The sequence below is a fragment of the Streptomyces acidiscabies genome, from assembly GCF_020010905.1.
GTDB classification, from domain to species: Bacteria; Actinomycetota; Actinomycetes; order Streptomycetales; family Streptomycetaceae; genus Streptomyces; species Streptomyces acidiscabies.
The window spans coordinates 3,973,239-4,083,490 of record NZ_JAGJBY010000002.1; the positions used below are offsets into that span (position 1 = coordinate 3,973,239).

Here is a 110,252-nt window from a genome sequence, read left to right on the forward strand (position 1 = left end):
CACCCCAGTCGCCGCCTTGCGCGGCCCATCGCGTGTAGCCGAGCCGCTTCATCAGCTCCACCCACGCACTCGCGATGCGCGGTACGGTCCACCCGGTCTCCGTGGGCTTCTGGGAGAACCCGAACCCGGGGAGCGACGGGACGACGACGTCGAACGAATCGGCGACGTCTCCTCCGAACGCGACCGGATCGGTCAGCGGGCCGATCAGCTTCAGGAAATCGAGGATCGAGCCCGGCCATCCGTGCGTGAGTATCAGCGGCATCGCGTCGGGATTCTTGGACCTGACGTGGATGAAGTGGATGTCCAGCCCGTCGATCTCGGTCAGGAACTGGGGGAAGCGATTGAGCTCGGACTCCAGGCGCCGCCAGTCGTAGCCGCGCTGCCAGTGGTCGACCAGGGACCTGGCGTTCTCCACGCGAACCCCTTGCGACCAGTCGCCCACCGTTTCCGGATCCGGCCACCGGGTCCTGGCCAGTCGCCGCTTCACGTCGGCGATCTCCGCGTCCGAGATGGAGACGGTGAACGGACGGACGAGGGCCGAGGCCGGCGGTATCGGTGCGGTCATTGCCTTCTTCCCTTCCCTTGAGCTTCGAGGCACAGGGCAACCCTTCGCTGTACACCGCTGTGCAGTGAGTTTCACTGTACACCGCTGTGCAATAATTGTGTCGTGCCCGCCGAGTCCTCCCGTGTCCGCTCGATGAACGAGACACGCAATCGCATCCTCGACGTCGCCCTCGATGTGCTGGGAGACAACCCCGACGCCGCGATGGGCGACATCGCCTCCGCCGCAGGCGTCGTCCGGCGCACGGTCTACGACCATTTCCCCTTGCGCCTCGACCTGGTTCGGACACTCGCGGAACGGGCCGTCACCGAGGTGGCGGCCGTGCTCACCGAAGTCGACGCCCCCGACGCGGAAGCGGACGCGACGTGGGTCGAGTTCATCGCCCGCCTCTGGCCGGTGGCGCACCGGTACCGAGTGCTGTTGGCGCTGCGCCGTGGCGAGTACGGCGAGGCCATCCACAGCCTGCTCGGGCCGGTCGACGAACTCCTCGCCGACCTCGTGAAACGGGGCCAGGACAGCGGCGTGTTCGCACAGCACCTGCCGGCGGGCATCCTGAGCCAGCTCGCCTACGGCGTCGTGTTCTCCATCGCGGACAGCGACCCGACGAAGGGGCCCTCCGGCGCCCGAGCGGCGACGATCACGAGCCTGCTGATGCTGGGAGTTCCCGAGACACGCGCAGTCGCTCTCGTGGACGACCGGCCCTGACCCGCGGATCGCCACCGCGCCCCGCCGGTTCATCAGCCGGTGATCACGCCGGCCTCGTCCTGAACGAGCTGCAGCCGGGCCAGAGCTTCAGCCATCACCTGTGCGAGGCGCTTCGACCCTTTGACATTGGGATGGGTGTGGTCGGGGGCGGTGTATCCGTCTTCGGGGAGGGAAGGGTCGGCTTCGGAGCGGATCGCTGCGTCGAAGTCGACGAATTCGTGCCCAGATGTGCGGATCCACTCGTTGACCGCGAGGCGGAAGTCTTCTCGGCCGGGGTCGCCCGCGAGCTCCGGGGCAAGCGGTGTGACAGTGGCGAGAAGCACGGTGAGCCCTGCCTTCCGGGCCCGATCGACGAGTTCTCGGTAACCGTCGGTCAACTGGGCGAGGGTCGGCATCTCGTCCAGCGGCGTGATTCTGCCGGGAAGGCTCCAGTCGTTGCTGTTGTAGGCAATCACCAGGTGCGTCACGCCGTGGGTTCCGAGCACGTCCTCATCGAACCGGGACAACCCGGCCCGGCCCCATGACGGAGTCGTGCGTGGTGCGTCGAGCCGGATTCGGTTTCCTGCGATTCCTCGATTGACGACGGCGATCCTGGCATCAGCGGGAAGCAGGGCCGCGGTGTACTGAGGCCACCCCATCGCCGTGCTGGAGCTCCCGAGGCATACGACCACCGCCTTCGCCTCGGCGCCGGCTACCTCGATGGTGCGCAGGAAGGGACCTCCCGGAGGCAGGGACCAGCCGGTCCCGTCGGGCTCGGTGCCGGTGCCGGTGCCGGCGGCAGGGAACTCGCGTGATCCTGCGAAGTCGCCCGGCAGGGACCGGTCGAACGTGAATCCGTTCGCTGATGTGTAGGGCGTGGACTCGGGCAGATACAGATCGACGACGATCTCGTCGCCGTGGCTGACGGTCAGGTCGACCGGGTCGGTCCACCGCGATGTGCCGGCCGCGATCTCGATCGACGACCGCCCGTCGATGGAAATCTCGGCGAACCGTCCGCCGACTCCGATGGCACTTCGTGCGATCCGCACGGGGCCGTCCCCGAAGAGGTTGGACAGCTCCACCCGGACGCGGCTGCCGCCGATGCTCGCGGGCACGGTCATGCGGACGGTGACATCGTCGAAGGGCGGTTCGTCGTCCTCACCGCGGAAGTCGGTCATGGCCTGGGTCCATGTGGGCGCCCAGCCCATGCCGTCATCGGTCTCGTGTGTGCTCATGCGGGCCTCTTCTTCGTCTGCTGTGGGACGGCTGCCGGGTGTTGACGTCACTGGGCCTGGTCGGCGGCGGTGAAGAGGCCGATGAATCCGGACGGCGCGTGGTCGCCGAGAATGAGGTCCAGCATGGCGTGAGCCTCGGCGTAGACGGGTTCGGTGCGCGGGAACAGCGCCTCTTCGTAGGCGGTGAGAGCCGCCTCGACGTCGTCGGGGTGAGCGGCGATCGCCTTGCCGAGTTCGGCGCCGTCGAACATCGCCAGGTTCGCGCCGTCACCGGACGGCGGCATCAGGTGCGCGGCGTCGCCGAGGAGCGTCACTCCGGGCACGCGCTCCCATCGGTGTCCGTTCGGGAGTGTGTGGATCGGGCGGGCGACCGGAGCGGTCTCGCCGTCGGTGATCAGCGCGGTGAGCTCCGGGGCCCAGCCGTCGAACTCGGCCGCGATCCGGGCGGTCGCGGCGGCGTCGGTGAAGTCGATGGCGGCGATCCACTCGGCGGAGCGGTTCAGCTCCACGTACGTGTGCAGGATGTTCCCCACCTCGCGGTGCGCGATGATCCCCTTGCCCGGAGCCAGTGCGTACATCGCGCCGGCGCCGACCGCTTTCGCCGCCGCGGGGTGCCGCTCGTCGGCGTCGTACAGGTAGATGTCGATGAATGTCGTGCCGGTGTACCGGGGTTCGGCGTCGGAGAGCAGGGGGCGGATCTTCGACCAGGCGCCGTCGGCGCCGATGAGGAGACCGCTGGTCACGGTCGTGCCGTCGGCGAAGGCCAGCTCGTGGCGGCCGTCGCCGAGGGGCCGGACACCGGTGACCTTGCGTCCCCACCGGACCGTCTGATCGGGCAGGGAGCCGAGCAGGACGCGGCGCAGGTCTCCGCGGAGCACTTCGGGGCGCCGCCCCGTGCCGTCGTCGGGGGCGTCGAACAGCAGCTTGCCGTGCTGGTCGAGGACGCGCGACGCCTCGGCGCCCTCGTGGATGATCGCGCGGAACTCGTCGGTGAGGCCGGCGTCGGCGAGCGCGCGCTGTCCGTCGGCCTCGTGGATGTCGAGCTGGCCGCCCTGGGTGCGGGACTGTTCCGAGGGATCGGCCTCGTAGACCGTCGCCGGGATGCCGTGGACGTGCAGGACCCGGGCGAGGGTCAGGCCGCCGAGGCCGGCGCCGACGATGACGATCGGGTGGTGGCTGGTGTTCATGGGCTTCCTCGTTTCCGCGCGGCGCGGCGTCGGGCACGCACCCGACGTCCATATGGACCGGCGTTCCATAAGTAATATGGAACGCCGGTCCAGGCTGTGTCAAAATGAGGTTCATGCAGCGGACACGAGGAAGAGCACCCGCCGGAGGACGCGCCGACGCCCTCTCACAAGAGCTGATCGTCGGCGCGGCCGTCGCACTGCTGGACGAGCTGGGCGAGCGAGGGCTCACCTTCCGGCTGCTGGCCGAACAGCTGAACACCGGGACCGGCGCGCTGTACTGGCACGTGTCGAACAAGGGCGAACTGGTCGCCCTGGCCGCCGATCAGGTGCTCGGTCACGCCGTCGCCGCGCACCCGAGCCTTGAGGAAGAAGCCGGCTCCGGGCTGCGCGCGCTCGCCGTCGCCGTCTTCGACGCCCTGGACCGGCACCCATGGGCGGCGTCCCACGTCTCCGCACCGCCCACGCTGGCGAACGCGCTGCGCCTGCTCGACCGCATCGGCACCCTGGTCGCACGAACCGGACTGCCGGCCGAACGGCATTTCGAGGTTTCCACCGCGATCTCCTACTACGTCACCGGCGTCAGCGCCCAGATCATCACCCCGCGCACCACCCTCGACGCGACCATCAGCCGCGAAGACTTCCTCGCCCGGACCGCCCAACACTGGGAAGCACTCGACCCGGCCGACTACCCCTTCCTGACACGCACCACCCAGCACCTGCGCGACCATGCCGACCGCGACCAGTTCATCACCGGCCTCGACATGCTCCTGGACGGCCTGAACGCGACCGCAGGCCCGCGACCGTCCGCATGACGCCGCGACCCAGGAGATGCGGAGATGACGTACGCGTACGTCTTCTTGCGAGGGCGGGTCCCGTCCTGGAGGCTGATCCGGCGACGGGGTCGTATCTACCGGCGTATTGATGCAGAAGGTGCCGTCGGCTCGATGTTCTTGTTGAACCGCAGCAGGTTCCGCGGGTCCCACTCCGCCTTGAGCTCCCGCAGCCGCCGGTGTTTGGCCTCACCGCCCCACACCCCGCGCCGCCACTCGGCGCCCTGGTCCTGGGTGAGGTTCGTGTACGCGTTGGGCAGGGTGTGCGGGCGCAGCGCGGTGGCCGTGCCGTCGAGCCAGGTGTCGAAGTCGGCGTCGTGCTCCCGGTCCTCCCAGATCGTCGCCGTCTCCCAGAGCCACCCGGCGCCCGCGCGGGAGAACGCCATCGCGTCCTCGTCGGTGTCCTCGGAGAACGCGCCGCCGAACGCCCAGAGGTTGACGGCGGTGACCGAACCGGGCTGTGCGGGTGCGGCGTCGAGCCGGGCGATCGCCACGTCGACGACCTCCGGGGTGAGTTCGGCGAGGTAGCCGCCACGGCCGCCCGCGCGCCGCCCGTACGGGGCGCTCGCATCGAGCATGCTGTTCGTCGCGAGCCACGTCGTACGGCCCACGGTGTTCAGCACCGGAGTCCCCAACGCGGTGAGTTTCGCGGTGAGTTCCTCCGCCTCGGCCGCGTCCCCGATGTGCACCGGCAGGAGCAACAGCACCGGCTCACCGTGGAGTTCCTCGGGCAGCCCCGGCAGCGGCGGCGCGAACGTCAGCGTGCTGGCGACCCCGAGAGCGCGCGGCGCGGCGGCCACGAACGCGGGCAACTCGCCCAGCACGGCGGCTGCTTGCTCGCCGGGGAACAGGATCATCCCCGAGGTCACCTCCGGCCCCACCGGATGCGCGCGGAACGTGAACTCGGTGACGACCCCGAAGTTTCCGCCGCCACCGCGCAGCCCCCAGAACAGGTCGGCGTTGGTCTCCGAGTCCGCCCGGACCACCCGCCCGTCCACGGTGACGACCTCGCAGCCGAGCAGGTTGTCGACGGTCGCCCCGAAGCTGCGCATCAGGTGCCCGATCCCGCCGCCCAGCGTCAGCCCGGCCACCCCGGTCGAGGTGACCGTGCCCGCCGGTACGGCCAGGCCGTGCACCTGCGCCGCCGCGTCCAACTCGCCCAGCAGCACGCCCGCTTGGGCCCGGACGGTACGGGTGCCGGGGTCCACGGAGATCCCACGCAGGCCCGACAGGTCGATCACGAACGCCTCGTCCGGCAGGGCGTACGCGTCGAGGCCGTGCCCGCCGCCCCGGACGGCCACCGGGAGGCCGTGCGCCGAGGCGTGGCGCAGGGCGGTGACGACGTCGGCGGTGTCCCGGCAGCGGGCGATCAGGCCCGGACGGGCGTCCGCCGTACGGGAGTTGAAGCCGGCGCGGGCCGCGTCGTACCCGTCGTCGTCCGGGTGCAGCAGGGCGCCGCGGAAGTCGGCGGGGAAGTCGGGGGTCGCGTTCATGGTGGGCCTCCCTGGGGGCGGCAGCCCGTGCCTGTGGGCTGCCCCTTCGGCTAACCGGAAAATGAATTTCCGGTACTGCTCAAGGAGCGTAACATCCACGCCGTGAACCGAGTTGACCCCCGCAGAGCCGACGCACGCGAGAACGTCCGGCAGATCCTCGACGCCGCCCGCGCCGTCTTCGCCGACCGGGGGTACGAGGTCTCCATCGAGGAGGTCGCCCGCCGCTCCGGCGTCGGCATGGGCACGATCTACCGGCACTTCCCCAACAAACGCGCCCTCGTCGAGGAGGTCGCGACCGGGCACATGGACGCGACGTCCGAGGTCGTCACGGAGGCGCTCGCGAACGAGCCGGACGCCTGGACCGCCTTCGTACGCGTCATGCACCACATGGCCGAGGTCCGCAGCAGCCAGCTCTTCCCCGTCTCGCGCCGCCGTACGACCCCCTCAGGACCCGAACTCATCGCCGCCCGCGACCGCCTCCTCGCCGAACTCGACCGCCTCGTGCGACGCGCCCAGTCGGAAGGCTCGCTGCGGGCCGACGTGAACGTTCACGACCTCGTCCTGATGATGGTCTCCCTCCCTCCTCGGACCCCCCAGGACGGCGAGAAGAACACCCTCGGCACCGACCTGACCGGCCGCCACGTGGCCGTCCTCCTCGACGGCCTGCGCGCACCGGGCACGGAACGCCTCCCGGGAACACCGGCCGAACGCCCGGACCTGGACGAGTTCTTCCGGACGCGGTTCGGGTTCTGAGGGGGCGGGAGCGTGTCCGGCGCACCGCGAGCTGAGCCCTCCGTCGTCGCCTGATCGGGTGAGCCCGTGGGATCCGGGCCGGCCCACGGGTCGACCCGTGCTGGGGTTGCGGGATGAGCGAGCGCAATGGACGGCCGAGCGACCCATCCGATCCGCCGCCGTCACCCCGGTCACGTCGCCGTACTGTCACCGGGCGGGCAGCGGATGCCCTCTTCCGAGCCCGGTACGGGGAGCCGCCCCCGGCGGGCGGGAATCGTTCCGTTTGGGTTTCCCTGCGGGTCGCCACAGGCGTGGTCGTGCTCCTGGCAAGCACCTTCTTCGCCTTCGGGACGGACATCCTCGGCACCAAGGAGCGCACCCGCGCGGAGGAGAGAGTCGACGAAGAGCTCGACCGCGAGCGTGCGCCCCTTGACGCCACGATGGTGGAGGACTGGCCGACGAACGGCGTTCTCTACCACGTGCTGGACCGGCGGCTGACGAGCGGCGAGCGGAGTCGGCTGCGGGGCGGTGCCGGCGTGGACTACGTGGCCAAGACGCTCAAGGCCCGCCCCCTGGAGGCCGGAAGCTGTGGAGCGGGGTGCGGGCGGGTGCGGTACTTCCTGAAACTGAGCAGCCAGAAGGCCCAGGACCAGATCAACGTCACCGACTTCTCCGTCCGGGACATGAAGTGCGCCCCGGTTCACTCGGCCGACACCACGCTCTTCGTCCAGCCGTCGGGAGAGAGCAGTCCGCCCACGCCGCTGTCGGTCGACCTGTCCGTCACCCACCCGACGTTCATGATGGAGGACGTCAACAACGGAGGCAGCGTTCCCTATCGCCGGAACGGAGGCGAGGTGCTGGGAAGCGGCGCCAAACCCTCCACCTTCGCGATCGACGTCGACGCGGCGTCCCACTGCACCTGGACCATGGAACTCTCCTACCTCCCGAACGGATCCGACCAGGAGATGAAGCCCTTCGTCGTCAAGAAGGGGCTTCGTGGTGAACCGATCCCCAAGAACCCGGCTGAGAAGTGGTTCTTCGACGGGTCCTGGCATGAGGGTGACGCGTCGTGAACGTTCACGCAGGGTGGTACCGGTCCCTCCTGGCAGCCGTCGCGGTAGCGGCGGTGCTGTCCGGATGCACCTCGGGCACCGCGGACGAGTCAGGCGTCCACGACGACGCGGCGCGCTCACCGGCACCGTACAGCCCCCCGGAAACACCGCAGGTGCCGGACCTCCCCAAGAAGCCCTGCCCGCCGGACGACGTCATCTACACCGAGGCATGGGGGCTGGCGTCGCACGACCCCCGGGCGATGGCGTCGGTGACGGCCAAGGTCTGCGCCGGGAACTACGTGGCCATCGAGTCGCTCTTCCCCGGCGACCCCTATCACACCTACGACCTCGGGATCGTGCGCGACGGAAAGATCAGTCTCAGCGTGCCGGGCAATAAGGCCAACCCGTGGCAGCGCCAGATGGTCACGTGTCTCAACAAGGATCTCGGCATGGCCCCGAAAGTGATCCAGGAGTTCTTCGGCTGCTACCGATGGGGCAGTGGCGAACCGTCGCCGCAACAGGCCGCGGTGGCCCGTACGGTCAAGGACTGGTTCACCGCCGTCGGATCGTTGGAGGCAGGCCCCCGCTACAGAAGCTCGTCCCAGGCACTGTGCGACCTCTATGCTTCCGGCGCCCAGTGGGAGTTCACCGATGCCATCGCGGAGTCCGGCGTCGTCTGGCCCGAGTACGACTGCCCCGCCTACATGGTGACCTTCATCATGGCCAACCGCTGGGTCGGGCCACGGCAGAAGGCCCTCCTGCGAGCGACCGTCGATGCCCACAGGGTCCAGGTGTCCGGCGACCGGGCAGCGGTCGTCCGTGAGGCGTACAGCGTGAACCCCGTGGACCCCGCCGGCGGGCTGCACGGCAATGAGCAGGCGGCGTGTCGGGATACGTACACCGAGGACGCCATCATCTTCCTCGTGCGAGTCGGTGACGCATGGAAGATCCGTGACCTGAGGAGCGGGAGCCGAGGTATCGCGTACGTGGGCTGCAAAGACGGGAGACCGGCATAGCTCTGATCTCCTTGGGGCCTGGTCACCCGGGGTGTCCTCACCGAGGCCGTCCCCGCCGTGCCACCCCTCCCAGCCACCCCAGACTCGGCTTCGGCGTCCGCTCGAACGTCTCCCGGTCCACCGCGATCAGCCCGAACGTCGGCTCCCAGTGCCCCCATTCGTAGTTGTCGAGCGCGGTCCAGTGCAGGTAGCCGCGTACGTCGATCCCGTCGTCCACGGCGTCGAAGAGATGCCGCAACGCCTCCTCCGTGTACGCGATCCGCCGCGCGTCGTCGCCGGTCGCGATGCCGTTCTCGGTGACGAGGACCGGGACGCCGCCGGTGACGTCCCAGGTGTGGCGGACGGCCATGCCGAGCGCGTCGGGGCGGTACGCCGTGCCGACGAGCGTGTTGTCGGGGTGCGGCGGGTGGGGCTCGATGCCGTCCCGGCCGACCCACTGGCTGGAGTACGACTGGACGCCCACGAAGTCGTCGCCGCGCGCGGCCTCCAGGTACAGGTCCTCCCAGATGTGCTCCAGTTCCCGGAGCCGCTCCTCGGCGCCGGGCCGGGCGGTGAAGGCGCGGTTGGCGACGGTCCAGCCGACGGCCGCACCCGTGCGGGCCCGCACGATCTCGCGGGCCGTGTGGTGGGCCTTGACCAGGGCGGAACCGATCTCCGGGTCCGGCGCGGGCAGCGTCGGCCGGGAGTCGTTGTCGACGGTCGGGCTCTGCCACGTATCGGCGGGCCGCTCCTTCATCGTGCGCTCGATCGTCAGCATCATCGCGAGCATGTTGGGCTCGTTCATCGTCACGACGTACGGCACGTCGTCGAGGATCCCGGACACCGTCTCGACGTATGACGCGAACCGGTCGACGGCGGACGCGCCCAGCCAGCCGCCCTCCTCCGCGAACCAGCGCGGGTTCGTGAAGTGGTGCAGCGTGATCACCGGCGTCAGGCCGAGCCGTAGCGCCGTGTCGATCATCCGCCGGTAGTGGGCGAGTTCGGCCCGCGAGACGTGCCCCGGCACCGGCTCGATCCGCGCCCACTCGACGCCGAAGCGGTACGCGGTGAGGCCGGCGTCCGCGAGGAGGCGCATGTCCTCCTCGTACCGGTGATAACTGTCGACGGCGTCCCCGCTGCGCTCCATCCCCGGCAACTGCCCCTCGCGGGCCCACCAGTCGCTGTTGACGTTGTTGCCCTCGATCTGGTGCGGGGCCGTCGAGGCGCCCCAGAGGAAGGCGGGCTTGTCGCGCATGAGGATCCTTGAGGTCGAGCCCGACGGGACGTCGCCGGGCAGCCTGACGGCGCGGCCTGGCGACGCCGAAAGTAACCATGGTGGATACTTTTCAAGCGGGATTAAACTCCCGGGCGCCGGGCTGGGCAAGACCTCGTACGGGATTCACCGGTCCGCGCGCAGGTGCGGGAACATGGCCCGAGCCTGGTCGGGATCCGGTGTCACGAACATGGCCTCGCCGTCGGCCAGCGGTGTCGCCGGGTCCTCCGCCGTGCTGACCGTGCCGGTGGCGAAGACCTTGCGGCCCTCCACGCCGGTGACCCGGGCGTGGATGCGCAACGGCGTCTCCAGCGGGACCGGGCGGTGGTAGCGGGTGGTGAGGGAGACGGTCATCCCGGGGCGGCCCGCCGCGACGCAGGCGTGCCCCATCAACTCGTCCAGCAGCATCGCGGTGAACCCGCCGTGCCCGTACCCGGGGGGACCCTCGTGAACGAGCCCGAGCGTGCAGAGCCCTACGACGCCGTCGCCGTCCCGGCTGAGCCGCACGGGCGGTGCGAGCGGGTTGCCCTCGCCGATGACGGGGCTGAACATCCGTACGGTGCCGGGGAATTCGTCGACGGAGGGGATCTCGGCGGGGGTGCGGCGGGGGCCGGTGAAGCGGGTGGTGAGGTCGCGGACGGCTTCCGCGACGCGGTGCAGGGTCTCGGGCGGGGCGGCGGAGGCGACGGTGGCGTCGACGAGGGCGCGGAGGTCGTGGCCGAGGGTGGAGATGGCGGCGCGGTGGTGGGTGAGGTCGTGGGTGGGGGTGGGGGTCGGTGGTGCGCTCATTGTGTTTCTCGCGGTGTGGGGGAGGGGTGGTTCTCTTGGCTCGGTGGCTCGGTGGCTCGGTGGCTCGGTGGCTCGGTGGCTGAGTGGCTCAGCCACTCAGCCACCCAGCCGTCCGGTCGGCTCGGTGGTTGATTGGCTCGGCCACTCGGCCACTCGGCCACCGAGCCACCCCACCACTCAGCCCTCCGTCCGTACGAACACCGGCTTCAAGTGCTTCTCCGGCAGCGCCTCCGGCAGTTGCTCCCAGTCCAGGACGTGCGAGACGACCCGGCGGGGGTCGACCTTGCCGGAGCGGGCGAGTTCGAGGGCATCCGGGATGTGGCCCCGGACGTTGTCGCGGGCGACGCGCAGGGTCACGCCCGTGAGGTACATGTCCAACAGGGGCAGCTCACCAGGGCGGAAGTGGTTCCCGGCGGACTCGCAAATGCCCTCGGGCGCAAGGCACTTGACCGCCAGCGCCAACTGGTCGACCCGCCCCGTCGCCTCCACGGCGATGTCGTACCCGTGCGGCACCGGTTCGAGTGTCTCGGTCGTCGCCGCCCCGAACTCCCGCGCGATCGCCCGGTGTTCCGGGTCGGGGTCGACGTACAGCACCTCGGACGCGCCCAGCGCCCGCGCGATGTCGCACACGTACAGCCCGATGCTGCCGCGCGCCACGACCAGCACCCGCGCGCCGGGCCGGTTCTTCAGGTGCGGTGCCACCAGCCGCCAGGACAAGGACCAGTTGTCGCTCGCCGCCGCCATCGCGACCGGGTCGAGATCGCGGGGCAGCGGTACGAGCATCGCGTCCGCCCACGGCACCCGGACCAGGTCGGAGAAGAGCCCGCCCCAGTTCCCGCCGATCGGCGCGCCGTACATCGCCATGTGCGGGACGGACGAGCAGTGCGCGGTCAGCCCGGCCGAACAGTGGCCGCACGTACCGCAGTTGATCGACCAGGGGACGACGACGAGGTCCCCGGGCCGTACGGAGGTCACCGCGTCGCCGGTCTCGATGACACGGGCGACGCACTCGTGCCCGAGCGCGAACGGCGGGTCGATGAAGCCATGCCCCGCGAGGATCGCCGTGTCGACGTCGCACGAGGTCGCGGCGACCGGCGCGACGATCGCCTCCCGGTCCGAGCCGAGCCTCGGGTCGGGCGCCTCGCGCCACTCGACCGAGTTGCGGGCGACGTACGTCAGTTCACGCACCGGCCTGCTCCCCCTTCGCTAGAGCGACGAGATCGGCGTACCGGACCACGGAACCGCCCGCGCCCCACGTACCGTCGGCCTGCTCGTGCACCAGCACCCACACGCGCGGCGCCTCGTCCTGCGGGAGCCCGGCCGCGCCCAGCACCGTCCGCGTGGCCTCCTCGACGAGACCCGCCTTGCGCCGCTCCGACAGCGCACCCTGCGGGACGGTCACCTCCACGAGGAACCGGGGTGCCGTGTCCTCGGCGGTGACCTGCGCACCTTCGGGAAGCTCGATCAGGTAACTCCACGCCTGTGCACGGAAGAACGCGGTGTCGGGAGCACCTTCCCAGCGCAGGAGTACACCGGCGAGGTCGCGTTGGATCGACGCGCGACCCTCCTCCGTGAGAGCACCTGCGGGAACGGTGAGCCGGATCATGGGCACGGGAGCCTCCTCGAAGCCGTACGAACGGTCTATGACAGTCGTTATAAGCAGCGCTCACGCTAGACTATGACGGCCGTTATAGCCAGAGAGTTCAGAAGGGGGTACGGCCATGGCCGCATCGAACAAGCCGTCGCGCGACCGCATCGTCGCGGGCGCCGCCGACCTGATCAGCAGGCGCGGCCTGAACGCGACGAGCATCCGTGAGCTGGCCAAACACGCCAAGGCGCCGCTCGGCTCGACGTACCACTACTTCCCCGAGGGCAAGCAGCAGCTCGCCACCGAGGCGGTGCGCTACGCCGGTACGACGGTCTCCCGCATCCTGCGCACGGAACTCGACGCGGGCCCGGCCGCCGGTCTGCGGGCCTTCCTCGCGCTGTGGCGCGGCATCGTCCTCAAGAGCGACTACCACGCGGGCTGCCCGGTCCTCGGAGTCTCGGTCGAGGAGCCCCTGACGGACGAACTCCCCCCGTCCCTCGTCGCCGCCGCCGAGGCCTTCGACGACTGGCAACGCCTCCTCGCCGCCTCCCTCCGCACCCACGGCACGAACGCCGACCGGGCCGAGGGGGTCGCCGCCCTGATCGTCGCCTCCGTCGAGGGCGCGATCGCGATGTGCCGGGCGAAACGCAGCATGGTCCCGCTGGACCTGGTCGCGCAGCAACTGGAGACGGTGATCGAAGGCGCCCTGGGGAAACCGGCCTGACACCAGCTACCGTCGCCCGCATGAGGGTCCGTCACAACGTCCGCGCGGTCCTGCACGACGCCGGCCACCTGGTGTTCCTGCGCCGGGGCTGGTTCGACGGGCCGCCCTTCCATACGACGGTCGGCGGGGGCGTCGAGCCGTACGACGCCGACCTGGAGGCGGCCCTGCGTCGGGAGGTCAGGGAGGAGGTCGGCGCGGAGATCGGCCCCGCGACGGAGTTCCTGACCCTGACGGACGCGGGCCCGCGCGTCACCGTCGTCCACCACTACTTCCATGCCGACGTGCTGTCGCTCGACCCGTCCCGCCGCAGCGGTCCCGAGCTGGACGACCCCGATCTGGGCGAATTCACGCCGGTGCGGGTGCCGTTCGAGGTGTCCGCGCTGGAGGCGTTGGACCTTGAACCGCCGGAGCTGGCGGCGTACTTGAGGGAACGGGCGGAGCACTGAGGCGGCGACGCCTCTACGGCCTCAGCCCTCGATCGCCGCCCGGATCGCCTTCGCCTTCTCCTCCGTGAACACCCCCGTCGCCAGCAGTGACAGGATCGACGTCACCCCGCCGCCGGACGCCCAGCTCCCCTCGTCGATCACCCGGAAGTTGACCCACCACGCGGGCGAGGGCTCCGCCAGTCCGCACGCCTCGGTGAGGGCCGTGAGGAGGCGGGCGATGACCTCCGCGCGGACCTCGCGGGGCCAGTCGCCGTCCATCACGGCGACGTCGAGGACCATCACGTCCAGCCCGGGGCCCGCGTCGGACAGGAGGCGTCCGCCGATGGCCATCCGGTCGGTGGAGTGCTCGACGAAACGGACCTGGAAACCGGGGCGCGCGGCGGGTTCGAAGTGCCCGACCTCGGGGACGAGCACCGCGTCCGTGAGGGTCTCGGCGAGAACGCGACGCTGGTCGAGGCTCAGGCGGCCCTCGGGGGTGTTGACGGTGATGATGGTCATGGCTGGGCTCCTATGACGGTCGTTATAGGACGACCTTACCCCACGTCTATGGCGATCGTTATAATCGCAGGGTGTACGTCGATATGGCGCTCGGCGTGGCCGAAAACGCCCGCGCCTACGAACCGGCGCTCCCTGGACGAGTGGCTCCGAAGCCGGGGATGATCAGTGGTATGCAGACGGTCCTGCTGGGAGCACTGGTGACGCTTCGCCCGTCGACGTCGGGCGACATCCCCGCTCTGGCCGCGATCCGGACCGCGTCCGAGGTGTACGCGCGCTGGCGAGGCGGCGACGACCTGACGGCCGCGGTGGCCCAGGACCTCGAAGATCCCGAGGTCCGGACCTTCGTGGTCGAGCATGACGGCAGGGTGGTCGGTGCTGTCCAGTGGGGTGCCGAGGACGAGCCGGACTACCGGCACGCCAACATCGACATCTACCTCGACCCTGCGGTGCACGGGAGTGGCCTTGGTGCTGACGCCGTCCGCACCCTGGCACGCCATCTGATCGATGATCACGGATACCACCGGCTGGTGATCGACCCGGCCGCCGACAATGCCGCCGCCATCCGGTGCTATCGCAAAGTCGGCTTCCGTCCGGTGGGCATCATGCGGCAGTACGAGCGCGGCCCGGACGGCAGCTGGCACGACGGGCTGCTGATGGACCTGTTGGCGGAGGAACTGGAGTAAGTCTCACGTTCGGCTCCGCCGGGGCGGCGAGGGGCTCGACGATCCGTGTGTGGCGACAGGCCTTGAGTGCGTTGCGCGCGCAAGCGCCTGCTCGGCATGTTCCCGTGCCTGCCGCAACAAACGGCTTGAGGAGGGGCGAGGAACGCCAAGGGGCGGCAAAGGCGGTTGACATGGGTCACCCCGCAGTGATTGTCTGCCAACGCAGATATTTAAACATCAAGTTACTCCCGGGTTTCGCATGCCTGGGACGTCTGGAGCGCACCATGCCCCCCTCTGCCCCCACCACCCCCGCCCGCAGGGCCGCCGTCGCCTTCCTCGCCGCCGCCGCGGTCCTGGGCGCGGCTGCCGTACCCGCCGCCGCGGCCCCGCACGGCTCGGCCGCCGGGCACGCGGCGTACGGCCAGGGCGGCTACGGCGATGCCGCCCGCCTCGGCTACCAGAAGACCGTCGCCATCACCGTCACCAAGAGGGTGTTCGAGCACGGTGACACCGCGGTCGTCGACCGCTTCGTACGGCCGGACTACATCCAGCACAACCCGACCGCGGCCGACGGGGCGGCGGGCCTGAAGGCCCTGGCCACCTCGATCCACCAGCAGTTCCCCGACGCCCGGTACAACGTCAAGCGGGTCATCTCCCAGGGTGACCTCGTGATGCTCCACTCCAACGTGGTGCTGGTCCCGGGCACCAAGGGCGCGGCCGTCATCGACATCTTCCGCTTCCAGGGCGGCAAGATCGCCGAGCACTGGGACGTGATCCAGAATGTGCCGGACACCACGGCCAGCGGCAACGACATGTTCTCGACGCTGAGTTCGCCGCAGGTCTCGCAGCCCCTGGACCACCGGCTCACCAAGGCCAACGAGGCGCTGGTCGTCAAGGCCTTCGACGAGCTCATCGTCCACAAGGACCTGACCGCCCTCGACCGCTACTGGGACGCCGGCTACCTCCAGCACAACACGCAGATGCAGAGCGGCGTGCCCGCCGCGAAGGCCGGCCTCGGCGGTTACTTCGCCTCGGCACCGCAGCTGACGGTCACCCCGAAGCGGGTCATCGCCGAGGGCGACCTGGTGGCCGTCCACAGCGACTACGTCAACTATCCGGGGGACCGGGGCACGGCGATCCTGGACCTGTTCCGGGTGCGGAACGGCAAGATCGTCGAGCACTGGGACATCATCCAGAACGTCCCGGAGACCTCGGCCAACGGCAACGGCATGTTCTAGAGGCCGGGGCCTGCCCGCTTACGCGTTCGCGTCGCGGAGCGTGCGCAGGATGCGCTCAAGGTGGCGGCGGTCCTCTGTCGAGAGTGGTCCGGCGACGTGGTTGCGCAGGTGGGAGACGTGGGTGGTCAGTGCGTGGTCGAGCGCCTGACCACCCTTTTCGGTCAGTACGGCGAGTGCGGCTCGGCGGTCGGCGGGATCGGGGTCGCGGCGGACGAGCCCTTCCTTCTCCATGCGGTCGGCGAGCCGGGTGAAGCCGCCCGAGCTGAAGGACACGGCCTCCGCCAGGTCCGTCATGCGGAGCTGGTGGCCGGGGGTGCGGCCCAGTCGCAGCAGCACTTCGAACCAGGTGTGCGGGATATCGAGATCGCGGTTCACCAGGGGCTTGATGAGGCTGTAGGCCTCCACGAAGAGCCCGAAGAGTGTCACGTCGTCGTCGTTCAGCAGTTGCTCGTTCACTCCTCAAGCATGACAGAAGGGCGCGATCGGAAGAATCTGCTGTTGCAATATCTGTTGCAGCAGATATATTGTCTGCGTCATCAGATACTTCGCCGTGTCCACCCCTTCACCTGAGGAAACTCGCATGAGCACCCTCTCCTTCAAAGTCCTCGATCTCGACTTCCCGGCCGGCAGCAAGAACAAGACGGCCACCCTCGTCACCGGTGAGAACGAAGCACTGCTGGTGGACGCAGCCTTCACCCGCGCCGACGGCCACCGCCTGGCCGCCGAGATCCTCGACTCCGGCAAGACCCTGACGACCGTCTTCGTCAGCCACGCCGACCCCGACTTCTACTTCGGCGCCGAGGTCATCGCCGACGCCTTCCCCGACGCGAAGTTCGTCGCCACCCCGCTCGTCATCGAGCACATCGCCCACTCCTACGAGGGCAAGCTCAAGGCCTGGGCCGCGCTCGGCCCGAACCTCCCCACCCGCCTGGTCGACCTGGAGCCGCTGACCGGCGACCTCACCCTGGAGGGCCACACCTTCGAGCTCAAGGGCGGCCCGGCCGGCCTGCCCGACCGGCACTACCTGTGGCAGGCCGAGTACCGCGCGCTGCTCGGCGGGGTCCTGCTCTTCCAGCAGGAGCACGTCTGGGTCGCCGACACCGCGACCCCCGGCGACCGCGCCGCCTGGATCGACCTGCTCGACGAGATGGCCGCCCTGGACCCGCAGCTGGTCGTCCCCGGCCACCGCCTGCCCGGCACCGCCGCCGACGCCTCCGCGATCACCGCCACCCGTGAGTACCTCGTCGCTTTCGAGGAGGAGCTGGGCAAGGCGGCCGACGGCGCCGCGCTGACCGAGGCGCTGGTGGCGCGCTACCCGGACAACGGCATGCTGATCGCCGCGCAGATCGGTGCGAAGGTCGCCAAGGGTGAGATGAAGTGGGGCTGACCATGGGCGACTTCGCCACCTCCACCGCGCCCGCCGATGTCGTACGGCGCCAGTACCTGGCCTCCGCCGCCGGTGACCTGGACGCCCTGCGCGCCACCCTCGCCCCCGACGTGGAGTGGACGGAGATGGCCGGCTTCCCGCTGGCCGGCACCTACCGCACCCCCGACGGCGTGACCTCCAACGTCATGGAACAGCTCGGCAAGGAGTGGGACGGCTGGGCCGCGCACGACGACACCTACGTCGTCGACGGCGAGAACGTCGTCGTCCTGGCCCGCTACACCGCGACCAACAAGGCCACCGGCAAGGCGATCGACGTCCGCGTCGCCCACCACTTCGTGGTCCGCGGCGGTCTGGTCGTCCGCTTCGAGCAGTTCGTCGACACCGCTCTGGTGCGCGACGCGATGACCGGCTGAACAGGCCGCCGCCGCGCACCTCGGCATGCGAATGAGCACCGCCCTCGGTGCGAGCCCTGTCCCCTCACCCCCATGACGGAAGGTTCCATCAGCATGTCCATCCTCCCCAGCAGGCGACGTCTCCTGGCGACCGGTGCCGGTGCCGCTCTCGGCGCCGGAGTGTTCGGCGCCTCGACTGCCTCCGCCTCGACTGCCTCCGCCTCCGCCTCGGTGTCCCCGCGCGCGGCCGGCCCCGAGGAGACCCGGTCGCTCGACGAGCTCTACCGAGCCGCCCTCGCGGAGGGCGGAAAGCTCGTGATCTACGCGGGCGGTGACGTCACGACGCAGGCGGACGGCGTGCGCGCCGGTTTCAAGAGCCGCTTTCCCGGCATCGATCTGAATGTTGTCATCGACTACAGCAAGTACCACGACGTCCGGGTGGACAACCAGTTCGCCACCGACACCCTCGTACCCGATGTCGTACAGCTCCAGACCGTCCAGGACTTCGTGCGCTGGAAGGAGCAGGGGCGTCTGCTCGCTTACAAGCCGGCCGGATTCTCGAAGGTGTACGCCCCCTTCAAGGACCCGCATGGAGCCTGGATCGCCGTGCAGGTGGCTGCCTTCAGCTACATGTACGGTCCGGCGGCGGTCGGTTCGGACGTGCCCGCGAGCCCGCTCGACCTCGTCGACGCCAAGTGGAAGGGGCGGATCGCCTCCTCCTACCCGCACGACGACGACGCGGCCCTCTACCTCTACACGCTCTACGTGCAGAAGTACGGCTGGGACTGGCTGGCCCGACTGGCCGCCCAGGAACCGCAGTTCGCCCGCGGCAGCTTCAGCCCCAGGGACGCCGTCACCAACGGACAGAAGGCCATCGGCATCGGCGGCTCCGGCGCGCCTCTGGCCACCGCGCCCGTCAAGTGGGTGCTCCCCGACGGGGCGACGCCGTTCATGTCCTGGGGGCAGCGGGCCGCGATCCTGAAGCAGGCCAAGAACCCCACCGCAGCCAAGCTCTACCTCAACTGGCGGTTGTCCACCGGGGAACAGCAGGCCGCCACCAACGGCTGGTCGGTCCGCACGGACGTCACTCCGCCCACGGGCCTGAAGCCCGTCTGGGAGTACCCGAACGGGAACCTCGACGGGTTCCCCCGCTTCATGGCCGACCGCGCCGCGGTCGAGCGCTGGAAGCAGACGTTCGCTCTCTACTTCGGAGAGGTCAAGGGAGACCCGACGCCGGGCTCGCTCGGACTGCACCCGGGCGCCTGACGCCGACCGGCGCAGCCCCGCGAGGACAAGTCGGTCGACGTGAACAGCTGCCGGGGTACGACCGCCTTCACCCTCGACGCCGGCAACGCCCACCGTCGTGTACGTGAAGTGCGTGCGCTACGGCCACCCGTAGCAGGCGCGAAACGGGCGTCCCCCGGAAGTACCACCCCCGCCCGCATCTCCGCAGGTCAGGGCATGGGACGTCCCAGCGTGACGTCAATCGTCCGCCAGGTCTCCCGACCCCCTCGCGCCGTCCCGCACTCTCGTATCGCCAGGGCGGCGCGGCACCGGAAGCCGCGGCCGAAGCGCCCGGCCGACCCGAGGGGGAACAAGGAATGCGACCCAACATCCTGACGAGGACACTCGTCACCGTCACCGCCGTCGCGGGGATCACCACCGGCGGCCTCGTGGGTACGGGCTTCACGGCACCCCAGCCGGCCCCCGTACCCGCGGCGAGCGCCTCGATTCTCGCCGTGAACAACCTCGGCCTGAGCACCACCCAGGCCCGGCACTGGCAGTGCTTCCTGGACGACTTGGGCTTCAACCCCGGCACGATCGACGGCCAGTTGGGCACCAACAGCTGGAAGGCGGCCCAGTCGTTCTTCAACCACTACGGGTACTACGTCGGCAGCAGGCTCGCCGTGGACGGCGTCGTCGGGACCAACACGATCAAGGCCCTCCAGAAATTCCTGGGCGTCGGCATCGACGGCATCGCGGGCCCCGCGACCAAGGGCGCGTTCGCCAGCTTCAACAACTCCAACTACTGCTGAACGGCGGGGGAGATGAGGATCAGGACCGGCCTGTGCGTAACCGCCGCCCTCATCGGCCTCGCCGGCACCGGCACCACCGCCCACAGCGCCGAAACCGTGGCAGCGGCCTGCAAGAAGAAGGTCGTGGCCTTCAACCACACGGGCTACAAGAAGTGCAACACCACGGCCTCCTGGGTCGACTGGAACGTCGACGGCAAGACGGACGAGGTCTTCGTCGTGGCCCCGAACCGCACGATCTGGCACACCTGGAAGGCCGCGTCCGGCTGGCAGGAACTCCCGGGCAAGGGCAGGGCGGACGACATGCTCGGCCCCGGCCAGGTCGGCGCGGGCATCCGCAGCCGCTGCATCATCGTCCTGGTGACGAAGATGTCGTACCCGTACTGGCAGAACTGCTTCTACAACGGCAAGTGGCACAACTGGACCCAGCCCGGCTGAGATTGACCCCGCACCGTCGGAGGTGACCGTCCGATACCTGGTCCCGCGCCCGCACCACTGGGCGCGGGACCAGTCGCGCGGAACGCCGCGACCCGTTCGTCGGTGAAGCCGATCAGACGTACCCCGGGAACGGTTCCACGCCCGCCAGGACCGCGCCCGCCCCCTCGTACACCGACCCCTGGAGAAAGGCGTGTTGGGGAACGACGGACGCGTCCCGCAGGCAGCGTTCCAGGACGCCGCCGGTCGTCATCGCGGCCGTGCCGCCCAACTGGTAGGCGGCGCGGGTGACTTCGAACGCCGTCTCCGCGAGGTGGGTGGACGCCAGGCGCAGCATGCTCGCCTGCTCCCTCGACGCCGGGTCACCCGACTCCACCGTGGCCCACACCTCGTGCGTCGCCTCGTAGAAGTAGGCCCGCGCCGAACGGAGTTGAGCCTCGGCCCGCGCTACCGCTATGCGGTACGTCGCCCGGTCGGCCGGCTTGGGGGCGCCGGTCCAGGCCGGGCGTCCGCCGTCCGCCGTGACATGGTCGAGGGCGGCGCGGGCGATGCCCAGCCCCACGACCGCGAGCACCTGCGCGGCGTACGGCACCGTCGGGTAGCGGTACAGCGGCTCGTCCACCGTCGCCGGGCCACCGCGCACGAACGTCCACTCCTCCGGGACCACGACCCCGGCCACCGCGAGATCGTGACTGCCGGTCCCACGCAGCCCGATGACGTCCCAGTTCTCGACGATCTCGACCTGCTCGGGCCGCAGCACGGCGGTGCGGGGACGGTTGGCGCGCTCCCCGTCAGCAGCGCTCGCCTTGATACCCACACCCAGCACATCCGCCCCCTGACACCCACTCGCGAACTTCCACCGCCCCTCCACCAGATACCCACCCCCGACCCGCGCCGCCGCCTGCACGGGAAACAACCCTCCCGCGAACACCACATCAGGACCGCCCGCATACAACTCCGCCTGCGTCTCCAGCGGCAGCCCCGCAAGGTAGACCGTCCCCGAACCGAAACTCGCGACCCACCCGGCCGACCCGTCCACCTCCGAGATCCGCTCCACGACCCGCAGGAACTCGGCAGGCGCAAGCGCATCCCCACCGAACCGCCGAGGCACCCCCGCCCGGTACACCCCGGCCCGCTTGAACTCCTCGACCACATCCAGGGGAACACGCCCCTTCGCCTCGAACTCCGCCCGCCGCTCGGCGATCACGGCCAGCACGTGCTCCAACTGCGCCATCAGGGAGTCTCCTTGGGGTACCTCGACGCGTCGTGTGGGTCACGGTACGACACGTGCGAGGCATGCCACCCGGCGAGTTCACCGGGAGCAGATGTCGACGTACCGGGCGACGGTCAACCCGTCCCCGGCGTCGACGCTGTGCCGGCGCAGCAGAGTCACTCCGTCGAGAACGACCCCCTCGCGGGCGAGGACGAAGACGAGCGCGAGGAAGGCGGAACGGGCGTTGCCGTCGTCGAAGGGGTGGAAGTGGCAGATGTCGAGGTACGTGCGCGCGGCGCGGGCGGTGAGCGGAAGGGGCCGCGCCGCATCCCGCGCGCTCTCGGCGAGGCACGCGTCGAGCCGCCCCCGGGTGTCCGGGCCGATGCCGTACCGCTCCCGCCCGCGCTTCGCGAAGGCGGGCAGCGTACGGAACTCCGGGTCCGTCCCGAGGACATGCCGCTGCCAGCTCCGCAACAGCTCGAAGTCGAGCACCGCACCCCGCTCCGCGTCACGGCGGAGCAGGTCGAGGGCAGTGAGCAGGCCCTGTGCTCGGGCGGGGTCCAGGGCCGCGTCGAAGGCCCGGATGTCCTCGGCGGCTCCGTCCCGCGCGGGCGTCACCGGCTCGCCGTCCGGCGGCGCCTCGTCCCAGGGGACCGTCTCCCGTACGGCGAGCCACCGCGCGAGGTGGTCCGGCGGGGCCGGGGCGACGGGCGGCGCGTCGGCGTCGTCCGGCCGCAGGGACCCCGCGAGGCGCTCCGCGACGTCGTCCACGAGCACGGCATCGGGCTCGGCCCAGCTCTTGAACCGGCCCCCGATCGCCTCGTCGACCAACTCACGCGCGAGAGCGGGCGCGACACCCCAGCGGGCGAGGAACCAGGTCAGCACCTGACGGCAGTGCCCGTACCAGCCGCTGCCGCCCCCCGTGCGGTCGGCCACCTGGAGGACGATCTTCCGGACCGCACCCTCCCACAGCACCCGCTGCTCCTCGACGTCCGCCACCTCCAGCGGATACGCCTCGAACCGGTCCGCGAGGTTCTCCAGCCACTCACGCCACTCGCACAACGCCGCGACGACCCGGTCGAGCGTCTCCTCCGGGACGGTCACCGAATCCTGGGGACAGCACCAGGACCCGACCGGCCCCCCGTCGAAATCCCCCTCGTCGAGCGCCCACCGCCAGCCCACGGCCCACTGGCCGTAGCGTTCGGCGAGAGCCTGGGACATGGCATCGGCCCAGGGCGTCGCCACCTCCCAGCTCCAGGTGCTCATTGCCCGGTCCGAGGGAGGAACCTCCGGCCGGACCGGCACCCTGCGCGCGGGCCCGAGCGCCCGCACCACCTCCGACGCCGTCCCGCTGTCGAAGGGGTACCGCGCGGGATCCACGTCGTCCCAGTCCAGCAAACGGGGGTTCGTCTCGTAGCTCACCGAGCCAGCCTGCCGTCCAACTGCCCGCCGCTCCACCGCATTTATTCCAGCGGCACCACCCCGCCCAACCGCTCGGTGAGCGCCCGAGCCGCCCCCATCACCTGCCCCGCCAGTTCCGGCAGCCGCTCGTGGGTCACCCGGGACGCGGGCCCCGAGACGCTGATCGCCGTGAGGACCGTGCCGGTGTGGCCGAAGACGGGAGCGGCGACGCACCGGATGTCGCGTTCGTTCTCGACGTCGTCGACGGCGTAGCCGAGTGCGCGGACGGAGGCGAGCTCGGCGCGCAGGAGGGCGGGGGTCGTGAGGGTGGAAGGGGTGCGGGCGGGCAGGCCCGCCGCGAGGACCTCGGCCAGGACCGCGTCCGTCGAGTGCGCCAGGAACGCCTTGCCGGTCGCCGTGCAGTACGCGGGCTGCCGTCCCCCCACCCGCGAGTGCATCCGTACCGCCTGCGGGCTCTCCACCTTGTCGATGTACACGATCTCCGGCGGATCGAAACTCACCAGGTGAACGGCCTCCCGGGCGTCCTGCGCGAGCTGGTGCAGCAGCGGGGAAGCCGTACGCCGGATGTCGAGCCGCTCCAGGTAGACCTGGCCGAGGAGGGCGTTCTGCGGGCCGAGCCGGTAGTGGCCGCTCTCGGGGTCCTGGTCGACGAGGCGGGTCTCGCGCAGAGGGGCGACGAGCCGCAGCACCGTGCTCTTGCTCATGCCGAGCCCCGTCGCGAGATCGGTGAGCGACGTGCCCTGGGGGTGGCCGTCGTCCTCGGCGAGGTACATGAGGAGGCCGAGCGCGCGGCGCAGGGACGAGGAGGAGTTGCGGGGGGTCTCGGAGGTCACGCGGCGGACCCTACCGTACTGCATTGCAAAACAGAATGTTACATATCGAAATCCTGCATTGACGCTGGTCGGGGCGCGGGCTAATTTCTCCGCAACGCCAAGCCGTGCAATGCGAAATTAGATTCTGCATTGCAAAACAAACCGGCTACCCCTGAGGCGATCCCCCTCCCGGAAGGGAGCCCCCGTGCAGAGATTCCGTCACCGTACCCGCCCATTCCTGCTGATGTGTGCCGGTGTGACCACCGCCGCATCCCTCACCGCCTGCACCTCGGTCAGCGCGGCCACCGGCGGCGCGCAGTCCTCCACCCTCCAGGAGGTCGTCCGGCGCGGCACCCTGAACGTCGCGAGCTGCCTGACCTTCCCGCCGTTCGGGTCCCTCGACAAGAACAACAAGCCCCAGGGCTACGACGTGGACGTGGCCACCGCGATGGCGAAGGCCCTCGGCGTCAAGGTCCACATCGTCGACACCACCTCCGCGAACCGCATCCCCAACCTCCAGACCAGGAAGGTCGACGCGGTCGTCTGCAACTTCACGACCACCGCCGAACGCGCCAAGCAGGTCAACTTCAGCACCCCGTACGTCGTCGCCGGCGAGGTCCTCCTCGTGAAGAAGTCCAGCGGCATCGCCACGCTGGGGGACCTGACCGGCAAGGCGGTCGCCGTCACCAAGGGCTCCACCAACGGCGACGCGGTCAAGGCCGCCAACCCGAAGGCGAGGATCCAGGAGTACGACAGCTCCTCCTCGGCCGTCCTCGCGGTCAAGCAGGGCCAGGCGGACGCGATGGTCGAGGACTCCAACTTCCTCAACTACCAGGCGAAGAAAGACAGTTCGCTCACCGTCACCAAGGACTCGGTCGTCCCCCTCGAATACAACGGCATCGGCCTCCCCCTCGGCGACGCCACCTGGACCCAGTGGGTCGACACCTGGCTGAGGGAGTTCAACACCTCCGGCGAGGCCGGCGCCCTCTACAAGAAGTGGTTCGGCGTCGAGCGGGTCTTCCCGCTCAACCCGGCCTACTGACAAGGGGGTTCACATGTTCGTCGACTGGAGCTACGCGCTGCGCGACTGGTCCACCTACCTCGACGCCGCCTGGCTGACCCTGCAACTCTCCCTGGCGGCCTTCGCGCTGGCCTTCGCCCTCGGCCTCCTCGGCGCCCTCGCCCGCCGCTCCCGCCACCTCGCCCTGCGCGCCCCGGCGGCCGTGTACGTCGAGGTCATGCGCAACACCCCGGTGCTGCTCCAGATGTTCGTGGCCTACTTCGTCCTGCCCTCGGCGGGCCTGCGCCTGACTCCCGTACAGGCAGGGGTACTCGCCCTCGGCGTCAACGTCGGCGCCTACCTCACGGAGATCTTCCGCGCCGGCATCGACGCCGTACCGACCGGCCAGCGGGAAGCCGCGAAAGTCCTGGCCCTCAGCCCCGTACGGACCTTCGCGCACGTCGTCCTCCCGCAGGCCCTGCGCAACGTCTACCCCGCCGTCGTGGGCCAGCTCGTCCAGATCATCCTCGGCTCCTCGCTGCTCTCGGCGATCTCCGTGCCCGAGCTGACGGGTACGGCGATGGTCGTCAACTCCCGCACGCTGCTGACGGTTCAGGTCTTCGGCATCGCGGCGGTGCTCTACCTGGTGCTGACCAACGCGGTCGCGCTGGCCGCAGGTCTGGTGGGCCGCGTGGCGTTCCGGCCGCCGCTGAAGGCCGCCGCCCCGAAGCGCCGCGCCGTACGCCGCCTGCTGCTGAAGGGAGCGTGACATGGACTTCTCGCTCCTGTGGTCCAACCGCGAGCTCTACCTCGACGGCCTGAGGTCCACCGTCCTGCTCTCCCTCGCCGCGATCGGCACCGGCACCCTCCTCGGCGTCCTCGTCGCCGCCGTACGCACCAGCCGCGTACCCGTCCTCGCCCAGCTCGGCCGGGTCTACCTGGAGGTGTTCCGGGGCACGCCGCTGCTCATCCAGATGCTGTTCCTGTACTTCGGCATCGCCTACATCGCCCCGATGGGGCTCACCGTCTTCGGCGCCGCCCTCGTCGCCCTCACCCTCTACCAGGGCGCCTACATCGCGGAGATCTTCCGCGCCGGGATCGAGGCCGTACCGCGCGGGCAGTGGGAGGCGGCGCGCGTGCTGGGACTGGGCCGGGTACGGACGTTCGTCAGCGTCGTCCTCCCGCAGACCCGGACGATCGTCCTGCCGCCGCTCGTCGGGCAGTACCTGTCTCTCATCAAGGACACCTCGATCGCCGTCGTCATCGGGTACGTCGAACTCCTGCGCCAGGGACAGGCCGTCATCGACCGCTCCGGCGACCCCGCCACCTCGTACCTCGCCGTCGCCGCCCTCTACTTCGCCGTCTGCTACCCGCTGTCGCTGCTCGTGCGGCGCATGGAACGAAAGGCGCTCCCCGTATGACCACCGCACGAATCTCCCTGTCCGGAGTGCGCAAGCGCTTCGGTGACCTGGACGTCCTCCAAGGCGTCGACATCGACGTCGAACCCGGCGAGGTCGTCGTCCTCATCGGCGCCAGCGGCTCCGGCAAGTCCACGCTGCTGCGGATCATGTGCGACCTGGAGCGCGCGGACGGCGGCGAGGTGTGGGTGAACGGCGTCCCGCTGCACGACCGTAAGCGCGCCCCTGAGATCTTCGGGCACGTCGGGATGGTCTTCCAGCAGTTCAACCTGTTCCCGCACAAGACGGCACTCGGCAACGTCACCCTCGCCCTGCGCAAGGTCCGGGGCCTCGACAAGGCCGACGCCGAGGAACGCGGCCGGTCCGCGCTCGCCCGCGTCGGGCTCGCCGACAAGGCCGGCAGCTACCCCGCGCAGCTCTCCGGCGGCCAGCAGCAGCGCGTCGCCATCGCCCGCGCGCTCGCCATGGACCCGAGCGTCATGTTCTTCGACGAACCGACCTCCGCGCTCGACCCCGAGCTGGTCGGGGAGGTCACCGGCGTCATGCGGTCCCTCGCCGAGGACGGCATGACCATGGTCGTCGTCACCCACGAGATGCGGTTCGCGAAGGACACGGCCGACCGGGTCGTCTTCATGGACGGCGGTGTCGTCCTCGAACAGGGGCCGCCGCAGGAGGTGTTCGCGAACCCGACACAGCCGCGGACCCAGCAGTTCCTGCACCGCGTACTGGACACGTGAAGGACCACCCCGTGCACCTCCCCCCGGACGTCGTGTGCGTCGGCGAGACCATGGCTGTCCTCAGCCCGCCGACCGCGACCCCCCTCGCCCACCAGACCCACCTCGCCCTCACGGTCGGCGGCGCCGAGTCGAACGTCGCGTGCACGCTGGCGGCGTTCGGACACCGGGCCGCCTGGGTGGGCCGCGTCGGCGCCGACCCCTTGGGACGGCGTGTCCTGAACGACCTGGCAGCGAACGGTGTCGACATCTCGTGCGCAGAGACCGACCCGGACCGGCCGACGGGCGTGTACTTCAAGGACCCCGGCACCGAGGGCACCGGCACGTACTACTACCGCCGGGATTCAGCGGCTACGGCGATGAGTACGGCCTTGACGACCCTGCCCATGCTGCATGACGCCCGCATCCTCCACCTCACCGGCATCACCGCCGCCCTCTCGGACACGTGCGCCGACCTGGTCGAGGCCCTCGTCGTACACCGCGCGATCCCCGGCCCCCTCATCTCCTTCGACGTCAACCACCGCCCCGCGCTCTGGCGCACCGACGCGGCCCCCGCACTCCTCGCCCTCGCCCGCGCCGCCGACATCGTCTTCGTGGGCCGAGACGAAGCGGAGAACCTCTGGCACACGGGCACGGCCGAGGAGATCCGGAAGCTGATCCCCGGCCCGACCCTGGTGGTGAAAGACGCGAGTCATGGAGCGACGGTGTACGCCCCTCAAGAGCCCACCGCCTTCGTCCCCGCCCCCGCCGCCCGCGTCGTCGAACGCGTCGGCGCCGGTGACGCCTTCGCCGCCGGATACCTCGCCGCCCGCCTCGAATCCCGCACCCCCGCCGACGCCCTGCGCCTCGGTCACCTCGTCGCCGCAGCGACCCTCGCGACCCGCGCCGACATCCCCCCGCCCCTCACCCGCACCGCCCTCAACGACCACCTCGCCCTCGACGACGCGGCCTGGTCCGCGCTGACCCTCTAGGAGTACGACGATGAGCCACCGCGCGATCCGCACCGACGGCGCACCCGCGCCCGCCTGGGCCTTCTCGCAGGGCGTCCGCAAGGGACCGATCCTCCAGGTCTCCGGCCAGGGACCTCAAGACCCGGCCACCGGCGCCTACTTGTACGAGGGCGACGTCAAGGCGCAGACCCGCCGCACCCTGGACAACGTCCGCGCGATCCTCGAAGCGGGCGGCGCGGGCGTCGGCGACGTCGTCATGTTCCGCGTCTACCTCACCACCCGCGCCGACTTCGCCGCGATGAACGAGGTGTACGCCGAGTTCATCGCCGAACACGTCCCCGAGGGCGCGCCCAAGCCGTGCCGGACGACCGTGTTCGTCGAACTCCCGCACGAGGTCATGCTCGTGGAGATCGACGCGCAGGCGGTCGTGGAGTGATCCTCGACTGGCGCTTCAAGTCCGTGCCGGACCACGCGTGGGGGAGTACGGCCGCCGAGTTCCTCGCGACCCGCCCCACCCTGGACGAGTTCGGCACACCCCTCCTCACCCTCGACGCGTCCGCCCTCGAACACAACCTGCGCACCATGGCCGACTGGTGTGCGGCGGCCGACGTCGACCTCGCGCCCCACGGCAAGACCACCATGGCCCCCGCCCTCTGGCAGCGCCAACTCGACGCCGGGGCACGGGGGATCACCCTCGCGACCCTCGCACAGGTCCGCGTCGCCCGCGCCTTCGGCGTCCAGCGGATCCACCTCGCGAACGCCCTCCTCGACCCGGCCGGCCTGCGCTGGATCGGCGCCGAACTCGACCGCGACGCCGGGTTCTCCTTCACCTGCTGGGCCGATTCCCCGCGCACGGTCGACCTGCTGCGCTCGGCGTACACCGGGGAGCGTCCGCTCGACGTGTGCGTCGAACTCGGCGCGGAGGGCGGGCGGACGGGGGTGCGCGGCGTGGACGAGGCCGTCGCGGTGGGCCGAGCGATCTGCGCGGACTCGCGGCTGCGGCTCGTCGGGGTGAGCGGATACGAGGGCGCCCTCAAGTCCACCGCCGCGATCGAGAGTTACCTCCGCGACATGGTCGTCCTGCACGAAAGGCTGCGCACGGACGGCCTGCTGGAAGTCCCGGACCCGGTCGTCACGGCGGGCGGCAGCGCCCACTTCGCCACGGTCGTACGGGAGTTGGCGCCCGTCCGCGCCACCGGCACCCGTATCCTCCTGCGCTCCGGCGCCTACCTCATCCACGACGACGGCTACTACCGCACCGTCTCCCCACTGCCCCTCCGCAGCGCGATGCACGGCTGGACCCGGGTGATCTCCCGCCCCGAACCGTCCCTCGCGCTGCTCGACGGCGGCAAGCGGGACTTCCCGTACGACGAGGGGCTGCCCGAACCCCAACTGGTCCGGGGCGGCGGCGCGTTGACCGGCGCGCGGGTTACCGCCCTCAACGACCAGCACACGTTCCTGCGTGACGCGGACGTCCAGGTCGGCGACATCGTCCGCCTCGGCCTCTCCCACCCCTGCACCGCGTTCGACAAGTGGAACCTGATCCCGGTCCTGGACGACGCGAACGCCCCCCACCCTCAAGTCGTCGACCTGGTAAGGACGTTCTTCTGATGCCCGACTTCCTGGACACCCTCGCCGAGGACCGCGTCATCGCGGTGATCCGAGCCCCCGAGATCCCGGACGCCGCAGCCCTGGCCACCGCGCTGGCGGAAGGCGGCATCCCCTGGATCGAGTTCACGTACACCACTCCCGACCTCCCCACCCACCTCCGCCGCGCCGCCTCGGTCCCCGGCTGCCGCATAGGCGCGGGCACGGTCCTCACGGCGGCGCAGGCGGAGGCGGCGATCGAGGCGGGCGCGACGTACTTGGTGACGCCGGGGTGCCGGGAGGAGGTGGCGGAGGTGGCGATAGCCTCACAAGTCCCCCTGATCATGGGCGCGTTCACCCCGACGGAGGTGGCCCGAGCCCTGGATCTGGGTGCGACGGCGATCAAGATCTTCCCGGCCCACTCCCTGGGCCCCCGCTACTTCAAGGATCTCAACGGCCCTTATCCCGCCGCCCCCTTGATCGCCTCCGGCGGCATCAACCCCACCAACGCCGCCCACTTCCTCACCTCCGGCGCCCACGCGGTCTGCGCGGGTTCCGACGTGGTCCCGGCGAACACGGTCGCGACCGCGGACTGGCCCGAAATAACGCGCCGTGCAAAGGGGTTCGTGGCGGCACTCGGTAATCCCATTTCCCTCCCGTCACTCCGGTGACACGGGAATGCCGGCTTCCTCATAGGCGTACGGAAATTCGCAAAACGTACATGCATCCGTATCCTCTCCCGGCGCGTCTCTAGGAGCAAAACCCGCTGCTCCAGGAGGAATTCGATGCGCCGACGACTTGTCATTTCCGTGCTCACGGCCGCGATGTGCGGTACGGCGCTGGTGGGTACGGCCTCGTCCGCGAGTGCTGATGTCAAAGCGGTCAAGGCGGTCAAGGCCGTCGACTGCCGGAAAGTGAAGTGTGTGGCGCTGACGTTCGACGACGGCCCCGTCGCGGACACGAAAAGGTTGCTGAAGACGTTGAGCGACCGGAATATCAGAGTCACGTTCTATCTCGTGGGGCAGAACGTGCAACGCAACCCCTCGGTGGCGAAGTCGATAGCCAAGGCGGGCCACCAGATAGGGAACCACAGCTGGGATCACGCGGATCTCACGAAACTGAGTGCCGCGAAGATCAACGCGGAGTTCTCGCGGACGGACACGGCGATCCGGCAGGCGACGGGCCTCAGGCCGAGCACCGTGCGGGCGCCGTACGGGGCGAACAACGCGGCCGTACGGAAAGCGGCGGCCCGCCCGCTCGTGCACTGGAGCATCGACACCCTGGACTGGAAGTACCGCGACACCGCCCGCCTGATCAAGACGGTCACCACCCAGAGCAGGCCCGGCGACATCGTCCTGATGCACGACATCCACAAGACGACGGTCAGCGCGGTCCCCGCCATCATCACGGGCCTCAAGTCCCGGGGCTTCCACATCGTCACGGTCGACCAGCTGTTCGCCCCGGCGAAACTCCCCGCCGGGAAGGTCACGTACGACAACCGCAAGGCCTACAAACCCTGATCACCAGGGCGAGTCCGGCACCGTCCCGCTCTGCGACAGCAACTCCACGACGGCGTCCCCCCGTTCGGTCCGGCCGATCCACACGTTGCGGCCCTGCCGGTACCGTTCGAGGAGCCCGGCGTCGATGAGCTGCCGGCAGTGGTGGGTGGCGTTGGCGGGGCTGCAATCGAGGAGCTTGGCGAGGCACCCCATGGTGAGGGGATGCGCGGCGGTACGCAGGATGGTGGCGCGCAACGGGCCGACGACGAGGGCGAGGGGATCCTTGGCGGGGGAGGGCGCCACCGCCGAGGACTCCCAGAGGCGCCCGACCCCGGGCAGCGGATAGCCGATCCACACCAGGTCGGGACGGTCGAGCGCGAACATCGACGCCCCCGGCCCGGAGAGGATCGGCACGAGGACGAGCCGGCGCCCGTCGAGCGCGTACGTGTCGGCCTGCGGATCGGGCAGCCGCAGGCTCTCGCCGACGAGCTGGAACCGCGGGCTGAGATCCTGGAGCACCGCCTCCGAACAGTCCTGGAGGACGGCGGCACCGACCCGCTCCGTCTCCCGGCGCAGGTACGCCTCCGCGCCCCGCCAGACCGGCTCGAACTCCTGCCACACCCGCCGCAGCACCTCGGCATAGCCGTGGATCCACTGCTGGGGCCGGTCCACGACGGGCCGCCACTGCGGAGGCACCTCGCCCCCGAACTCCGCCTCCAGCTCGTCCAGCAGCGTCCCCGGCGAGAGGTCCGTCAACTGCGCGAACTGGGCCGCCGCGTCCCCCTCCGGCATGCACGCGGTCGGCGTGACACAGTCCGGGATGATCGAGTACCCGGGCGCGAACAGGGGCCGCAGCACCGCCGCCCCCGCCTCGGGCACCGCACCCCGGACGATCTCCCGCCACTTGCGCGACACCCCGTGACTGCGCGCCCCGAACACGTCGGCCACCAGCGACAACAGCGTCGCGCTCTGATGGGCCGCGAGAGAGATCCGCACCTCGGCGAGCGGGCCGAGACGCAACTCGGTGTGACTGTGCATCGAACGTTCCCCACTGCGCGTCTCAAGACGGGCCGTTCCCGTCGACGAGCGTAGGGAACAGGGCGTGCCCTGCGGGCACCAGCCTGTGCACGAGGACTCCCCATTTCATGCACAACGCCCCAGTACAGTGGCCGTCCGGGCGGGGGATCTGGGAGTGCACCGGCATGACGGACAACGAGGACCGTACGGAGTCGTTCGAGGCGGCGGCCTCGTCCCTGTTCGCCCCGCTGCGGGTGACGGACCCCGTCCCCGTCTTCCACGCGACGTTCGAGCACGCGGCCATCGGCCCCGCCGCCGTCGCCCGCATCAAGGCCACCGGCGCGACCGTCGTCCGCGACGACCGCACCATCACCTCCGCCGACCGCGAATGGGTCCACCTCACCCTCCTGCACGGCGGCCGGCTCGGCGTGGGTCAGGACGGCCGCGCCACCGCGCTGGCCCCCGGCGAGTTCTTCGTCTGCGACAACACCCGCCCCTACCGCATCATCGGCGACGGCCCCACCGACATGACCGTCCTGTGCGTGCCCCGCGCGAGCCTCGGCCGGCACGTGGACGCCATCGGCCGCCGCACCGCCCTCGCCGTGTCCGCCCGTACCGGCATCGGCGCGCTCCTCGGCCACGCCCTGTCCCCGGACGCCCTCCCCGGCCGGGCCGAACCCCGCGCCCACCTCGCGGACGCGCTCACCGCCCTCCTCCTCGCCGAGTTCGCCGACACCGCCCCCGAGCGGGCCCCGGTCGCCAGCGCCCTCGCCGACCGCATCCGCGTCTACGTCCTCGCCCACCTCGACGACCCCCTCCTCACCGCCGAACACGTCGCCCGCCGCCACCACCTCTCCGTCCGCTACCTGCACTCCCTCTTCAAGGGCGCCGACCTCACCTTCACCGCCTGGATCCGCCACGAACGCCTCCTGCGCATCCGCCGCGACCTCCTCGACCCCGCCCTCACCGACCGCTCCACCGCGGCCGTCGCCGCCCGCTGGGGCGTCCTCGACACCAAGCACCTCGGCCGCTCCCTGAAACGCGAGTTCGGCGAGACGGTCGCCGACCTGAGACGCCCCCGGGGATGATGGGTCTCGTGCCGCTCGACAGTGAGGAGCTCCCCATGGACATGGAGCGGATCATCAACCGCGTCACCGACAAGCAGCACCTCGGGCCCGACGCGCAGGTCGACGACAAGGCGCTCGTCTTCGTGCCGGCCGACCCCGCGCTCACCGACCCGTTCCTGGCGCTGGTCGAGGACTGGTTCTCGAAGCCGGGGTTCGAATGGCACCCGCACCGAGGGCTTGAGACCGTCACGACGGTTCTCGACGGCGTCCTCGAACACGGCGACAACCTCGGACACACGGGAGCCCTCGAACCCGGCGAGGTCCAGTGGATGACCGCAGGACGCGGCATCATCCACCGCGAACTGGCCTACCGCGACGAGCACGCGCACGTCCTCCAGATGTGGCTCAACCTCCCCGCAGCGAAGAAGCTCACCCCCTCCCGCTACCAGGACCTCACCCGCGCGGCGATGCCCCGCATCGAGACCCCGGGCGTACGGATCGACGTCCACGCGGGCACCGTGGACGGCGTCACCGGCGCGGCGGACACCCACCACCCGGTCCAGGGCCTGGTCGCGACCCTCGACCCGGAGTCCTCGTACACCCTCCGAGTCCCCCCGGAACACCGCCTGTTCGCGTACGTCATGAACGGCCGCCTGCTCGTCGCGGGACGAGAACTCCACGCGGGCCGCACCGGCTGGTCCGACCCCGTCGAGGGCCCCGCCCCCACGACCCTCCACCTCATGGCCACCGACCCCGAGCACCCCGCCCGCGTCATGATCTACAGCGGCACACCCCTGCGTGAACCCGTGGCCCTCGGCGGCCCGTTCGTCATGAACACCAAGGACGAGATCGCCCAGGCGTTCACGGACTTCCACGGCGGCACGTTCGGCCCGGTCCCGCGCACGGCGAGGCTCGCGTACGACAGGTGACGCACCCCACGCACCCCCCACGCTCCCCGCAGGAAAGGCAGGACCCCCGCATGACCCTCCGCTGCGCCGTACTCGACGACTACCAGGACGTAGCCCTGACCTCGGCGGACTGGAGCCCCCTCGCCGGACAGGTCGACGTCCGCACCCTCCGCGAGAACATCACCGACCATGACCGCCTGGCCGGCGAACTCGCCGACTGCGAGATTGTCGTGGCCATGCGCGAACGCACCCCCTTCGACGCCGCCCTCCTGGAACGGCTCCCGAAGCTGCGCCTCCTGGTGACGACGGGTATGCGCAACGCGTCCATCGACCTCACGGCGGCGGCCGGACAGGGCGTCACCGTCTGCGGTACGGCGAGCAGCGCGACCCCGCCCGCCGAACTCACCTGGGCCCTGCTCCTGGGCCTCGCACGGCACCTCACCACCGAGGCGCGGGCCCTGCGCGAGAACGGCCCCTGGCAGTCGACCGTCGGCCAGGACCTCGCCGGCCGCACCCTGGGCCTCCTCGGACTCGGCCGCCTCGGCAGCCAGGTCGCCCGCGTCGCCACGGCGTTCGGCATGGACGTCCTGGCCTGGAGCCAGCACCTGACAGCGCAGCGCGCGGCGGACGCGGGAGTCCAACTCGCCGCCTCCAAGGAGGACTTGCTGGCCCGCAGCGACTTCGTCTCGATCCACCTCGTCCTCTCCGACCGCACCCGCGGCCTCCTCGGCGAACCCGAACTGCGCGCGATGCGCCCCCACGCGTACCTCGTCAACACCTCGCGCGCGGCGATCGTCGACCGGGACGCCCTGATCCGAGCCCTCCGCGAACACTGGATCGCCGGAGCCGGCCTGGACGTCTTCGAGACGGAACCCCTCCCCGCCGACGACCCCCTGCGCACCCTCCCGAACGTCCTCGCGACCCCGCACCTCGGGTACGTCACCGAGCGGAACTACCGGACGTTCTACGGGCAGGCGGTGGAGGACATCGCGGCGTACCTGGCGGGGGAGCCGGTGCGGGTGCTGACCAAGAGCTGACGTACCCGGTAGGGGGCAAGCGACCCGCCGTTCGGCTCAGCTCGCCCCTCACCGCACCCCCCACCCCGTTTTGCTGGCCCCATGAGGACCAACTGGATGTGGCGTGTGGTGACAGCGGCGGCCGTCCTGGCCGCGACGGCCTCCCCGGCGGCGTCGGCGGCGGACGGCACGTCGCCGTGCACGGCCGGGACAGGCCCGTACCAGCGACAGCTGGAGCGCCACCTGAAACTCCCGCAGGACGGCAGTCAGTCGCCCGCCGACTGCGAGGCGATCCGCGCGTTCCAGGCCCGCAGCGGCCTCTCCCCGGCGAACGGGTACGCCGGCTACCCGACGTACCGCATGGCGCTGGTCGCCCAGGCCGCCCGCAACCCCAACGCGGCCCGCCGCTGCCCGGTCGGCTCGCACCGGGTGGCCTGCGTGGACCTGGGCCGCCAGCTGATGTGGGTGCAGAAGGGCAAGCGCGTGCTCTACACCCCCGTACCCATCCGCTCGGGCCGCGACGGCTACGAGACCCGCACCGGCACCCACCGCGTCCACCTCCGCCACAAGGACCACTACTCGTCCCTCTACAACCGCTCCCCGATGCCGTATACGCAGTTCTTCGACGGCGGCCAGGCGTTCCACGGCTCGTACGGCGACCTCTTCAAGGGCGGTTCCCACGGCTGCGTCAACCTGCGCGTGGGCGACGCGCGGCGGCTGTGGGGCGTGCTGAAGAAGGGGGACCGGGTGGTCGTCTGGGGGACCCGGCCGGGGATCGTGCGGGAGGTCGGCCCCGGGGCGTGAGCCTCAGCCGGTCCGGCGGATCAGGAGGATGTGGTCGACGACCTCGGCCTTCTGACCGCCGGGACCGGTCGCGATACGGCGGGGAGCGTCGGCGCGCTCGACCGTCCAGACCGCCGGATCGAGGCTGATACCGGCGGCGACGTCCTTCGGGCTCGCGTAGTGCGTATCCGGATCCTGGTTCCACGACCACGGCGCCGCCGACCCGTGGTCGACGACCAGCAGCCGCCCGCCGGGCCGCAGCGCGTGCGCGGCCGTACGGAGCGCACTCGCCCGGTCGAAGGCGTACGGCGTTTGCAGAAACTGCGCGCTGACCAGGTCGAACTCCCCGGCGGGGAAGGACTCGCCGAGATCGTGCCGTACGGCGTTGACGCGCTCGCCGAGCCCTCGCGTGCGCGCGAGGTCCGCGAGGCGTCCGACCGCGACCGCCGAGATGTCGACGGACGTGACCTGCCACCCCTGCCCGGCGAGCCACAGCGCGTCGCCGCCGTCCCCGCAGCCGAGGTCCAGCGCGTCGCCCGGCGCCAGCCCCGTCACCAGTTCCGTGAGGCGCGCGTTCGGGCGGGGATCGCCGGCCGCCTCGCGGGCCGCGTAGACGCCGTCCCAGAAGGTGAACGCGTCGGTGGTGTCCATCGGGAACTCCTCGTGTCGGTGGACGGCCAGTCTCACCAGGCGCTCCGCGAGAGGGCACGGAAAGTTGCGGGAACGGCAAAACCGGCCCCGCCAGGACGACGGAGCCGGTTGTTGTCGAGCGTTACGCGGAAGCCCCGCGGGCCCGTCGCCGCAGCGCGAACACCGTCGCCACCGCGCCCGCCGCGAGCACTCCGCCCCCGAGCGCGACCGGCACCACCGGAGACGTCGTGGACGTGTCGGCGGCGACGTTCTGCGCCTTGAGGTCGGCGATGTACTGCGGCGAGGCCGCCGTACGCGGGTAGTGGCTCGGGATCGGCTTGACCGACTTCACGGAGCCGTCCGTGTTCAGCAGCACCTGCTTGTTGTTGGGGTGCCGGAAGTCGAACATCCAGGCCAGGGTGTTCGCGCGCTTGTCGAAGGACCCGTCACCGATCCGCCCGGTGTGCCAGTTGTCCTCGATGAACTTGGTGATCGACGCCTGCTCGGTCGCCGTGTGGTCGATCGCGTTGGCCTTGCTGTACGGCGAGACGACGAGCAGCGGCTGCCGGGTGCCGGGGCCGCAGCGGTCGGCGTACCCGTGCGTCGCGGCCGGTCCTGACTGGCAGGCGGGGGAGTCGACGGCCTTGCCGTTCGAGCCGAGCGTCGAGTCCTTCGAGCCGTTCAGGACCTTCGACGTGACGTGGTCGTACCAGCCGTCGGAGTCGTCGTACGCGATCACGACCGCCGTCGACTTCCACTCCGGGGACTGCTGGAGCGCGTTGATCTCCTTGACCAGGAAGTGCTGTTCGTCGACCGGGTCCGAGTAGGCGGCGTGGCCGTCCTGGTACTCGGCGGCCTTGAGGAAGCTCACCGCAGGGAGCTTGCCGGCCTTGACGGTCGCGTCGAAGTCGGTGAGGTCGTAGTTGTGGTTCGCGCGGCCCGCGTGACCGATCTCGGCGAGGTTCTTCGGCGCGAGGTGGTGCGGGTTCGACGTCGACCTGTAGTACTGGAACGGCGAGTGGTGCGGCGAGTAGTCCTCGACGGCCGCGCCGCCGACGTTCGTGTGCGTGGCGCCCGCGCACTTCGCGTGGTCGTCGCTCTTGCCGTTCCACGCGGTGCTCGGCCGGAACCCGCCCTGGAACCAACCCCAGCTCACACCCTTGGAGTTGAGCAGGTCACCGATGTTCTTGCCCTGCATCTGCGCGAGCGCGTTCGTGCTCGTGCGGTCTTTGTCCGAGCAGTCGTCGAACGCCGGGTCGGGGTCGTTGACGAGCGTGCCGACACCCTTCGCGTCCGGCGAGATCACCGTGTACGAGTCCGGCTTCGCCGTCTTCTCGCCGGTCGCCGGGTCGACGGAGACGACGCCGTGGGTCTGGCCGGAGACCAGGTTCAGCGCGCCGGGCGTGGACGGGCCGTAGACCGAGCTGAAGGAGTGGTCGCCGAGCGCGTAGTGCTGGGCGTAGTTCCACAGCGCGGTGACGGTGTTGCCGTCGTAGTAGTCCATGACCAGGCCGGGCTCACCGAACAGGCCGGTGCACTTGTCGACCTCGGTGTTCTCGACGTACTTGTCTGCCTTGCCGCCGTTCGCCGCGTACTGCTCCGGGCCGTAGGAGTGGTTCTGGTCGCAGGTCATCGCCTGCGCGGAGGTGAGCCGCTTCGGCGCGTACAGGTTCGGATTCTTCTTCAGCAGGCCCGCGTTCGACAGGTTGTCGGCCTTCGGGGTGTGCGCGGCGGCCCGGAACGTCGTGCCGTCCGTGTTCGCGGCCTGCGGGTAGGTGCCGAAGTAGTGGTCGAACGACACGTTCTCGTCGTAGATCACCACCAGGTGCTTGATCGGCGTCTCGGTGTGCGGGGTGCCGTGGTGGCCGTGCGCGGTGGCCGCCGAGGCGGGGACGGCGCCGCTCGCGGCGGCCAGGGCAGCCGCGCCGAGCAGGGCGCCGACGCGTGCCACGCGCCGTACGCCGGAGTGGGTGGGTATGCCGATCATGCGGGTCTCGCCTTCCAGTCAGGACATTCTCATGTGAACTTGAACTTTTCTTGACACCGTCAGGACGCCGTCAGGCCAGAAGAGTTCGGCCCAGCCAGTCCGACCCGTCCCGTACCCCCGGCAGCGCGAAGAAGTACCCGCCCCCGAACGGGCTGACGTAGTCCACCAGCGGCTCCCCGGCCAGCCTCTTCTGCACCGCCTCGAACTGCCGCGCCAGATCCTGCTGGTAGCACGTGAACAGCAGCCCCATGTCCAGGTTCCCGTTGCTGTCCACGCCCCGGTCGTAGTTGTAGCCCCGACGCAGGATGCGCTGACCGTCGGTCGAGGACGTCCGGGGGTTCGCCAGCCGGATGTGACTGTCCAGCGGGATCACCGAACCCTTGGGATCCTGCGGGTAGTTGGGTACGTCCGTCTCGCGCCGGCCGTCGAGCGGCGCGCCCGTGTCGCGGGCCCGGCCGAACATCCGCTCCTGCTCGGTGATCGAGACGCGGTCCCAGAACTCGACGAGCATCCGGATGAGCCGGACGACCTGATAGGTGCCGCCTGTCGCCCACGCCGGTTCGCCGTCGCCCGCGCCGACCCACACCAGGCGGTCCATCTCGCGGGCGCTGCCGGTGTCCGGGTTGGCGATGCCGTCCTTGAAACCCAGGTGGTTGCGGGGCGTTCCCGAGGGGCGCGGGGGGCTGATGAACCCGTCCATGCGCCACCGGATCTGCATCCCGCCGCGTGTGTGCCGGGCGACGTGGCGCAGGGCGTGCAGGACGGTGTCCGCGCTGGCTGCCGTGAACTGGACGCTGAGGTCGCCGTGGCACCAGTCCGGGTTCAGGTCGTCGTCCGGGAACGCGGGCATCTCGGTCAGCCTGTGCGGCTTGCGTGTGGTGAGGCCGTACCGGTCGTCGAACAGGGACGACCCGACGCCGACGGTGACCGTCAGGCCGTCCGCCGCGACGACGGGACCGAGGGTGCCCGAGTCGACCGGGGGTGCGGTGATGCCCGCCTCGTCCGGGCTGCCGCCGGTCGTGAGGAATCTGGCGCGGGTGGTCAACGTCCGTAGCAGGTCGGTGAGTTCGGCGCGGTTCTCGGCGGTCGCGTCGAAGGACACGAACGCCGTCGCCTTCTGGGCGGGTTCGACGATGCCGGACTGGTGGACGCCGTGGAAGGGGGCGGCGGAGGGCGCTGCCACGGCCGTACCCCGGTCGGCGGCCACCAAACCCGTCCCGGCGACCGCAGCCGCCCCGGCCAGGAACCCCCGGCGTCCGACGTCGCCGCTCACGCTGTCCTCCGTACGTCCGTCAGGGCGGCGACGTCCGCCAGCCGCTCGACCAGCCCGCTCACATCCGCGTCGACCTTCTCCCGCTGGGCGCGCGTCAGTTGAGCCAGCGGCTTGTCGTCGACCCCGTCCAGCGTGTGCTGGGCGCGGTCCATCCAGGTGTCCAGTCCGGCCAGCCCCGCGTCCCGGGTCGTGAGCAGGGGCCGCAGGAACCCGAGCAGCGCCCGTGTCCCGTCGAGGTTGGCGCGCACGGTCGCGAGACTGCTGCCGCTCCCGGCGTCCGTCCGCCCGGTCAGCTCGAACTGCACGGCGTTCTCCAGAATCTCGTGCGCCCTCAGTCCGACATCGCCGGGGTCCATCCGCTCGCCCGGCCAGTCCTTCTGGAGCGCGTGTACGGCGGTGTCGAGCGCGGCGGCCGGTGCGCGCAGGGCGCTCGCGGACTCGCCGTGCCACAGTCCCCGCTCGACGCGGTGGAACCCCTCGGTCCGCCCGTTGATCGCCTCGTCCGCGTCCCCGAACGTGCCGTACGCGGCGCCCATCCGCTCGTACACGAGATGCGCGGGCAGCCACGCGGCCCGTGCGGCTGCCAGGTCGCCCCGGTCGACGGCCGCCTTGAGGACGTCCGTCTTCTGCGACAGCTCGACCGTCCGCGCCTCGATCCACTTCTGGTACGCCAGCGTCGGCGGGATCAGCTCCTGCTGGGTCACCGGCAGCGCGGCGGGCCCGCTCCTCGTACGGCTCCCGGTGATCCGTACGGTCGGCCCGGTCACGGCGTCCGCGTCGTCGGGCAGGCACTTGAAGGCGTACGACCCGTTGCCGAGCGTCACCCTCAGGGGCCGCCGCGTCCCGGGTCCGAGCCCCTCGACCTCGCCGTACACCGCGCCGGTCCGGGCGTCGGTGAGATACACCTCGGCGGCGGCGCCGGAAGTGTTGTCGAGGTCGAAGACCTGCCGCCCGCCCGCCGGCTTCTCCCAGCCGCGCCCGCAGTCACCGGACGAGACCTGCACGGTCGTGTGCCGCAGCCCGTCCGCCGCCCCCACCTGCTGCCCCTGCGCCCCGCACCCGGCCACGGCGACGAGCGCGCCGCCCACCAGCAGGGCGACACGGATCTCACGTGCGAAGTTCGGCACGCCGGGCCTCCTGAGGGTCGTACGAACGCGGACGATCGTAAGCACCCCCGAAGACCCGATTCCGCCCCTCTGACCTGCTCCTGACCGAACCCTGGCGCAGAGTTCGCCCACGGTTCACTCACGGAGCGTGACCGGCCGTGCAGTCCATTCAGACGGCGCGACGGTTTCCCTTGTTGTCGCAGGGGAGTTCGGAGTCCGGGTGGTTCATGGTGAAGTCTCGGGTCGCCTGGCGTTCGGCTTCGGTGATCGCGGTCGGGCCGACGTTGACGATGCCGCCGAAGGGGCGGTCGACGTCGCGGATGATGATCAGCGCCGTCGTCAGGAGCATGGTGATCACGACGAGCGTGATCAGCTGGCCGCGGTTGTTGCGGCGGGGCAGGCAGACGCCGAGGGCCACGACGGTGATGGTCAGGGTGGCGAGCAGGAACCAGAAGATGGCGCTGGGGATGCTGGCGGTGGCCTGGGTGAGGCGTTCCTCGCGTTCGTCGGAGCGTTTGTTGTCGGCGGAGATCAGCATGCCGAAGACCGGCCTGCCCTCCAGGGGGCGGAAGGTCTGCCGGAACTGGGTCGACCACACGCTCGGCGCGGCCGAGCCGTCGCCGTCGGACATGGCCGGCCACTCCTGCTCGCGGACGGCACGGGCGTAGCAGACGGCGTCGGCCTGGATCGCGGCCCGCTGCGTCTCGGGCGCGTACTCGGCGGTCTCCACGAGCTGGTCCAGGGCGCGGGCCTCGCCGCGCGAGGCGACCTCGGCCTTGCCGTACGAGCCGTTGGCGGTCACGAGGACGAAGCTCAGCAGCAGGACGGTCATCGTCAGGAGCGGGCCGACCAGGTCCTTGACGCCCATGCCCTCGTCGTCGGCGGAGTTGACCAGCCGGGGCCGCAGCCAGCGGTTGGCGGCGAGACCTGCGAGCAGTGCGAGGACGGCGACGACGATGACGAGGACCACGGACGGCCACCTCCGGGGGGCGGTATCGGGACATTCATCATGATCTTGGCGCTGTGAAAGGTGACCGGAACGGAGCGAGCGTTCACCCACCCCGTTCGAGGGATGGTGTTGCGCCGGTGGGAGCAGTTCTCCCAGCAGGTCAGATCAATACGTCATATTTCACTCTCACGAGTGGATATGTGGTCCGACCTCCGATGTCGCCTCGTTGCTCGGTTAGCGTGAGACCCACTTTTCGCTCTGTACAGGTGATCACTTGTCCCTCCCGTTGGCGATGTCGCCCACATCCGTCGTGCCCGGCCGACAGCGTTGGCGGGTGGACGGCCTGCTCGGCAACCCCGTTCTGGCCCGGCTGCTCGAACTCACCCTGTCGAAGGCCGAGGGCATCGAGGACGTCCGCGCCAATCCCGTCACCGGCAGGGTCCTGGTCCGGCACGACCGGGGACTGGCTCCCCGCGCCGTGGCCCGCATCGTCACCGGCGCCGTGCTCCCTGTCGCCCAACACACGGAACCTCTGCGCGCGGTGCTCCCCGACAGGCCGGAGCCCCGCCCCGCCGCTCCGCGCACCAGGGCCCGGCGCCTGTTCGCCGTCGGCGCCGGAGCCGCTCTGCTCGTGAGCTGCGGCAAGGCGTGCCTGACGCTTCTCGCCCAGCCGCTGGTGAGCATCGGCCTGGCGGCAGCAGCCACCGCCGCAGTGGTCCGCAACGCATGGCGACGCTCCGCACAACGGCATCCACGGGACCCGCAGGGCCACCACGTCTCCCCTCTGCGGCAGCTCATCGGTCCCTACAAACGGCAGGCGGGCCAGGCCGCCCTGTTATCGGTGCTGTGCCAGACCTTCGAGACGTTCCTGTACATGTCCGCCACGTCCGGCCTGCTGCTTCTGCTGCGAGGAGAGAACGCGGCACTGACCGCCCTCGGCATCGTCGGCACCGGTACGCAACTGGCCTTCCTCGCCGGAGCCACCGCGCTCGCCTCCCTCGCCGTGGTCGGTCTCGGCTACGCGGCCGGCATCGCCTGGCGCAACCTCGGCCAGACCATCGAGCACGACTGGCGCACCCGTACCTACGCGCAGGTGCAGCGGCTCTCCCCGGCGGACCTGGAGGGCGAGCGCACCAGCCGCGTCACGTCGGTACTCACCGAGGACATCGGCCAGATCGGCGCCTTCTTCACCCGCGCCCCGCACGAAGCCATGCAACTGGTCACCAGCGTCGCCCTGCTGGTACCGGCGTTCCTGCTGCTCGCCCCCCGGCTCGCCTGGGTCGCCTTCGCCCCGATCCCCCTGATGACCTGGCTCTCCTTCCGCTACCACGAGCGCGCCGTGACCGACCACGTCCGCTCCGGCGAGCGCCGCGCCCGCATGGGCAGCCGCATCACCGACACCCTCCAGGCCACCACCACCGTCAAGGCGTCCTGCACCGAGGAGTACGAGACGGACCTGATGACGGAGCAGAGCGCGGCCCACCGCGCCGGCAACCGCGGCTCCGACCGCAGCGCCGTCACCCAGGACCAGATCATGCGGGGAACGACCATGGCCGCGCTGCCGCTCACCATGATGCTGGGCGGGCGCGCGGTGCTCAGCGGCTCGCTGTCCGTGACGAAGCTGAGCCCGCTCCTCGACCTGCCCGGGCAGGCGCTGTGGCGGCTGTCCCGCTTCGGCGCGGTCACTGACCAGTACCAGCACACCGTCACCGCCGTCGAACGTGTCCAGCGCCTGCACGCCCTGCCCGTCGAACCGCACACCGAGGGCATCCCCCTGCCACGGCAGCGGATCAGGGGCGGCATCGCCCTCGACCGGGTCAGCTACGCCTACCCGGGACGGCCCCGGGTCCTGGACGAGGTGTCCATCGACTTCCCGGCCGGACAGGTCACCGCCATCGTCGGACCGACCGGTGCCGGGAAGACGACCATCGCCAAGCTGCTCATGCGCTTCCGCCACCCCGACCTGGGGCGCATCCTCCTCGACGGCACCGACGTGCGCGACCTGGCCCTGCGCGACGTACGCCGTGCGATCGGATACGTGCCGCAGGAGCCGTTCCTGTTCGACGCCACGATCGCCGACAACATCCGGTACGGCACCCCCGACGCCGGCGACGACCAATTGGTGGCCGCCGCCCGCACCGCCGGTGCGCACAGCTTCATCGCCGCCCTGCCCGAGGGGTACGCGACCCGGGTCGGGGAGCGCGGCGTCGCCCTGTCCGGCGGGCAGCGCCAGCGGATCGCGCTGGCCCGGACGATCCTCGGCGATCCGCCGGTCGTCCTCCTCGACGAGGCCACCTCGGCGGTCGACAACGAGACCGAAGCCGTCATCCAGCACGCTCTGCGGACCTTCGGCCGCAACCGCACGATGATCGTCATCGCACACCGGCTCACCACCGTCCGCACCGCCGACCGTATCCACGTGCTCGACTACGGCGGAGTGGTCAGCGAACAGGGGACCCACGACGAACTGGTGCTACAGGGCGGCCTCTACGCCACGCTGTGGAAGCTCCAGGCGGGTGAGGACGGTGCCGACCCGGCGGAGCGGCACTGGCCGGTTCCCGCTTTTATCCCGGCGGGGAGACAACCGCGATAACTCTGCATCGGCCGTCTGCACGCTTGTGCCACCACGCACGACGCCCATGACTGGCCTCGCGCGACGTGGCGGAGCCCGGGAGTCGTATCCAGCTCCCGGGCCCCTGGTGATGCCACCCAATTGCGCACGCCGATGGCGTTTAAGAGAAAGGATCAGTCGTCAGGCCGACGTGTTCTTCCTTTGAACTACCGCGCCCTGGAAGAGAGGCGCAGGCGAGATTCGAACTCGCATCCGACGGCGTTCGTCCCTTCTCGTTCGATCCGGCGATCGGTGGCGATGCTGAAGCTGGAGCGAGAGTCTGAGATTGATCGCGGTTGCCTCTGCCGGTTTGGGCTACCCCGGCGTGTGGTGCCGGGGGAAGGACTCGAACCTTCACTGTGACCGCGTTTTTCAGGCTGAACGTCTCAGTTTCAGCTTGCGCTCCCACGTGGACCGGTCCTCATGGCCGGCCCGCGCATGTCGCGCACCCCCGCGCTCGCACGCGGGGGCGATCTGGGGGTGTCAGCTGAACAGGTAGCCGAACACCGCGTCCCCGACCCGTCGGTCGGTGACCTCCGTGCCGTTGGCCTCCTCGCGGGCGAACTTCACGGCCTGCTGCAACTTCTCGACGCGATCGAGGAGTTCGTTGACCCGCCGGGCGGGCAGCGCGCCGGAGAACTTCACGGTCGTCCAGTACCCGATCGGTACGTCCTCGTAGTACACCTCGACCTGAGCCGGGTGCTTCTCGGTCGCCTCGGCCTTGACGTGGTTGCGCGGCGTCTTCTTCGTACGGATCGTCCGTACGGGGTCCGTCTTCCACCAGTCCGTCGACGGGTCGAGGGACCAGGACTCGGCGCCGTCCAGCACGGGCAGCTTCTTGACGAAGGTGTGCAGATCGGTGAGCTGCTTCTCCAGGAACAGCAGATAGCTCACCGGCACGTCCGCGACGACCGTCCGCCCGTCGACCACGACGTCCGCGCGGGCCGCGCAGTTCGCCCAGTCCTTCGTCGCCGTCACGTCGAAGAGCCGCGTCAGCGACACGGACATCTCCCGCAGCACGTCCTCCGCCTTGACCTGAACCCGCGTGGACTCGGGCGGCAACTGCTCGCCCTCCTCGTCCTTCGGCTGGTACGTACGCGAGATCCCGGCCAGCAGCGCAGGCTTCTGCACCTTGTGATGCGCGACGGTGATGTCCTGGAACGACTTGCTCTTGACGCCCTTTTCGACAGCGATGATCTGGTTGAGCTTCGCCATGTGGCCCCCCTTCGAACAGGGGAAAACGTAGCGGACACACGGCAGTCGGGTCGCGCGATTATTTACCGGTGACCCGCACGCCACGATGATCGTTACGGCGGCATGAGAACGATCACGCGCCGAGCCGCCCTCACCACCCTCCTCACCACGATCGCCGCCCTGGCCCTCGCGGCCCCCGCCGCGCCCCGCGCCGCCGCGGACCCGGCGTTCGACCAGCAGGTCCTCCAGCGGACCAACGACGACCGCGCCCGGCACGAGGTCCCGGCGGTCACCCTGGACCCCGAGATCAGCCGCTGGGCGCAGGAGTGGGCCGACCGCCTGGCCGCCGTCCAGCGCCTCGACCACCGCCCCAACAACAAGTACGGCGAGAACCTCCACTACACGTGGCGCTCCGACGGCACCTCGCCGACCGGCACCGAGGTCGTGGACGCCTGGTACAACCAGGTCCGCTCGTACACCTATTACGGCCGTGAGCCCGACATGGGCACCTTCAAGGACTGGGGCCTGTTCAGCCAGGTCGTGTGGAAGTCCTCCGCCCGCATCGGCGTCGGCATGGCGAAGACCACCAACGGCAAGACGTACGTCGTCGTCGACTACGCACCGGCGGGAAACGTCGCGGGCCAGTACGCGGAGAACGTCCTGCCGCCCAAGTGACGTACGGGAACGCGGTGACAGACTGATCCCATGTCGACACTCTTCACCCGCATCCTCTCCGGCGAACTCCCCGGCCGTTTCGTCTGGGAGGACGACCGGGCCGCCGCGTTCCTGAGCATCGCCCCCCTCACGCCCGGCCACACCCTCGTCGTCCCCCGCGAGGAGGTGGACCGCTGGACCGACGCGGACGGCGAACTCCTCGCGCACTGCGTGTCCGTGGCCCAGAAGATCGGCCGAGCCGCCCAGCACGCGTGGGACGCACCCCGCGTCGGCCTGATCGTCGCCGGTTTCGAGGTCCCCCACATGCACATCCACGTCGCGCCGGTCTGGGAGATGGGCGACTTCGATTTCTCCAAGGCGGAGATCGAGAAGGACGAGACGAAACTGGACGAGGCGGCGGACCGACTGCGGGCGGCGCTGCGGGAGTTGGGGTACGTGTCGTAGGCCACCGGTTCACCACGCGACAGGCAGCCGCCCCACCCCACCTGTCAACGCCCCGTTCCGCCAACCGAGTTCACGCGCCGGAACGGCAAGTCGCAGGCGGGGGAAGCGCGTCACGACGGCGGCCAGCGCCGTTTCGAGCAGCAGTACGGCCAGCCGCGCGCCGACGCAGTAGTGCGGCCCGTACCCGAACGCCAGGTGCGGGACGGGCCGCCGGGTGATGTCGAAGACGTCCGGGTCCGGGTATACGGCGGGGTCGCGATCGGCGTAGGCGTGCGCGGGGATGACCGCCTCGCCCGCGCGGACGTCGGTCGCGCCGATCCTGAGACCCACGAGGGCGAGCCGGGGGAAGGACATGTCCCCGGCGGCGTCGAAACGGAGGATCTCCGTCACGGCCTGCGGGACGAGGGCGGCGGTGAGGGCGGCGTACTGGGCGGGGCGGTTGAGGAGGCAGAGCAGGCCGTTGGTGAGGACGGCGGCGGTGGTGGTGCTCCCGGCCACGAACAAATTGACGGCTACGGCGGTGAGTTCGCGGCGGGAGAGGAGGCCGGTGCGGTGGGCTTGGGTGAGGTCGGCGAGGAGGCCCGGGGCGAGGTTCGGCTCGGTGGTCAGGGACGTGAAGTGGTCGCGGAGCGCCTCGTGGCCGGCGCGGGCCTCGTCCGGTGGACCGGTGAGGGAGAGCTTCTGGTGGGACCAGTCGAGGAGTTGGGTGCGGTCGGGGTGGGGGACGCCGAGGAGGTCGCAGACGGTGTGGGTGACCAGGGGGACGGAGAACTCGGCGTGCAGGTCGGTGGGTTGGCGTAGGAGGTGGTCGGCGAGGCGCTGAACAGGGGCGCGCAGCGCGTGAATCAGGGGTGGGCGGAACGCCGGTGCGCACAGGCGGCGCAGCCGGGTGTGGTCCGGCGGGTCGACGCCGATGAGGCTGGGCTCGTCCAGGTCGGCGTGGGTGAAGCGGGGGCCGCCGGGGGTGGTGAACATGGCTCGGCGGCTCAATCGGGGGTCCGCGAGGGCCTGTTGGACGTCGGCGTGGCGGACCGCGAGGTGGGCGGGGTGGCCGCTGGGCATGAGGACGCGGGGGAGGGTGTGTTGGTGGAGGAGGTCCAGGTGGGGCATGGGGGAGAGGGAGTTCGTGCGGTCGAAGGGGTAGCGGAGCACGGGGCCTCCGGGGCTCGATGACTGGTTTGGCGACTGGTTCGGCCCGAAGCCGCAGGGGCGGCCCGCACTGTTAGGTGAGCCCGAAGTCGCCGGGTGCGTACCGGTGTTGGGTGGTCCGGCGTCGGCTCGCCTCGGTGCGTAGGCGGTCGAGAGTCTGGGGTGGGGTGGGGAGCCCGAGGGCGGTGAAGACGCGGCTCGCGGTGGTGACCGGGTCGGCGGACAGTTCGTCGTACGGAACGTGGACCGTGACGCCGGGGAACGCGTCGAGGCGCTCCGAGCCGAGGCGCAGCGCCGCGTGCAGTTGGCGGCCGATCTCGTGGGGGTCGGCGTGCGCGCTGCGCTTCCTGCGGGCGTGGAGGGCCAGGCTGCACGCCGAGGCCGTCGCGCGCAGGGGGTCGCGGTGGAGGGTGACCAGGGTGAGGCGGGGGTAGACGGCGGCGAGGGACGGGAGGTGCCAGAGGTGCGAGGGGCTCTTCAGGAGGAGGCGGGCGCCCGGGGGTGCGGGGCGGCGGGCCAGGATGTGGGCGAGCTGGAGGCGGTGCAGCCGGTACGCGGCGGTGAGGTCCTGCTCCAGGAGCCAGTCCGCGTACGACGGGACGCGGTAACTGATCAGTCCCAGCACCGAGTTGTGGAAGTCCGTCGTCATCAGGTACTCGCACTCCTCCGGCGCCCGCGCGCTCATCGGATGGATGGCGCGCAGGGCGGGCGCCGCCCGGTAGTACGCGGCGACCGCCCGGCCCGTCGACGCGATCAGCTCGGCGTCGGTGACACCGGGCGGGGAGACCGGGTGGGTGAGTTCCCAGAGTCGGACCGCGTGCAGGCCGGGGTGGCGGGCGAGGAGCCGGTGCAGGAGCGTGCTGCCGGTGCGGGGCGGGCCGACGATGACGACGGGGTCGTGCAGGGCGGCGGGGGCGGGGCACGGGCGTTCGTGCAGACGGAGGCGGTGGACGAGCGCGCTGCGCAGGGTGTCGTGGGCCTCCGCCAAGCCCCGCGCGTGGAGACGGGCCTCGGTGGTCAACGCGTGGACGAGCCGGTCGAGGGCTTCCCGGTACCCGGTCGGGCCGAAGTCGCTCAGACCGGTCAACTCGGCGGCCTCGGCGTGCAGTTGATCCGGGCGCATCTCAGGACAGCTCCCGCAGCCGCCGCACCACGCTCTTCAACTCCCCCAGATCCGCACGCGGATTGATCGTGCACAGCCGGAACACCCGTTCCCCGTCCACGGTCGTCGGCATCACCAGCGCGTCCCCCTCCTCCCGCAGCTCCCGGCAGACCCGGTCCGCGTCCGCCCCGGGGCAGCGGAACGTCAGCACGGCGAGCGACGGCGCGGTCACCAGCTCCACCCCCGGCTCGGCGTCGATGAACCGCCCCAACTCCTCGGCGTTGCGCATCCCTTGGGCGACCGCGTCCCGGAAGGCGTCGGCGCCGAACACCTTCAGCGAGAGCCAGAGCCGCAACGCCCGGAACTCCCGGGTCAGTTGGATGCCGTACTGCATGAAGTCGCCGTCGCCGCCCATGTTTTCACCGAGATAGCCAGGAAGCCGCACCCCGAACGTCTCCCGCAGCTCCCGGGGCCGACGCAGCAGCACGCACCCCAACTCGGCAGGCTGGAACAGCCACTTGTGCGGATCGACGGTCCACGAGTCGGCGAGCCCGAGCCCGTCCAGCGCCTCCCGCCCTGCCTCGGTCAGCGCGGCGGCAGCTCCGAACGCCCCGTCCACGTGCAGCCACAACCCCTCCGCCCGGCAGAACTCGGCGAGTTCGGGCAGCGGATCGACAGCCCCCGTACTCGTCGTCCCCGCGTTCGCGACCACGGCGAACGGACGCCGCCCCGCACACCGATCCCGCCGCACCGCCGACGCGAGCACCTCGACGTCCAGCCGCTGCGCCCCGTCGGACGGCAACTGCTGGGCGCCGACACCCAGCACATGCAGCGCGCGGGGTATGGAGAAATGGGCCTGATCGGAGAAGTAGGCGACCCCGGCCCCGACTTGATCCCGCGCCACCGTCAACGCCGTGAGATTGGCCAGTGAACCCCCCGGCACGAACAACCCACCGACCCCCTCCGGCAACCCCAACAACTCCACCACCCAGCGCACAGCGGCGAGTTCGACGTCCGCCGCCCCGGCCCCGGTCAGCCGCCACCCACCCGGCACCGCGAACCCCGTCGCCAGCATCGAGGCCAGCACACCGACGAAATTCCCGGGACTCGGCACGAACGCGAGGAACCGAGGGTGATCCGGATGCGCGTTCCCCGACGTCAGCAGCCGGTACGTCTCCTCCAGCACCGCCATGGGGTCCACCGCCGGTTCCCACGGCACCCCCTCGTGAGCCGGCCACCCCTCCCGCCCGGACACCGGCCCGTCCCCCAACCGGGACAGGTGCTCGACGACCATGTCGACGCCCCGATACCCCAGCGCGCGCATCACGTCCTCGGACAACCGCAGGTGTGTCAACAGCGCCCCTTTCCTGACCAGTTGTCACCGCACAAGGGGAACAACTGCCCATGTTCGAATTGCGGCGAAACGTCAGGAAGGGAACGGAGTCCGAGGCCCCGGCACCGACGGAGGAAACGCCGCCGAAGCACCCGCAGAAGCCGCGCCCCGTCGTGAAATCATCGATGAACAGGGGCATTTCCCCCCTCGGCCGAGCGGAAGGTGAAGCGGTGGCGCGAGTACTGGTCGTCGGTGGTGGGATCGCGGGCGCGGCAGCGGCGTTGGCTCTGGACAGGGCGGGGCTGGACGTCGAGGTGTTCGAGGCGCATCCGGACGCGGCGGAGGACATCGGGGCGTTCCTGACGCTCGCCAGCAACGGGATGCGCGCGCTGCGGGAGATCGGCGCGACAGAGGCCGTGACCGCGATCGGGTTTCCGCTGAGGTCGATCCGCCTGCTGGAGAGCACGGGTGTGGAGGCGGCGCACGCGCCGATGGGCGAGGCGGCGGACCCGGCGCTGAACTTCCGCTGCCTGCGCCGGGGTGAGTTCGCGGTCGCGCTCCAGCAGGAGGTCGTACGGCGCGGGATCCCGGTGCGGTACGGCGCCCGCCTCACGCACATCGAGGAGCAACCCGGCGCTGTCACCGCCCACTTCGCCGACGGCGCCACAGCGACCGGCGACCTGCTCCTCGGCGCCGACGGCCTCAACTCGGTGGTCCGGCAGACGGTCGCGCCCGACGCGCAGTCGGCGTACGCGGGCCAGTACGTCTTCTACGGCTACACCGCCGACGCCCGCCCCGCCGCCGAGACCGACTGCTTCACCATGGTCCGGGGCAGCGAGACGGCGTTCGGGTTCGCGTGTTCGCCGGACGGCGAGACGTACTGGTTCGCGCGAGTCGGCGGCGACCCGCTGACCGCCGAGCGGATCGCGGAGGAAACCCCGGCGGGCTGGCGCGAGTTGCTCGTACCGCTCCTGCGCAAGGACGACACCCCGGCCGCCGACATGGTCGCCGCCACCCCCGACCAGCTCATGGTCACCAACGCGACGGAACTCCCGGTCGGCATGCCCTGGCGCTCCGGCCGGACCCTGGTCCTCGGCGACGCGGCCCACGCGGCGTCCCCCGCGACCGGCCAGGGCGCCTCGATGGCGCTGGAGGACGCCGTCGTCCTCGCGAAGTGCCTGCGCGACCTGCCGGACACCGACGCGGCCCTTGACCGGTACGAGTCGCTGCGCCGCCCGCGCGTGGAGCACAACATCGTCGCCAGCGGCGCCATGTCGCGGGGCACGTACAACGCGACCGACGCGAACGGCCGCCCGGTCGGCAAGACGCGGCCCGGCGACGACACCCTGGCGCAGCTCCTCGACTGGGAGGCCGATATCACGGACTTCCCGACGGAGTGACGTAGGCGTCACCGGTCTGGGGCGGTACGGCGACTTCTCGCCGTACCGCTCTTTTTGCGTCACATCGCTCAGTGGATTCACGCTGCCCGATTGACGTCACCGGTTAAACCGGTGACGATAACCGTGTCGGCACCCCGCTCGGCACCTCGCGAAGGGAAATCCACATGATCGGCAGGCGCACCTTCACCAAGGCGATGGGCACGGGCGTCGCGGCCGTCTCGCTCGGCGGCATCCGTACGGCGTCGGCCGCACCCTCCGACTTCCCGCAGCAGGTCAAGCAGGTGCGAGCCGGTCTCCTGGACGTCGGCTACGCCGAACTCGGCCCCGCGCACGGCCCCGTCGTGATCTGCCTGCACGGCTGGCCCTACGACATTCACAGCTACGCCGAGGCCGCCCCGCTGCTCGCGGCCCAGGGATACCGCGTGATCGTCCCGTACCTGCGCGGCCACGGCACGACCCGCTTCCTCTCCGAGAAGACCGTCCGCAACGCCCAGCAGTCCGCGATCGCCCTGGACCTCCTCGCCCTGATGGACGCGTTGAAGATCGAGCGGGCCGTGCTCGCCGGCTTCGACTGGGGATCGCGGACCGCCGACATCGTCGCCGCGCTGTGGCCCGAGCGCTGCAAGGCCCTCGTCTCCGTGAGCGGCTACCTCGTCACCAACCGCGAGGCCAACCTGAAACCGCTGTCCGCGACGGCCGAACACGCCTGGTGGTACCAGTACTACTTCGCCACCGAACGCGGCAAGACCGCCCTGGAGACGAGGGACCTGCGCCGCGACCTGGCCCGCCTGGTCTGGGAGACCGCCTCCCCGACCTGGTCCTTCGACGACGCCACCTTCGACCGCGCTGCCGCCGCCTTCGACAACCCCGACTACCCGGCGATCGTCCTGCACAACTACCGCTGGCGCCTGAGCCTCGCGGACGGCGAACGCCGCTACGACGGACTGGAGAAGCGCCTCGCCGCGCGCCCCACGATCGGCGTCCCGACCATCACCCTCGACCCCGACCGCGACCCGTTCACCGCGCCGGGCGGCGGCTCGACGTACCGCGACAGGTTCACGGGCCCCTACGAACACCGCACCTTGACGGGCATCGGCCACAACGTCCCCCAGGAGGCGCCCGCCGCCTTTGCGCAGGCCGTCGTCGACGCAGACCGTCTCTAGCCAGACCGGTGACGAACGAAGGAGCAACGACCATGGAAGACAATGCCGCCACGATCCGCCGGGCGAGGTTCGGCAAGCTGCCCGAGCGTGTCCGGTACGACGAACTGGTCGAGGAGAGGCCCGCGACGCCGCAGGACCCGGCGCGCTTCGACTACGACGCGGAGGTCACCCGGCGTACTCTCGCCTGTCTCGCGCTCGATCTGGGGCTCTGAGCCTCTGAGGCTTGCCTCCGGGGTCGTCACCGTTCAGAATGGTGACGTGAACCTCGACCACGTCTTCGTCTGCGGTGACCCGGCGCTGGACTTCGCCGCCACCCTCCGGGCCCGCCGCTCCACCCGCTTCGAGATGTTCGCGGACCCCGACCGGCTCACCGCCTGGTACGTCGAGTCCGGCATCGTCGACGCGGTCTCCCCGGCGCGGGACAGTGACGTCGAGGAGGCGAAGGCCGTCCGGGAGGCGATCTACCGGCTGGTGACCACGCGCCGGCTGGGGGAGGCGTACGACGGGGCGGCGCTGACGGTCGTCAACAACGCGGCGCGCAAGCCGCCGGCCGTACCGCAGCTCACCCCGTCGGGTCGCTGGACGCAGGCGACGCCGCAGGAGGCGCTGTCGTCGGTCGCGCGGCGGGCCGTCGAACTGCTCAGCGGCCCCGACGTACCGCTCCTCAAGGAGTGCGGGAACCCGGAGTGCACCCGCACGTACATCGACCGGTCGCGGGGGACGCGGCGGCAGTGGTGCGGGATGGAGTCGTGCGGGAATAAGATCAAGGCGGCGGCGTACCGGGCGCGGAAGAAGACGGTGCCTGCGTAGGTGTCTAGGAAGGGTTCCGCGCCGGGGAGTTGGGGCTCGCCGCGCGCAGGTGGTCGATGCCGGTGTCCAGCGCCGCCTTGAGGTGGACCGAGTCACCCGTCGACATCATGATCATCACCCCGCCCTGGATCCCGGCGAGCAGCGACGCGGACGTCCGCTCCACGTCCAGCGCCGGTGACACCAGGCCCGCCGCCTGCAACTCCCGTACCCCCTGGGCGAGATGCTCCTGCCACCGCCGCATCAGCTCCACGACGACCGCCCGCGCGCCCGGCCGGTCCCGGCCCACCTGGAGGAACAGCGCGCCCAACGGGCAGTGGTCGCCGAGGCGTTCGTACCGCTCCACCACCACGTCCCGCAACTGCGCCCACGCCTCCCACGAGTTGAGCCGGCCGAGGAACGGCTGTTGGTCCTCCAGTACCTGTTCCGCCTCGAACCGGGCCACCGCCAGGAGCAGTTCGTCCTTCCCGTCGGGGAAGTAGTGGAAGAGCTGGCTCTTGCTGGTTCCCGTACGGCCCCGGATGTCGTCCAGCGTCGCGTGGGCGACGCCCAGTTCGCGCAGCACCTCCGTCGCCCCGGCGACGATCCGCTTCCTCGTCGCGCGGCCCTTCTCCGTCAGCGTGTCCGTCATGCCTCCCGAGCCTAGGACCGACTGGACTTGCCGGTCCATTTTCTGCGGAGCATCGTCGGGGTCGACCACTCCACGGCGTGTGTAGGGAGAGCGAGCCATGACCGACCGACTGCGCGACAAGACCGCCCTCGTCACTGGTTCGACCAGTAACATCGGCCGGGCCGTCGCCGAGGCGTTCGCCGCGGAGGGTGCCCATGTCGTCGTTTCGGGGCGTGACCGGGAACGCGGCGAACAGGTCGTCGACCGGATCCGTACGGCCGGTGGTCGCGCCGACTTCCTAGCGGCCGACCTCGACGGCAGCCCTTCCGCTTCGTGGGACCTCGCGGAACGCGCCCGCGCGGCGCTGGGCGGGCGGATCGACATCCTCGTCAACAACGCGGGCATCTACCCGGCGTCCCCCACCCTCGACACCGACGAGGAGACGTTCGACCGGCTGTTCGGCGTCAACGTCAAAGCGCCCTTCTACCTCACGGCCGCCGTCGTCCCCGCGATGACCGAAGCGGGCGGCGGCGCGATCGTCAACCTCGGCTCCTGGGTCGCCCGCCTCGGCATCTCCGGCGGGACCGTGTACAGCGCGACGAAGGGCGCGATGGAGACGCTGACCCGGGCGTGGGCGGCGGAGTTCGGGGCGCGGGGGGTCCGGGTCAACGCGGTCTCGCCGGGCGTGATCCTGCCGCCGACACCCGAGGGGGCCGAGCCGCACCCGGGCGAGATCATGATGAACGGGACGCCGGCGGGGGCGGTCGGGACGCCGGATGCTGTCGCGCAGGCGGTGGTGTGGCTGGCCAGTGACGAGGCGGGGTTCGTGCACGGGACGGTGGTCGATGTGGATGGCGGGCGGACGGGGGTTGCGGTGATTGCGGGGAGGTGAGGGGGATGGCGGCGGGCCCCGGGGTGAGTGGGCGAGCCTCGACGCCGCCCGCCGCCGTGGTGAGGGCGCTGCTGGTGTTCGCGCTATCCGCAGGCAACGCCGTCAGTGACCCGTGCCGAACAGGGAGCGGTTCGCGATGTCGATGAGGAAAGGGCCTGCGTACGAGGGGTGGCGGTCGACGATCGCCTTCTTGTACGCCTCGCCGTCCGTGCCGAGGAGTTCGCGCGCGTCGGTCAGGTAGCCGCGTACCCGGTCGTAGATTTCAGGGCCGGTGGGCAGGCCGTGGCCGGGGAGGATCGTGTCGTACGCGGGGTCGGCGGCGAGCGTGGCCAGCGTGCGTTCCCAGCCGGGGATGTCGTTGTTGCCGAGGTAGAGGTGGACGTCGTGGTAGATGACGTCCTGGGCGATCAGGACGCGCTGCTCGGGGAGCTTGACGACGATCTCGTCCTCGGCCTCGCCGCCGGTCAGCGCCTCGAAGACGAACCGGACACCGTCGATGACCTCGGTGCCGGGCACGAGGTCGACGGTGGGCGTGAAGGTGGCGGCGGGGATGGTCTCGCCCGTGGGCAGCACACTGTCGCCGCGCGCGATGATCTGCTCGCGGACCTGGGGCAGCGCGTGGACGGGTACGCCGAAACGGGCCGCGCCGTTGTAGTGGTCGGGGTGTGCGTGCGTGACGATCAGGCGGTCCAGCGGCTTGCCGAGGCCCTTCGCGTAGGCGACGGCCTCGTCCGCGTGGGCCGGGAGCAGTTGGGCGTCCACGGCGATGATTCGCGCCGGGGTCTCGATGAACTGGGTGGTGGCGTGGAAGGTGTCCGCCGGTGACATGTAGCTGTGGATACGGACGGGGCCTCTGTCGAGGACGGTAACGGTGCCGTTCATGGGAGCTCCAGATGGTGAAAGCGGTCTTCTTGCCTCACACTCTCGCCGCAAGGGCCCAGGCCGGGCGAGATGAGCCGGAGACTTCGGATGGTAGAACAAGGACATGATGCTTCCCGCAGGCGACGCGATCCCACGGCTGGGCTTCAACCCGCCCGACCCACGGGTCCCCGGCTTCGAGATCATCGGCCTCGCCGACCTGCACCACCGGCTGCGGCACGGGGTCCATCGCGTCGACTTCCACACCCTCACGCTGGTCACCGGCGGCAGCGGGGAACACACGGTCGACTTCGTGACGTACCCCTGCCGCCCCGGCACCCTGCTCCGGGTCCGCCCCGGCCAGGTCCAGCGCTACACCCTGCCGGGTACGGCCGACGGCCTCCACGTCCTGTTCGCACCGGCCTTCCCGCCCCCGTTCACCGGCGCCGGCCGACTCCTCGACGAGGGGGACGAGCCGGTGTGCAGACAACTGGGGGCGAGCCCTGAATACGCCGTACTCGCCACGCTTCTGGGGCAGTTGAGGGCGGAGTACGAGCGGACGGGGGCGGTGGGGGACTCGTACGGCCGGACTCCCTCCGTCGAGATCCTCCGGCATCTCCTCGCCACCGTCCTCCTCCAGGTCGACCGGCTGCCTCGGCCCGACGGCGGTGATCCGTACGCGGGCGGTGAGGTCTACGCCCGTTTCCGTGCCGAGCTGGAACGCTCCTACGCGACCACCCGACGCGCCGCCGACTACGCGCACCGCCTCGGCTACACGGTCAAGACCCTCACCCGCGCCTGCACCGCCGCGACGGGCCGCCCCGTCAAACACGTCATCGACGCCCGCGTCGCCCTGGAGGCGCAACGCCTCCTCGCCCACACGGACGAACCCGCGGCGACCATCGCCCGCCGCCTCGGCTTCCCCGAACCCACCAACTTCGGCAAGTTCTTCACGCGGCACACGGGGCTCACACCGGGGGCGTTCCGGGAGACACACCGCGCTTGACCGGGCGGGCGGCATTTCGCGGCAACCCGGTCCGCCGGGGAGAAGGCCGTCCCGCAGTCGGTGCAGGTGGCGCCACCGAAGAGGTACGTCAGCCTGCGGGCGACCTCCTCCTGTCCGTCGGCGAGAGCCCGGTCCCGTAGGCGTGCGTCGACGTTCCGGCGGGAGCAGTCGTCGCTGGACGCGAACAAGCTGACGCCGAGCCAGGGGCAGTCGACCTCGAACTTGCCCTCGGTCAGGTTGTGTTCGTCCCAGACCCCGACGCCCTCGAAGGCTAGGTACATCTGGAGGAGGCCGACGTACTCGGTGAGGTCCAGCGGGTGGTGAGGCGGGACAGTTCCGCGAGCGTGAATGTGTGGTCCTCGGACGCGGCGACGGCCTCGGGCATCCTCCGCGCGGACGACACGATCGGGCCTGCCGCGTACAGGATCCAGTGCCGTTGCGACGGGGCCCGGTCTGCCGCGAGCCGGGGGAGGGCCTCGACGCTTTCCGGGAACGTCGTGTCGAGGCCCGGGCGTTCCGGCCGGACGGTTTGCGGGTCGGCCTCGAAGCGGGCCAGGAGAGCTGCGGTGTCCTCGGGGGTCATGGCGTGCGGAAGCCCTGGAACGTCACCCTCTTGCGGGTGACGAAACCCAGGCGTTCGTACAGGGCTCGGGCCGCCGCGTTCGTCTCCGCCACGTGCAGGAACGGGCGTTCACCGCGCGCGAGGATGCGGGCGGACAGCGCGTCGACCAGGCGCGCGGCGTGGCCCCGGCCACGGGATGCGGGGTCCGTGCAGACCGCGCTGATCTCGGTCCAGCCCGGCGGGCGGAGGCGTTCGCCCGCCATCGCGACGAGCCTGCCGTCGGCTCGGACACCGAGGTACGTGCCGAGTTCGACCGTGCGCTTCCAGAACGGCCCCGGGCGGGTCCGCTCGACGAGGTCGAGCATCTCGGGTACGTCGTCGGCGCCCAACTCCACGATTCCCGCTGCCTGTTCGGGCTGCCTCTCCCCGCCCCACACCAACTGGCGTCCTTCGAGAACGAACACCGGCTCCCACCCGCCCGGCGGAACCGCCGGAGAACTGAACATGTCCGCGAACCCGTCCGGCCCGAGGAGCTCCGCGAGATCGTCCCAGTCTGCGGCGTCCGGCGCGACGGGCACGGCCGAGAACGTCGCCACGTCCGCCACATAAGTGACCGCCCCACCGACCCGGCGCGCAAGATGCGCGTGCCGCCCGCGCAACGATTCCCCCACAGGGTCGTCGAGCACCCCACCGTTCTCCATCACCCTCCGCCTTTCGGACCGTGCGTACCGGAATCGTCCGGCGATCATCGTACGTACCGCCTGGAGCACGGGATTCGCTTGCCCAGGAGTGACGACGGCCATGACCAGTGAGGTGGGTTCGCCGGGGTGGTACGAGGCGAGGCGGAGGATGCTGGCGGGCGTGGCGGGGTGGCGATGGCGAGCGGCCGGGCGTACTTCCCGGAGCGGTACGTGGTCAGGCGGGGGTGTTGGCGATGCCGAGCGGTGCGGTGCGCTCGGTGGGGTGGGGCGAGGTGGCGTCGGTTGTGAGGGGCGGCAGGGTGGTGACGGCGAGCGGTGCGGCGCGCTTGGCGGGGGGCGAGGCGGCGTGGGGTACGAGGTCCGGTGGGCTGGCGAGGGTGAGCGGCTGGGTGTACTTCCCGGAGCGGTACGCGGTCAGGTGGGGGGCGTTGGCGATGCCGAGCGGCGCGGCGTGCTTGGCGGGGGGCGAGGCGGCGTGGGGTACGAGGTCCGGTGGGCTGGCGAGGGTGAGCGGCTGGGTGTACTTCCCGGAGCGGTACGCGGTCAGGTGGGGGCGTTGGCGATGCCGAGCGGCGCGGCGTGCTTGGCGGGGCGGGCGAGGTGTTGCGGGTTACGAGGGACAGCGGGCTGGCGATGGCGATTGGTGCGGTGCGCTCGGTGAGGTGGGACGAAGCGGTGTGGGGTGTGAGGGGTGGCAGGCGGGTGATGCCGAGTGATGCGGCGAGCTTGGGTGGGGCGGGCGAGGTGGTGCAGTGCCGGGAGCGCGACGTCGGCGAGGAACGGCGGCAAGGCTGCGGCGTCAAGGACTGGGCCACGAGCGGTGAGACGACTGACATCATCTCCGCAGCTCCCGCAGCTCCCGCAGCTCCCGCAGCTCCCGCAGCTCCCGCAGCTCCCGCAGCTCCCGCAGCTCCCGCAGCTCCCGCAGCTCCCTGCGTCGCCCCATAGCTGCCACTTCGCCTCCCCGCGCCGCCCTTGATCTCCTGACCCGTCGCCCCGCGCTGCCTCGGCCATCGCTCCGTTCGCCGGAGCCCGCTCGGCCGTTCTCCATCTCCCCGCGTCAGCCCCGCAGCCACCTCGACTTCCTGCGCCGAGTCCACCGTGACTCCGAACCGATCACGTCGCTTCCCTCGCTTTCCTGCGCCGCCACTTCGCCTCCCCACAGGGGCCGAGCTGCCCTTCCCACACGGCCCCTGCCACACCCCCGCCGCCGTCACCTCTGTCCCCTGCGCCGCCTCTGCCGTAAGCACCGCCGCGCACATCGCCACAGCGCTACCGTCACTCCGCCCCCTGAGCCGCCCCCGCCGTAACCCTCCTCAGCAACGGCCTGCTCCCCAACACCGCCGCACACATCGCCACCGCCCCCACGACCACACAGACCACCAACTGCACAGCCCCGGACGTATTCATCGTCGTCCCCGCCGCCTTGTTGAGCTGCATCGCCCCGAAGACCCCCATCGCGGTCGTCCCCCCGGCTAGGACGGTCAGGGGAATCACCGCCTCCCGGATCCGCGCCCGGTCGAGGACCGCGAGCGGTGTGCCGGAGAGGCGGAGCAGGCCGTATATCCGGCGTCGGTCTAGGACGTTCGCTGCGGCTGTGAGGCCCGCCGAGGCGGAGGCGACGATGAAGCTGAGGACGAGGGTGGCGGTGGAGACCGTGGCGACGCGGTCCGTGATCGTGGTGTCCGGCGCCGAGACGTACTCCTGGGTGAAGGGGAACCGCCCCGCGCCGAGGGGCGTGAGGGCGGTGACGGCTGTGTCGATGCGGTCCTGGCCGCCGGAGACCTTCGCGGTCACGCCGTCCACGCCGCCGAGCAGGCTGTTGTACTCGTCCTCGCTCGTGACGGTGACCGTCGCCTCGACGCCCGCCCGGTCCAGCGCCGTACGCGCCTCGGTCGCGACCTTCCGGGCGTCGGCGGCGTTCGCGGTGAGGACGGCGACCTGGCCGTGGTGGCTCGGGCCGTCGAGGTCGAGGGTGCTGACGGAGAAGAACCCGGCGACGAACCCGGCGAGCACCAGCCCGCTGACCGTACGCCACGCCCCGCGCGGGTCGTCGCTCAGACGGCGCGCCGCCAGCAGGGTCGCCGGACGGACGGCGTACCGGCCCACGATCCGCCCGAGCCGGTCCACGACCCACGGACCGAACAGCCAGAACGCGCCGTAGAAGAGGAACAGCAGGGCGATCAGCTGACGCGCCTTCAACTGGCCGTCCCCCGTGGTCGACCAGATGTAGCCGAGGACCCCGACGAACAGCACGAGACGGATCGCGCGAGTGCGACGCGGGCTGGACTGCTGGGCGACACCCAGCGGGGACGTCGCGACCTGCCGCAGCATGGTCAGCGCGCTGACGGTGATGAGCGCGGTCACCGCCACGACGACCGCAGCGAACCACAGTGGGCCCACCCACAGTTGGCCGGTGTACCAGGTCCCGACGCCGTACGGGAGCCGCGCGAGCATGGGCAGCAGCGCCGTGTACGCGAGGGCACCCGTGAGCGCGCCGGCCGCGCCGACCCCGGCCGATTCGACGGCCGTCATGGCGAGGATCTGCCGGGGCGTCGCACCCGCCAGCCGCAGCGCGGCGAGCCGCTGTTCACGCCGGGCCGCGCCGAGCCGTCCGGCGGCCGAGGCCAGCACGACGACCGGCACCACGAGGAGGAGCACGCCCAGCAGGACCGACGTGCGGTCGGAGCCGGTGAACACGCCGGCCTTCGTACTGGTGAACCCGGAGACCAGCGCGCGCTCGGTGAGGTTCTCGTCGTAGTAGTTCTGGTTGCCCGCGGCCGGGGAGACCGCGGGGTCGCCGGGCGCGCGGCCGACCACGGCGACCAGGTCGTCCGGCGAGGCGAGACCGGCGGAGCCGATCGTGCCGGCGGACCTCAACCCGGGGAAGCGGTCGGCGAGTTGACTTTTCGGCAGCTCGGTCAGGAGGTCGGCGAGGGCGGGGGAGACGTACATCTCGCCCTGCTTCGGGAAGGCGGTCAGGCCCGGCGGCGCGGGCGTCGCCGTACGGTCCGGCAGCTGGGCGAGGCTCACGACGGTCACCGGGTCGTGGCGGACGTACGTCACCGCCGTGACCTGCACCGCCGCCGCCTTCTGCGCCGCGACGGCGTGCGGGGTGCGCCAGGTCGTGTGCTCGGCGCGGGTGCCCGAGCCGAGGGCGGCGGCGATCATCACCAACAGCAGGAACGAGCCGACGGCGGCGGCACCGGCCGCGAGGAGCTGCGACTGGAGGCCGCGGCGGCCCGAGGACCTGGTGAGATGCCAGGTCAAGGGGAGGACGGAGGAACGCATGGGGGCTCCGGGGTCTGTGGGTGGGAGAGAGGGGTTCTCAGCGGTCGAACTTCCAGGTCAGGCTCTTCGCGTCCGCCTTGGTCACTCGTACGGGTATCTGCACGGTCCCGCCGCCGCTCTTCTCGCCCGTGCACGTGAGGCTCGCTCCCACGACGGCCTTGAGGCCGGTCGGGCAGGTCACCCCGGTGAGCTTGTCGCCGACCCAGGGCAGCGGGTGGAACTTGGACTCGGTGCGGCCCGCGACGATGTTCGGGGACAGCGCCCGCTGACCGTCCACCCGCACCACCGTGTAGTCGTCCAGCGGCGTCGTCGACTCGGTGTCCGCCATGAAGTAGGTGATGACGCCGCCCAGCGTGGCGACGACGGCCGTACCGCCGAGGGCACCGACGAGGAATCTGCTGTGCTGCATCGACCGCTCCTGAATCGCGTGGTGAGAAGGTGCCTCCAGCGTCGCTCCCGGCACCGGCCTCCCGCCTCGGCCGAATGGCCATTTCCGGCACCATCGGCCTCGGCCGTTCGGCCGATCCGGACGGGTGGTGCGGCGCCGTACCGTGATCGGCATGAAGTCCGTCTCACCCCGCGAACTCCTCCGGGGCTTCGCCGTCGGCCTGCTGCTGTCGGCCTGTGTCGTGGACGTCCTGAGCGCAGGGTCCGACGGCAGCAGCGTCCTGCCGACCGCCCTGCCCGTCCTCCCGACGCTGGCCGTCCTGCTCATCGGCCTGGCCGCCGTGCTGTGGCCGGCCGCGCGGCGCCCCGACTGGCTCACGCCGCAGGTCCGCACCGCCGTACCCGCCCTCGCCTCCGCCCTCTACTCGATCGGCTCGCTGATCGTCCTCGGCTCCAACGCCTTCGGGCCCGGCGAGATCGCCATCCTGCTGTGCGTCCTGTTCCTCGCGGTACGGCACTGCCCGCCGAGATGGGCCGTCGGCTGCGGCGCCCTTGCCGTCGGGGCGCTCCTGCTGCTTCCGCTCCGGAGCGTGGAGCAGCTCGTCACCGAGGAACTCTGGCTCCTGGCCGTCGTACTCGTCCTCATCGGCCTGTTCATCGGGCTCGCGGCCTACCTGCGGGCCATGGACTACCGGCGCACCGTCGCCGTCGGCGAGACCCGGCGCGCCGAGCGCGTCGCCATCGCCGCCGACCTCCACGACTTCGTGGCGCATCACGTGACCGGCATCCTCGTCCAGACGCAGATGGCCCGCATGATGGCCACGACCCGGCGCGACGAACTCGACCCCGTGCTGGCCGGCATGGAACGCGCCGCGACCGAGGCGCTCGCCTCGATGCGCCGCACCCTCGGCGTCCTGCGCGACACCGACGACGCCGACCGCCGCCCCGTCGGCGACCTCGCCGCCATCGCCGACCTCACGGACGGATTCGCCACCCCCATCCAGACGGTCACCCTCCACCGCGCGCCCGCCCTCCCCGACCACCTCCCCCACGAGATCCAGGCCGCCGCCTTCCGCGTCGTCCAGGAAGCCCTCACCAACATCCGCCGCCATGCGGGCGACGCCACCCACATCGACGTCCGCCTCCTCGACGACCCCACCCACCTCACCGTCTCCGTCACCGACGACGGCCGGGGCAGCACCCAACTTCCCACCGAGGCACACGGCGGCGGCTTCGGCCTCGTCGGGCTCAAGGAACGCGTGACGGCCCTCGGCGGCGACCTGACGACCGGTCCCCGGGGCGCGGTCGGGTGGGAGGTGCACGCGGTGTTCCCCCTGGGCGGACCATGACCGGACGCCCATACTCAACTAGTTGACTGCTAGCGTGTCGCCCATGGCTCTGCGGAACGCGGTGATGGCGGCCCTCCTGGAGGGCGAGGCGTCCGGGTACGACCTCGCGAAGGCGTTCGACGCGTCGGTCGCGAACTTCTGGACCTGCACGCCTCAGCAGCTCTACCGGGAACTGGACCGCATGGAGACCGAGGGCCTCGTCACCGGCCGCGTCGTCGAACAGCGGGGCCGCCCCGACAAACGCCTCTTCTCCCTCACCCGGGCGGGCCGCGAAGCCGTCCACACCTACACCACCCAGCCCCCGGCCAAGCCGACCGCGATCCGCGACGAGCTGATGGTCAAGGTCCAGTGCCTCGACGCGGGTGACGGGGACGCGGTCCGCGCGGCCGTCGCCGAACACATGGAGTGGGCCACCGCCAAGCTCGCCCGGTACGAGCGACTGCGCCAACGCCTGCTCGACGGCCGGTCGGAGGAGGCGTACTTCGCGGAGGCGGAGCGGGTGGGGCCGTACCTGACGCTGCTGCGGGGGATGGCGTTCGAACGGGAGAGCTTGCAGTGGGGGGACCTGGCACTGCGGAGGATCGACCAGCGACTGGCCGCGCGGCGGGGCGAGGGCTGAGGCACGGGCGCGGGGGCGGTCCCGGCGCCGGAGGGGCGGACCGGCCTGATGGCGCCGAGCGCTGACTCCCCGCTTCAGCCGCCGGCACGGGGTGGACCGTCCTGATGGCGGCGAGTGCTACTCCCGATCTCAGACGCTGGCGCGGGGCGGAGCAGCCTGATGGCGATGAGCGCCGCCCCTCACCTCAGGCGCCGACGAGAGGCGGACCGGCCTGATGGCGGCGAGCGCCGACTCTCCGCCTCGGACCCCGGCGCGGGGCGGGCCGGTCTGAAGGCGCCAAGCGCCGCCCCCCGCCTCAACCGCCGGTCACCGGAAGCTCAGGCGCCGGTCACCGGAAGCAACGCGGGCCGCTTCGCCTCCCGGCCGTCCCCCGATGAACGCCCCCGCAGCCGCCGTACGAGCCACGGGCCGAGGAAAGTTCCGGCCCAGCGCAGGTCGGACAACGTGGACGCGGGCGGCGGCGCGGTCGGCAGCGGGTCGGCCCAACTCGTGTCGGTGTCCGGGAGCTTCAGCGAGTACGCCATCGCCGCGGCGATCCGCGCATGCCCCAGGGGGCTCGCGTGCAGACGGTCCACGCTCCACAGACGGGGGTCGGTCACCACCGGGTGCACGGACGTCTCCGCGACCACCACGCCGTACCGCGCGGCGGATGCGCGGACGCGGTCGTTGAGCGCGAGGATCCGGCGGCTCAGGGGACGCGCCAGCGGCGTGCCCCGCCCGACGTCGGGGAACGTCAGCGTCGCGACCGTCGCCCCCTGTTCGGTCAGCGCGGCGAACATCGCCTCCAGGTCGCCGGCCACCTCGTCGAGGTCGAAGCCCGGGCGCAGCACGTCGTTGACGCCGGCCACCACGGTCGCGAGGTCGGGCCGCAGCGCGAGCGCCGGGGCGAGCTGCTCGCGGCGCACCTGGCCCGTACGGCGGCCCCGGACCGCGAGGTTGGCGTAGCGGAGGGCGGGTTCGTGCCGGGCGAGCTGTTCGGCGAGGCGGTCCGCCCAGCCGCGCAGCCCCTGGACGTCGTCCCCGTCCCCGAGCCCCTCCGTCTGACTGTCCCCGAGAGCGACGTACCGCTGGAAATTCATAGGTGCATTGTTGAATAGCCGACGCGGCGAGGTCAACCGGAGTTCGCGGTGGCCGCAGGGACCCGCGTCACGGAGCGCCCCGCCCGGCCCGGACCGACCGTCCGCCTTCGCTGGAACCGCGCGGTTCGTTCACGCATCACACACGACGCCAGGCGGACGGCGACCGGCGCCGTCCCTACAATCTGGTGAACACATCGGGGGGAGCCGGCATGGAAACGATCATCGTCCAGCCGCCCGGTCCGGCACGGGCGGACGGCGTCGACAAAACCAAACCCGCGCTGCTGCGCATGGGGCCGGGCGATGTCGCCGAGTTCGGGCGCGGCGATGTGCCGATCGTCCTGCGCGACCCCGGAATCTCCCGGCGGGCGGGGCGACTTGAGGCGGCCGAGGACTACTGGCGGCTGTCGAACTTCAGCCGGGACACGGCGTACGTGGTGGAGAACCTGGAGGGCGCGGGCGAGTACCTCACCGTCGCGCCCGGCCGGCTCGGCGCGCCGGTGCCGTTCGAGTTCTCGCGGGTCGTGCTGCCCTCGCTCGGCGGCACCGCCGACTTCAAGGTCTTCGCGCCGCAGCACGCGTACCTGGACGAGCGGTCGACGCCGGGCGCGGGGGAGTTGACGGTCCATCCGTACGCCCTCGACGCGACCGCCAAGTACTTCCTCGTACTGGTCGCGCTCTGCGAGCCGCGGCTGCGGGACCCCGCGGACAGCGCACTGCCGGGGGCCGGGGACATCGCCGAGCGGCTGCGGCCGTTGGACAGCTGCCGGGGGCTCACCCGGTCCGCCGTCAACTACCACATCGACTACCTGGCGTTCGCGAAACTCCGGCTGGACGTCGGGGAGGAACCCGGCGGGGACGGCGGGCGGACGGGGGCGAAGCGGGCGCGGCTCGCGTCCCTCGCGCTGCGGTTCGGGCTGGTACGGGAGGAACACTTGGCGCTGCTGCCGTCACGGAAGGGGGCCGGGGCGTGACCTTCTCAAAGGACTCAAGCTCAAGGGAATCAGGGGACTTGGGAGACTCGGACGACTTGGCCGGCTCGGGCAGCTCCGGCGCCCCGGACGGCCCGTACGACTCGGCCGGCTCAACCGGCTCCGGCGACGCACCCGACTTCGCGAGCCCCGCCACCCCGCGCCGCTCCGGCGACTCCGGCGACACGCCCGACTTCGCCGGCCTAGCCACCCCGCGCGCACCCCTCACACCCCCCACCCTCCCCACCGGCTTCCGCATCGCCGACTGGCAGCTCACCGGCGTCATCGGCTCCGGAGCCTGGGGCACCGTCTACGACGCCCGCGCGGTCACCGACGGCACCCCCGCCGCCGTGAAGATCCTCCCCACCAACACCCTCGCCCCCAACCAACGCACCGCCCTGGGCGACCTCGTGGCCCGCGAGGTCCGCTTCAGCGCCGAGGCGGACCACCCCCACCTCGTCCGCACCCACGCGGTCCGCACGGTCGACGCCCCCGACCTCCCCGCCCTGGACGGCGCGATAGCGCTCGTCATGGACCGCGCGGAGGAAAGCCTGGGCGAGGTGCTGAACACAGGCGGCGTCCCCGACCCCGTACGGATCCTGCGCGGAGTCCTCGCCGGGCTCGCGCACATGCACGGCGAGGGCTGGGTGCACGGCGACCTCAAGCCGGCGAACGTCCTGCTGGGCGCGGACGGCGAGGTCTGGCTCGCGGACTTCGGACTGGCCGCGGAACTCGACGGCACCCACGCCCACATGCCCCCGCTGGGCACCCTCGACCACCTGCCGCCGGAGTGGTGGTCCCAGCGCACCGGCGCGGAGGGGGCCGTCGTCCGGACGACCGCCGACATCTGGGCGTTCGGCGTCCTCGCCCACCAGGTCCTCACCGGCGGCCTGCACCCCTTCCCCGGCGCCACGGCGCGAGCCCGTTCGCTGGCCGCGCAGGCGTACGCGCGCGGGACGACGCCGCTGCGGCTGGACGCCGGGTTTGACGAGAACTGGCGCCGGATCGTGGCCGACTGCCTCGCGCCGGACCACGAGTCACGCCTGAAGCACACCGCCGCGAGCCTCGCGGAACGGGTCGAGGGGCTGGCCGGTACACCCCGCCGGCGCCGCTTCCTGCCGTACGCCGCAGCGGCGCTCGCTGTGGTCACGGCCGTCGCAGGGTTCGCGATAGCCAAAGGCGACAGCGGACGGGACGACTCCGGCCGTACGGCTCCCGCCGAGGTCATCGGCAGCATCCGGGAGGACTCCGACGTACCGCAAGCTCTGCGCCCGGTCATCGTCAACGCCGCGAAACGCTGCTCCGACCCGGAGATCACGCCCGCGTTCCTCGCCGCCATGATCAAGACGGAGAGCGACTTCGACGTGCACGCCTCCCGCCCGGCCTCCGAGGAGTACGGCATCGCCATGTGGACGCCGTCGGTGTTCCGGGCCTGGGCGGTGGACGGCGACGGGGACGGCGACAAGGATTACTTGTCGCCGCCCGACGCGATCGCCACGATGAGCCTGTACACCTGCTGGCTCGACCAGCAGTTCAAGCAGGCCCGTCTCCCCGTAGGTGACCTGCCCGCGCTGATCGCCGCCGGCTGGCGCACGAGCGACCGCACCGTCATCGACGAGGGTGGCGTCCCCGCGCGCGTACAGCCGCACGTGGACAAGGTGCTCCGCCACCTCGCCGACTACTCGGTCAGCACTCCCTGACGCCCGGGATCCGGTTGTCGGGCGAACTGACGTAGATGTTGGAGATCCAGCCGCCGTACTGGGGCAGGTAGGCCCACCAGTCGTTCGTGTACGGCGGCACCTGCACCTCCTGTCCCCGCTTCTGGCAGCCGATCAGCACCTCGACGCCGGCCGGGAGCTGCGTCATCGGGGCGTTGCCCGTCGACGGGTCCCGGCGGACGTTGACGTGCTCGCTCCAGGTGCCGTACCACCAGCCCCCGGGGCGCGTCGCACCCGGCACGTTCAGCGAGCGCGTCAGCCGCCCGATGTCCGTGTACGCCTTGCCGTACGACGTGCCGACCGGGTGCAGCGTGTACACGGCGACGATGGAACGGTCGCCCGCGCCGACGGTTCCCGTGCTGTGCAGCGCGGGACGCGTCAGGTCGACGGCGGCGGCGGTCACCCGCGTGGAGGCCGGAGCCGCCGTCGCGTTGGTGCAGGTGCCTTCCGGGTACGACGATCCGGCCCAGCCCTGCTTCACCGCCCACGGTTTGTCGAACGCCCCGGCGATGCCGAAGTGCTGGTCGAAGCCGTCGGAGGCACAGCGGGTGGACTGGCGCAGGTTGCCCATCACGAAGTCGCGCACGGGCGCGGGCGCCGAGTCCAGGAGGTAGCGGTAGATCGCCACCGTGTCGCGGGCCGAGATCGCGGTGTAACCCCAGTAGCCCTCGTAGCCGGCGGGCGGCGGCGCCGTGTCCTGGAGCCCGAGACGGCTGACCATCCGGTTGACGATCGCCGAACCGCCGTACGTCGACCAGTAGTAGTTGGCCGTGTCGTCGTTGCTGCTGCGCAGCATCGGCTCCAGCCGTGCCCGGTCGGCGGCGGGCACGGTGTAGTCGGGACCCCGGTTCCACAGGAAGTCCAGCGCGAGAAGCAGCTTGACGACCGACGCGGACCGGAACTGGGCGCTCGCGTCGACCTGTTCGGTGAAGGCACCGGTCTGCCGGTCGAACACGGCGACCCCGGCGGTGACCCCGCTCGGCACCTGGACGGACGCGACGGCGGCAGGCGCGGAACCGGCGGCGGTGGCGGACCCCGCCGCACCACCGACGAGCAGCAGCGCGGCGGCGACCGCGAGGAGACGACGCTTCATCGGGTTCCTCCGAAGCCGCCCTGGCCTTCGGGCCGGGACGGTGGCACCTCTCGCTTGCGGAGGCGATCAGGAGTCTGCCGCGGCGGTGTCGTGTTGGACCTCCAGCCGGTGCACGATCTCGGAGTTGAGTGACCTGCGGGCGGACTTGGCCTGTGCGACCAGCCACTCATGCAGGTCGGCGGGCAGGCGGAGGGTGATGCGTTTCTCTTCATTCATGACCTTATGTTAGTGGTCCACTGCTGCAACTTAAGTGGTAAATTGACACCGTGGCGACACTGAAACAGGCTTCGGAGGGTGCGGGGTGCGCCCGGTACACCTACCGGCTTCGTGTGTCGTCGACCGCCCGCGCCGCTCTTCTCGCCGAGTGGGACCGGTGCCGGTGGGTGTGGAACGAGTGCGTGGCCAAGTCCCGTGCTGTGCACGCCCATAACCGGGCGCACCCCGAGAGCGGGCTGACGTGCGGCCCGGCACAGCTCGACAAGATGCTGACCGCTGCCCGAGCCTGCACGGCGTGGCTCCGCGAGGGTGCTTCGGTGCCGCAGCAGCAGATCATCCGCGACTTCGCGAAATCCCGCACCAAGGCATTGAAGGACATCGAGAAGCGCCTGCCGATGCGACAGCGTGCGGGCATACCCCGGCACAAGAAGAAGCGTGAGGCGCTGCCCACACTGAACTACACGCAGCGTGGGTTCCGGTTGAAGGACGGCCGTCTGCATCTCGCGGGCGGCATCATCCTTACCGTGGTGTGGTCGCGTGAACTCCCGTCCGTGCCTTCGTCGGTACGGGTGTACCGGGACGCGGTGGGGCACTGGTATGCCTCGTTCGTCGTCGCCACCGAAGCCCAGCCGCTCCCTGGTACGGGCTGTGTGCTCGGCGTGGACTGGGGGGTCAGAGAGATCGCCACCACCACGTCCGACGCCCACGACCTCCCCCACCGCCAGCACGGGCAGAAGGCTCAGGGGAAGCTGGCCCGGTACGACCGGATGATGGCCCGGCGCAGACCGAAGAAGGGGCAGGCGGCGCCGAAGGGGTATCGAGAGGCGAAGAGGTGGCGGGCGAAGACGTACGCGAAGATCGCCCGGCAGCGGCAGGACACGGCCCGCAAGTGGGCGAAGAGGGTTGTCCGCGACCACGATGCTGTCGCTGTCGAGGACTTCCGGCCGAAGTTCCTCGCGAAGACCACCATGGCCCGCAAAGCGGCCGACGCGGCGATCGGTGCCACGAAGACGGCCCTGGTCGAGATAGGCCGCAAGCACGGGCGGGACATCCGCCTTGTCAATCCCGCGTACACCACGATGGATTGCGCTTCGTGCGGAGCGAGAACCAAGCACGCACTTCCTCTTTCGGAACGTACCTACACTTGCACCGCGTGCGGAGCCTCGTCCCCCAGGGACAAGAACTCCGCCCGCGTCATGCTCGTCCGGGCTGTTCTCACCTCGGCTGGTGTCGAGGGCGTAAGACCTGCGGGGGCGCTGCTCCCGGAGGCGGCCTGAGCCAGAAATCCCCTCCCCATCAGGGAGGAGAGGACGTCAAAGGTAATGCTCCCTGAGGTTGAGGGAGTTGAGCGGGGTGAGGTCGACGTACCAGCCCTCCTGCGGGGGGATCGAGTCGTGGCAGTCGCCGTTGACCGACTCGCACAGTTCGACGAGGGCGCCGTCGTACTGGTTGTTGAACACCCAGTGGTTGCCGAACTGGTTGTAGATCGGGTGGAAGCCGTACGAGTAGAAGATGTGGCTCGGGTTCGGGTTGTTCGCCGGGGTCACGTTCTCCGGGTAGATGCAGACGGCGCCGTACGGGCAGCCGTCCCACGTGCCGCCCTCGGCCTGGGCCTGGGTCGTGCCGGTCAGGACGGCGGCCGTGGCGAGGGCCAGTGCGGCGGCGCCGTGGAGGATTCTGCGCATGGGCATGTCTTTCGTGGAGGGAGGGGAGGGGGGAGCGGTTACCACCACTGGGAGCAGCGGACCACGCCGTCGGAGATCAGCGAACCGCACACCCGGAACTGGTAGTTGGGGTCGGTGCTGGTGCGCTTGAACGGGGTGGTCAGGCTCTGCCCGGCCGAGCGGACGGTGAACGGCCCGCACTGGAGCCACGGCGACACGGCGTTCGTGTTGTCCCAGCCGTCCGCGCGCCAGTCCATCCACACGTTGTCGCCGGGCCGGGTCTCGCCGCTGATCTTGCCGAACGCGATCTGCTGACCGACGTACGCGCCCTTCTCCAGCGTGAACCGGACGTTGCCGACGGAGAAGTCACGCGGCTTGGCGGTGTCGCCCTCGGCGTTGTCCGGGTGGTCGCGGAAGCCGCGCGCACCACCCGTGCAGTCCGAGGCCGCCGCGCTCGCGGGCCGCGCGGGCTGGGCGACGAGGACGCCGGTGGTGAGTGCGCACAGGGCGGCGGCTGTGGCGAGGGTGGGACGGAGCAGGCGCATGGGGGGCCGTCTCTTCCTGGTCGGGGATCGGAGACGACTCGAAGATTAGGGAGGGGGACGGGGGGTGCGGTCCTGACGGATGTCAGGGTGGGCGGCGGGCCGTCGGATCATATGTACGCCGGTCCGGCCGACCCCCGTACAACTGGCCGACTCTGGAGAGGGTTCCCGTGAACTTGCGCTTCGGCATCTACCTGCCGCCGTTCGGCCCGTTCGGCGACCCCAACACTCTCGTCGAGCTGGCGGTGCGCGCGGAGGCCGCCGGGTGGGACGGGGTGTTCCTGTGGGACCACGTCGTCAGCGAGGCGATGCCGATCGCCGACACCTGGACCACGCTCGCGGCCATCGCGCAGGCCACCGGAACCCTGCTGCTCGGCCCGGCCGTCACACCGCTCGCCCGGCGCCGGCCCTGGACGGTCGCACGGCACGCGTCCACCGTCAGCCGGCTCTCCCGGGGACGGCTCGTCGTCGGTACGGGAGTGGGTGTCGACGAGTCCGGCGACTTCAGCGGCTTCGGGGAACCCGCCGCCGACCTGGCCACCCGCGCGTCGATGCTGACCGAGGGGCTCGGACTGATGCGGGCGATGTGGGACGGCGAGGCCATCGAACACGCCGGCCGGCACTACCGGGTGAACCTCGCGGCCACGGAGCCGGAGCCGTACCGCATCCCGGTCTGGATGGCCAGCTCCACGAACCACCCACGGGTGATCCGCCGGGCCGCCGGCTGCGACGGCATCTTCCCGAACCCCGAGGACCACGAACTCACCCCGGACGAGGTCGCCGGCATCCGCCAGGCTCTGCGCGACGCGGGCCTCCCGGCCGACCGGCCGTTCGACATCGCCGTACGCGGCAACGCGAGTCCCGCGTGGGAGGAGGACAAGGACGTCGACCTCAAGGGGCTCGCCGAGGCCGGTGCGACCTGGTGGCTGGAGTCGCTGATCCACTTCGACCCGCTGGAGCTGTCGATGAGGGTCGTGGACGCGGGGCCGCCTCGGGGGTGAAGGAGCCGGAGCCAGAACCCGGTCCGTCAGACCGGCTTGCGCCACACCGAGACATGCTTGGCGGAAGCGTCCGTGAACGGCTCCCCACCCCAGTCCCCGACCCGCCGCTCCAGCTCCAGCCCGGCGATCCGCGCCATCAGGTCCAGCTCCGCCGGCCACGCGTACCGGTGCCGGGAGGCGCCACGGCGATAACTGCCGTCCTCCTCCCGCGTCAGATGATGCGAGACGAGGATCTGCTCGGCCAACTCGAAGGTGTCGAACCCGAGATGCCGCTCCGACACGTCGAACGGTACGGCGACCTGCCCCGGCGGCAGGAACCGCAGCGGCGGCACGCCCAACTCGATGACGAACCGCCCGCCGGGCGCGAGATGCCGGGCGGCGTTGCGGAAACACTCGACCTGCTCGTCCTGCGTGAGGAGGTTGGTGATCGTGTTGTAGACGAGGTACACCAGGCTGAACTCCCCGGGGACGACGGCGCCGGCCATGTCCCCCATGACCACCGGCAACGTCTCCTCGTCGACCTTCCGCCGCAGCACCCTCGCCATGTGCTCGGAGAACTCGATCCCGGCGACCGGCACACCCCGCTCCCGCAACGGCACCCCCACCCGCCCGGTCCCGATCGCGAACTCCAACGCCCGCCCGTCCCCGGCGAGTTCGGCAAGGAAGTCGAGGGTCGGCCCGAGGACACGGGCCGAGGACATCTCGGTCTCCTCGGCGTCGTAACGTTCGGCGGTGGCACGGCCCCACAACTCGCTGCTCGTCATGGACGACCACTCTGCCGAGGGGGGAAGCGGGATGTCGACGCATTTAATACCGTCCCGGTGTGAACCGGTTCGAGCATCTGCGCGCGAGGCATTGACAGCACTCCCCGTCGCTTCTAACTTCCCTCACGCGAACCGGTTCGACCCAGACGGAGGAGCCCCGTGAACATCGGTGAGATCGCCCGCCGGGCCGGTGTCTCCCGGAGCACCGTCTCGTACGCCCTCAGCGGCAAGCGCCCCGTCTCCGACGACACCCGCCGCAAGATCCAGCGCGTGATCGACGAGCTGGGCTACCGCCCGAACGCGAGCGCGCGGGCGCTGGCCAACGGTCGTACGAGCACGATCGGCCTCGCTTTCCCGCCCGCAGGCGACCACTACACCGGCATGCAGCTCGATTTCATCGGCAGCGTCGTCGAGGCAGCCGCCGCCCACGACTACGACGTCCTGCTCTCCCCGGGAGGCGCGGACAGCGACCGCTCCTTCCGGCGCCTGCTGGGGGAACGCCGAGTTGACGGCGTGATCCTCATGGAGATCAGGCTGGAGGACGACCGGGTCGGCCACCTCGCCGCCCTCGACTTCCCGGCCGTCACCATCGGCCGTACCGCCAGCCCGGAGCGCGACTGGTGGGTGGCGCTCGACCACGCGACCCTCGCGGCGGCCTGCGTCCACCACCTCGCCGACCTCGGCCACCGCCGTATCGCCCTGGTCAACCGCCCCGAACACCTCCTGCGCACCGGCTACGAGTCCGCGCACCGGGGCTTGGAGGGCTTCACGAAGGCCGCCGCCGAACGGGGTCTGACGGCCCGTTCGTACTGCTGCGGCGACGACGCCGCGTCCGGGGAGGCGTGCCTGGAGCGGATCCTGTACGACGATCCCGCGACGACCGCGCTCGTCACGCTCAACGAGGCATCCCTGGGCGGGATCTACCGGGGCCTCGCGCACGCCGGACGCCATGTCCCGCGCGATTTCTCGGTCACCGGGATCGTCGCGGCGCGCTGGGCGGAGACGGTGACGCCGCAGCTCACCGCGGCCGACGTACCGGCCGCGCAGATGGGGAGGCTGGCGGTGGAGCTGCTCATCGAGCGGCTGGGTGATGCCGAGGTGCCCGCGCGCCATCACTTCCTGACGCCGCCGATCTCGCTGCGGGCGAGTACAGGGCCTGTCTGAGGGGCGGCTCTCGGGCCGGCGCAGGCCGGCGGTCCACTTTCGTGTGTGTCATGACCATGACCATCCAGTACGGCTGTGCAGCACCCAGTACGGCTGTGCAGCATCCAGTACCGCTACGCAGCATCCAGTACCGCTACGCAGAGAGAGGGAGTCCCGCCATGCCCGTGCCCCGCACCCCACTCGCCGCCACCGCACTCGCCACACTCCTCGCCCTCGCACTCCCCGCCGTTCCAGTCCGAGCCGCCGACACCACCGTCACCGTCGACTTCGCCACAGCGGGCGGCGCCCCCACCTACCGCGCCTCCGGCACCCTCTACGGCCTGACCGAGAACGGCACCCTCCCGCCGGACCACTTCTACCAGGACATCAAGTGGAAGTTCATGCGGGCGGGCGGCGCCCAGCTCGACCGCCCCGGCGGCTGGGCCGCGGGCAAGTACGACCGCCGCTGGAACTCCACCCTCGCCCAGTACCGCCGCACCAAGTCCCTCGGCGGCACCTTCGTCATCCTCCCGCACGACATCTGGGGCGCCGACGGAACGACGACGCCCACCTTCCCCGGAGACGGCGGCAACTGGTCCAGCTTCGATGCCTTCTACAACCGCCTCCTGACCGACATAAAGGCGGCCGGCGCCACCGACGTGCAGTGGGACATCTGGAACGAGCCCGACTGCTCGTTCTTCTGGGGCTCGGGCCAGCCCCAGTACCTGGAGATGTGGAAACGCGCCTACCAGAAGATCCGTACGGCGATCCCCGGCGCCGTCATCGTCGGCGCGAGCACCTGCGGCCACCCGGACCCGGGCAACACCTGGTGGAACACGTACCTCGACTACGTGAAGGCGAACAACGTCCAGCCGGACATCTACAGTTGGCACAACCTCCCCGGCGACCCGGTCGCCGACGGCAACTCCCTGCGGGCCAAGCTGTCGGCCCGCTCGATGACGACGAGCCGCCCGTTCCAGGTCAACGAGTACGCCGCGAGCAACGAGCAGAACCCCGGGCGCGGCGGCTGGTACATCTCCCGCCTGGAGCGCGCCGGCGCGGACGGGCTGCGCGCCAACTGGGCGGGCGGCGCGAACCTCCACGACTTCGCGGCGCGGCTGCTGACGAAGTCCGGGACCCAGTATCTGCCGCTGGGGGAGTGGTTCCTGTACCGGTACTACGGCTCGCAGACCGGCAACATCGTAAAGGTCACGCCGGGTTCGAACACCGACGCCGTCGCCACCAAGGACAACGCCGCCCGCAACGCGAAGATCCTCCTCGGAAGCAACGGCAACACCGGGAACGTCACGGTGAGTCTGGGCCGCCTCGACACCACGTCCCTCGTCGAGAACGGCCGCGTCCGCGCGATCGTCCAGCGCGTCCCGAACAACGGGGGCGGCGCGGTCACCGGCCCCGTCACCGTCTCCGACCAGCAGCTCACCGTCAACGGCAACTCGGCGTCGGTGAACGTGCCTTGGACCGACGCGGCCGACGGCTACACCGTGACGCTGCTGCCGCCGTCCAACACGACGATCTCGACCGTCGCGGTCGTCCAGCACAGCGGCCAGTGCCTGGACGACACGAACCTGTCCACCGGCGACGGCACCCAGTACCAGCAGTACCCCTGCGAGGGCGGGTACCAGCAGATGCTGGACCTCAAGCCGGTCGCCGGACGCGCCAACACCTACACCGTGGTCGACGAGTTGAGCGGCAAGTGCCTGGAGGTCGCCGGTGCTTCCACCGCCGACGGTGCGGCCGTCCAGCAGTACGGCTGCAACGGCGCCACCAACCAGATGTTCACGCTGCGACCCGTCAGCGCGCTGGGCAACGCCAAGGACTACCAACTCGTCGCCGTGCACAGCGGGAAGTGCGTCGACGTGAGCGGCGTGTCCACCGCTTCCGGGGCGAAGGTCAACCAGTGGACGTGCGACGCGGCGAGCGCGCTGCCGGGGAAGCGGAACCAGGTCTGGCGCCTTCAGGGAGTCTAGGGCTGGGACAGCGTTCATCCGTCTGGCGCGCCAACTGCTCCTCTCCTGCGAGCAGTTGGACCGTCACCACGGAGAGGTGCGGTGCTTCGATCCGCCGTGCGGCGGCGACCGTGCACACCACCTGGCCGATCGCCAGGCCGGTCAACTGCCGCATCCGGTCCGGGAGTCGGACGGTCAGGGCGTCGCCGTCCGCCGAGACGGCGGGGGTCTGCGGCGCCCGTTCCGGTGAGTCCGGCGCGGCGGTGGGCAGGGGCTTCACGTGGGTGATGAAGCCTTCGCCCGGCGGCGGCAGGGTCAGCAGCAGCGACAGCGCGTCGTCGGGATCGCCGGGGAGTTCGGTCGGCCGTAGGACGGCACTCAGGGCGCCGTCGCGTACGTAGTAGACGGCCGTGACCGGCGCGATCCCGCTCGCCGGGTCGCCCGCCTCGATGACCCCGGTCGCCGGGATGCCGCAGGAGGACAGCGCGAGGAGCGCGACGAGCGTCGGGGCGGCGCGGCGGCCGGTGTTCATGGCTGCTCCGGAGCGGTGAGAGGCAGGACGACGGTGAAGACGGCGCCGCCGTCGGGGTGGTTGGCCGCGCGCACCGTACCGCCGTGGACGCGGACGTTCTCGGCGGTGATCGCGAGCCCGAGCCCGCTGCCCTCCGAACGGGCGCGCGCGGAGTCCGACTTGTAGAACCGGTCGAAGACGTGCGGCAGAACGTCTTCGGGGATACCGGGCCCGCTGTCCCGCACCTCGACAACTGCCGTGCCCCCGGCGGCGGTCAGCCGCACGGTCACCGGACGGCCCCCGTGCTTGAGCGCGTTGCCGACGAGGTTGGCGACGACGACGTCGACGCGCCGAGGATCGACGTCCGCCCGTACCGCGTACGGGAGTTGAACCGCCACGGCGTCCGTCCACCCGCGTGCACCGAGCGTGCGCCGGATCGACTCGGCGAGGTCGATCTCGTCCCGGTGCACCTGCGCCGCGCCCGCGTCGAACCGGGAGATCTCCATCAAGTCGTCGACGAGCGAGGCGAGTTTGACGGTCTCCTCGCTGATCAGCCGGACGGCGGTCGCCGTGTCCGGGTCGAGCCCGGCCGCGTCCTCGTCGAGGACGTCGGTCACCGCGGACATCGCGGCGAGCGGCGTCCGCAGCTCGTGCGAGACGTCGGCGGCGAAGCGGCGCGCCCGCGCCTCCAGCTCCCGCAGCTCCGCCACCGACCCCTCCAGCGCGGCGGCCGTCTCGTTGAACGTGTGGGACAGGTCGGCGAGTTCGTCGGAACCGTTCACCGCGAGCCGCGTGTCGAGCCGCCCCTCGGCGATCCGCCGGGTCGCCTGACGCAGCGCCCGCACCGGCACCAGCACCCCGCGCGCCGCGAACAGCGCGAGCGCCACCGCGAGCAACAGGGCGCCCAGCATGGCGCGTTGGACGCCGGTGACCAGGGCGTCGACGTACGCCTGCTCGACGGTCTGCGGGACGGCGAGGTAGACGTGGACGCCGGAGGCGGTGCCGCTCGGGTCGGTGAAGGTGACCGACATGCCGACCAGGAGCGTGGTGCGGCCGTCGCCCCGCACGCGCTGGAAGACGGTCGCGCGGCTGTTCGCCACCGACTTCCGTATGCCGGGCGTGAGTTCGTCGAGCCGGTCGCCCGCACCGACACCCCGGTACTCGGCGAGGACGCGCCAACTCCCGTCGTTGGCCTTGATGTTCTCGGCGAACCGCTGCAAGTCGGCCCGGTCGGGCGGGTACGGGAGGTTCGGCGCCTCCTGGCCGACGTGGCTGCGGAGCTGGCGGATCACCGCGTCCTGGCTCTGCTGGAGGATGCCGGTGCGGGCCTCGCGCAGGGTCAGCGCGCCGGTCGCGGTCGCGGTGACGGCGGCGACGAGGACGAACGCGACGATCAGGCGTGAACGCAGGCCGCGGAAAGGGCGGTTCACCGGTCGGCGGTGAAGCGGTAGCCGAAGCCGCGCACGGTGTGGATGAAACGGGGGGCGCGCGGCGGCTCGGCCAGCTTGGTGCGCAGGCGCTTGACGCAGGCGTCCACCAGACGGGCGTCCCCGTGGAAGTCGTGCTCCCACACCGCCTCCAGCAACTGCTGGCGGCTGAACACCTGGCCCGGCGACGCGGAGAGCGTCAGCAGCAGCCGCATCTCGGAGGGCGCGAGCGCGACCGCCGTACCGGCGAGCGTGACGGTCACCCCGGCGCGGTCGACGGTCAGTTCCCCGAACGTGTCGAGCGCGGGCAGCCCCGTGCCGCCGCCCGCCCGGCGCAGTACGGCCCTGATGCGGGCGTCCAGGACACGCGCGGTGACCGGCTTCACCACGTAGTCGTCGGCGCCGACCTCCAGGCCGACCACGATGTCCACCTCGTCGCCCCGCGCGGTCGCCATGATGATCGGCAGCGTCTCGTCGACCGCCCGGATGCCCGCGCACACCTCAAGTCCCGGCATGCCCGGCAGCATCAGATCGAGGACGACGATGTCCGGCCGGAACACCCGGAGTTGGGCCAGCCCCTCCTCGCCGGTCGGTACGGCGCACACGTCGTGGCCCTGTCGGCGCAGCCCCAGTGCGACGCCCTCGCGGACCGCCCGGTCGTCCTCGATCAGAAGTACTCGTGACATTGGTTCAGTAACCGCCAGCAAACGATCAACAGGTCACCGGATTAAACACCCGTTATCGCTTCGTGACCAAATGGGCCAGGCTCGATCACATAACCCCAGCACGGTGAACCCCCGTGACACCGCACCGAACTCCCGCACCCCGCCGCCGTCGTCGCCGCGCCCCGCGCCGGCGCCCCCTGCTGCCGACGGCCCTCGCGGTCCTTGCGGCCGTCGGCGCGATAGGGGCGCTCGCGGCCTGGCAGTCACAGGACGCCTCCATGACGACCTCGGCCCGGCCCTCGAACTCCCCCTCCCCGCAGCGGAGTTCACCCCCGAGCCCGGAACCGAGCCCCGAGTCGTCCCCGAGTGCGACACCCACCCCAACGCCCACCCCGTCGCCCTCCCCTCCCGAGATCCCGAAGCACGGCACAGGCGCCTACACCACCGCCCCGGGAACCGGCCAACAGGCAGGCAAGGGAACCCCGTTGCGCTACAAGGTGGAGATCGAGAAAGGCATCGACCTCCCCTTGGGCGACACGGCCGACGAGGTCGAACAGGTCCTCGCCGACCGCCGGGGCTGGACCGCCGACGGCACCTCGTCCTTCCGCCGCGTCTCCACCGGCCCCACCGACTTCGTCGTCCGTATCGCCACCCCGGGCACGGTCGACACGGCCTGCGCGGAGTACGGCCTCGACACCCACGGCGACCTGAACTGCAGCGTCGCCCACAAGGTCATGGTCAACCTCGAACGCTGGCTCACCGGAACCCAGTACTACGCCGACGACATCCCCGCCTACCGCGCCCTCATCGTCAACCACGAGGTCGGCCACTTCCTCGGCCACGGCCACGAGACCTGCCCGGCCGCAGGCGCCCCCGCCCCGGCGATGATGCAGCAGATCAAGGGCCTCAAGGGCTGCGTCCCCAACGCCTGGCCGTACGACGAGCAGGGGAAGCGGATCAGCGGGCCGTCGGTGCCGTGACCCCCGACTCCCGGCTCAGCGGTACGTGTTGTTGCTCGTGTGCTCCCCGTTCAGCCACGACGCCAGCTCCGCGCGAGCGGTCCGGCGGCGCTGCTCGTCGCTCTCCTCGATGCCCGGGGCGTCGAGGGTGAACTCCAGGAGGAGGCCGTTGGGGTCGCTGGTGTAGAGGGAGCGGCAGTAGCCGTGTTCCAGGACGTACGTCTCGTCCGGGCGCCAGCCCGCCTTCTCCAGACGGCCGGCGATCGCGTTCTGGACCTCCTCCGTGACCTTCAGCGCGATGTGCTGGAAGGGGGAGTGCGGCATCTCGGGGCCGAACTGCTTCTGGTCCTCGGGGTCGGCGAACTGGAAGAACGCGAGGGCACTGCCGTCGCCGAGGCCGTAGAAGGTGTGGCAGTACGTGCGGACCGCGCCGAAGAGTTCGTCGGACTCCTTCCAGGTCGCGATGAGCGGAAGGCCGATGACGTCCTCGTAGAAGGCGCGGGTCGCCTCCTGGTCCTGGGTGACGTAGGCGTTGTGGTGCAGGCGCGAGGGCAGGGTGGAGGGCTGAGCCATCGTCGACTCTCCTTCGGAGAGGTCAAGCGCGGACATCTGTCCGCTGTGCGGTCAATGCTGGCAACCTTGATACGCGAAACCCTCAGCGTCAACCCTTGCGGAGGAAACCGTGACCATCTGCCGGATGGCGGGCCGGGGGGCGGACAGGCGGCGTAATCTGGACGCTCCAGTCGAGCGATCCGAGAGGGGCGGCAGATGCCGCGTACGGGCACCGGGCCTGATTTCATCGAAGCGCTGGCCCGAGGGCTGGAGGTCATCACCGCCTTCGCCCCCCAGCGACCCGACATGTCCCTCTCCGAGGTGGCGACCGCGACCGGCCTCGCCCGCCCCACGGCCCGCCGCATCCTCCTCACCCTGGAGGAACTCGGCTACGTCCGCTCCTGCGACCGGGGCTACTCCCTCACCCCCCGCGTCCTGGACCTCGGCATGGCGTACGTCGGCTCGCTGGGCCTGTGGGACGTCGCCCGCCCGCACATGGAACGCCTGGTCGCGCGGACGAACGAGTCCTGCTCGGTCGCCCAGCTCGACGGTGGCGACATCGTGTACGTCGCGCGGGTCGCCGTACCGAAGATCGTCACCCTCTCCGTACGGATCGGCACCCGTTTCCCCGCCCTCCAGACCTCGCTCGGCAAGGTCCTGCTGGCCGCGCTGGAGCCGGAGCGGCTCGACAAGGCGCTCGCCGAGCCCACGCGCTCCGGGCTCACCCCCCTGTGGCGGCCCGACGCCGGCGAGCGGGACGCCGTACTGCGCGAGGTCCGCGCGCAGGGCTGGGCGCTGGCCGACGAGGACCTCGCGCTCGGCATCCGCTCGGTCGCCGTGCCGCTGCGGGACGGCGAGGGCAAGGTCGTCGCGGCGATCAACGTCAACGCGCACGCGGCCGAGACGTCCCTCGCCGACCTGCGGGACAGACATCTGCCGCTCCTGCTCCAGACCGCCGGGGACATCAGCGGCGACTTCGCCCGCCTGACGGCCGTGCCGCGTGCGGTGGCCGCCGTCCAGAGCTGACCGGCCCGCAAGGGGGCTCGCCGTGAAGGGGCCCGGCGTGCCACAATCCCAAGTCAACGGACAGATGTCCGCTGTGCGGTCGGAGGGAAGGTTCCATGGAGATACCGACACCGTCGGGCCAGAGCGGCGGCCCCCTGTCGGGGCTGCTGGTCGCCGACTTCTCCCGGGTGCTGGCGGGCCCGTACGCCACCATGCTGCTCGCCGACCTCGGCGCCGAGGTGATCAAGGTCGAGGCGCCCGCCGGGGACGAGACCCGCAGCTGGATGCCGCCCACGCGCGGCACGACCTCGACGTACTACCTCGGCATCAACCGGGGCAAGCGCTCCCTCGCACTCGACCTGCGCACCGACCAGGACGCCGAGGCGGCCCGTGAACTCGCCCGCCGTGCCGACGTGCTGATCGAGAACTTCAAGCCCGGCACCCTCGCCAAGTACGGCCTGGACTTCGGCGCCGTCAGCGCCGCCAACCCCGGCGTCGTCTACGCGTCCATCACCGGCTTCGGGCCCGGCGCGGGCTCCCACGTCCCCGGGTACGACCTGATGGTCCAGGCGATCTCCGGACTGATGAGCCTCACCGGCGACCCCGAGGGGGAGCCGTTCCGCGCCGGGATCTCCGTGTTCGACGTGATGGCCGGGAACCACGCCGCGATCGGCATCCTCGCCGCGCTGCGCCACCGCGACGCGACCGGCGCGGGCCAGCACGTCGAGGTCAACCTCCTCTCCTCGGCCCTGTCCGGGCTGGTCAACCACAGTTCCGCGTACGTCGCCGGCGGCACCGTGCCCTACCGGATGGGCAACGCGCACCCCAGCGTCTTCCCGTACGAACCCTTCCCCACCGCCGACCGCGATCTGATCGTCGCCGCCGCCAACGACGGCCAGTTCCGGCGCCTGTGCGACGTCCTCGGCATCCCCGAGACCGCCGACGACCCCCGCTTCGCCCACAACAAGGACCGCACCGCGCGCCGCGAGGAACTCCGCCCGCTGCTCGTCGAACGGCTCGCCACGCGCGGCGCGACCGAGTGGTTCGAGGCGCTCGTCGCGGCCGGGGTGCCCGCCGCGCCGATCAACACCATCGACGGGGGGTTCGCGATGGCGGAACGCTTCGGGCTCGACCCGATCGTGGAGGTGGGGGAGGGAGAGCGGGCGGTGCCCATGGCACGGCACCCCATCAGCTTCTCGACGACACCGGCCCGGTACGAGCTGCCGCCGCCGGAACTGGACGAGCACGGGCCGGAGTTGAGGAAGTGGCTGGCGGGGCCGGAAGGGGAGAGCCGTGACTGACGCAACGCCCGCACCTCACCTCACGGCACCCACCTACCCCACCGCCCTGGGCGCCTCCTCCCGCACCTCCATCACCCTTCTCGGTGAAAACCTCGCCGACGACATCATGGGCACCGTCGGCTTCGGCGAGCTCGCCTACCGTCTCGCCACCCAGCGCCGCCCCACGCCCGGCCAGACCCGCGTCTTCGAAGCCGTCCTCGCCGCCCTCGCCGACCACGGTTTCACCCCCACCGCGATCGTCACCCGCCTCACCTACCTCTCCGCCCCGGACTCGATCCAAGGCGCCCTGGCGGCAGGCCTGTTGGGCGGCGGCTCGCGCTTCCTCGGCGTCACCGAGGACACCGGCGCCTTCCTGCACGACGTCCTGGAACGCCACGAAGGCGACCTCCCGTGGACCGAGGACGAGTGGGACGCGCTGGCCCTGGACACCGTACGCGCGCAGAAAGCGGCGGGCCGCTTCGTCCCCGGCCTGGGCCACCACGTCCACAAGGACGGCGACCCCCGCACCCCCCGCCTGATGCAGATCGCCGAGGAGGAAGGCCAGTTCGGCCCCCACCTGGCCCTCTTCGCCGCGATCGGCCGCACCCACCCCCAGATCCTCGGCAAGACCCTCCCCCTGAACGGCGCCGGAGTCTGCGGAGCCGCCCTGGCCGACCTCGACCTCCCCATCCAACTCCTGCGCGGCTTCGCCCTGCTGGCCCGCACAGCGGGACTCATCGGCCAGCTCGCCGAGGAGATGCGCACCCCCGTGGCGAACGACATCTTCCTCTCGGTGGACCTCAACAACCGCCCCGTGCCCCCCGCTCCGGGAGACCACCCGTGACGCCGTACGTCCTGTTCGTGCACGGCGCCCACCACGGCGCCTGGTGCTGGGACGAGGTGAGGACCCGCCTCGCCCCGACGGCCGTACGCACAGCGGCGGTAGACCTCCCCCTGACGTCCTTCGAGGACGACACGCAGGCCGTCCGCACCGCCGTACGCGAAGGAACCCTGTACGGCCCTGTCCTCCTGGTCGCCCACAGCTACGGCGGCCTCCCGGTCTCGGCGGCCGGCCACGAGGCGGACCGCCTGGTGTACATCGCGGCGCGCATGCCCCAACCGGGCGAGTCCCCTGCGGAGTTGACCCCCCGCTGGAACGACCCGGCGTTCCGCGCGGCGGTCCAGGAGTCACCCGACGGCACGATCACCCTCCTCCCGCAGGCCCGCGAAGCCCTCTACTCCGGCACCCCCGCCGCGTACGCCGACAGGGCGGCAACCCGCTGGCGCCCGATGCGAAGCCGCGTCCCCCACAAGCCCGTCGACAACCCGGCCTGGCTCTCGGTCCCCAGCGCCTACATCATCTGCGCCGAGGACCGGACCGTACGCCCCGAAGCCCAACGAGAATGCGCCACCCACGCCTGCACCCACCTCGAACTCCCCTGCGACCACGCCCCGTTCTACTCCGCACCGGACGAACTGGCCCGCTTCCTGGGAGGACAGGCGGCACTGATCGGCGGCTGAAGCGCAGTCCTACCGCTGCCGCGCCACCCACTCCCCGAAGGCCACCTCACCGAGCCGCGCGTCCGGCCCCGGAAGCAGCGTCGTCTCCCCCAGCGCGGTGCCGAAGTACCGCGCGTCCGGGGACGTGACGACCGTGCGGGGATCGCCCTGCGCCGCGAGCGCCTCACGGACCAGCTCGTCGAGCCGGAACACAGCAGGGCCCGCGACCTCGACGTGAGCGTTCACGGGAGCGTTCACGGCGGTGCGGGCGACGGCCGCCGCGACGTCGTCCGAGGCGACCGGCTGGATGCCCACCGGGGCCAGCCGGACCGTATCGCCGTCCGTCGCCTCGGCGGCGATCGCGTTCACGAACTCGAAGAACTGCGTCGCGCGGACGATCGAGTACGACGCACCCGACTCCCTGATCAGCTCCTCCTGCGCCTGCTTGGCACGGAAGTAGCCGCTCTCCTGGAGCCGCCCGGTCCTCGAACGACGGCGAGTTCGACACGTCGACCACGACGGACGCGCCCCGGCCAGGCCCTCCCTGGTCAGCGTGTCCACCCCGTGCCCGGCGAGGCGGCGAGCGCCTCGTGCCCGTGCTCGCCCAGCCTCGCGACCACCTTTGAGCCGATGAGCCCGCTACAGCGACGCCATGTACGGCGCCAGCTTCTCCGGGCTCATCACCCACAGGAGCCGCTCCACGCCGCGCGCGGACACGTCGGCGCACACCAGCACCTTCGCGGACCCGCCCTCCGACACGAGAGCCGCCGGGCGGCCGTTCGCCTCCACCCAGCGGACCTCCGTACCCGGCCAGAACCGCGGCGCGAAGGCGGCCAGGTACCGCGAGACGTGCACGAGCCCGACGACCGGGATCCTCGACGCGCCGCGCATACCGTTGCCGTCGGTGTAACTGACCACGTCCTGCGTCAGCACCTCCTCCAGTACCGCCAGGTCACCGGCCCGCGCCGCCGCGAGGAACACCTCAAGGAGCCGCCGGTGCTCGGCCCGTCCGACGGGCTCCCGGCGTTCGGCGGCCAGGTGCTTGCGCGCCCGCGTCACGAGCTGGCGCGCGTTCGCCTCACTGGTCTCCAGGATCTCCGAGACCCGCCGGTACGGATAGTCGAACGCCTCCCGCAGCACATAGGCGGCCCGCTCCACCGGGTTCAGCTTCTCCAGCAGGAACAGCACCGCGAGATCCAGCGCCTCCGCCCGCTCCGCCCCCACCTGCGGATCGGCCCCCGTGTTCACCGGCTCCGGGAGCCAGGTCCCGACGTACGACTCACGCCGTACCCGCGCGGACTGCGCGACATTGATCGCGAGCCGGGTGGTCACCGTGGTCAGGAACGCGGCCGGCTCCGCGACCTCGGACCGCCGCACCCCCTGCCACCGCACCCACGCCTCCTGCACGACGTCCTCGGCCTCCACCGTGCTCCCCAGCACCCGGTAGGCGATCCCGAAGAGCCGCCCCCGCACTGCGACGAATTCCTTCGCCGCCACATCCAGATCGTCCCCGACACTCATCCAAGCCCCTCCTGCCCCGACCGAACGGACACCAGCGTGCCACGCCGTGAACTGACGACAGGCGGGTCACACGTACTGGAAATAACGGTCCCACCAGGCCAGTGGCAGGTCCTCCCCGTCCGGTGTCTCCCCGGGGAGGGAGCCGTCCTCAAGGGGCGAGGGCCCGTCGTACGGCTCCAGCAGCAGTTCGACGGGCACGTACACACACCCGAGTTCCGTACAGAGTACGTCGAGCCAGGTCACGAACGTTTCGCTCAAGCCCTGCTCGCAGCCCGGCACACCCCGGTCCCGGCCGGTGCCGGCGGTGACGAAGGGGCCGAAGTTGCTCATCAGGACCCACAGGGGCCGGTCCGTGCCGGGGACCGAGACAACCCCGTGGTAGCTCGCGTCCTGCCCCAGGCCGGTCACCACGGCCGGGCCGAACCGCTCTTCCAGGGCCGCGCCGAGCCGTTCGAAACGGTGCCGGGCGGCGGGCAGGTCGTGATCCGCGGGAAGCTCCAGGTGCGTGGGGTCGTCCAGTTCGCGCAGGAGCGTCCGCAGCTGGGCGGGGGACTTCATGCCGACCCGCCCTTCAGCACCGTCGGGCTGATCTGCCGTACCTGCGGCAACGTCGTGACCATGTGGGCGACGACCCGGTCCGTCATACAGATGTGCCGGTGCGGGATGTCGCCGGGGAAGCGCGCGAAGTCCCCGGCCGCGAGGTCGACCGGCTCGGTGAGCGGGCCCGTGCGGAGTCTGCCGGTGATGACGTAGACGTGGTGGAGCGTGCCGGGGGCGTGCGGGGCGATGGGCTCGGGCTGGCCCGCCCCGCGTTCGAGGCGCAGGACCAGGGTGCGGACGTACCCGGAGCCGTACACCTCGTCGAGGAGCCGTTCCGACCAGTTGCCGGCGGTCGTCCAGCCGCCCTCGTCGTGACGCTGGACGTACACGGGCGTGCCCCACTCGGTGAGGAGGCGGCGGGCCGGGACGTCGAGGGCGGCGCCGAGGAGGGAGAGCGTCTCGACCGTGGGGTTGCCGGAGCCCTGCTCGATCTTCGAGAGCGTCTGCTTCGAGAGGCCGGAGCGGCGGGCCAACTCCCCCAGGGACATGGCGCGTTCGAGCCGGAACCGGCGTACGTTGCGGGCGACGAGTTCGTTCTCGTGCTTGAGGCCGTCACTTTTAATGTGCATGGTGTCAATGTTGACGGACGGGAGCCCGACTGGACATGCTTGTCACGTAAAGCATTCCGAATGGTGCAATGAAATTGACGCCATCCCTCGAAGCCGGGGTGAACCGCCATGACCACCGCTCCCGATCTGCGCGACGACCGGGCCGCCGTCGACAAGGCCATCAGCCTCCTCACCGCCTTCGGCGACCGGGGCAGCAGCGGCGTCGGCGTGAGCGAACTCGCGCGCCGCGCACAGCTCAGCAAGTCCACCGCGTTCCGCCTGCTGGGCACCCTGGAGCGCAACGGCGTCGTGGAGCGCGTCGGCACGGACTACCGCCTCGGCGAGCGCCTGCACCAGCTCGGCCGCTCGGTCTACGCCCCGGACCACGAGCACGTCCACGACCTCCTCCTCCCGCACCTGACGGACCTGTACGAACTCACCCGCCACACCTCGCACTTGGCGGTCCTGCACGGCACGGACGTCGTCTACCTCGCCAAGCTGTACGGCCACCGCCCGGCCCCCGTCCCCTCGCGGGTCGGCGGCCGGCTCCCCGCGCACGCGACCGCCGTCGGCAAGGTCATGCTCGCCTACGACGCGGAGGCCGCAGCCCGGGCCACCGTCACCCCCCTGCACCGCTTCACCACCCGCACGATCACCGACCCCACGGCCCTGTGCGCCGAACTCGACCGCGTCCGCCGCACCGGCATCGCCTACGACGACGAGGAGAGCCGCCCCGGCCTCAGCTGCGTCGCCGCCCCCGTCCTGGACCGCGCGGGCCGCCTGGTCGCGGCCCTGTCCATCGCCGGCCGACGGGGCCACATCGACACCGTACGGCTGGGCGCGGACGTACGCCGGATCGCGGCGGCGGCGTCGCGGACGTGGGCGGGACACGGGCGTACGGCGGCACGCGCCTGAGCCCGGCACTCCCGCGGCGAACTCTTTTGCAACTAGTTGCATAATGACGTCCGGCCCTCTACAACGGAAGGGCACACCCCCCGGAGGAGGACGCCATGAGCCCGAGCCGCTACCCGCACCTGCTGAGCCCGCTCGACCTGGGCTTCACCACGCTGCCCAACCGCGTCCTCATGGGCTCGATGCACGTCGGCCTGGAGGAGGCCGAGCGCGGCTTCGAGCGCATGGCCGCCTTCTACGCGGAACGCGCACGCGGGGGAGTGGGCCTCATCGTCACCGGCGGCATAGCCCCCAACGACGAGGGCCGCCCGTACCCCGGCGGCGCCAAACTCACCACCGACGAGGAAGCCGACCAGCACCGGCAGATCACCGACGCCGTGCACGCGGAGGGCGGCCGGATCGCCCTCCAGATCCTGCACTTCGGCCGGTACGCCTACCACCCCGACCTGGTCGCCCCCAGTGCGGTGAAGGCCCCGATCAGCCCCCACACGCCCCGCGAACTCACCGCCGCCGAGGTCGAGCAGACCATCGAGGACTACGTCCGCACGGCACGCCTCGCCCGCGCCGCCGGGTACGACGGCGTCGAGATCATGGGCTCCGAGGGCTACCTCATCAACGAGTTCATCGCGGCGCCCACCAATCACCGCACCGACGAGTGGGGCGGCCCGTACGAGAACCGCATGCGCTTCCCCGTCGAGATCGTCCGGCGGGTCCGCGAGGCCGTCGGCGAGGACTTCATCCTGGTCTACCGCCTCTCCATGCTCGACCTCGTCCCCGGCGGCTCCACCTTCGACGAGGTCATCACCCTCGCGAAGGCCGTCGAGGCGGCCGGCGCCACCCTCATCAACACCGGCATCGGCTGGCACGAGGCCCGTATCCCGACCATCGCGACGTCGGTGCCGCGCGGCGCGTACACGTTCGTCACGAAGAAGCTCATGGGCGAGGTGACGATCCCCCTCGTCACCACCAACCGCATCAACACCCCCGAACTCGCCGAGGAGTTGCTCGCCGACGGCGCCGCCGACATGGTCTCGATGGCCCGCCCGATGCTCGCCGACCCGGAGTTCGTGAACAAGGCCGCCGCCGGTACCCCCGAGGCCATCAACACCTGCATCGGCTGCAACCAGGCATGCCTGGACCACACGTTCAGCGGCAGGATCACCTCCTGCCTGGTCAACCCCCGCGCCTGCCACGAGACCGAACTGACCCTGTCCCCGACCCGCCTGCGTAAACGCGTCGCGGTCGTCGGCGCCGGACCGGCGGGGTTGGCCTGCGCGGTCACGGCCGCCCAACGCGGCCACCACGTCACCCTGTTCGACGCCGCGAGCGAGATCGGCGGCCAGCTCAACGTCGCCCGCAAGGTCCCCGGCAAGCAGGAGTTCGACGAGACGATCCGCTACTACGGCCACCAGTTGACGGCCCATCAGGTCGACGTACGCCTCAACACCCGCATCGAGGCAGGTGACTTGGCCGAGTACGACGAGATCGTGGTCGCCACCGGAGTCACCCCCCGCCTCCCCGACATCGAGGGCGTCGACCACCCCAGCGTCCTCGGCTACCTCGACGTCCTGCGCGACGACGCCCCCGTCGGCGACCGCGTCGCGATCCTCGGCGCGGGCGGCATCGGCTTCGACGTCGCCGAACACCTCACCGACAGCGGCGACAAGGCCCACGAGAACCCGGCGGCCTACTTCCGCGCCTGGGGCGTCGACCTCGACCACACCACCCCCGGCGGCCTCACCGCCCCCGACCGCCCCACCCCGCCCCGCACGGTCCACCTCCTCCAGCGCAAGAACACCAAGGTCGGCGCGGGCCTCGGCAAGACCACCGGCTGGATCCACCGCACCGAACTCAAGCACCGAGGCGTCACCATGACCCCCGGCGCGACCTACGACCGCATCGACGACACCGGCCTCCACATCACCGTCGACGGCCACAGCACGGTCCTGGAGGTAGACACGGTCGTCCTGTGCACGGGCCAGGAACCGCGCCGGGACCTGTACGACGCGCTGCTGGCGGCGGGCCGTACGCCGCACCTGATCGGAGGCGCCGACGTCGCCGCAGAGCTGGACGCGAAGCGGGCGATCAAGCAGGGCACGGAGATCGCGGCGGCCCTCTGACGCTCTCCCTAGGATGACCCGCATGTCACTCCCGCACGCGATCCTCACCGCCCTGCTCGAAAAGCCGTCCTCGGGGCTGGAGCTGACCCGCCGGTTCGACCGGTCGATCGGATACTTCTGGTCGGCCACGCACCAGCAGATCTACCGCGAGCTGGGAAAACTGGAGGCGGAGGGCCAGATCCGCGCCCTCCCCTCCGAGGCACCCGCGCGCGGCCAGAAGAAGGCGTACGAGGTCCTCCCCGAGGGCCGCGCCGAACTCGCCCGCTGGACCGCCGCACCCCAGGACCCCAAACCCCACCGCGACGTGACTCTCCTGCGCCTGCGGGCTGCGGCGGTCGTCGGCACGGCCGGTCTGGCTGCCGACCTGACCCGCCATCTCGCCCTCCACCAGCGCCAGTTGGCCGAGTACGAGGAGATCGAGACCCGCGACTTCCCGCCGGGGGACGAAAGCGCGCAGGCCAGGCTCCAGCACCTGGTCCTGCGCGCGGGCATCGCCCTGGAGACGTTCTGGATCAGCTGGCTCACGGAAGCCCTGGCCGAACTCCCCGAAGCGGACGCCTGATTCAGAGCCGGTACGGCCGCCGCCGGCGCCGCAGGAACCATCCCGCCGCCACCACCCCGAGCCCGGTCAGCGCCCCGCCCGCCGCGAGCGTGACCGTGCCGTAGTCCTTGATCCCGCCCCCGATCCCGCCGAGGACGCCCCGGGTGGGCGCGGTGGTCGAGGAGGCGGTCGGGGTCGTCGACGCAGAGACGATGATCGTCTGGGACCCGGCGTTGCGGCCGTCCGCACAGCGGACCGTCACCGTGTACGTGCCGGGCGTGACACTCGTCCACGCCGCCGCCTGGCTCACCGTCGTCCCCGACAGCGCCACCTGCCGGCCCTGGCTGAAGCTGGTCTGGCTGCTGGTCAGCAGGGACGCGGTGCCGTAGCTGCCGCTGACCTGGGTCGTACAGGTGCTGGTCACCACCGACGCCGTCGACCCCGTCGTACTCACCGAAATTCCGGCCGCGAACGCCGGACCCGCGGCCAGCGCGACGGCCGCCGCGCTCGCCCCGGCACCGACAAGAAGCTGAAGTGTGCGCATGCGGCCAGCCAAAGCGGCCCGCCCGGGGCACGCACCCCCGGAGCCGCCGGGCAGGTGACGGATTCCTTCGTACGGCGCAACAAGGCACCCGGCCCTTCTGCCGGTCCGTCAACGCGCGTGCACCGTACGGCCCCCTTGAGGTGGCCGAGGTGGCGGGAGGACACCAGATTTACCTGAGTGTCCGTCAAAGTCCCCCCGCGGAGAGGGTTTCTCTACGTGCGTCCCCAGTCGTTGACACTCGCCGTCACCTGCCTCGCCCTGCTCGCGCCGACCTCGCCCGCCGTTCCGCAGGCCTTCGGCCTCCCCACCTCCGACGGGCCCGTCGGAGCGGCGGACCTGCTGGCCAAGGTGCGCGGCTGCGACCCCGTCTCGCGCGGCAAGTACCGTACGGACGACAGCGCGCCGCGCACTGTACCCGTCTGCGGGACCCGTGACGCGGTGTTCTGGAAGGCCGACATGGACATCGACTGCGACGGGCGCCCCGGCCGGCACTGCAACCGGGACGCCGATCCGCTGTTCGCGCCGACCACCGCCTTCCAGCAGTCCGACGGACGCCAGCTCAGCGCGGAGAAGCTGCCCTACATCGTCGTCCCGATGAAGAGCGCCACCTGGAACCACCGGAACAGCGGGGTGCACGCCGGTTCCGTCGCCGCCGTGATCTACCGGGGCCGGGTCCAGTACGCCGTGGTCGGCGACACCGGACCCGACGACCTCATCGGCGAGGCGTCCTACGCCACCGCCAAGGCCCTCGGCATCCCCGCCGACCCGCGCGGCGGGGGTGTGTCCTCGGGGGTGACGTACATCGTCTTCAAGGACTCACGGGTCAAGCCGATCGAGGACAAGGCGGAGGCGCTGGCGGTGGGGGAACGGCTGGCGAAGCTGTTCGTGCGGGGTTAGGCCCTGTCGTCACATTCCCGCCTGCCGGGCGACGCCTGCCACGCGCATCTGCGGCGTTGTCGTCGGTTGCCGACGCTCCGCGTCGACGCCCTCCTCCGCCTTGCAGCTGCACGCGTCAGACGCCGCCCGGCCCGCCCTCCGGGCGGACGACGGGAATGTGACGACAGGGCCTAAATCAGCTCCTCGACGAGATCAGCCGCACGCTTGGTCCCGCCCTCCTTTCGGGCCGCCGCCTGCAACTCCGCCGACCTGCGCGCCACTTCAGGGTCGGCGGTCAGTTCCAGCAGGGCGCTGCGGAGGGCCTCCGCCGTAGCGTCCGCCGTGTCGAGGCGGCGGGCGATGCCCAGTTCCACTAGGCGGTCCGCGTTCATGAACTGCTCGGCGCCCTGCGGTACGGCGATCATCGGGACGCCCGCGAGGAGGCCCTCGCCGCAGCCGCCCATGCCCGCGTGGGTGACGAACGCGTCGGCCCGGTCGAGGATCGCCCGCTGGGGCACCCAGGGGTGGAACTCGACGTTCGCCGGGATCGTGCCGAGGTCCGCCGGGTCGGTGTACTTGCCGATCTGGAGGACCACGTGCCAGCCCGGCAGATCACCGAACGCGGCGAGGCACTGCCGGTAGAACTCGGGCTGCCGGGTGTACGCCGAACCGAGGGAGACGAGGAGGACGTTCTCGGCACCGGCCGGACGCGCCCAGTCCCCCTCGGCCGGGTCGAAGCAGGGCCCCACGAAGGTCACCGTGGACGTGTCGACGCGGTCCGCCTGCGGCTGCATCGCCCGCGTGATCGTCGCGACGGTGTGCGCCGGACGCGCCGCGAACTCCTCCATCGCGAGCGTCGACGCCCCGGACTCCTTGAGCCACGCCTCGAACCGCGCCCGGTACGCGTCCGCGCCCGGCAGCGCCCAGATGTGCGCGGCGACCTCCGTCTCGTATCCCTCCCAGCCCACGAAGGTCGGGGAGAGCTGCATCAGGGGGCGGCCCTGGGATTCGGCGATGGCGCGGGCCGGGTACGCGCCGATGTCGTACAGGTAGAGGTCGGCCGGGTCGGTGTCGTACACGGCGCGGAGCTGGGGGAGGGCCTGGACCGCGTCGTCCAGGAACACGGACATCGCGGCGATCGTCTCCTCGGGCCAGTCGTTGTCGGCGACCGGGAGGACGGACGTGTACGGGACCAGCTCGGCGCCGGTCGGCTCGATGAGGTGCGCGACGACGGGGTCGTTCGCGTAGGTCACGCGGTGGCCGCGGGCGACCAGTTCGCGGATCACGTCGAGGCTGGGGAGGACGTGACTGACGGCGGGGATGCCGATCATCGCGATGTGGGCACGGCGACGGGACATGGACGATCACACTCGTTTCAGGTCTACGGAGTTGAGGACACGACGAAGCGCGGCCCGGCGGTGTCGCGCGGGGCGCTGTGTGAGGGGCGTGTCAGCCGTAGAGCTGTACGAAACCGTGCATGGCGAAAACCCTAGCCCGGTGCCGTGCCGTCGCGCATCCGGATTACGGCGCCGCCGCTTCCAGCTCGTCCACGGTCCCCGACATGATCGTCCGGACGTGCGCGGTGATGTGCTCCAGCGGCCAGTCCCACCAGGCCAGCGCCAGCAGCCTCGCCACGTCCTCGTCGGCGAACCGGGAGCGGATCAGGCGGGCCGGGTTGCCGCCGGCGATGCCGTAGTCGGGGACGTCGGAGGTGACGACGGAACCGGTCGCGACGATCGCGCCGTGCCCGATCCGCACCCCCGGCATCACGGTCACCCCGTTCCCGAGCCACACGTCGTTGCCGACGACCGTGTCACCCCGGTTCGGGAGGCCGGTGATGAGGTCGAAGTGGTCGGCCCAGGCGCCGCCCATCGTCGGGAACGGGAACGTGGAGGGGCCGTCCTGGCGGTGGTTGGCGCCGTTCATGATGAACTTGACGCCGGTCGCGAAGGCGCAGAACCGGCCGATGACCAGCCGCTCCGGGCCGTAGTGGTAGAGGACGTTGCGCGTCTCGAAGGCGGTCGCGTCGTCCGGGTCGTCGTAGTACGAGAACTCCCCGACCTCGATCAGCGGGGACGTGACCAGCGGCTTCAGCAGGACGACGCGCGGCTGGCCGGGCATGGGGTGGAGGGTGGTCGGGTCGGGGAGCAGGGGCATGGGTCTCTCTCCGGGGGGGGCGACAGGGGCGACGGTGTGGGGTCGAGGGCGCGAGGTCGGGGGCGTGCGGTCGGGAGGGGTGGGGATGTCGCGTCCATGATCGTCTCGCGACGCCCGCCCCGCCCACCGAATTACCGCCCGCCCCCAGTGCCGCCGCCCCTCGCCATTACCGCTCGCCTTTAGCGCCGCTGCCCCCTCGCCGCCGCAGCCTTCGCCGCCGTCACACCTTCCGGTACGCGTACGCCTCCCCGGCCGCCGCCTCCACAGCCGTCAGGTTCGCCCCGGTCGCCGCCGTCACCGCCGCCGCGATCGACCCCTCCACGAAGGGCGCGTCCAACAGCCGGATGTCGTGCGGCAGTTCGTCGTCCTCCAGGAGCGCCTTGACGGTGAGGACGGCGCTCCCGAGATCCGCGAGGACGGCGACCCCCGCACCCCGGTCGACCTCGGCCGCGGCCCGCGTGATGAGGGCGGCGCTGGTACCGAACCCGCCGTCCTCGGTGCCCCCGGCGGCGGCCACGGGCACGTCCGTACCGTTCCCCACCAGACCGCGCGCGAGATCCGCGACGGACTCCGCGACAGCGGCACTGTGCGAGACCAGCACGATCCCGACGAGTTTCTGATCGCTCATGACGTTTCCTCCCCTTGGACTTCCCCTTGAGCCTCGGCCAGCGCGGCGATCAGCAGGGCCGACGAGGTCGCCCCCGGGTCCTGGTGACCCACGCTGCGCGCACCGAGATAACTCGCGCGCCCCTTGCGCGCCTGGAGCGGCACGGTCGCCGCCGCTCCCTGTTCGGCCGCGATCCGCGCCGCCGCGAACCCGGCGTCGAGCGCCTCCACGGCCGGCACCAGCGCGTCGACCATGGTCTTGTCGCCCGGCGCGGCCCCGCCGAGCTGCATGACCGCCTGCACCCCGGCCCTCAGCGCCGCCGCGAACTCGGCCTCGCTGACCTCGGGACCGTCCCCGAGGGCCTTGCCGGTGCCGCGCAGCAGCGTTCCGTACAGCGGACCGGAAGCACCACCGACGGTGGATATGAGCTGCCGCCCGGCGAGCTGGAGGACGGCGCGCGGCGTCGCGGGCTCGTCCTTCTCCAGCACGGCCGCCACGGACGCGAACCCGCGCCGCAGGTTGGCGCCGTGATCGGCGTCCCCGATGGGCGAGTCCAGCTCGGTGAGGCGGTCCGCCTCGCGGTCCACGGAAGCCGCAGCGATCGTCAGCCAGCGGCGGAAGAAGTCGGCGTCCAGCATGGGAACTCCTCGCTCCGTACGGTCACATGCCCCAGCGCAGCCCGGCCGTGCTGACCGGCGCGTTCCACAGCCTCAGCAGCTCCTCGTCGATCTGGCACAGCGTGACGGACGCGCCCGCCATGTCCAGCGAGGTGACGTAGTTGCCGACCAGCGTGTGCGCCACGGTGACCCCGCGCGCGGCCAGGACGCGCTGAACCTCGGCGTTGAAGCCGTACAGCTCCAGCAGCGGCGTCGACCCCATGCCGTTGACCAGGACGAGGACCGGGTTGCGGGGGGTCATGTCCTCCAGGATCGCGTTGACGGCGAAGTCGGCGATCTCCCCGGACGTCATCATCGGACGGCGCTCGCGGCCCGGTTCGCCGTGGATGCCGACGCCGAGTTCCAGCTCGCCCGGCGGCAGGTCGAAGGTGGGGGAGCCCTTGGACGGGGTGGTGCAGGCGCTCAGGGCGACGCCGAAGCTGCGGGAGTTCTCGTTGACCTGCCGGGCGATCGACTCGACGCGCTCCAGGGGCTGGCCCTCGTCGGCCGCCGCGCCCGCGATCTTCTCCACGAACAGGGTCGCGCCGGTGCCGCGCCGGCCCGCCGTGTAGAGGCTGTCGGTGACCGCGACGTCGTCGTCGATCAGGACCTTCGCGACCTGGATGCCCTCGTCCTCGGCGAGTTCGGCCGCCATGTCGAAGTTCAGGACGTCGCCGGTGTAGTTCTTCACGATGAACAGCACCCCGGCCCCGCTGTCCACGGCCGCCGCCGCGCGGACCATCTGGTCCGGTACCGGGGACGTGAAGACCTCGCCGGGACAGGCCGCCGACAGCATGCCGGGGCCCACGAAGCCGCCGTGCAGCGGCTCGTGCCCCGAACCGCCGCCCGACACCAGGGCGACTTTTCCGGCGACCGGCGCGTCCCGGCGCACGATCACCCGGTTCTCGACGTCCACGACCAGCTCGGGATGGGCCGCTGCCATCCCCCGCAACGCGTCCGCGACCACGGTCTCCGGAACGTTGATCAGCATCCTCATGGCGGTCCTCCTGATGACCTGTGCACGTACGTCTTATTCGATTGTCGGCCCTGGTGAGCGACCACTCGGAGACTAACGTTCACGGTCGCGCTTTGTCGTCGGGAGCGACGGAAGCGCTCAGCGGTCGAACTTCCAGGTGATGTGCGCGGGCGCCGTGTTGACGACCGTGACCGGGATACGGACGGCCGTCCCGTCGCCCCGTCTGCCGGTGCACGTCATCCTCGTCCCCGCGACCGCGAGCAGCGGACCCGGGCAGGTCACGTCGTGGACTCTGATCCCGACCCAGGGCAGCGGGTGGTACCTGCTCTGCGTCCTGCCGGCGACGATGTTCGCGGCGAGGGCCTTGCGGCCGTCCACCATGACCGTGTCGTACTCGTCCAGGCGCGTCGTCGACTCCGTCGTGGAGAGCGCGCGTGTGCCGAGGACGCCGGTCAGGAGGACGACGGCCGCTCCGGCGACGACGCCGAGGGCGAACCTGCTGTCCGGCACGGGCGGCTTCCTCTCGGACTTCGGGGCGGGGCTCCGGCTTCGGTTTCGGGCTTCGGAAAGTACCAGTTCACCCCCGCTACGGTGACGCCATGCGATCCACCGCCCGGGGCTTCGCGGTCGGCGCCCTCCTCGCCGCGGCCTTCCTCGATCTCGTCGTCGCCCAGCAGACCCGTACGGGCCTCGCGCTGCCCGCGCTGGTCCTCGCCGTCGGCCTGACCGCCGTCCTGCGACCCCTTGGTTCCCTTCAACTCCGTACCGTCGTACCCGCGTTGCTGTCCCTGCTGTACACGGCGACATCGGTCATCCGGCACCGCGACGTCGCCTTCGGGCCCGGCGAGGTCGCCGTGCTGCTGTGTCTGCTGTACGTCGCCGTGCGGTACGTACCGGCGCGGTGGGCCGGGGTGTGCGGGGCGCTGGACGCGGGGGCGGTGCTCGCGATGCCGGCGCGGTACTTCCGTACGCCGTGGGCCGGGGACGAGGGGCCGGTGTATCTGGTCGTCGGGCTGGTGCTGGTCGGGTCCGTCGCCGGGTTCGCGGGGTATCTGCGCGCGCTGGACTTCCGGCGTGCCGTCGCCGTCGCCGAGACGCGGCGCCAGGAGCGCGTGGCGATCGCCGCCGACCTCCACGACTTCGTGGCGCATCACGTGACCGGCATCCTCGTCCAGACGCAGATGGCCCGGATGCTGGTCGCCGGTGAGCGGGAGCGGGTCGATCCCGTCCTCGGGGGGATCCAGGACGCGGCGACCGAGGCGCTCGCCTCGATGCGGCGGACGGTCGGCGTGCTGCGGGAGAGCGACTCCGCCGCGATGCACCCGGTGGGCGACCTCGCCGGGATCCGGGGGCTGGTCCGGGGGTTCGCCGGGCAGCCCGTCGTCCTGCGGCGGGACGCGGCCGTCCACGACGACCTGCCGCACGAGGTGCAGGCCGCGGCCTTCCGCGTCGTCCAGGAGGCGCTGACCAACGTACGGCGGCATGCGGGCGACGCGGGGCGGGTCGCCGTAGGGCTGCGGCTCGTCGGTACGGCTCTGGAGGTGACCGTCGTGGACGACGGGCGGGGTGGGGTGCGGCTGCCGGAGGAGGCTCGGGGTGGGGGGTTCGGGCTGGTGGGGCTGCGGGAGCGGGTTACGGCGTTGGGTGGGGAGCTGGAGGCGGGGCCTGAGGTGGAGGGGTGGCGGGTTCGGGCGGTGTTGCCGGTGCGGGGGCGGTGAGGGACGGCGGGGTGGGGGTGCGGCGGCGGGCTCTGGTGACTTGAAGCGTCAAGTGAAGTGACTTGACGGTTCAAGTTATGCTGGCCGCATGAGCACGGACGAGACGGGTACAGACGGCACGCCCTGGCTGGACGCCGAGGAGCAGGAGACCTGGCTCGCCCTGGTCGGTCTGATGACCCACCTCCCCGGCGCCCTGGACGCCCAGTTGCAGCGGGACGCCGGGATCAGCCACTTCGAGTACCAGGTCCTCGCCGGGCTCTCCATGTCCTCGGAGCGCACCCTGCGGATGAGCGTCCTCGCCGAGTTCGCCGTCGCCTCGCTGTCCCGGCTCTCGCACACCGTCAAGCGCCTGGAGAAACAGGGCTGGGTACGCCGTACGACCGACCCCGGCGACGGCCGCTGCACGCTGGCGACCCTCACCGACGCCGGGTGGGACAAGGTCGTCGCCACCGCGCCCGGCCACGTCGCCGAGGTGCGGCGGCTGGTGTTCGGCCCGCTCACCAAGGCCCAGCAGCGGCATCTGCGGGAGGCGGGACGGCGCGTCAACGACGCCGTACGCCCCGACGGGTGCCCCCCGACCGGCTGAGCTTGCCTTTTAACCTCTGGCGTCGAAACGTCCCTCCGCCCGAAAGGCCCCGTATGTCCTCCGTCTTCAACCCCGCGATACCGGCCGGCGCGTACGACGCGTTCCTCCCCGACGCCCTGGTCCGCGCCCGCGCCCAGCGCGAGTGGACCCCCGCCGACGGCCCCCTCCCCGCCCTCTACCTCAGCCACGGCGCCCCGCCCCTCTTCGACGACGGCCCCTGGCTGCGCGAACTCCTCGACTGGGCGCAGCGCCTGCCGAGGCCCAAGTCGATCCTGATCGTCTCCGCGCACTGGGAGGACGCCCCCCTCGCGATCTCCGCGTCCGCCGCGCACACGCCGCTGGTGTACGACTTCGGCGGCTTCCACCCCCGCTACTACCGCATGAAGTACGACACCCCGGACGCCACCGCGCTGGCCCACCGCGTCGCGGCGGCCATGCCGGACGGCGAACCGCTGTACCAGCACACGAACCGGGGCCTCGACCACGGCGCGTGGGTGCCGCTGATGGCGATGTACCCCCTCGCGGACATCCCCGTACTCCAGCTGTCCCTGCCGACCCACGACCCGGTCCGCCTGATGGAACTCGGCCGCCGCCTGGCGGGCCTGCGCGAGGAAGGTGTCCTGGTCATCGGCTCGGGCTTCATGACGCACGGCCTGCCGTTCGTCACCCGCGAGATGCTCGACGGCGTCGTCCCCGCCTGGTCCTCCGACTTCGACCAGTGGGCCGCCGAGGCGCTGGCCAAGGGGGACGTCGACGAACTCGCCGCGTACGCCAGCCGCGCGCCCGGGATGCCGTACGCGCACCCCACCCCCGACCACTTCCTCCCCCTCTTCATCGCCCTCGGCAGTGCGGACGACCCGGAGCGGGCCGTCCGCACCACCATCGACGGCTTCATGATGGGATTCGCGAAGCGGTCGTTCGAAGTGGCGTAGACGTGGAACGGGTCAGGTCTGGATCTCCGAGGGGCCCTCGTCGAAGACGGTGATGTCCACGCAGAGGTAGATCGGCTCACCCCAGTTGTGGTGGAGCACCCAGGTGACTCCGTTGTTGGGGTCGAACGGCGGGCCGTGCGGCGCGATGTTGGTGACCCAGACGTCGGCCGCTCCGACGAACCGCTTGCGGTCTGTGCCGCCGAAGCCGCCGTGCGGGTCGCTGCGCTCCGGCGCGTACTCGCAGGCCGTGACGAGGACGACGGAGTTGGCGTTGATGGCGGCCCAGTTGAAGTTGCACGTGGTCCGGGTCGCTTGGGGATCCCGGTAGTACACACGGATGTGCTGGGGCATGGAGCCACCCCTTCCGTAGCTGATGGACTGGTGCCTTCCCATCGTGAGGTGTGCACGAATGAGCGGCAAGTCGATCATTTGAGCGGCTCGTCCCTCGTGTGGCTGCCTTGACGGTCCTGGGGCCGCGACCTAGCGTGCGGTGATCGCGGCGACAGAAAGGTCCTTCATGCGGCTCTCCGCCCCGGCCGACTCCCTCTTCGGACTCGCCAACCTGCCGTACGGCGTCTACTCCCGCCCCGGCACCGCACCCCGCGTCGCCACCCGCTACGGCGACCACGTCGTCGACCTCGCGCTCCTCCTCGGCGACGAGGTCTTCGCCGCGCCCGCCCTCAACCCGTTCATGGCGCAGGGGTACGACCGCTGGGTCGCCGTCCGTGCCGCGATCGCCGCCGCGCTTGCGGGGGACGTCCCCTCCGACGCCGTCCACCCCCTCTCCGACGTCACCCTCCACCTTCCCTTCGAGGTCGCGGACTACGTCGACTTCTACGCGTCCGAACACCACGCCGCCAACCTCGGCCGCCTCTTCCGGCCCGAGAACCCGGAGCCCCTGCTCCCCAACTGGAAGCACCTCCCCGTCGGTTACCACGGCCGCTCCGCCTCCGTCGTCGTCTCCGGCACGGACGTCGTACGCCCCTCCGGCCAGCGCAAGTCACCCGGCGACCCGGCGCCTGTCTTCGGGCCCTCCGTCCGGCTCGACATCGAGGCGGAGGTCGGTTTCGTGGTCGGCACCGGCAACGCCATGGGCTCGCCCATCCCCGTAGCCGACGCGGAGTCCCACATCTTCGGCGCCGTCCTCTTCAACGACTGGTCCGCGCGCGACATCCAGGCCTGGGAGTACGTCCCGCTCGGCCCCAACCTCGGCAAGTCCTTCGCGTCGACCGTCTCGCCGTGGGTAGTCCCCCTGCTGGCCCTGACCGCCGCGAAGGTGAACACACCACCCCAGGAACCGGCCGTCCTCCCCTACCTCGCGCTCGACCGCCCTTGGGGCCTCGACATCTCCCTGGAGATCGAGTGGAACGGCGAGATCGTCTCCCGGCCGCCATACGCCGCGATGTACTGGTCCCCCGCACAGATGCTGGCGCACTTGACCGCGAACGGCGCCCCCACCCGAACCGGCGACCTCTTTGCCTCCGGCACGGTATCGGGACCGGAGAAGGGGGAACGGGGAGCGTTCATCGAACTGACGTGGGGCGGGGCGGAACCGGTCGCTGTGGGCGGGGAGCTGAGAACGTTCCTGGAGGACGGGGACGAGGTGGTGCTGCGGGGGAGTGCGCCGGGGGTTGGCGGGGGGAGGATCGGGTTCGGGGAGGCTCGGGGGAGGGTGGTGGGGAGGGGGAGTGAGTGGATGAGTGGCTGAGCCACTTAGAGGTCGTTTTATCCCTCCGTTTCATCCCTGAATGAGGTGTTGATCCTGCTTTAGTGGGTCACGCCAGGAGATGGTCGCTTCGCCGGTGAGGCGGCGGGCCATGAGGTCGGTCATGGCGAGATGGATCATGGCCTCGGAGCGGGCGGGGAGGGTTCGTAGTCGCGGGTCAGGCGGCGGTGGAGCATGAGCCAGCCGTAGGTCCGCTCCACCGCCCAGCGTTTCGGGATGGGGGTGAATCCCCTGGCCCCGGGGGCGCGTTGGACGATTTCGAGGTCGATGCCGAGGGTGGCCGCGTGCTCGACGAAGTGTTTGCGGTAGCCGCCGTCGACCCAGACCTTGCGCAGGCCGGGATGGTCGGCGGCGGCCTGTTCCAGGAGGGCGCGGCCGGCTGTGGAGTCCTGGACGCTGGCTGCGGTGACCAGCACGGCCAGCAGCAGGCCGAGGGTATCGGTGATGATGCTTCGCTTGCGGCCTGCGATCTTTTTGCCCGCGTCGATGCCCTGACTTCGCGCGGGGACGCTGGTGGAGGTCTTGACGCTCTGCGCGTCGATCACGCCGGCGGACGGGGTGGCTCCGTGGCCTTCCTGTCGGCGGACCAGCTCCCGCAGGAGGCCGTTGAGGTGGGCGAAGACGCCGTCCTTCTGCCACATGGCGAAGTAGCCGTAGACGCTCTGATGCGGCGGGAAGTCGTGCGGGAGGTAGGCCCACTGCACGCCGGTGCGGTCCACGTACAGGATCGCGTTCATGATCTCGCGCAGGTCGTGCCGTGGTGGTCGGCCGAAGTCCAGGGCCCGGCCCCGGCGTTCGAAGCGCCAGGCGGACAGCACCGGCTCGATCAACTCCCAGCGGGCGTCGGACAGGTCACTCGGGTACGCGCGGCGTTCCGTCATGATCCGGGCATACCGCTGCCCGGAGGCGTGCGCCCAGGCGTGCGTCCTGCCGCGCCGAAGCACGGAACAGAACCGGGCATCCTGGAATGAGACAGGCGCACGCGTGCCCTCACCCCGTCCGTCACACCATCCGCCCCACCAAGAAGAGCCGTCTCCACCGACTCACCAGCAGCACACCAAGCGGCTGGATAAACCGCCACGGAGTGCCGCACTTAAGAGAAAAACGACCTCTTAGAGGTCATCTCGTTTGGAACTATCCCCTGCTGGTGAGTGCCGGCGCCTCACATGCCGCGGTCTGGACCGTACCAAGGCTCGGGACGTTCGTTGGCAGACATCGGGAGGTGCTGCAGTTTCACGGGGCCTGGATAGAAGGCTGAGCTGTTGGGGCCGGTCATGTCTTCGCCTATCAGGTAGCGATAGAGCCATTCGGTGAAGTCCATGCGGTGCTCTGCCCAGGTTTCGTCATAGTTGACGACAAGCCTGGTGGCATCGGCGGCCGCGTCAAGGAAGACCGTCTCTCCTCGGTCGGTGCTCGCGATCGGCCACAGGCCGTTGCGGGTGCCGAAACTCAACTCCTCAAGCCCGAAGAGCTGGCGGGGGTCCTCCTCCGCGTCAAGGTCGAGTTCGTCCCAGGGCACTTCTGACCACGCCTGGATGGTCTCCCGGATCCACTCGACCAGGTTCCAGCGCTCGGTCGCAGGGTGGGACAAGTACAGATGGCCATTGAGCTGGATCGGGGCGTATGCGTCGACGATCACCCGGTAGTCGGCCGGCAGCCGTATGCCGAGATCGGCGTGGAGGCGGTCCCATGCCGGCGGCTTTGCATAGCGGTTCTGGGCCGGCCCGAGCATCGCCATGGCGGCAGCCAGGTAGTCGGTCATGGGGCACCTCGTTGGTATGGATCGACGCTGAGCAACAGGCCAGCGGCAGGGCAGAATAGTCCGAATGGGTTATGGATCATGCCAGCCTTGCGTTCGTAGCGACGGTGCAGGCGACGGCACCCGGCCAGCCACGCACCGTCCGCTCCACGGTCCAACGATGGCGGCCCAGCTGCTGGGATGCCCTTGTGAGCGATGCGCGGGACGATACGTCGGGTGCGGAGCCATCGGCGCAGGTGGTCGTAGTCGTAGCCCTTGTCGGCGTGGAGCTTGGCGGGCCGCCGACGGCGCGGTCCGCGGCGGGAGCGGATCGGCGGGATACCCCGTTCCAGGGGTTCCAGGCCCCGGCTGTCATGCGTGTTCGCTGCGGAGATGCCGATGGAGAGGGGCAGACCGGTCCGCTCGGTGATCAAGTGGATCTTTGAGCCCTTCTTTCCGCGATCTACGGGATTCGGGCCCGTCAGGTCCCCCCTATCATCGCCCGCATGTTCACCGAGTCGACCGCACACCACGACCAGTCCAACTCGCTGCGGGCGCCGAGCTCGTCCAGCACCAGGCGGTGGAGCTTGCCCACACCCGGGCCCGACTCCACTCGGTGGACCGTCGGTGCGCGGTCGGTCCGGATGGGCCGAAACCCGTCGGCGGCTGGCGCCATGTACAGCCCGTCGTGGCCACGAAGATGATGGCCGCCAGCACCTGCCGGTCCCTGTACCTGCGCTGGCCACCGCCCTGCGGCCGAACCGGAGCGGCGGGCACCACCCGCTGGAACAACTTCCACAACCCATCCGGCACGAGGCGCTCCATCATCGCTATCACGGCCGTCAGCCTAGTGATCGAGCCAGTTGAGACGATCTCTTAGTCGGGTAGCCGGGTCACGGCAACGTGACCCGGCTACCCGACTTAGTCCCCCCGTGAGTGTCACCAGTTCGGGGATCCTGCCGCTGAAGGGCGGAACAGCCAACGCTAAGGCTGTGTCGTGGAGAATGGGTCCGATCGAGCCCCGCGGGAGGACCGAGGGGTACCGGGATGCGTGGGCGAAGGCGGCATGGATTCCTTTGAGCTGGGGCGGCTGACAGACCACGACTTCGAGGAGGTGTGCCGGGACCTGTTCACGGAGCTCCTGGGCGTGCCGCTGGAGATCTTTCCGCGCGGCCGGGACCGGGGCGTCGACCTGCGCCATGACCCGGAAGGCGGTCCTTGCACGATTGTCCAGTGCAAGCATTGGTACCTCAGCGGCCGCGCGAAACTCCTGGCCCACCTGATCGACGAGGAGGTGCCCAAGGTCGCCGCTCTAAAGCCGGACCGCTATGTTCTCGCCACCACCGTCGGGTTGACCGTCGATGCCAAGGAGAAGCTGCGCGCCGCCTTCGCTCCTCACATCCGGTCCACCGAGGACATCCACGGCGTGGATGACATTGTGGCCGCCCTGCGGGAGCGACCGCAGCTGGTGGAGCGGCACTTCCGGCTCTGGCTCAGCGGTACGGCGGCACTTGGCGCGCTGCTACACAAGGGCCCGCTGTTGCGCTCCGACTGGCTGCGGCGCGAACTGGCGAAGGTGGCCCAGACGTTCGTCCCGCACGAGGGCTTCGTGCGTGCCCGGCAGCTTCTCGACGAGCAGCATGTGTGCATCGTGACCGGCATCCCCGGTGCCGGGAAGACCACAGTCGCGCGCATGCTTGCCGCCTGGCGGATGGGCCACGGCTGGGAGGTGCACGAGGTCAGCCAGGACATCGACGAGGTCACAGAACTCTGGCGCGACGACGTGCCCCAACTCTTCCTCTACGACGACTTCCTGGGCCAGACCACGCTGCTGCCCCAGTTCGGCAAGAACGAGGACACGCGCCTGCTGTCCGTGATGCGTGCGATACGAGACGCGCCAGACAAGGCCTTGGTCATGACGACCCGCGACTACATCCTGGAGGAGGCCCGCCGCAAGCACGATCGGCTGGCCGCAGAAGATGTACGGGACACTCTCACCGGCATTCGCCTCACCGACCTGGACCTGCTGACCCGCGGGCGGATCCTCTACAACCACGTCCACCGCTCGGCTCTCGGACCGCGACAGAAACGGCAGTTCGCCGCTCGCGACGCCTGGCTGCCCGTGGTTAGCCACCGCAACTTCAGCCCGCGTCTGATCGAGGAGACTCTGCGCATCGACCTGAAGCGCGAACCGGACGTCGCCACCGCCATGGTCGCCAACCTGGACAATCCCCGGCGGATATGGGAACGCATCGTCGAGAACGAACTCACCGACGAAGCCGTGCACTTGCTGGAGATCCTCTTCACGTACGAGTCCGTCGAACTCGTCGAACTGGAGGAGACAGACCTGGTATCGCAAGGAATTGGACCGAGAGGTGGACGGCCGCCGCTTCCGTCACGCGCTCCAGGTGCTCGACGGAACCATGCTCGTCATCGACGAAGGTGCCGTCTCCTTCCATAACCCGTCGATTGCCGACTACATCCGCTTCCACCTCAACGCCGGCCGGGGGCAGTTGGGTGCACTGCTCGCCTCCTGCGGCGATATGCGGCAGGTCGAACGCCTCGTGGATGCCGGACGGTTGGCAGACGGCGCCGGCATTCTCGCACAACTGATAGAGCTCAAGCAGGCGTTGACCTCCGCGGTACTCGGGGCAGAAGACACCGTGGATGATGACAACAGAGAGGACCACCTTGAGTGGGCCCTCGACACCGCGGAGACCATCGGCTCCTCGTCACTGGCGGACTACGTGGCGAAACGGGCCCTGGAACTGCCGCGGTGGTCGGAGAGTACGAAGGATCTGCTCCGGCTCGCGAACTCGCTGGACTGCAGCCGACTGATTACGCAGGAGGTCTCCGCCGAGTTCCGAGCCCTGGTCGACGAACATGTCAGCAGCCAGATCTCGGAGCGTGTGGCCACCGGCTGGGTCGAGGTGAACAACTGGTACGCGTATCTTGACGAGCCGATCGGATGGCTCGCCGAGGGAACTCTGCTGGACGACATGGTGGAGTGCGCCTTGGAGAAACTGCGTGAACTCGCCGCCGCCCCCGGGGACCTCAGCGAGACCAGCATCGGCTACCTCGAAGCGCTGCTGAGCTTCCTTACCGACAACGATGCCCACCTGCTGCACGATGAGGAGTTCCGGGCCGTCGACCGCGTGCGGGAGCAGCTAACCCAGGCGCGGGAGGCTGCATGGCGCTCCCTGGCAGAGCGCTCACCGGACCGAGGCCGACCGGTCAAGCTGCCATCCGACCCCCGTCATGAGCAGGCCGTCGTCGCGGAGTTTATGAGTGGCCTCGGCAACGCGGAGTCGGACGGCGCGGGCTGAACAGTTGCCCTCCCACGTCCGTCACACCCCTGCCCCACTAACAGGTCGTTGCAACAACAGCCCCTGAGGGTGTTGCGATGACCAAACCGCGTCGGAAGGGCTGTTTCGCGATGTAAAGGTCACTCGACAGTGTGCCGATGCCGAAGTTCTTTCTGAAACAGACAGTTAGCCACTGACTTGATCGAGGCGAGGGCCGGTGACAGGGGTGGCCCGGCGGTTCAGGGTGACTCGGACGTCGGCGAACCGCTGGCGCCGGGCCTTGGCCTCGGGTAGTCGTCAGGCGCTGGTGGTGCCCGGTGCAAGCTCGATGCCGGTCGACTGTGCATGTTGGAGGCCGGTCCGGCTGCGTGGGGCTGGAGTGACCAGTGCTGGAGCCGGTCCGCAAAGCCACCGAGCGGGATGAGCCGAGGACTGCCTCCTGGAAGGACGAGCAGCGGCCGTTATAAAAAGAGAGAGGCGGATTTGGGCGCCCAGGTCTGTTTCGAGGACGAGGCAGGTCAGGGCTTGAGGCCGTCCCAAGGCTGCACCCCCGTCGTGAAGGTCACCGCTGCGGGCACCAAACGGTCTCGATGGCGGCGCTGATCTGCACCAAGGGCGGTGCAAGGGCTTCACCGAGACTGACTGCGCCCGCCTGCTCGACGCCGCTCACCAGCAGCCCGAAGGCCCCGTCGTCTTGGTCCGGGACAGTCTGAACACGCACGTCAGCCACGCGATGCGACGGCTCATCGCCGCGCGATTATGGCTGACTGTCTAGCAGTTGCCGCCGTACGCTCCCAAGTGCAACCCCGTCGAGGGTGAGATCGCTGGCCAACCTCACGAAACGCAGCCTCCAGCTTCAGCTCAATTCCGCCTGTCGCCAATCAGGTTGAAACCAGCTCACTGGTGGGGATGTCGAACGGCATCGGACTCGCGGATGGCCGCCTCGTGGGCCTCGGGGCGCGCGGCCTGCGTGGGCGGAAGCGTTCGTCCCAAGCGTGCGAGTGGGGACAAGGTCATCACCACTGGGGACAGCATCATGCCTGCGGCCGTCACCAGGAGGCTGGTGCGCAACCCCCACGTCTCTGCGAGGAATCCGCCGAGCAGAGAGCCGAGCGGGGTCAGCCCCATGCCGGCAAACGTGATCGTCGCAGCCGCGCGGCCCTGCATACCGTCCGGGGTGACGGTCTGCCGGACGGCCATGACCGTGACAGTCACCAACTGGCTGCCGATCCCGAACACGAAGTTGACCGCAAGGAGCGCGGGAACCGTCACCGCGGCGGAGCCGTGCAACGCAGGCACACACAGAAACACGCCGTCACCGAGTACCGCCGAGGACACGAGCACCACGCCATGACCGAACCGGCTCGGCAGGCGGGCGGCCAGCACCGAGCCCAGGAGCGCACCCGGCCCCATCGCCGCAAGCGCCAGCCCGACGACGGTGCCCGACAAGTGCAGTTCCCGCGGCAGGAAGAGCAGATAGACGGTCATCATGGCCGCGAAGGAGAACTGGAAGGCGGCCGAGGCCAGACACACGGTGCGCAGCGAGGTGTCGCTGACGACGAAACGGAGCCCCTCATGGATCCGCCGCCATATCCGAAGTTCCGAATAGTCCGGCATCGATTCGATCCGACGGATCCGACGGATCGACAGAAACGACAGCGCGAAGAACAGCGCGCTGGAGGCGGCAGCGATCGGCGCCGACAGCAGCGACACCAACGCGCCGCCGAGTGCTGGACCACCGATCTGCGCTGCGGACCGGCTGCCTTCGAGCGCGCTGTTGCCCCGCACCAACTGATCGCGTTTCACCAGCCGTACGAGAGACGTCTGATACGCCACGTCGAAGAACACGGACAAGGCCCCGACCGCGAACGCGACCACGAACAGAGCCGGCAGGCCGAGCCAGCCAAAGACGCCGGCCACTGCGGCGGCGCCCAGCGCCAGCGTCCGGCCGACGTCCGTCAGCATCATCACCGTACGGGCCCGCCACCTGTCCACCCATGCGCCGACGAAAAGCGACAGCAACAGGATCGGCGCCTGCCCCACCGCGCGGAGAACGCCCAACTGACCGGCACCGGCGTTGAGCGTCAGGACAGCGAAGAGCGGCAGAACCACCAGAGTTGAGTGTTCGCCGAGCTGGGAGACCGTCTGGCCCACCCAGAGCCTGCGGAAGTCGCCATCCCTCCGCAGGCTGGACGGAACAGGTCGACCGGAATCGGATGCAGCGGAGGAAGCGGACGGCATGAGGGTCCCTTGGATTGCCGACAACGAGGCCCGTCACCCTGTGCACCCACAGGTTCAGGCAGGAAAAGGCTCGCTGTGCCGCAACATCAAGGGCAGCACGCGATGACAGGCCGATCAGGGCCTACAACGTCAACGCGCGCTCGGAAGACCGGGCATGTCTTTCACTCCTCGTGGCTCACTCGTCGCGCCCGAGTATGAGCCCTCCACGACCCGGAGCGAAAGCAGGCCCACTCACACCCCCAGGTGGTGAACAGGACTAGTCGACGCAGCCCCGCAGAAGGGCGAGTTGGTGGGTGACGGCCTTCGTGAGGCGGGGCTCGTCGTTTGTTGCGAGGAGGTCCAGGAGTGCGCCTCGGAGGACGGCCAGGGCGAGGGTGCGGTGGGTGGTGGCGGTCTGTGTCGATCGTTCGGGCGGTGGTTGGCAGTCGGCCAGGACGTCGAGCCAGTCCTCCACGGTTGTGCGGGCGAAGCCCGACCAGGGGCCGTCCGGCTGGACCAGGGAACGGGTGTACGCCTCCGCCCATAGGCGCAGCAGCGGGCGGTGCTCCTTCGCGGCCAGCCAGGTCCAGACCTGTTCTACCGCCGGGACCAGTCCGGCGGGCGCGGGGTGTCTGATGCGGTCCAGGAGGGCCAGTTCGTCGGTGCGGGCGCGGGTCAGCAGCGCTCGTACCAGGCCGTCCTTGCTGCCGAAGAGGAACAGCAGGACCCGGGGGCTGGAGCCGATCGCCTCCGCGAGGGGGCGCAGCGAGAGGTCGGTGAGGCCGTGCGTGAGGGCGTACCGGTAGGCCGCCTCCAGCAGCTCGGTCCGCCGGGCGGACGGGGGTGGCGCTTCCTGGGGCACGCGGTTAGCCTAACGCAACTGAAACGACTGTTTCAGTCCAGGGAACGATCACGGGCCGGGAGAGCGGCACATGCCACAGCACGACCAGAACCACGCCGCCGTACGCCGCGCCGACCGGCCCGGTGACCTGGGCTGGGTCCTGATGGCCCACGGCGACGTCTACTGCGGACAGCTCGGCTGGGACCCCGACTTCGAGGCCCTGGTCGCCAGGATCGTCGCGGACTACGCGGCCAAACACGACCCGCTCCGCGAGGCGGCCTGGATCGCCGAGGCCGACGGCCGCCGCGTGGGCTGCGTCCTCCTGGTGGCAGGCGACGGCCCGAAGACGGCCCAGCTCCGGGTCCTCCTCGTCACCCCGGACGGCAGGGGCCTGGGCCTCGGAACACGCCTGGTCGCCGAGTGCCTGACCTTCGCCCGAGCGGCGGGCTACGAGCGAGTGACCCTCTGGACCAACGACGTCCTGGTCTCGGCACGCAGGATCTACCAGGCCGCCGGCTTCGAACTCGTCGACGAGGAACCACACCACAGCTTCGGGCAGGACCTGGTGGGGCAGAACTGGACGCTTGAACTGGGGGCCGGACCGGCAGGCGGGACCGCATAACACCGACGTACCGGAGATCGCGGCGGCCGTGGGGAGACAACGTACGCGTACCCGAACCCCCCGCCCCTCCAGTACCGTGCCCGCGTGGACCTCTTCACACAGACCTGGGCCGCACTCCGGTCAGCCGTAGCCGGGCTCACGGACGAAGACTTCACGCGCCCCTCGGGGTGCACCGGATGGCTCGTACAGGACCTGGTGTGCCACCTCGTCATCGACGCCCAGGACGTCCTGATCACCCTCGCCACCCCCACCGACGCCGAACCGACCCGGGACGCGGTGACGTACTGGCACGTCACCGGCACCCCACCCACCGGCGAGGACCCGCTCGACGCGCTGACCGTCCGCCTCGCTGCGGCGTACGAGGACCCGGCGCTGCTGAAGTTCCACCTGGACGACGTCGGCTCGGCGGCGGGCCGCGCCGCGAGCCTGGCGGCGCCGGAGCTGCGGGTCGCCACCCAGGACATGGTCCTCACGACGGCCGACTACCTCTCCGCGTACGTCCTGGAGTGGACCCTCCACCACCTCGACCTCGTCGCCCACCTCCCCGGCGTCGAAGGACCCCCCGCCGCAGCCCTCGCCCGCACCCGGCAGATGCTGGAACAACTCGCCGGTACGCCGTTCCCCGCAGCCCTCTCCGACCCGGACGCGCTCCTCCTCGGCACCGGCCGCCGCGCCCCCACCGACGCGGAACGG

114 protein-coding genes and 4 pseudogenes (2 of these 118 cut by a window edge) are annotated in these 110,252 nt (G+C 70.8%); 62 read left to right on the forward strand and 56 right to left on the reverse strand.

All coding sequences use genetic code 11. The features are described 5' to 3' along the window. Nucleotides 1-565: the 5' end (the start) of an epoxide hydrolase family protein gene (locus tag J8M50_RS43840; protein ID WP_010357045.1), read on the reverse strand. The gene continues 596 nt to the left of window position 1, outside the view; only the first 565 of its 1,161 coding nucleotides appear in the window; its start codon is at nt 563-565; its stop codon lies off the left edge, out of view. A 102-nt stretch (nt 566-667) separates the two neighbouring features. Between J8M50_RS43840 and J8M50_RS43845 the strand changes: the two genes are divergently transcribed. Continuing rightward, nucleotides 668-1,267 carry a TetR/AcrR family transcriptional regulator gene (locus J8M50_RS43845; protein WP_010357046.1) on the forward strand — a complete coding sequence of 200 codons (600 nt, stop codon included), beginning with the start codon at nt 668-670 and terminating at the stop codon, nt 1,265-1,267. A 32-nt stretch (nt 1,268-1,299) separates the two neighbouring features. Here J8M50_RS43845 and J8M50_RS43850 read toward each other — a convergent pair whose 3' ends face one another. Both J8M50_RS43850 and J8M50_RS43855 read right to left on the reverse strand, forming a co-directional pair. Next, nucleotides 1,300-2,481 (reverse strand): GDSL-type esterase/lipase family protein, encoded by a 1,182-nt coding sequence (locus tag J8M50_RS43850; protein WP_010357047.1) that lies wholly within the window; start codon nt 2,479-2,481, stop codon nt 1,300-1,302. Between the two features lie 47 nt (nt 2,482-2,528). Next, nucleotides 2,529-3,668 (reverse strand): FAD-dependent oxidoreductase, encoded by a 1,140-nt coding sequence (locus J8M50_RS43855; RefSeq protein WP_075692386.1) that lies wholly within the window; start codon nt 3,666-3,668, stop codon nt 2,529-2,531. 113 nt (nt 3,669-3,781) lie between these two features. Between J8M50_RS43855 and J8M50_RS43860 the strand changes: the two genes are divergently transcribed. Continuing rightward, complete coding sequence (locus J8M50_RS43860; RefSeq protein WP_010357049.1) at nt 3,782-4,480, forward strand: TetR/AcrR family transcriptional regulator C-terminal domain-containing protein; 699 nt, start codon at nt 3,782-3,784, stop codon at nt 4,478-4,480. Nucleotides 4,481-4,575: 95 nt separating this feature from the next. Here the strand turns inward: J8M50_RS43860 and J8M50_RS43865 are convergent, their stop codons facing one another. After that, entirely contained in the window at nt 4,576-5,991 is a 1,416-nt protein-coding gene (locus J8M50_RS43865; RefSeq protein ID WP_010357050.1) for an FAD-binding oxidoreductase, read from the reverse strand. A gap of 102 nt (nt 5,992-6,093) precedes the next feature. On the opposite strand from J8M50_RS43865, the gene J8M50_RS43870 reads away from it, so the two are divergent. The 3 genes from J8M50_RS43870 to J8M50_RS43880 all read left to right on the forward strand — a co-directional run bounded on the left by J8M50_RS43870 (nt 6,094) and on the right by J8M50_RS43880 (nt 8,791). Next, entirely contained in the window at nt 6,094-6,744 is a 651-nt protein-coding gene (locus tag J8M50_RS43870) for a TetR/AcrR family transcriptional regulator (protein WP_010357051.1), read from the forward strand. A 296-nt stretch (nt 6,745-7,040) separates the two neighbouring features. Further along, nucleotides 7,041-7,796 carry a hypothetical protein gene (locus J8M50_RS43875; protein ID WP_141655622.1) on the forward strand — a complete coding sequence of 252 codons (756 nt, stop codon included), beginning with the start codon at nt 7,041-7,043 and terminating at the stop codon, nt 7,794-7,796. Continuing rightward, nucleotides 7,793-8,791, forward strand: a complete 999-nt coding sequence (locus J8M50_RS43880; RefSeq protein ID WP_010357054.1) for a hypothetical protein — start codon at nt 7,793-7,795, stop codon at nt 8,789-8,791. Before J8M50_RS43875 ends, J8M50_RS43880 begins: the two co-directional genes overlap by 4 nt. A gap of 37 nt (nt 8,792-8,828) precedes the next feature. On the opposite strand, the gene J8M50_RS43885 is transcribed toward J8M50_RS43880, so the two are convergent. The 4 genes from J8M50_RS43885 to J8M50_RS43900 form a co-directional block, all read right to left on the reverse strand. Next, entirely contained in the window at nt 8,829-10,025 is a 1,197-nt protein-coding gene (locus tag J8M50_RS43885) for a family 1 glycosylhydrolase (RefSeq protein WP_010357055.1), read from the reverse strand. 144 nt (nt 10,026-10,169) lie between these two features. Continuing rightward, nucleotides 10,170-10,832, reverse strand: coding sequence for a PaaI family thioesterase (locus tag J8M50_RS43890; RefSeq protein ID WP_010357056.1), 663 nt, complete (start codon nt 10,830-10,832; stop codon nt 10,170-10,172). A 177-nt stretch (nt 10,833-11,009) separates the two neighbouring features. After that, nucleotides 11,010-12,020, reverse strand: a complete 1,011-nt coding sequence (locus J8M50_RS43895; RefSeq protein WP_010357057.1) for a zinc-dependent alcohol dehydrogenase — start codon at nt 12,018-12,020, stop codon at nt 11,010-11,012. Next, complete coding sequence (locus tag J8M50_RS43900) at nt 12,013-12,444, reverse strand: tautomerase family protein (protein ID WP_029184288.1); 432 nt, start codon at nt 12,442-12,444, stop codon at nt 12,013-12,015. The genes J8M50_RS43895 and J8M50_RS43900 overlap by 8 nt, the downstream gene beginning before the upstream one ends. 109 nt (nt 12,445-12,553) lie before the next feature. Between J8M50_RS43900 and J8M50_RS43905 the strand changes: the two genes are divergently transcribed. Both J8M50_RS43905 and J8M50_RS43910 read left to right on the forward strand, forming a co-directional pair. Beyond that, complete coding sequence (locus J8M50_RS43905) at nt 12,554-13,144, forward strand: TetR/AcrR family transcriptional regulator (RefSeq protein WP_010357059.1); 591 nt, start codon at nt 12,554-12,556, stop codon at nt 13,142-13,144. A gap of 20 nt (nt 13,145-13,164) precedes the next feature. Then, nucleotides 13,165-13,590 (forward strand): NUDIX domain-containing protein, encoded by a 426-nt coding sequence (locus J8M50_RS43910; protein WP_010357060.1) that lies wholly within the window; start codon nt 13,165-13,167, stop codon nt 13,588-13,590. Between the two features lie 21 nt (nt 13,591-13,611). Here the strand turns inward: J8M50_RS43910 and J8M50_RS43915 are convergent, their stop codons facing one another. Further along, nucleotides 13,612-14,088: a tautomerase family protein gene (locus J8M50_RS43915; RefSeq protein WP_010357061.1), complete on the reverse strand. Its 477-nt coding sequence runs from the start codon at nt 14,086-14,088 to the stop codon at nt 13,612-13,614. A 170-nt stretch (nt 14,089-14,258) separates the two neighbouring features. On the opposite strand from J8M50_RS43915, the gene J8M50_RS43920 reads away from it, so the two are divergent. Further along, a complete protein-coding gene (locus J8M50_RS43920; protein ID WP_010357062.1) occupies nt 14,259-14,771 on the forward strand; it encodes a GNAT family N-acetyltransferase in 513 nt (170 codons plus the stop codon). Between the two features lie 263 nt (nt 14,772-15,034). Further along, complete coding sequence (locus J8M50_RS43925) at nt 15,035-15,988, forward strand: nuclear transport factor 2 family protein (protein ID WP_010357063.1); 954 nt, start codon at nt 15,035-15,037, stop codon at nt 15,986-15,988. 18 nt (nt 15,989-16,006) lie between these two features. Here the strand turns inward: J8M50_RS43925 and J8M50_RS43930 are convergent, their stop codons facing one another. Continuing rightward, nucleotides 16,007-16,444: a MarR family winged helix-turn-helix transcriptional regulator gene (locus J8M50_RS43930; RefSeq protein WP_010357064.1), complete on the reverse strand. Its 438-nt coding sequence runs from the start codon at nt 16,442-16,444 to the stop codon at nt 16,007-16,009. 124 nt (nt 16,445-16,568) lie between these two features. On the opposite strand from J8M50_RS43930, the gene J8M50_RS43935 reads away from it, so the two are divergent. The 5 genes from J8M50_RS43935 to J8M50_RS43955 all read left to right on the forward strand — a co-directional run bounded on the left by J8M50_RS43935 (nt 16,569) and on the right by J8M50_RS43955 (nt 20,238). Next, nucleotides 16,569-17,375, forward strand: a complete 807-nt coding sequence (locus J8M50_RS43935; protein ID WP_010357065.1) for an MBL fold metallo-hydrolase — start codon at nt 16,569-16,571, stop codon at nt 17,373-17,375. Nucleotides 17,376-17,377: 2 nt separating this feature from the next. Then, nucleotides 17,378-17,788 (forward strand): nuclear transport factor 2 family protein, encoded by a 411-nt coding sequence (locus J8M50_RS43940; RefSeq protein WP_040837566.1) that lies wholly within the window; start codon nt 17,378-17,380, stop codon nt 17,786-17,788. A gap of 93 nt (nt 17,789-17,881) precedes the next feature. Then, nucleotides 17,882-19,033, forward strand: a complete 1,152-nt coding sequence (locus J8M50_RS43945; protein ID WP_029184289.1) for an ABC transporter substrate-binding protein — start codon at nt 17,882-17,884, stop codon at nt 19,031-19,033. Nucleotides 19,034-19,368: 335 nt separating this feature from the next. Then, nucleotides 19,369-19,803, forward strand: coding sequence for a peptidoglycan-binding domain-containing protein (locus J8M50_RS43950; protein ID WP_010357071.1), 435 nt, complete (start codon nt 19,369-19,371; stop codon nt 19,801-19,803). A 12-nt stretch (nt 19,804-19,815) separates the two neighbouring features. After that, nucleotides 19,816-20,238 (forward strand): hypothetical protein, encoded by a 423-nt coding sequence (locus J8M50_RS43955; protein WP_010357072.1) that lies wholly within the window; start codon nt 19,816-19,818, stop codon nt 20,236-20,238. Between the two features lie 112 nt (nt 20,239-20,350). Here J8M50_RS43955 and J8M50_RS43960 read toward each other — a convergent pair whose 3' ends face one another. The 3 genes from J8M50_RS43960 to J8M50_RS43970 form a co-directional block, all read right to left on the reverse strand. After that, a complete protein-coding gene (locus J8M50_RS43960; RefSeq protein ID WP_010357073.1) occupies nt 20,351-21,469 on the reverse strand; it encodes an acyl-CoA dehydrogenase family protein in 1,119 nt (372 codons plus the stop codon). A gap of 78 nt (nt 21,470-21,547) precedes the next feature. Further along, nucleotides 21,548-22,870, reverse strand: a complete 1,323-nt coding sequence (locus J8M50_RS43965; RefSeq protein WP_010357074.1) for a Fic family protein — start codon at nt 22,868-22,870, stop codon at nt 21,548-21,550. Between the two features lie 41 nt (nt 22,871-22,911). After that, nucleotides 22,912-23,703 (reverse strand): IclR family transcriptional regulator, encoded by a 792-nt coding sequence (locus J8M50_RS43970; protein ID WP_040837602.1) that lies wholly within the window; start codon nt 23,701-23,703, stop codon nt 22,912-22,914. 235 nt (nt 23,704-23,938) lie between these two features. On the opposite strand from J8M50_RS43970, the gene J8M50_RS43975 reads away from it, so the two are divergent. From J8M50_RS43975 to J8M50_RS44015, 9 genes are all read left to right on the forward strand, one after another. Beyond that, nucleotides 23,939-24,724 carry an ABC transporter substrate-binding protein gene (locus J8M50_RS43975; RefSeq protein ID WP_010357077.1) on the forward strand — a complete coding sequence of 262 codons (786 nt, stop codon included), beginning with the start codon at nt 23,939-23,941 and terminating at the stop codon, nt 24,722-24,724. 13 nt (nt 24,725-24,737) lie between these two features. After that, nucleotides 24,738-25,451, forward strand: a complete 714-nt coding sequence (locus J8M50_RS43980; protein WP_010357078.1) for an amino acid ABC transporter permease — start codon at nt 24,738-24,740, stop codon at nt 25,449-25,451. A 1-nt stretch (nt 25,452) separates the two neighbouring features. After that, nucleotides 25,453-26,103 (forward strand): amino acid ABC transporter permease, encoded by a 651-nt coding sequence (locus J8M50_RS43985; protein WP_010357080.1) that lies wholly within the window; start codon nt 25,453-25,455, stop codon nt 26,101-26,103. Beyond that, nucleotides 26,100-26,837 carry an amino acid ABC transporter ATP-binding protein gene (locus J8M50_RS43990; protein WP_010357082.1) on the forward strand — a complete coding sequence of 246 codons (738 nt, stop codon included), beginning with the start codon at nt 26,100-26,102 and terminating at the stop codon, nt 26,835-26,837. Before J8M50_RS43985 ends, J8M50_RS43990 begins: the two co-directional genes overlap by 4 nt. An 11-nt stretch (nt 26,838-26,848) precedes the next feature. Further along, nucleotides 26,849-27,805, forward strand: a complete 957-nt coding sequence (locus J8M50_RS43995; RefSeq protein WP_040837606.1) for a sugar kinase — start codon at nt 26,849-26,851, stop codon at nt 27,803-27,805. 10 nt (nt 27,806-27,815) lie between these two features. Beyond that, nucleotides 27,816-28,220 (forward strand): RidA family protein, encoded by a 405-nt coding sequence (locus tag J8M50_RS44000; RefSeq protein WP_010357085.1) that lies wholly within the window; start codon nt 27,816-27,818, stop codon nt 28,218-28,220. Then, nucleotides 28,217-29,395, forward strand: coding sequence for an alanine racemase (locus J8M50_RS44005; RefSeq protein ID WP_010357086.1), 1,179 nt, complete (start codon nt 28,217-28,219; stop codon nt 29,393-29,395). The genes J8M50_RS44000 and J8M50_RS44005 overlap by 4 nt, the downstream gene beginning before the upstream one ends. Continuing rightward, complete coding sequence (locus J8M50_RS44010) at nt 29,395-30,042, forward strand: bifunctional 4-hydroxy-2-oxoglutarate aldolase/2-dehydro-3-deoxy-phosphogluconate aldolase (protein WP_010357087.1); 648 nt, start codon at nt 29,395-29,397, stop codon at nt 30,040-30,042. Before J8M50_RS44005 ends, J8M50_RS44010 begins: the two co-directional genes overlap by 1 nt. A 114-nt stretch (nt 30,043-30,156) precedes the next feature. Continuing rightward, complete coding sequence (locus tag J8M50_RS44015) at nt 30,157-30,891, forward strand: polysaccharide deacetylase family protein (RefSeq protein ID WP_010357088.1); 735 nt, start codon at nt 30,157-30,159, stop codon at nt 30,889-30,891. Here the strand turns inward: J8M50_RS44015 and J8M50_RS44020 are convergent, their stop codons facing one another. Beyond that, complete coding sequence (locus tag J8M50_RS44020; protein WP_010357089.1) at nt 30,892-31,908, reverse strand: ArsR/SmtB family transcription factor; 1,017 nt, start codon at nt 31,906-31,908, stop codon at nt 30,892-30,894. Nucleotides 31,909-32,072: 164 nt separating this feature from the next. Between J8M50_RS44020 and J8M50_RS44025 the strand changes: the two genes are divergently transcribed. From J8M50_RS44025 to J8M50_RS44040, 4 genes are all read left to right on the forward strand, one after another. Then, the gene (locus J8M50_RS44025) at nt 32,073-32,975 is read left to right on the forward strand and encodes an AraC-like ligand-binding domain-containing protein (protein ID WP_010357090.1); all 903 of its coding nucleotides are present in this window, start codon (nt 32,073-32,075) and stop codon (nt 32,973-32,975) included. Continuing rightward, nucleotides 32,975-33,883: a pirin family protein gene (locus J8M50_RS44030; protein WP_010357091.1), complete on the forward strand. Its 909-nt coding sequence runs from the start codon at nt 32,975-32,977 to the stop codon at nt 33,881-33,883. The genes J8M50_RS44025 and J8M50_RS44030 overlap by 1 nt, the downstream gene beginning before the upstream one ends. A 50-nt stretch (nt 33,884-33,933) precedes the next feature. Further along, the gene (locus J8M50_RS44035) at nt 33,934-34,899 is read left to right on the forward strand and encodes a D-2-hydroxyacid dehydrogenase family protein (RefSeq protein WP_010357092.1); all 966 of its coding nucleotides are present in this window, start codon (nt 33,934-33,936) and stop codon (nt 34,897-34,899) included. Between the two features lie 81 nt (nt 34,900-34,980). Beyond that, nucleotides 34,981-35,682, forward strand: coding sequence for a L,D-transpeptidase family protein (locus J8M50_RS44040; RefSeq protein WP_040837568.1), 702 nt, complete (start codon nt 34,981-34,983; stop codon nt 35,680-35,682). 3 nt (nt 35,683-35,685) lie between these two features. Here the strand turns inward: J8M50_RS44040 and J8M50_RS44045 are convergent, their stop codons facing one another. From J8M50_RS44045 to J8M50_RS44065, 5 genes are all read right to left on the reverse strand, one after another. Next, nucleotides 35,686-36,312 (reverse strand): class I SAM-dependent methyltransferase, encoded by a 627-nt coding sequence (locus J8M50_RS44045; protein ID WP_010357095.1) that lies wholly within the window; start codon nt 36,310-36,312, stop codon nt 35,686-35,688. Nucleotides 36,313-36,433: 121 nt separating this feature from the next. Then, a complete protein-coding gene (locus J8M50_RS44050; protein WP_010357099.1) occupies nt 36,434-38,278 on the reverse strand; it encodes a phospholipase C in 1,845 nt (614 codons plus the stop codon). A 70-nt stretch (nt 38,279-38,348) separates the two neighbouring features. Next, nucleotides 38,349-39,551 carry an iron uptake transporter deferrochelatase/peroxidase subunit gene (efeB, locus tag J8M50_RS44055; protein ID WP_010357101.1) on the reverse strand — a complete coding sequence of 401 codons (1,203 nt, stop codon included), beginning with the start codon at nt 39,549-39,551 and terminating at the stop codon, nt 38,349-38,351. Continuing rightward, a complete protein-coding gene (locus J8M50_RS44060; protein ID WP_010357102.1) occupies nt 39,548-40,678 on the reverse strand; it encodes an imelysin family protein in 1,131 nt (376 codons plus the stop codon). Before J8M50_RS44060 ends, efeB begins: the two co-directional genes overlap by 4 nt. 148 nt (nt 40,679-40,826) lie before the next feature. After that, nucleotides 40,827-41,627 carry a bestrophin-like domain gene (locus J8M50_RS44065; protein WP_010357103.1) on the reverse strand — a complete coding sequence of 267 codons (801 nt, stop codon included), beginning with the start codon at nt 41,625-41,627 and terminating at the stop codon, nt 40,827-40,829. 253 nt (nt 41,628-41,880) lie between these two features. Between J8M50_RS44065 and J8M50_RS44070 the strand changes: the two genes are divergently transcribed. Then, on the forward strand, nt 41,881-44,199 hold the full coding sequence (locus J8M50_RS44070) for an ABC transporter ATP-binding protein/permease (protein ID WP_223786434.1): 2,319 nt from the start codon (nt 41,881-41,883) through the stop codon (nt 44,197-44,199). A 501-nt stretch (nt 44,200-44,700) separates the two neighbouring features. Here J8M50_RS44070 and J8M50_RS44075 read toward each other — a convergent pair. After that, a complete protein-coding gene (locus tag J8M50_RS44075; RefSeq protein ID WP_010357105.1) occupies nt 44,701-45,432 on the reverse strand; it encodes a DUF7873 family protein in 732 nt (243 codons plus the stop codon). Between the two features lie 102 nt (nt 45,433-45,534). Between J8M50_RS44075 and J8M50_RS44080 the strand changes: the two genes are divergently transcribed. Further along, nucleotides 45,535-46,086, forward strand: a complete 552-nt coding sequence (locus tag J8M50_RS44080) for a CAP family protein (protein ID WP_010357106.1) — start codon at nt 45,535-45,537, stop codon at nt 46,084-46,086. A 30-nt stretch (nt 46,087-46,116) separates the two neighbouring features. Next, a complete protein-coding gene (locus J8M50_RS44085) occupies nt 46,117-46,530 on the forward strand; it encodes an HIT family protein (protein ID WP_010357108.1) in 414 nt (137 codons plus the stop codon). Between the two features lie 9 nt (nt 46,531-46,539). Here J8M50_RS44085 and J8M50_RS44090 read toward each other — a convergent pair whose 3' ends face one another. The 3 genes from J8M50_RS44090 to J8M50_RS44100 form a co-directional block, all read right to left on the reverse strand. Continuing rightward, entirely contained in the window at nt 46,540-47,682 is a 1,143-nt protein-coding gene (locus J8M50_RS44090; RefSeq protein ID WP_010357110.1) for a cytochrome P450, read from the reverse strand. 70 nt (nt 47,683-47,752) lie between these two features. After that, nucleotides 47,753-48,802, reverse strand: coding sequence for a sulfotransferase family protein (locus J8M50_RS44095; RefSeq protein WP_010357111.1), 1,050 nt, complete (start codon nt 48,800-48,802; stop codon nt 47,753-47,755). 1 nt (nt 48,803) lies between these two features. Further along, nucleotides 48,804-50,135 carry a pyridoxal phosphate-dependent decarboxylase family protein gene (locus tag J8M50_RS44100; protein ID WP_010357112.1) on the reverse strand — a complete coding sequence of 444 codons (1,332 nt, stop codon included), beginning with the start codon at nt 50,133-50,135 and terminating at the stop codon, nt 48,804-48,806. A gap of 164 nt (nt 50,136-50,299) precedes the next feature. Between J8M50_RS44100 and J8M50_RS44105 the strand changes: the two genes are divergently transcribed. From J8M50_RS44105 to J8M50_RS44120, 4 genes are all read left to right on the forward strand, one after another. Continuing rightward, a complete protein-coding gene (locus tag J8M50_RS44105) occupies nt 50,300-51,514 on the forward strand; it encodes an FAD-dependent oxidoreductase (protein ID WP_075660810.1) in 1,215 nt (404 codons plus the stop codon). Nucleotides 51,515-51,678: 164 nt separating this feature from the next. Next, complete coding sequence (locus J8M50_RS44110; RefSeq protein ID WP_010357115.1) at nt 51,679-52,677, forward strand: alpha/beta fold hydrolase; 999 nt, start codon at nt 51,679-51,681, stop codon at nt 52,675-52,677. 32 nt (nt 52,678-52,709) lie between these two features. Then, nucleotides 52,710-52,889 carry a hypothetical protein gene (locus J8M50_RS44115; protein ID WP_010357116.1) on the forward strand — a complete coding sequence of 60 codons (180 nt, stop codon included), beginning with the start codon at nt 52,710-52,712 and terminating at the stop codon, nt 52,887-52,889. Between the two features lie 46 nt (nt 52,890-52,935). Next, nucleotides 52,936-53,487 carry a CGNR zinc finger domain-containing protein gene (locus J8M50_RS44120; protein ID WP_010357119.1) on the forward strand — a complete coding sequence of 184 codons (552 nt, stop codon included), beginning with the start codon at nt 52,936-52,938 and terminating at the stop codon, nt 53,485-53,487. A 4-nt stretch (nt 53,488-53,491) separates the two neighbouring features. Here the strand turns inward: J8M50_RS44120 and J8M50_RS44125 are convergent, their stop codons facing one another. Then, nucleotides 53,492-54,115, reverse strand: a complete 624-nt coding sequence (locus tag J8M50_RS44125) for a TetR/AcrR family transcriptional regulator (protein ID WP_010357120.1) — start codon at nt 54,113-54,115, stop codon at nt 53,492-53,494. Between the two features lie 97 nt (nt 54,116-54,212). Between J8M50_RS44125 and J8M50_RS44130 the strand changes: the two genes are divergently transcribed. After that, nucleotides 54,213-54,986: an SDR family NAD(P)-dependent oxidoreductase gene (locus J8M50_RS44130; protein ID WP_010357121.1), complete on the forward strand. Its 774-nt coding sequence runs from the start codon at nt 54,213-54,215 to the stop codon at nt 54,984-54,986. 102 nt (nt 54,987-55,088) lie between these two features. Here the strand turns inward: J8M50_RS44130 and J8M50_RS44135 are convergent, their stop codons facing one another. After that, nucleotides 55,089-55,868: an MBL fold metallo-hydrolase gene (locus J8M50_RS44135; RefSeq protein ID WP_010357122.1), complete on the reverse strand. Its 780-nt coding sequence runs from the start codon at nt 55,866-55,868 to the stop codon at nt 55,089-55,091. Between the two features lie 103 nt (nt 55,869-55,971). Between J8M50_RS44135 and J8M50_RS44140 the strand changes: the two genes are divergently transcribed. Continuing rightward, entirely contained in the window at nt 55,972-56,850 is an 879-nt protein-coding gene (locus J8M50_RS44140) for an AraC family transcriptional regulator (RefSeq protein ID WP_010357123.1), read from the forward strand. A gap of 271 nt (nt 56,851-57,121) precedes the next feature. On the opposite strand, the gene J8M50_RS44145 is transcribed toward J8M50_RS44140, so the two are convergent. From J8M50_RS44145 to J8M50_RS44160, 4 genes are all read right to left on the reverse strand, one after another. Continuing rightward, the gene (locus J8M50_RS44145; RefSeq protein WP_010357124.1) at nt 57,122-57,433 is read right to left on the reverse strand and encodes a hypothetical protein; all 312 of its coding nucleotides are present in this window, start codon (nt 57,431-57,433) and stop codon (nt 57,122-57,124) included. Next, a complete protein-coding gene (locus J8M50_RS44150) occupies nt 57,430-58,113 on the reverse strand; it encodes a GNAT family N-acetyltransferase (RefSeq protein WP_010357127.1) in 684 nt (227 codons plus the stop codon). The genes J8M50_RS44145 and J8M50_RS44150 overlap by 4 nt, the downstream gene beginning before the upstream one ends. 1,278 nt (nt 58,114-59,391) lie before the next feature. Beyond that, complete coding sequence (locus J8M50_RS44155; RefSeq protein ID WP_010357129.1) at nt 59,392-61,404, reverse strand: FtsX-like permease family protein; 2,013 nt, start codon at nt 61,402-61,404, stop codon at nt 59,392-59,394. A gap of 37 nt (nt 61,405-61,441) precedes the next feature. Beyond that, nucleotides 61,442-61,813 (reverse strand): DUF4333 domain-containing protein, encoded by a 372-nt coding sequence (locus tag J8M50_RS44160; protein ID WP_010357131.1) that lies wholly within the window; start codon nt 61,811-61,813, stop codon nt 61,442-61,444. A 151-nt stretch (nt 61,814-61,964) separates the two neighbouring features. Here J8M50_RS44160 and J8M50_RS44165 point away from each other — a divergent pair, with 151 nt between their 5' ends. After that, nucleotides 61,965-63,140: a sensor histidine kinase gene (locus J8M50_RS44165; RefSeq protein ID WP_040837616.1), complete on the forward strand. Its 1,176-nt coding sequence runs from the start codon at nt 61,965-61,967 to the stop codon at nt 63,138-63,140. A gap of 43 nt (nt 63,141-63,183) precedes the next feature. Then, complete coding sequence (locus J8M50_RS44170) at nt 63,184-63,759, forward strand: PadR family transcriptional regulator (RefSeq protein WP_029184293.1); 576 nt, start codon at nt 63,184-63,186, stop codon at nt 63,757-63,759. Nucleotides 63,760-64,076: 317 nt separating this feature from the next. On the opposite strand, the gene J8M50_RS44175 is transcribed toward J8M50_RS44170, so the two are convergent. Then, nucleotides 64,077-64,838 carry an SGNH/GDSL hydrolase family protein gene (locus tag J8M50_RS44175; protein WP_010357139.1) on the reverse strand — a complete coding sequence of 254 codons (762 nt, stop codon included), beginning with the start codon at nt 64,836-64,838 and terminating at the stop codon, nt 64,077-64,079. A 209-nt stretch (nt 64,839-65,047) separates the two neighbouring features. Here J8M50_RS44175 and J8M50_RS44180 point away from each other — a divergent pair, with 209 nt between their 5' ends. Both J8M50_RS44180 and J8M50_RS44185 read left to right on the forward strand, forming a co-directional pair. Further along, entirely contained in the window at nt 65,048-65,809 is a 762-nt protein-coding gene (locus J8M50_RS44180) for a hypothetical protein (protein WP_010357140.1), read from the forward strand. A 38-nt stretch (nt 65,810-65,847) separates the two neighbouring features. Then, a complete protein-coding gene (locus J8M50_RS44185) occupies nt 65,848-67,506 on the forward strand; it encodes a serine/threonine-protein kinase (protein WP_256726359.1) in 1,659 nt (552 codons plus the stop codon). Here J8M50_RS44185 and J8M50_RS44190 read toward each other — a convergent pair. Both J8M50_RS44190 and J8M50_RS44195 read right to left on the reverse strand, forming a co-directional pair. After that, nucleotides 67,493-68,617 (reverse strand): SH3 domain-containing protein, encoded by a 1,125-nt coding sequence (locus J8M50_RS44190; RefSeq protein ID WP_010357143.1) that lies wholly within the window; start codon nt 68,615-68,617, stop codon nt 67,493-67,495. The genes J8M50_RS44185 and J8M50_RS44190 overlap by 14 nt on opposite strands. A 66-nt stretch (nt 68,618-68,683) precedes the next feature. Then, entirely contained in the window at nt 68,684-68,833 is a 150-nt protein-coding gene (locus J8M50_RS44195; RefSeq protein WP_029184294.1) for an Arc family DNA-binding protein, read from the reverse strand. A 50-nt stretch (nt 68,834-68,883) separates the two neighbouring features. Between J8M50_RS44195 and J8M50_RS44200 the strand changes: the two genes are divergently transcribed. After that, nucleotides 68,884-70,110, forward strand: coding sequence for an RNA-guided endonuclease InsQ/TnpB family protein (locus J8M50_RS44200; protein ID WP_010357145.1), 1,227 nt, complete (start codon nt 68,884-68,886; stop codon nt 70,108-70,110). A 36-nt stretch (nt 70,111-70,146) separates the two neighbouring features. Here J8M50_RS44200 and J8M50_RS44205 read toward each other — a convergent pair whose 3' ends face one another. Both J8M50_RS44205 and J8M50_RS44210 read right to left on the reverse strand, forming a co-directional pair. Beyond that, nucleotides 70,147-70,518, reverse strand: coding sequence for a hypothetical protein (locus J8M50_RS44205; protein ID WP_010357149.1), 372 nt, complete (start codon nt 70,516-70,518; stop codon nt 70,147-70,149). 38 nt (nt 70,519-70,556) lie between these two features. Continuing rightward, nucleotides 70,557-71,042, reverse strand: coding sequence for a hypothetical protein (locus J8M50_RS44210; RefSeq protein ID WP_010357150.1), 486 nt, complete (start codon nt 71,040-71,042; stop codon nt 70,557-70,559). 167 nt (nt 71,043-71,209) lie between these two features. On the opposite strand from J8M50_RS44210, the gene J8M50_RS44215 reads away from it, so the two are divergent. Beyond that, the gene (locus tag J8M50_RS44215) at nt 71,210-72,040 is read left to right on the forward strand and encodes an LLM class flavin-dependent oxidoreductase (RefSeq protein WP_010357151.1); all 831 of its coding nucleotides are present in this window, start codon (nt 71,210-71,212) and stop codon (nt 72,038-72,040) included. Nucleotides 72,041-72,066: 26 nt separating this feature from the next. Here the strand turns inward: J8M50_RS44215 and J8M50_RS44220 are convergent, their stop codons facing one another. Next, a complete protein-coding gene (locus J8M50_RS44220) occupies nt 72,067-72,804 on the reverse strand; it encodes a class I SAM-dependent DNA methyltransferase (RefSeq protein WP_010357154.1) in 738 nt (245 codons plus the stop codon). Nucleotides 72,805-72,963: 159 nt separating this feature from the next. On the opposite strand from J8M50_RS44220, the gene J8M50_RS44225 reads away from it, so the two are divergent. Both J8M50_RS44225 and J8M50_RS44230 read left to right on the forward strand, forming a co-directional pair. Then, nucleotides 72,964-73,968: a LacI family DNA-binding transcriptional regulator gene (locus J8M50_RS44225; RefSeq protein WP_010357155.1), complete on the forward strand. Its 1,005-nt coding sequence runs from the start codon at nt 72,964-72,966 to the stop codon at nt 73,966-73,968. Nucleotides 73,969-74,126: 158 nt separating this feature from the next. Further along, nucleotides 74,127-75,935, forward strand: coding sequence for an RICIN domain-containing protein (locus tag J8M50_RS44230; RefSeq protein ID WP_010357156.1), 1,809 nt, complete (start codon nt 74,127-74,129; stop codon nt 75,933-75,935). Here the strand turns inward: J8M50_RS44230 and J8M50_RS44235 are convergent. From J8M50_RS44235 to J8M50_RS44245, 3 genes are read right to left on the reverse strand one after another with little or no spacing between them, the layout of a single operon-like run. Then, nucleotides 75,859-76,446 (reverse strand): hypothetical protein, encoded by a 588-nt coding sequence (locus J8M50_RS44235; protein ID WP_010357157.1) that lies wholly within the window; start codon nt 76,444-76,446, stop codon nt 75,859-75,861. The genes J8M50_RS44230 and J8M50_RS44235 overlap by 77 nt on opposite strands. After that, nucleotides 76,443-77,855, reverse strand: coding sequence for a sensor histidine kinase (locus tag J8M50_RS44240; RefSeq protein ID WP_010357159.1), 1,413 nt, complete (start codon nt 77,853-77,855; stop codon nt 76,443-76,445). The genes J8M50_RS44235 and J8M50_RS44240 overlap by 4 nt, the downstream gene beginning before the upstream one ends. After that, the gene (locus tag J8M50_RS44245; protein ID WP_010357160.1) at nt 77,852-78,538 is read right to left on the reverse strand and encodes a response regulator; all 687 of its coding nucleotides are present in this window, start codon (nt 78,536-78,538) and stop codon (nt 77,852-77,854) included. Before J8M50_RS44245 ends, J8M50_RS44240 begins: the two co-directional genes overlap by 4 nt. 113 nt (nt 78,539-78,651) lie before the next feature. On the opposite strand from J8M50_RS44245, the gene J8M50_RS44250 reads away from it, so the two are divergent. Continuing rightward, nucleotides 78,652-79,497: a DUF3152 domain-containing protein gene (locus J8M50_RS44250; RefSeq protein WP_029184296.1), complete on the forward strand. Its 846-nt coding sequence runs from the start codon at nt 78,652-78,654 to the stop codon at nt 79,495-79,497. Nucleotides 79,498-79,512: 15 nt separating this feature from the next. Here J8M50_RS44250 and J8M50_RS44255 read toward each other — a convergent pair whose 3' ends face one another. Beyond that, nucleotides 79,513-80,049 carry a VOC family protein gene (locus J8M50_RS44255; RefSeq protein WP_010357165.1) on the reverse strand — a complete coding sequence of 179 codons (537 nt, stop codon included), beginning with the start codon at nt 80,047-80,049 and terminating at the stop codon, nt 79,513-79,515. A gap of 195 nt (nt 80,050-80,244) precedes the next feature. Here J8M50_RS44255 and J8M50_RS44260 point away from each other — a divergent pair, with 195 nt between their 5' ends. The 4 genes from J8M50_RS44260 (at nt 80,245) to J8M50_RS44275 (ending at nt 83,834) form a co-directional block, all read left to right on the forward strand. Further along, nucleotides 80,245-81,054, forward strand: a complete 810-nt coding sequence (locus J8M50_RS44260) for an IclR family transcriptional regulator domain-containing protein (protein WP_010357166.1) — start codon at nt 80,245-80,247, stop codon at nt 81,052-81,054. A gap of 95 nt (nt 81,055-81,149) precedes the next feature. Continuing rightward, nucleotides 81,150-82,334, forward strand: a complete 1,185-nt coding sequence (locus J8M50_RS44265; protein ID WP_010357168.1) for a CaiB/BaiF CoA transferase family protein — start codon at nt 81,150-81,152, stop codon at nt 82,332-82,334. After that, entirely contained in the window at nt 82,327-83,157 is an 831-nt protein-coding gene (locus tag J8M50_RS44270; protein ID WP_010357170.1) for a citryl-CoA lyase, read from the forward strand. The genes J8M50_RS44265 and J8M50_RS44270 overlap by 8 nt, the downstream gene beginning before the upstream one ends. After that, the gene (locus J8M50_RS44275; RefSeq protein WP_010357172.1) at nt 83,154-83,834 is read left to right on the forward strand and encodes an alpha/beta fold hydrolase; all 681 of its coding nucleotides are present in this window, start codon (nt 83,154-83,156) and stop codon (nt 83,832-83,834) included. The genes J8M50_RS44270 and J8M50_RS44275 overlap by 4 nt, the downstream gene beginning before the upstream one ends. A 9-nt stretch (nt 83,835-83,843) precedes the next feature. Here J8M50_RS44275 and J8M50_RS44280 read toward each other — a convergent pair. The 4 genes and pseudogenes from J8M50_RS44280 to J8M50_RS44295 all read right to left on the reverse strand — a co-directional run bounded on the left by J8M50_RS44280 (nt 83,844) and on the right by J8M50_RS44295 (nt 86,503). Then, nucleotides 83,844-84,445 (reverse strand): annotated as a pseudogene (locus J8M50_RS44280) (SDR family oxidoreductase). Between the two features lie 7 nt (nt 84,446-84,452). After that, the gene (locus J8M50_RS44285) at nt 84,453-85,334 is read right to left on the reverse strand and encodes an RNA polymerase sigma-70 factor (protein WP_010357175.1); all 882 of its coding nucleotides are present in this window, start codon (nt 85,332-85,334) and stop codon (nt 84,453-84,455) included. 66 nt (nt 85,335-85,400) lie between these two features. Further along, the gene (locus J8M50_RS44290) at nt 85,401-85,892 is read right to left on the reverse strand and encodes a hypothetical protein (RefSeq protein ID WP_010357176.1); all 492 of its coding nucleotides are present in this window, start codon (nt 85,890-85,892) and stop codon (nt 85,401-85,403) included. Continuing rightward, nucleotides 85,889-86,503, reverse strand: a complete 615-nt coding sequence (locus J8M50_RS44295; RefSeq protein ID WP_010357177.1) for a helix-turn-helix domain-containing protein — start codon at nt 86,501-86,503, stop codon at nt 85,889-85,891. Before J8M50_RS44295 ends, J8M50_RS44290 begins: the two co-directional genes overlap by 4 nt. A 108-nt stretch (nt 86,504-86,611) precedes the next feature. Here J8M50_RS44295 and J8M50_RS44300 point away from each other — a divergent pair, with 108 nt between their 5' ends. From J8M50_RS44300 to J8M50_RS44310, 3 genes are all read left to right on the forward strand, one after another. Then, a complete protein-coding gene (locus J8M50_RS44300) occupies nt 86,612-87,397 on the forward strand; it encodes an IclR family transcriptional regulator (protein WP_010357178.1) in 786 nt (261 codons plus the stop codon). A 95-nt stretch (nt 87,398-87,492) separates the two neighbouring features. Then, nucleotides 87,493-89,514 (forward strand): NADPH-dependent 2,4-dienoyl-CoA reductase, encoded by a 2,022-nt coding sequence (locus tag J8M50_RS44305; protein WP_010357179.1) that lies wholly within the window; start codon nt 87,493-87,495, stop codon nt 89,512-89,514. A 22-nt stretch (nt 89,515-89,536) separates the two neighbouring features. Further along, nucleotides 89,537-90,076, forward strand: coding sequence for a PadR family transcriptional regulator (locus tag J8M50_RS44310; RefSeq protein ID WP_010357180.1), 540 nt, complete (start codon nt 89,537-89,539; stop codon nt 90,074-90,076). Between the two features lies 1 nt (nt 90,077). Here the strand turns inward: J8M50_RS44310 and J8M50_RS44315 are convergent, their stop codons facing one another. Further along, the gene (locus J8M50_RS44315; protein ID WP_029184298.1) at nt 90,078-90,599 is read right to left on the reverse strand and encodes a hypothetical protein; all 522 of its coding nucleotides are present in this window, start codon (nt 90,597-90,599) and stop codon (nt 90,078-90,080) included. 216 nt (nt 90,600-90,815) lie between these two features. On the opposite strand from J8M50_RS44315, the gene J8M50_RS44320 reads away from it, so the two are divergent. Then, nucleotides 90,816-91,496, forward strand: coding sequence for a glycoside hydrolase family 75 protein (locus J8M50_RS44320; RefSeq protein WP_010357182.1), 681 nt, complete (start codon nt 90,816-90,818; stop codon nt 91,494-91,496). Between the two features lie 170 nt (nt 91,497-91,666). On the opposite strand, the gene J8M50_RS44325 is transcribed toward J8M50_RS44320, so the two are convergent. The 6 genes from J8M50_RS44325 to J8M50_RS44350 all read right to left on the reverse strand — a co-directional run bounded on the left by J8M50_RS44325 (nt 91,667) and on the right by J8M50_RS44350 (nt 96,381). Beyond that, on the reverse strand, nt 91,667-92,833 hold the full coding sequence (locus tag J8M50_RS44325; RefSeq protein WP_010357183.1) for a macrolide family glycosyltransferase: 1,167 nt from the start codon (nt 92,831-92,833) through the stop codon (nt 91,667-91,669). Nucleotides 92,834-92,996: 163 nt separating this feature from the next. Beyond that, nucleotides 92,997-93,632 carry a CatB-related O-acetyltransferase gene (locus tag J8M50_RS44330; protein WP_010357184.1) on the reverse strand — a complete coding sequence of 212 codons (636 nt, stop codon included), beginning with the start codon at nt 93,630-93,632 and terminating at the stop codon, nt 92,997-92,999. 220 nt (nt 93,633-93,852) lie between these two features. Continuing rightward, complete coding sequence (gene dhaM, locus J8M50_RS44335; protein ID WP_010357185.1) at nt 93,853-94,260, reverse strand: dihydroxyacetone kinase phosphoryl donor subunit DhaM; 408 nt, start codon at nt 94,258-94,260, stop codon at nt 93,853-93,855. After that, nucleotides 94,257-94,877 (reverse strand): dihydroxyacetone kinase subunit DhaL, encoded by a 621-nt coding sequence (dhaL, locus tag J8M50_RS44340; RefSeq protein ID WP_010357186.1) that lies wholly within the window; start codon nt 94,875-94,877, stop codon nt 94,257-94,259. The genes dhaM and dhaL overlap by 4 nt, the downstream gene beginning before the upstream one ends. A 22-nt stretch (nt 94,878-94,899) precedes the next feature. Further along, nucleotides 94,900-95,892, reverse strand: a complete 993-nt coding sequence (gene dhaK, locus J8M50_RS44345) for a dihydroxyacetone kinase subunit DhaK (RefSeq protein ID WP_010357187.1) — start codon at nt 95,890-95,892, stop codon at nt 94,900-94,902. Nucleotides 95,893-96,009: 117 nt separating this feature from the next. Then, nucleotides 96,010-96,381 carry a DUF4333 domain-containing protein gene (locus J8M50_RS44350; protein ID WP_010357188.1) on the reverse strand — a complete coding sequence of 124 codons (372 nt, stop codon included), beginning with the start codon at nt 96,379-96,381 and terminating at the stop codon, nt 96,010-96,012. A gap of 89 nt (nt 96,382-96,470) precedes the next feature. On the opposite strand from J8M50_RS44350, the gene J8M50_RS44355 reads away from it, so the two are divergent. From J8M50_RS44355 to J8M50_RS44365, 3 genes are all read left to right on the forward strand, one after another. Continuing rightward, the gene (locus tag J8M50_RS44355; RefSeq protein ID WP_010357189.1) at nt 96,471-97,589 is read left to right on the forward strand and encodes a sensor histidine kinase; all 1,119 of its coding nucleotides are present in this window, start codon (nt 96,471-96,473) and stop codon (nt 97,587-97,589) included. 88 nt (nt 97,590-97,677) lie between these two features. Next, nucleotides 97,678-98,175: a MarR family winged helix-turn-helix transcriptional regulator gene (locus J8M50_RS44360; RefSeq protein WP_010357190.1), complete on the forward strand. Its 498-nt coding sequence runs from the start codon at nt 97,678-97,680 to the stop codon at nt 98,173-98,175. A 53-nt stretch (nt 98,176-98,228) separates the two neighbouring features. Beyond that, nucleotides 98,229-99,107: a dioxygenase family protein gene (locus J8M50_RS44365; protein ID WP_075692366.1), complete on the forward strand. Its 879-nt coding sequence runs from the start codon at nt 98,229-98,231 to the stop codon at nt 99,105-99,107. A gap of 12 nt (nt 99,108-99,119) precedes the next feature. Here J8M50_RS44365 and J8M50_RS44370 read toward each other — a convergent pair whose 3' ends face one another. Next, entirely contained in the window at nt 99,120-99,458 is a 339-nt protein-coding gene (locus tag J8M50_RS44370; RefSeq protein WP_010357193.1) for a hypothetical protein, read from the reverse strand. A gap of 166 nt (nt 99,459-99,624) precedes the next feature. Between J8M50_RS44370 and fahA the strand changes: the two genes are divergently transcribed. After that, entirely contained in the window at nt 99,625-100,815 is a 1,191-nt protein-coding gene (gene fahA / locus J8M50_RS44375) for a fumarylacetoacetase (protein ID WP_010357194.1), read from the forward strand. 30 nt (nt 100,816-100,845) lie between these two features. Here fahA and J8M50_RS44380 read toward each other — a convergent pair. The 3 genes and pseudogenes from J8M50_RS44380 to J8M50_RS44390 form a co-directional block, all read right to left on the reverse strand. After that, nucleotides 100,846-101,714: pseudogene (locus J8M50_RS44380) on the reverse strand (IS5 family transposase). Between the two features lie 281 nt (nt 101,715-101,995). Further along, on the reverse strand, nt 101,996-102,595 hold the full coding sequence (locus tag J8M50_RS44385; RefSeq protein ID WP_010361088.1) for a hypothetical protein: 600 nt from the start codon (nt 102,593-102,595) through the stop codon (nt 101,996-101,998). Then, a pseudogene (locus J8M50_RS44390) lies at nt 102,592-103,399 on the reverse strand (IS5 family transposase). The gene J8M50_RS44385 and the pseudogene J8M50_RS44390 overlap by 4 nt, the downstream one beginning before the upstream one ends. A 223-nt stretch (nt 103,400-103,622) precedes the next feature. Between J8M50_RS44390 and J8M50_RS44395 the strand changes: the two are divergent. The 3 genes and pseudogenes from J8M50_RS44395 to J8M50_RS50495 all read left to right on the forward strand — a co-directional run. Beyond that, nucleotides 103,623-105,032: an nSTAND3 domain-containing NTPase gene (locus J8M50_RS44395; protein ID WP_010361084.1), complete on the forward strand. Its 1,410-nt coding sequence runs from the start codon at nt 103,623-103,625 to the stop codon at nt 105,030-105,032. Further along, the gene (locus J8M50_RS44400) at nt 104,995-105,897 is read left to right on the forward strand and encodes a hypothetical protein (protein ID WP_223786435.1); all 903 of its coding nucleotides are present in this window, start codon (nt 104,995-104,997) and stop codon (nt 105,895-105,897) included. Before J8M50_RS44395 ends, J8M50_RS44400 begins: the two co-directional genes overlap by 38 nt. A gap of 159 nt (nt 105,898-106,056) precedes the next feature. Further along, nucleotides 106,057-106,727: pseudogene (locus J8M50_RS50495) on the forward strand (transposase); the annotation flags it as partial. 46 nt (nt 106,728-106,773) lie between these two features. Here J8M50_RS50495 and J8M50_RS44405 read toward each other — a convergent pair. Both J8M50_RS44405 and J8M50_RS44410 read right to left on the reverse strand, forming a co-directional pair. Beyond that, nucleotides 106,774-108,117, reverse strand: a complete 1,344-nt coding sequence (locus J8M50_RS44405; protein ID WP_050987440.1) for an MFS transporter — start codon at nt 108,115-108,117, stop codon at nt 106,774-106,776. A 256-nt stretch (nt 108,118-108,373) separates the two neighbouring features. Next, the gene (locus tag J8M50_RS44410; protein WP_010361081.1) at nt 108,374-108,958 is read right to left on the reverse strand and encodes a TetR/AcrR family transcriptional regulator; all 585 of its coding nucleotides are present in this window, start codon (nt 108,956-108,958) and stop codon (nt 108,374-108,376) included. A 70-nt stretch (nt 108,959-109,028) separates the two neighbouring features. Here J8M50_RS44410 and J8M50_RS44415 point away from each other — a divergent pair, with 70 nt between their 5' ends. Further along, entirely contained in the window at nt 109,029-109,559 is a 531-nt protein-coding gene (locus J8M50_RS44415) for a GNAT family N-acetyltransferase (protein ID WP_010361080.1), read from the forward strand. A gap of 84 nt (nt 109,560-109,643) precedes the next feature. Then, nucleotides 109,644-110,252, forward strand: partial view of a maleylpyruvate isomerase N-terminal domain-containing protein gene (locus J8M50_RS44420; RefSeq protein ID WP_010361079.1) — the 5' portion only. Its footprint extends 48 nt past the window's final position; the window shows 609 of its 657 coding nt (coding positions 1-609); its start codon is at nt 109,644-109,646; its stop codon lies beyond the right edge, outside the window.

What these genes read in the sequence shown, in the direction of transcription:
- J8M50_RS43980 (WP_010357078.1), top strand. Translation starts at nt 24,738, where the DNA reads ATGTTCGTCGACTGGAGCTACGCGCTGCGCGACTGGTCCACCTACCTC.
- J8M50_RS44050 (WP_010357099.1), bottom strand. Translation starts at nt 38,278, where the DNA reads ATGATCGGCATACCCACCCACTCCGGCGTACGGCGCGTGGCACGCGTC.
- fahA (WP_010357194.1), top strand. Translation starts at nt 99,625, where the DNA reads ATGCGGCTCTCCGCCCCGGCCGACTCCCTCTTCGGACTCGCCAACCTG.
- J8M50_RS44220 (WP_010357154.1), bottom strand. Translation starts at nt 72,804, where the DNA reads ATGACGAGCAGCGAGTTGTGGGGCCGTGCCACCGCCGAACGTTACGAC.
- J8M50_RS44080 (WP_010357106.1), top strand. Translation starts at nt 45,535, where the DNA reads ATGAGAACGATCACGCGCCGAGCCGCCCTCACCACCCTCCTCACCACG.
- J8M50_RS44125 (WP_010357120.1), bottom strand. Translation starts at nt 54,115, where the DNA reads ATGACGGACACGCTGACGGAGAAGGGCCGCGCGACGAGGAAGCGGATC.
- J8M50_RS44415 (WP_010361080.1), top strand. Translation starts at nt 109,029, where the DNA reads ATGCCACAGCACGACCAGAACCACGCCGCCGTACGCCGCGCCGACCGG.
- J8M50_RS44405 (WP_050987440.1), bottom strand. Translation starts at nt 108,117, where the DNA reads ATGCCGTCCGCTTCCTCCGCTGCATCCGATTCCGGTCGACCTGTTCCG.
- J8M50_RS44330 (WP_010357184.1), bottom strand. Translation starts at nt 93,632, where the DNA reads ATGCCCCTGCTCCCCGACCCGACCACCCTCCACCCCATGCCCGGCCAG.
- J8M50_RS43985 (WP_010357080.1), top strand. Translation starts at nt 25,453, where the DNA reads ATGGACTTCTCGCTCCTGTGGTCCAACCGCGAGCTCTACCTCGACGGC.
- J8M50_RS44190 (WP_010357143.1), bottom strand. Translation starts at nt 68,617, where the DNA reads ATGAAGCGTCGTCTCCTCGCGGTCGCCGCCGCGCTGCTGCTCGTCGGT.
- J8M50_RS44015 (WP_010357088.1), top strand. Translation starts at nt 30,157, where the DNA reads ATGCGCCGACGACTTGTCATTTCCGTGCTCACGGCCGCGATGTGCGGT.
- J8M50_RS44205 (WP_010357149.1), bottom strand. Translation starts at nt 70,518, where the DNA reads ATGCGCAGAATCCTCCACGGCGCCGCCGCACTGGCCCTCGCCACGGCC.
- J8M50_RS44245 (WP_010357160.1), bottom strand. Translation starts at nt 78,538, where the DNA reads ATGTCACGAGTACTTCTGATCGAGGACGACCGGGCGGTCCGCGAGGGC.
- J8M50_RS44030 (WP_010357091.1), top strand. Translation starts at nt 32,975, where the DNA reads ATGGGTCTCGTGCCGCTCGACAGTGAGGAGCTCCCCATGGACATGGAG.
- J8M50_RS44040 (WP_040837568.1), top strand. Translation starts at nt 34,981, where the DNA reads ATGAGGACCAACTGGATGTGGCGTGTGGTGACAGCGGCGGCCGTCCTG.
- J8M50_RS44305 (WP_010357179.1), top strand. Translation starts at nt 87,493, where the DNA reads ATGAGCCCGAGCCGCTACCCGCACCTGCTGAGCCCGCTCGACCTGGGC.
- J8M50_RS44315 (WP_029184298.1), bottom strand. Translation starts at nt 90,599, where the DNA reads ATGCGCACACTTCAGCTTCTTGTCGGTGCCGGGGCGAGCGCGGCGGCC.
- J8M50_RS44260 (WP_010357166.1), top strand. Translation starts at nt 80,245, where the DNA reads ATGCCGCGTACGGGCACCGGGCCTGATTTCATCGAAGCGCTGGCCCGA.
- J8M50_RS44355 (WP_010357189.1), top strand. Translation starts at nt 96,471, where the DNA reads ATGCGATCCACCGCCCGGGGCTTCGCGGTCGGCGCCCTCCTCGCCGCG.
- J8M50_RS43940 (WP_040837566.1), top strand. Translation starts at nt 17,378, where the DNA reads ATGGGCGACTTCGCCACCTCCACCGCGCCCGCCGATGTCGTACGGCGC.
- J8M50_RS44075 (WP_010357105.1), bottom strand. Translation starts at nt 45,432, where the DNA reads ATGGCGAAGCTCAACCAGATCATCGCTGTCGAAAAGGGCGTCAAGAGC.
- J8M50_RS43915 (WP_010357061.1), bottom strand. Translation starts at nt 14,088, where the DNA reads ATGACCATCATCACCGTCAACACCCCCGAGGGCCGCCTGAGCCTCGAC.
- J8M50_RS43890 (WP_010357056.1), bottom strand. Translation starts at nt 10,832, where the DNA reads ATGAGCGCACCACCGACCCCCACCCCCACCCACGACCTCACCCACCAC.
- J8M50_RS44235 (WP_010357157.1), bottom strand. Translation starts at nt 76,446, where the DNA reads ATGAACACCGGCCGCCGCGCCGCCCCGACGCTCGTCGCGCTCCTCGCG.
- dhaM (WP_010357185.1), bottom strand. Translation starts at nt 94,260, where the DNA reads ATGAGCGATCAGAAACTCGTCGGGATCGTGCTGGTCTCGCACAGTGCC.
- J8M50_RS44000 (WP_010357085.1), top strand. Translation starts at nt 27,816, where the DNA reads ATGAGCCACCGCGCGATCCGCACCGACGGCGCACCCGCGCCCGCCTGG.
- J8M50_RS44230 (WP_010357156.1), top strand. Translation starts at nt 74,127, where the DNA reads ATGCCCGTGCCCCGCACCCCACTCGCCGCCACCGCACTCGCCACACTC.
- J8M50_RS43935 (WP_010357065.1), top strand. Translation starts at nt 16,569, where the DNA reads ATGAGCACCCTCTCCTTCAAAGTCCTCGATCTCGACTTCCCGGCCGGC.
- J8M50_RS44360 (WP_010357190.1), top strand. Translation starts at nt 97,678, where the DNA reads ATGAGCACGGACGAGACGGGTACAGACGGCACGCCCTGGCTGGACGCC.
- J8M50_RS44110 (WP_010357115.1), top strand. Translation starts at nt 51,679, where the DNA reads ATGATCGGCAGGCGCACCTTCACCAAGGCGATGGGCACGGGCGTCGCG.
- J8M50_RS43960 (WP_010357073.1), bottom strand. Translation starts at nt 21,469, where the DNA reads ATGGCGCAGTTGGAGCACGTGCTGGCCGTGATCGCCGAGCGGCGGGCG.
- J8M50_RS43950 (WP_010357071.1), top strand. Translation starts at nt 19,369, where the DNA reads ATGCGACCCAACATCCTGACGAGGACACTCGTCACCGTCACCGCCGTC.
- J8M50_RS44265 (WP_010357168.1), top strand. Translation starts at nt 81,150, where the DNA reads ATGGAGATACCGACACCGTCGGGCCAGAGCGGCGGCCCCCTGTCGGGG.
- J8M50_RS44385 (WP_010361088.1), bottom strand. Translation starts at nt 102,595, where the DNA reads ATGACCGACTACCTGGCTGCCGCCATGGCGATGCTCGGGCCGGCCCAG.
- J8M50_RS44210 (WP_010357150.1), bottom strand. Translation starts at nt 71,042, where the DNA reads ATGCGCCTGCTCCGTCCCACCCTCGCCACAGCCGCCGCCCTGTGCGCA.
- J8M50_RS44035 (WP_010357092.1), top strand. Translation starts at nt 33,934, where the DNA reads ATGACCCTCCGCTGCGCCGTACTCGACGACTACCAGGACGTAGCCCTG.
- J8M50_RS44140 (WP_010357123.1), top strand. Translation starts at nt 55,972, where the DNA reads ATGATGCTTCCCGCAGGCGACGCGATCCCACGGCTGGGCTTCAACCCG.
- J8M50_RS43920 (WP_010357062.1), top strand. Translation starts at nt 14,259, where the DNA reads ATGCAGACGGTCCTGCTGGGAGCACTGGTGACGCTTCGCCCGTCGACG.
- J8M50_RS43990 (WP_010357082.1), top strand. Translation starts at nt 26,100, where the DNA reads ATGACCACCGCACGAATCTCCCTGTCCGGAGTGCGCAAGCGCTTCGGT.
- J8M50_RS44290 (WP_010357176.1), bottom strand. Translation starts at nt 85,892, where the DNA reads ATGAAGTCCCCCGCCCAGCTGCGGACGCTCCTGCGCGAACTGGACGAC.
- J8M50_RS43865 (WP_010357050.1), bottom strand. Translation starts at nt 5,991, where the DNA reads ATGAACGCGACCCCCGACTTCCCCGCCGACTTCCGCGGCGCCCTGCTG.
- J8M50_RS44150 (WP_010357127.1), bottom strand. Translation starts at nt 58,113, where the DNA reads ATGGAGAACGGTGGGGTGCTCGACGACCCTGTGGGGGAATCGTTGCGC.
- J8M50_RS44010 (WP_010357087.1), top strand. Translation starts at nt 29,395, where the DNA reads ATGCCCGACTTCCTGGACACCCTCGCCGAGGACCGCGTCATCGCGGTG.
- J8M50_RS44325 (WP_010357183.1), bottom strand. Translation starts at nt 92,833, where the DNA reads ATGTCCCGTCGCCGTGCCCACATCGCGATGATCGGCATCCCCGCCGTC.
- J8M50_RS44400 (WP_223786435.1), top strand. Translation starts at nt 104,995, where the DNA reads ATGCTCGTCATCGACGAAGGTGCCGTCTCCTTCCATAACCCGTCGATT.
- J8M50_RS44285 (WP_010357175.1), bottom strand. Translation starts at nt 85,334, where the DNA reads ATGAGTGTCGGGGACGATCTGGATGTGGCGGCGAAGGAATTCGTCGCA.
- J8M50_RS44170 (WP_029184293.1), top strand. Translation starts at nt 63,184, where the DNA reads ATGGCTCTGCGGAACGCGGTGATGGCGGCCCTCCTGGAGGGCGAGGCG.
- J8M50_RS44045 (WP_010357095.1), bottom strand. Translation starts at nt 36,312, where the DNA reads ATGGACACCACCGACGCGTTCACCTTCTGGGACGGCGTCTACGCGGCC.
- J8M50_RS44180 (WP_010357140.1), top strand. Translation starts at nt 65,048, where the DNA reads ATGGAAACGATCATCGTCCAGCCGCCCGGTCCGGCACGGGCGGACGGC.
- J8M50_RS44130 (WP_010357121.1), top strand. Translation starts at nt 54,213, where the DNA reads ATGACCGACCGACTGCGCGACAAGACCGCCCTCGTCACTGGTTCGACC.
- J8M50_RS44195 (WP_029184294.1), bottom strand. Translation starts at nt 68,833, where the DNA reads ATGAATGAAGAGAAACGCATCACCCTCCGCCTGCCCGCCGACCTGCAT.
- J8M50_RS43855 (WP_075692386.1), bottom strand. Translation starts at nt 3,668, where the DNA reads ATGAACACCAGCCACCACCCGATCGTCATCGTCGGCGCCGGCCTCGGC.
- J8M50_RS43945 (WP_029184289.1), top strand. Translation starts at nt 17,882, where the DNA reads ATGTCCATCCTCCCCAGCAGGCGACGTCTCCTGGCGACCGGTGCCGGT.
- J8M50_RS43850 (WP_010357047.1), bottom strand. Translation starts at nt 2,481, where the DNA reads ATGAGCACACACGAGACCGATGACGGCATGGGCTGGGCGCCCACATGG.
- J8M50_RS43925 (WP_010357063.1), top strand. Translation starts at nt 15,035, where the DNA reads ATGCCCCCCTCTGCCCCCACCACCCCCGCCCGCAGGGCCGCCGTCGCC.
- J8M50_RS43860 (WP_010357049.1), top strand. Translation starts at nt 3,782, where the DNA reads ATGCAGCGGACACGAGGAAGAGCACCCGCCGGAGGACGCGCCGACGCC.
- J8M50_RS44155 (WP_010357129.1), bottom strand. Translation starts at nt 61,404, where the DNA reads ATGCGTTCCTCCGTCCTCCCCTTGACCTGGCATCTCACCAGGTCCTCG.
- J8M50_RS44165 (WP_040837616.1), top strand. Translation starts at nt 61,965, where the DNA reads ATGAAGTCCGTCTCACCCCGCGAACTCCTCCGGGGCTTCGCCGTCGGC.
- J8M50_RS44085 (WP_010357108.1), top strand. Translation starts at nt 46,117, where the DNA reads ATGTCGACACTCTTCACCCGCATCCTCTCCGGCGAACTCCCCGGCCGT.
- J8M50_RS44105 (WP_075660810.1), top strand. Translation starts at nt 50,300, where the DNA reads ATGAACAGGGGCATTTCCCCCCTCGGCCGAGCGGAAGGTGAAGCGGTG.
- J8M50_RS44135 (WP_010357122.1), bottom strand. Translation starts at nt 55,868, where the DNA reads ATGAACGGCACCGTTACCGTCCTCGACAGAGGCCCCGTCCGTATCCAC.
- J8M50_RS44145 (WP_010357124.1), bottom strand. Translation starts at nt 57,433, where the DNA reads ATGACCCCCGAGGACACCGCAGCTCTCCTGGCCCGCTTCGAGGCCGAC.
- J8M50_RS44020 (WP_010357089.1), bottom strand. Translation starts at nt 31,908, where the DNA reads ATGCACAGTCACACCGAGTTGCGTCTCGGCCCGCTCGCCGAGGTGCGG.
- J8M50_RS44115 (WP_010357116.1), top strand. Translation starts at nt 52,710, where the DNA reads ATGGAAGACAATGCCGCCACGATCCGCCGGGCGAGGTTCGGCAAGCTG.
- J8M50_RS44255 (WP_010357165.1), bottom strand. Translation starts at nt 80,049, where the DNA reads ATGGCTCAGCCCTCCACCCTGCCCTCGCGCCTGCACCACAACGCCTAC.
- J8M50_RS43910 (WP_010357060.1), top strand. Translation starts at nt 13,165, where the DNA reads ATGAGGGTCCGTCACAACGTCCGCGCGGTCCTGCACGACGCCGGCCAC.
- dhaK (WP_010357187.1), bottom strand. Translation starts at nt 95,892, where the DNA reads ATGAGGATGCTGATCAACGTTCCGGAGACCGTGGTCGCGGACGCGTTG.
- J8M50_RS44025 (WP_010357090.1), top strand. Translation starts at nt 32,073, where the DNA reads ATGACGGACAACGAGGACCGTACGGAGTCGTTCGAGGCGGCGGCCTCG.
- J8M50_RS44095 (WP_010357111.1), bottom strand. Translation starts at nt 48,802, where the DNA reads ATGCGCCCGGATCAACTGCACGCCGAGGCCGCCGAGTTGACCGGTCTG.
- J8M50_RS43905 (WP_010357059.1), top strand. Translation starts at nt 12,554, where the DNA reads ATGGCCGCATCGAACAAGCCGTCGCGCGACCGCATCGTCGCGGGCGCC.
- J8M50_RS44300 (WP_010357178.1), top strand. Translation starts at nt 86,612, where the DNA reads ATGACCACCGCTCCCGATCTGCGCGACGACCGGGCCGCCGTCGACAAG.
- dhaL (WP_010357186.1), bottom strand. Translation starts at nt 94,877, where the DNA reads ATGCTGGACGCCGACTTCTTCCGCCGCTGGCTGACGATCGCTGCGGCT.
- J8M50_RS44175 (WP_010357139.1), bottom strand. Translation starts at nt 64,838, where the DNA reads ATGAATTTCCAGCGGTACGTCGCTCTCGGGGACAGTCAGACGGAGGGG.
- J8M50_RS43955 (WP_010357072.1), top strand. Translation starts at nt 19,816, where the DNA reads ATGAGGATCAGGACCGGCCTGTGCGTAACCGCCGCCCTCATCGGCCTC.
- J8M50_RS44295 (WP_010357177.1), bottom strand. Translation starts at nt 86,503, where the DNA reads ATGCACATTAAAAGTGACGGCCTCAAGCACGAGAACGAACTCGTCGCC.
- J8M50_RS44365 (WP_075692366.1), top strand. Translation starts at nt 98,229, where the DNA reads ATGTCCTCCGTCTTCAACCCCGCGATACCGGCCGGCGCGTACGACGCG.
- J8M50_RS44160 (WP_010357131.1), bottom strand. Translation starts at nt 61,813, where the DNA reads ATGCAGCACAGCAGATTCCTCGTCGGTGCCCTCGGCGGTACGGCCGTC.
- J8M50_RS44310 (WP_010357180.1), top strand. Translation starts at nt 89,537, where the DNA reads ATGTCACTCCCGCACGCGATCCTCACCGCCCTGCTCGAAAAGCCGTCC.
- J8M50_RS43885 (WP_010357055.1), bottom strand. Translation starts at nt 10,025, where the DNA reads ATGCGCGACAAGCCCGCCTTCCTCTGGGGCGCCTCGACGGCCCCGCAC.
- J8M50_RS44370 (WP_010357193.1), bottom strand. Translation starts at nt 99,458, where the DNA reads ATGCCCCAGCACATCCGTGTGTACTACCGGGATCCCCAAGCGACCCGG.